Origin of the sequence: Pseudomonas sp. COR18, from assembly GCF_048568395.1 — a bacterium.
Lineage (GTDB): Bacteria > Pseudomonadota > Gammaproteobacteria > Pseudomonadales > Pseudomonadaceae > Aquipseudomonas > Aquipseudomonas fuscovaginae_B.
The window spans coordinates 4,907,672-5,019,099 of the sequence record NZ_CP183808.1; the positions used below are offsets into that span (position 1 = coordinate 4,907,672).

The 111,428-nt window shown below is 63.5% G+C and carries 106 protein-coding genes, 4 tRNA genes and 6 pseudogenes (1 of these 116 cut by a window edge); 55 read left to right on the forward strand and 61 right to left on the reverse strand.

The window, feature by feature from the left end:
- Nucleotides 1–967: the 3' portion of a siroheme synthase CysG gene (gene cysG / locus ACM62G_RS22470; protein WP_054057245.1), read on the forward strand. 428 nt of this gene lie to the left of the window's left edge; the window shows 967 of its 1,395 coding nt (coding positions 429–1,395); its start codon lies off the left edge, out of view; the stop codon is at nt 965–967.
- A 52-nt stretch (nt 968–1,019) separates the two neighbouring features.
- Here cysG and ACM62G_RS22475 read toward each other — a convergent pair whose 3' ends face one another.
- The 7 genes from ACM62G_RS22475 to ACM62G_RS22505 all read right to left on the reverse strand — a co-directional run bounded on the left by ACM62G_RS22475 (nt 1,020) and on the right by ACM62G_RS22505 (nt 5,277).
- Nucleotides 1,020–2,018 carry a glutathione S-transferase family protein gene (locus ACM62G_RS22475; protein ID WP_419735572.1) on the reverse strand — a complete coding sequence of 333 codons (999 nt, stop codon included), beginning with the start codon at nt 2,016–2,018 and terminating at the stop codon, nt 1,020–1,022.
- A 91-nt stretch (nt 2,019–2,109) separates the two neighbouring features.
- Nucleotides 2,110–3,111, reverse strand: a complete 1,002-nt coding sequence (locus tag ACM62G_RS22480; RefSeq protein WP_273823242.1) for a glycosyl transferase family protein — start codon at nt 3,109–3,111, stop codon at nt 2,110–2,112.
- Complete coding sequence (locus ACM62G_RS22485; protein WP_273823243.1) at nt 3,108–3,443, reverse strand: TusE/DsrC/DsvC family sulfur relay protein; 336 nt, start codon at nt 3,441–3,443, stop codon at nt 3,108–3,110. Before ACM62G_RS22485 ends, ACM62G_RS22480 begins: the two co-directional genes overlap by 4 nt.
- Nucleotides 3,440–3,739, reverse strand: a complete 300-nt coding sequence (gene tusB, locus ACM62G_RS22490) for a sulfurtransferase complex subunit TusB (RefSeq protein ID WP_273823244.1) — start codon at nt 3,737–3,739, stop codon at nt 3,440–3,442. Before tusB ends, ACM62G_RS22485 begins: the two co-directional genes overlap by 4 nt.
- Nucleotides 3,739–4,101, reverse strand: coding sequence for a sulfurtransferase complex subunit TusC (tusC, locus tag ACM62G_RS22495; protein WP_273823245.1), 363 nt, complete (start codon nt 4,099–4,101; stop codon nt 3,739–3,741). Before tusC ends, tusB begins: the two co-directional genes overlap by 1 nt.
- Before the next feature lies 1 nt (nt 4,102).
- A complete protein-coding gene (gene tusD / locus ACM62G_RS22500; RefSeq protein WP_273823246.1) occupies nt 4,103–4,495 on the reverse strand; it encodes a sulfurtransferase complex subunit TusD in 393 nt (130 codons plus the stop codon).
- A gap of 110 nt (nt 4,496–4,605) precedes the next feature.
- Nucleotides 4,606–5,277, reverse strand: coding sequence for a Bax inhibitor-1/YccA family protein (locus ACM62G_RS22505; RefSeq protein WP_273823247.1), 672 nt, complete (start codon nt 5,275–5,277; stop codon nt 4,606–4,608).
- A gap of 124 nt (nt 5,278–5,401) precedes the next feature.
- Between ACM62G_RS22505 and ACM62G_RS22510 the strand changes: the two genes are divergently transcribed.
- A tRNA-Ser gene (locus tag ACM62G_RS22510) sits at nt 5,402–5,489 on the forward strand.
- 116 nt (nt 5,490–5,605) lie between these two features.
- Here the strand turns inward: ACM62G_RS22510 and ACM62G_RS22515 are convergent.
- The 3 genes from ACM62G_RS22515 to ACM62G_RS22525 form a co-directional block, all read right to left on the reverse strand.
- Nucleotides 5,606–6,214: a DsbA family oxidoreductase gene (locus ACM62G_RS22515; protein WP_273823248.1), complete on the reverse strand. Its 609-nt coding sequence runs from the start codon at nt 6,212–6,214 to the stop codon at nt 5,606–5,608.
- 95 nt (nt 6,215–6,309) lie between these two features.
- Complete coding sequence (locus ACM62G_RS22520) at nt 6,310–7,212, reverse strand: LysR family transcriptional regulator (RefSeq protein WP_273823249.1); 903 nt, start codon at nt 7,210–7,212, stop codon at nt 6,310–6,312.
- Nucleotides 7,213–7,429: 217 nt separating this feature from the next.
- Nucleotides 7,430–8,644, reverse strand: coding sequence for an MFS transporter (locus ACM62G_RS22525; RefSeq protein ID WP_419735573.1), 1,215 nt, complete (start codon nt 8,642–8,644; stop codon nt 7,430–7,432).
- A gap of 323 nt (nt 8,645–8,967) precedes the next feature.
- Between ACM62G_RS22525 and ACM62G_RS22530 the strand changes: the two genes are divergently transcribed.
- The 5 genes and pseudogenes from ACM62G_RS22530 to ACM62G_RS22550 all read left to right on the forward strand — a co-directional run bounded on the left by ACM62G_RS22530 (nt 8,968) and on the right by ACM62G_RS22550 (nt 15,152).
- Nucleotides 8,968–10,161, forward strand: a complete 1,194-nt coding sequence (locus tag ACM62G_RS22530) for a c-type cytochrome (protein ID WP_301601430.1) — start codon at nt 8,968–8,970, stop codon at nt 10,159–10,161.
- A complete protein-coding gene (locus ACM62G_RS22535) occupies nt 10,158–10,640 on the forward strand; it encodes a (2Fe-2S)-binding protein (RefSeq protein ID WP_054058101.1) in 483 nt (160 codons plus the stop codon). The genes ACM62G_RS22530 and ACM62G_RS22535 overlap by 4 nt, the downstream gene beginning before the upstream one ends.
- Nucleotides 10,624–12,858: a molybdopterin cofactor-binding domain-containing protein gene (locus ACM62G_RS22540; RefSeq protein ID WP_419735574.1), complete on the forward strand. Its 2,235-nt coding sequence runs from the start codon at nt 10,624–10,626 to the stop codon at nt 12,856–12,858. The genes ACM62G_RS22535 and ACM62G_RS22540 overlap by 17 nt, the downstream gene beginning before the upstream one ends.
- A gap of 50 nt (nt 12,859–12,908) precedes the next feature.
- Nucleotides 12,909–13,877, forward strand: coding sequence for an XdhC family protein (locus ACM62G_RS22545; protein ID WP_273823253.1), 969 nt, complete (start codon nt 12,909–12,911; stop codon nt 13,875–13,877).
- A gap of 163 nt (nt 13,878–14,040) precedes the next feature.
- Nucleotides 14,041–15,152: pseudogene (locus tag ACM62G_RS22550) on the forward strand (alkene reductase).
- Between the two features lie 60 nt (nt 15,153–15,212).
- Here ACM62G_RS22550 and ACM62G_RS22555 read toward each other — a convergent pair.
- The 4 genes from ACM62G_RS22555 to ACM62G_RS22570 all read right to left on the reverse strand — a co-directional run bounded on the left by ACM62G_RS22555 (nt 15,213) and on the right by ACM62G_RS22570 (nt 20,062).
- Nucleotides 15,213–16,082: an isocitrate lyase/PEP mutase family protein gene (locus ACM62G_RS22555; protein ID WP_419735575.1), complete on the reverse strand. Its 870-nt coding sequence runs from the start codon at nt 16,080–16,082 to the stop codon at nt 15,213–15,215.
- A gap of 158 nt (nt 16,083–16,240) precedes the next feature.
- Complete coding sequence (locus ACM62G_RS22560; protein ID WP_419735576.1) at nt 16,241–18,088, reverse strand: acyltransferase family protein; 1,848 nt, start codon at nt 18,086–18,088, stop codon at nt 16,241–16,243.
- A gap of 326 nt (nt 18,089–18,414) precedes the next feature.
- The gene (locus tag ACM62G_RS22565) at nt 18,415–19,017 is read right to left on the reverse strand and encodes a hypothetical protein (protein ID WP_273823256.1); all 603 of its coding nucleotides are present in this window, start codon (nt 19,015–19,017) and stop codon (nt 18,415–18,417) included.
- Between the two features lies 1 nt (nt 19,018).
- Nucleotides 19,019–20,062, reverse strand: coding sequence for an N-acetylmuramidase family protein (locus ACM62G_RS22570; RefSeq protein WP_273823257.1), 1,044 nt, complete (start codon nt 20,060–20,062; stop codon nt 19,019–19,021).
- A gap of 390 nt (nt 20,063–20,452) precedes the next feature.
- Here ACM62G_RS22570 and ACM62G_RS22575 point away from each other — a divergent pair, with 390 nt between their 5' ends.
- Both ACM62G_RS22575 and ACM62G_RS22580 read left to right on the forward strand, forming a co-directional pair.
- Complete coding sequence (locus ACM62G_RS22575) at nt 20,453–21,271, forward strand: alpha/beta fold hydrolase (protein WP_054058093.1); 819 nt, start codon at nt 20,453–20,455, stop codon at nt 21,269–21,271.
- A gap of 170 nt (nt 21,272–21,441) precedes the next feature.
- Nucleotides 21,442–23,322: an ATP-binding protein gene (locus tag ACM62G_RS22580; RefSeq protein WP_054058092.1), complete on the forward strand. Its 1,881-nt coding sequence runs from the start codon at nt 21,442–21,444 to the stop codon at nt 23,320–23,322.
- A 10-nt stretch (nt 23,323–23,332) separates the two neighbouring features.
- Here ACM62G_RS22580 and ACM62G_RS22585 read toward each other — a convergent pair whose 3' ends face one another.
- Nucleotides 23,333–24,037 (reverse strand): cyclase family protein, encoded by a 705-nt coding sequence (locus ACM62G_RS22585; RefSeq protein ID WP_054058091.1) that lies wholly within the window; start codon nt 24,035–24,037, stop codon nt 23,333–23,335.
- A 253-nt stretch (nt 24,038–24,290) separates the two neighbouring features.
- Nucleotides 24,291–25,211, reverse strand: a complete 921-nt coding sequence (locus ACM62G_RS22590) for an AraC family transcriptional regulator (RefSeq protein WP_054064452.1) — start codon at nt 25,209–25,211, stop codon at nt 24,291–24,293.
- Nucleotides 25,212–25,316: 105 nt separating this feature from the next.
- Here ACM62G_RS22590 and ACM62G_RS22595 point away from each other — a divergent pair, with 105 nt between their 5' ends.
- From ACM62G_RS22595 to ACM62G_RS22620, 6 genes are all read left to right on the forward strand, one after another.
- Nucleotides 25,317–25,877, forward strand: coding sequence for a carboxymuconolactone decarboxylase family protein (locus ACM62G_RS22595; RefSeq protein ID WP_054059896.1), 561 nt, complete (start codon nt 25,317–25,319; stop codon nt 25,875–25,877).
- A gap of 49 nt (nt 25,878–25,926) precedes the next feature.
- The gene (locus tag ACM62G_RS22600) at nt 25,927–26,997 is read left to right on the forward strand and encodes an acyl-CoA dehydrogenase family protein (protein ID WP_054064453.1); all 1,071 of its coding nucleotides are present in this window, start codon (nt 25,927–25,929) and stop codon (nt 26,995–26,997) included.
- Nucleotides 26,994–27,836, forward strand: coding sequence for an ABC transporter ATP-binding protein (locus ACM62G_RS22605; protein ID WP_054059898.1), 843 nt, complete (start codon nt 26,994–26,996; stop codon nt 27,834–27,836). Before ACM62G_RS22600 ends, ACM62G_RS22605 begins: the two co-directional genes overlap by 4 nt.
- Nucleotides 27,802–29,001 carry an ABC transporter substrate-binding protein gene (locus ACM62G_RS22610; RefSeq protein WP_419735577.1) on the forward strand — a complete coding sequence of 400 codons (1,200 nt, stop codon included), beginning with the start codon at nt 27,802–27,804 and terminating at the stop codon, nt 28,999–29,001. Before ACM62G_RS22605 ends, ACM62G_RS22610 begins: the two co-directional genes overlap by 35 nt.
- Nucleotides 29,001–29,744: an ABC transporter permease gene (locus ACM62G_RS22615; RefSeq protein ID WP_419735578.1), complete on the forward strand. Its 744-nt coding sequence runs from the start codon at nt 29,001–29,003 to the stop codon at nt 29,742–29,744. The genes ACM62G_RS22610 and ACM62G_RS22615 overlap by 1 nt, the downstream gene beginning before the upstream one ends.
- A 252-nt stretch (nt 29,745–29,996) precedes the next feature.
- A complete protein-coding gene (locus tag ACM62G_RS22620; protein WP_419735579.1) occupies nt 29,997–30,824 on the forward strand; it encodes a class I SAM-dependent methyltransferase in 828 nt (275 codons plus the stop codon).
- A gap of 97 nt (nt 30,825–30,921) precedes the next feature.
- On the opposite strand, the gene ACM62G_RS22625 is transcribed toward ACM62G_RS22620, so the two are convergent.
- From ACM62G_RS22625 to ACM62G_RS22645, 5 genes are all read right to left on the reverse strand, one after another.
- Nucleotides 30,922–31,500, reverse strand: a complete 579-nt coding sequence (locus ACM62G_RS22625; protein ID WP_419735580.1) for a DUF4337 domain-containing protein — start codon at nt 31,498–31,500, stop codon at nt 30,922–30,924.
- Nucleotides 31,501–31,553: 53 nt separating this feature from the next.
- Nucleotides 31,554–31,772, reverse strand: coding sequence for a hypothetical protein (locus ACM62G_RS22630; protein ID WP_419735581.1), 219 nt, complete (start codon nt 31,770–31,772; stop codon nt 31,554–31,556).
- A 69-nt stretch (nt 31,773–31,841) separates the two neighbouring features.
- Nucleotides 31,842–32,402, reverse strand: coding sequence for a GNAT family N-acetyltransferase (locus ACM62G_RS22635; RefSeq protein ID WP_419735582.1), 561 nt, complete (start codon nt 32,400–32,402; stop codon nt 31,842–31,844).
- A gap of 1 nt (nt 32,403) precedes the next feature.
- On the reverse strand, nt 32,404–33,024 hold the full coding sequence (locus tag ACM62G_RS22640) for a LysE family translocator (RefSeq protein ID WP_419735583.1): 621 nt from the start codon (nt 33,022–33,024) through the stop codon (nt 32,404–32,406).
- A gap of 149 nt (nt 33,025–33,173) precedes the next feature.
- Nucleotides 33,174–34,121 carry an AraC family transcriptional regulator gene (locus ACM62G_RS22645; RefSeq protein WP_419735584.1) on the reverse strand — a complete coding sequence of 316 codons (948 nt, stop codon included), beginning with the start codon at nt 34,119–34,121 and terminating at the stop codon, nt 33,174–33,176.
- A 164-nt stretch (nt 34,122–34,285) separates the two neighbouring features.
- Between ACM62G_RS22645 and ACM62G_RS22650 the strand changes: the two genes are divergently transcribed.
- A complete protein-coding gene (locus ACM62G_RS22650) occupies nt 34,286–34,873 on the forward strand; it encodes a LysE family translocator (protein WP_419735585.1) in 588 nt (195 codons plus the stop codon).
- A 6-nt stretch (nt 34,874–34,879) separates the two neighbouring features.
- On the opposite strand, the gene ACM62G_RS22655 is transcribed toward ACM62G_RS22650, so the two are convergent.
- A complete protein-coding gene (locus ACM62G_RS22655; RefSeq protein ID WP_419735586.1) occupies nt 34,880–35,716 on the reverse strand; it encodes an AraC family transcriptional regulator in 837 nt (278 codons plus the stop codon).
- 43 nt (nt 35,717–35,759) lie between these two features.
- Nucleotides 35,760–38,204: a hypothetical protein gene (locus ACM62G_RS22660; protein WP_419735587.1), complete on the reverse strand. Its 2,445-nt coding sequence runs from the start codon at nt 38,202–38,204 to the stop codon at nt 35,760–35,762.
- Between the two features lie 223 nt (nt 38,205–38,427).
- Here ACM62G_RS22660 and ACM62G_RS22665 point away from each other — a divergent pair, with 223 nt between their 5' ends.
- On the forward strand, nt 38,428–39,399 hold the full coding sequence (locus ACM62G_RS22665) for a diguanylate cyclase (protein ID WP_419735588.1): 972 nt from the start codon (nt 38,428–38,430) through the stop codon (nt 39,397–39,399).
- 35 nt (nt 39,400–39,434) lie between these two features.
- Here the strand turns inward: ACM62G_RS22665 and pbpG are convergent, their stop codons facing one another.
- The gene (gene pbpG, locus ACM62G_RS22670; protein ID WP_054058769.1) at nt 39,435–40,370 is read right to left on the reverse strand and encodes a D-alanyl-D-alanine endopeptidase; all 936 of its coding nucleotides are present in this window, start codon (nt 40,368–40,370) and stop codon (nt 39,435–39,437) included.
- A 571-nt stretch (nt 40,371–40,941) separates the two neighbouring features.
- Between pbpG and ACM62G_RS22675 the strand changes: the two genes are divergently transcribed.
- Complete coding sequence (locus tag ACM62G_RS22675; RefSeq protein WP_419735589.1) at nt 40,942–41,502, forward strand: hypothetical protein; 561 nt, start codon at nt 40,942–40,944, stop codon at nt 41,500–41,502.
- Between the two features lie 82 nt (nt 41,503–41,584).
- Here ACM62G_RS22675 and ACM62G_RS22680 read toward each other — a convergent pair whose 3' ends face one another.
- The 3 genes from ACM62G_RS22680 to ACM62G_RS22690 form a co-directional block, all read right to left on the reverse strand.
- Nucleotides 41,585–41,767, reverse strand: coding sequence for a hypothetical protein (locus tag ACM62G_RS22680; protein WP_419735590.1), 183 nt, complete (start codon nt 41,765–41,767; stop codon nt 41,585–41,587).
- Nucleotides 41,768–41,905: 138 nt separating this feature from the next.
- On the reverse strand, nt 41,906–42,100 hold the full coding sequence (locus ACM62G_RS22685) for a hypothetical protein (RefSeq protein WP_054058772.1): 195 nt from the start codon (nt 42,098–42,100) through the stop codon (nt 41,906–41,908).
- A 266-nt stretch (nt 42,101–42,366) separates the two neighbouring features.
- Nucleotides 42,367–42,720 carry a hypothetical protein gene (locus ACM62G_RS22690; protein WP_419735591.1) on the reverse strand — a complete coding sequence of 118 codons (354 nt, stop codon included), beginning with the start codon at nt 42,718–42,720 and terminating at the stop codon, nt 42,367–42,369.
- 257 nt (nt 42,721–42,977) lie between these two features.
- Between ACM62G_RS22690 and ACM62G_RS22695 the strand changes: the two genes are divergently transcribed.
- Nucleotides 42,978–43,796 carry a shikimate 5-dehydrogenase gene (locus ACM62G_RS22695; RefSeq protein ID WP_419735592.1) on the forward strand — a complete coding sequence of 273 codons (819 nt, stop codon included), beginning with the start codon at nt 42,978–42,980 and terminating at the stop codon, nt 43,794–43,796.
- 164 nt (nt 43,797–43,960) lie between these two features.
- Here ACM62G_RS22695 and ACM62G_RS22700 read toward each other — a convergent pair whose 3' ends face one another.
- Entirely contained in the window at nt 43,961–44,614 is a 654-nt protein-coding gene (locus ACM62G_RS22700; RefSeq protein WP_419735593.1) for a YceH family protein, read from the reverse strand.
- Nucleotides 44,615–44,744: 130 nt separating this feature from the next.
- Between ACM62G_RS22700 and ACM62G_RS22705 the strand changes: the two genes are divergently transcribed.
- Both ACM62G_RS22705 and ACM62G_RS22710 read left to right on the forward strand, forming a co-directional pair.
- A complete protein-coding gene (locus ACM62G_RS22705; protein WP_054058775.1) occupies nt 44,745–45,254 on the forward strand; it encodes a DUF1993 domain-containing protein in 510 nt (169 codons plus the stop codon).
- 410 nt (nt 45,255–45,664) lie between these two features.
- Nucleotides 45,665–46,819, forward strand: a complete 1,155-nt coding sequence (locus ACM62G_RS22710) for an MFS transporter (protein ID WP_419735594.1) — start codon at nt 45,665–45,667, stop codon at nt 46,817–46,819.
- Here ACM62G_RS22710 and nhaR read toward each other — a convergent pair.
- A complete protein-coding gene (gene nhaR / locus ACM62G_RS22715; RefSeq protein WP_419735595.1) occupies nt 46,816–47,721 on the reverse strand; it encodes a transcriptional activator NhaR in 906 nt (301 codons plus the stop codon). The genes ACM62G_RS22710 and nhaR overlap by 4 nt on opposite strands.
- A 137-nt stretch (nt 47,722–47,858) precedes the next feature.
- Here nhaR and ACM62G_RS22720 point away from each other — a divergent pair, with 137 nt between their 5' ends.
- Entirely contained in the window at nt 47,859–48,608 is a 750-nt protein-coding gene (locus tag ACM62G_RS22720) for a TerC family protein (protein WP_419735596.1), read from the forward strand.
- A gap of 69 nt (nt 48,609–48,677) precedes the next feature.
- Here ACM62G_RS22720 and ACM62G_RS22725 read toward each other — a convergent pair whose 3' ends face one another.
- Nucleotides 48,678–48,845: a hypothetical protein gene (locus tag ACM62G_RS22725; RefSeq protein ID WP_419735597.1), complete on the reverse strand. Its 168-nt coding sequence runs from the start codon at nt 48,843–48,845 to the stop codon at nt 48,678–48,680.
- A 231-nt stretch (nt 48,846–49,076) separates the two neighbouring features.
- Between ACM62G_RS22725 and ACM62G_RS22730 the strand changes: the two genes are divergently transcribed.
- Nucleotides 49,077–49,766 carry a peptidase C39 family protein gene (locus ACM62G_RS22730; protein WP_419735598.1) on the forward strand — a complete coding sequence of 230 codons (690 nt, stop codon included), beginning with the start codon at nt 49,077–49,079 and terminating at the stop codon, nt 49,764–49,766.
- A 129-nt stretch (nt 49,767–49,895) separates the two neighbouring features.
- On the opposite strand, the gene ACM62G_RS22735 is transcribed toward ACM62G_RS22730, so the two are convergent.
- The gene (locus ACM62G_RS22735; RefSeq protein WP_054064464.1) at nt 49,896–51,179 is read right to left on the reverse strand and encodes an NAD(P)/FAD-dependent oxidoreductase; all 1,284 of its coding nucleotides are present in this window, start codon (nt 51,177–51,179) and stop codon (nt 49,896–49,898) included.
- Nucleotides 51,180–51,363: 184 nt separating this feature from the next.
- Here ACM62G_RS22735 and ACM62G_RS22740 point away from each other — a divergent pair.
- From ACM62G_RS22740 to ACM62G_RS22755, 4 genes are all read left to right on the forward strand, one after another.
- A tRNA-Val gene (locus ACM62G_RS22740) sits at nt 51,364–51,440 on the forward strand.
- Between the two features lie 210 nt (nt 51,441–51,650).
- Nucleotides 51,651–51,727: transfer RNA gene (locus ACM62G_RS22745), tRNA-Val, on the forward strand.
- Between the two features lie 230 nt (nt 51,728–51,957).
- A complete protein-coding gene (locus ACM62G_RS22750; protein WP_419735599.1) occupies nt 51,958–52,161 on the forward strand; it encodes a hypothetical protein in 204 nt (67 codons plus the stop codon).
- The gene (locus tag ACM62G_RS22755; protein WP_419735600.1) at nt 52,158–52,367 is read left to right on the forward strand and encodes a hypothetical protein; all 210 of its coding nucleotides are present in this window, start codon (nt 52,158–52,160) and stop codon (nt 52,365–52,367) included. The genes ACM62G_RS22750 and ACM62G_RS22755 overlap by 4 nt, the downstream gene beginning before the upstream one ends.
- A gap of 100 nt (nt 52,368–52,467) precedes the next feature.
- Here the strand turns inward: ACM62G_RS22755 and ACM62G_RS22760 are convergent, their stop codons facing one another.
- The 3 genes from ACM62G_RS22760 to ACM62G_RS22770 all read right to left on the reverse strand — a co-directional run bounded on the left by ACM62G_RS22760 (nt 52,468) and on the right by ACM62G_RS22770 (nt 56,671).
- On the reverse strand, nt 52,468–53,346 hold the full coding sequence (locus ACM62G_RS22760) for an SPFH domain-containing protein (protein WP_419735601.1): 879 nt from the start codon (nt 53,344–53,346) through the stop codon (nt 52,468–52,470).
- A 377-nt stretch (nt 53,347–53,723) separates the two neighbouring features.
- Complete coding sequence (locus ACM62G_RS22765) at nt 53,724–55,673, reverse strand: DNA topoisomerase III (protein ID WP_419735602.1); 1,950 nt, start codon at nt 55,671–55,673, stop codon at nt 53,724–53,726.
- 101 nt (nt 55,674–55,774) lie between these two features.
- Complete coding sequence (locus tag ACM62G_RS22770; RefSeq protein WP_419735603.1) at nt 55,775–56,671, reverse strand: LysR substrate-binding domain-containing protein; 897 nt, start codon at nt 56,669–56,671, stop codon at nt 55,775–55,777.
- 175 nt (nt 56,672–56,846) lie between these two features.
- Between ACM62G_RS22770 and ACM62G_RS22775 the strand changes: the two genes are divergently transcribed.
- Both ACM62G_RS22775 and ACM62G_RS22780 read left to right on the forward strand, forming a co-directional pair.
- Nucleotides 56,847–57,491, forward strand: a complete 645-nt coding sequence (locus ACM62G_RS22775) for a hydrolase (RefSeq protein WP_419735604.1) — start codon at nt 56,847–56,849, stop codon at nt 57,489–57,491.
- Nucleotides 57,492–57,558: 67 nt separating this feature from the next.
- Nucleotides 57,559–58,170 (forward strand): antibiotic biosynthesis monooxygenase, encoded by a 612-nt coding sequence (locus ACM62G_RS22780; protein ID WP_419735605.1) that lies wholly within the window; start codon nt 57,559–57,561, stop codon nt 58,168–58,170.
- Nucleotides 58,171–58,226: 56 nt separating this feature from the next.
- Here the strand turns inward: ACM62G_RS22780 and ACM62G_RS22785 are convergent, their stop codons facing one another.
- Entirely contained in the window at nt 58,227–58,577 is a 351-nt protein-coding gene (locus ACM62G_RS22785) for a hypothetical protein (protein WP_054064467.1), read from the reverse strand.
- 604 nt (nt 58,578–59,181) lie between these two features.
- Nucleotides 59,182–61,155: a PAS domain S-box protein gene (locus ACM62G_RS22790; protein WP_419735606.1), complete on the reverse strand. Its 1,974-nt coding sequence runs from the start codon at nt 61,153–61,155 to the stop codon at nt 59,182–59,184.
- Between the two features lie 240 nt (nt 61,156–61,395).
- Here ACM62G_RS22790 and ACM62G_RS22795 point away from each other — a divergent pair, with 240 nt between their 5' ends.
- The 3 genes from ACM62G_RS22795 (at nt 61,396) to ACM62G_RS22805 (ending at nt 64,280) form a co-directional block, all read left to right on the forward strand.
- Nucleotides 61,396–62,052, forward strand: coding sequence for a hypothetical protein (locus tag ACM62G_RS22795; protein ID WP_419735607.1), 657 nt, complete (start codon nt 61,396–61,398; stop codon nt 62,050–62,052).
- A 264-nt stretch (nt 62,053–62,316) separates the two neighbouring features.
- The gene (locus ACM62G_RS22800; RefSeq protein ID WP_054058935.1) at nt 62,317–62,796 is read left to right on the forward strand and encodes an Lrp/AsnC family transcriptional regulator; all 480 of its coding nucleotides are present in this window, start codon (nt 62,317–62,319) and stop codon (nt 62,794–62,796) included.
- Nucleotides 62,797–62,996: 200 nt separating this feature from the next.
- The gene (locus ACM62G_RS22805) at nt 62,997–64,280 is read left to right on the forward strand and encodes a hypothetical protein (RefSeq protein ID WP_419735608.1); all 1,284 of its coding nucleotides are present in this window, start codon (nt 62,997–62,999) and stop codon (nt 64,278–64,280) included.
- 21 nt (nt 64,281–64,301) lie between these two features.
- On the opposite strand, the gene ACM62G_RS22810 is transcribed toward ACM62G_RS22805, so the two are convergent.
- The 11 genes from ACM62G_RS22810 to ACM62G_RS22860 all read right to left on the reverse strand — a co-directional run bounded on the left by ACM62G_RS22810 (nt 64,302) and on the right by ACM62G_RS22860 (nt 77,696).
- A complete protein-coding gene (locus ACM62G_RS22810) occupies nt 64,302–66,257 on the reverse strand; it encodes an acetoacetate--CoA ligase (protein WP_419735609.1) in 1,956 nt (651 codons plus the stop codon).
- A 157-nt stretch (nt 66,258–66,414) separates the two neighbouring features.
- Nucleotides 66,415–67,185, reverse strand: a complete 771-nt coding sequence (gene hbdH / locus ACM62G_RS22815) for a 3-hydroxybutyrate dehydrogenase (protein ID WP_054058938.1) — start codon at nt 67,183–67,185, stop codon at nt 66,415–66,417.
- A gap of 10 nt (nt 67,186–67,195) precedes the next feature.
- A complete protein-coding gene (locus tag ACM62G_RS22820; protein ID WP_419735610.1) occupies nt 67,196–68,587 on the reverse strand; it encodes a GntP family permease in 1,392 nt (463 codons plus the stop codon).
- 316 nt (nt 68,588–68,903) lie between these two features.
- A complete protein-coding gene (locus tag ACM62G_RS22825) occupies nt 68,904–70,319 on the reverse strand; it encodes a sigma-54 interaction domain-containing protein (protein ID WP_273826302.1) in 1,416 nt (471 codons plus the stop codon).
- 11 nt (nt 70,320–70,330) lie between these two features.
- Nucleotides 70,331–71,926, reverse strand: a complete 1,596-nt coding sequence (locus tag ACM62G_RS22830) for an ABC transporter ATP-binding protein (protein ID WP_419737549.1) — start codon at nt 71,924–71,926, stop codon at nt 70,331–70,333.
- A 14-nt stretch (nt 71,927–71,940) separates the two neighbouring features.
- Entirely contained in the window at nt 71,941–72,963 is a 1,023-nt protein-coding gene (locus ACM62G_RS22835; protein WP_419735611.1) for an ABC transporter permease, read from the reverse strand.
- The gene (locus ACM62G_RS22840) at nt 72,963–74,027 is read right to left on the reverse strand and encodes a microcin C ABC transporter permease YejB (RefSeq protein WP_273826300.1); all 1,065 of its coding nucleotides are present in this window, start codon (nt 74,025–74,027) and stop codon (nt 72,963–72,965) included. The genes ACM62G_RS22835 and ACM62G_RS22840 overlap by 1 nt, the downstream gene beginning before the upstream one ends.
- Complete coding sequence (locus ACM62G_RS22845) at nt 74,027–75,889, reverse strand: extracellular solute-binding protein (protein WP_419735612.1); 1,863 nt, start codon at nt 75,887–75,889, stop codon at nt 74,027–74,029. The genes ACM62G_RS22840 and ACM62G_RS22845 overlap by 1 nt, the downstream gene beginning before the upstream one ends.
- Before the next feature lie 130 nt (nt 75,890–76,019).
- Nucleotides 76,020–76,346, reverse strand: a complete 327-nt coding sequence (locus ACM62G_RS22850) for a peptidylprolyl isomerase (RefSeq protein WP_273826303.1) — start codon at nt 76,344–76,346, stop codon at nt 76,020–76,022.
- Nucleotides 76,347–76,406: 60 nt separating this feature from the next.
- Nucleotides 76,407–77,498, reverse strand: a complete 1,092-nt coding sequence (locus tag ACM62G_RS22855; RefSeq protein ID WP_419735613.1) for a 3-deoxy-7-phosphoheptulonate synthase — start codon at nt 77,496–77,498, stop codon at nt 76,407–76,409.
- A gap of 45 nt (nt 77,499–77,543) precedes the next feature.
- A complete protein-coding gene (locus tag ACM62G_RS22860; RefSeq protein ID WP_192842763.1) occupies nt 77,544–77,696 on the reverse strand; it encodes a hypothetical protein in 153 nt (50 codons plus the stop codon).
- 440 nt (nt 77,697–78,136) lie between these two features.
- Between ACM62G_RS22860 and ACM62G_RS22865 the strand changes: the two genes are divergently transcribed.
- Both ACM62G_RS22865 and ACM62G_RS22870 read left to right on the forward strand, forming a co-directional pair.
- Nucleotides 78,137–78,895, forward strand: coding sequence for a carbon-nitrogen hydrolase family protein (locus ACM62G_RS22865; protein WP_419735614.1), 759 nt, complete (start codon nt 78,137–78,139; stop codon nt 78,893–78,895).
- Entirely contained in the window at nt 78,892–79,350 is a 459-nt protein-coding gene (locus tag ACM62G_RS22870) for a GNAT family N-acetyltransferase (protein WP_419735615.1), read from the forward strand. The genes ACM62G_RS22865 and ACM62G_RS22870 overlap by 4 nt, the downstream gene beginning before the upstream one ends.
- Before the next feature lie 66 nt (nt 79,351–79,416).
- Here the strand turns inward: ACM62G_RS22870 and ACM62G_RS22875 are convergent, their stop codons facing one another.
- Nucleotides 79,417–79,638, reverse strand: coding sequence for a DNA-binding protein (locus tag ACM62G_RS22875; protein ID WP_054060034.1), 222 nt, complete (start codon nt 79,636–79,638; stop codon nt 79,417–79,419).
- An 80-nt stretch (nt 79,639–79,718) separates the two neighbouring features.
- Between ACM62G_RS22875 and ACM62G_RS22880 the strand changes: the two genes are divergently transcribed.
- The 5 genes from ACM62G_RS22880 (at nt 79,719) to ACM62G_RS22900 (ending at nt 83,426) form a co-directional block, all read left to right on the forward strand.
- Nucleotides 79,719–80,084, forward strand: a complete 366-nt coding sequence (locus tag ACM62G_RS22880) for a helix-turn-helix domain-containing protein (RefSeq protein WP_054060033.1) — start codon at nt 79,719–79,721, stop codon at nt 80,082–80,084.
- A gap of 142 nt (nt 80,085–80,226) precedes the next feature.
- Complete coding sequence (uvrY, locus tag ACM62G_RS22885) at nt 80,227–80,865, forward strand: UvrY/SirA/GacA family response regulator transcription factor (protein WP_010446530.1); 639 nt, start codon at nt 80,227–80,229, stop codon at nt 80,863–80,865.
- Nucleotides 80,866–80,867: 2 nt separating this feature from the next.
- The gene (uvrC, locus tag ACM62G_RS22890) at nt 80,868–82,691 is read left to right on the forward strand and encodes an excinuclease ABC subunit UvrC (RefSeq protein ID WP_054060032.1); all 1,824 of its coding nucleotides are present in this window, start codon (nt 80,868–80,870) and stop codon (nt 82,689–82,691) included.
- Between the two features lie 32 nt (nt 82,692–82,723).
- A complete protein-coding gene (pgsA, locus tag ACM62G_RS22895) occupies nt 82,724–83,284 on the forward strand; it encodes a CDP-diacylglycerol--glycerol-3-phosphate 3-phosphatidyltransferase (protein ID WP_054060031.1) in 561 nt (186 codons plus the stop codon).
- A 66-nt stretch (nt 83,285–83,350) separates the two neighbouring features.
- Nucleotides 83,351–83,426: transfer RNA gene (locus ACM62G_RS22900), tRNA-Gly, on the forward strand.
- A 2-nt stretch (nt 83,427–83,428) separates the two neighbouring features.
- Here ACM62G_RS22900 and ACM62G_RS22905 read toward each other — a convergent pair.
- From ACM62G_RS22905 to ACM62G_RS22915, 3 genes and pseudogenes are all read right to left on the reverse strand, one after another.
- Nucleotides 83,429–83,563 (reverse strand): hypothetical protein, encoded by a 135-nt coding sequence (locus tag ACM62G_RS22905; protein WP_419735616.1) that lies wholly within the window; start codon nt 83,561–83,563, stop codon nt 83,429–83,431.
- Nucleotides 83,564–83,649: 86 nt separating this feature from the next.
- Nucleotides 83,650–84,459 carry an alpha/beta fold hydrolase gene (locus tag ACM62G_RS22910; RefSeq protein ID WP_419735617.1) on the reverse strand — a complete coding sequence of 270 codons (810 nt, stop codon included), beginning with the start codon at nt 84,457–84,459 and terminating at the stop codon, nt 83,650–83,652.
- Between the two features lie 89 nt (nt 84,460–84,548).
- Nucleotides 84,549–85,447: pseudogene (locus tag ACM62G_RS22915) on the reverse strand (LysR family transcriptional regulator).
- A gap of 107 nt (nt 85,448–85,554) precedes the next feature.
- On the opposite strand from ACM62G_RS22915, the gene ACM62G_RS22920 reads away from it, so the two are divergent.
- The 4 genes from ACM62G_RS22920 to ACM62G_RS22935 are packed head-to-tail and all read left to right on the forward strand — an operon-like array spanning nt 85,555 to nt 88,715.
- A complete protein-coding gene (locus tag ACM62G_RS22920; RefSeq protein ID WP_419735618.1) occupies nt 85,555–86,217 on the forward strand; it encodes an RraA family protein in 663 nt (220 codons plus the stop codon).
- Nucleotide 86,218: 1 nt separating this feature from the next.
- Nucleotides 86,219–86,884, forward strand: a complete 666-nt coding sequence (locus ACM62G_RS22925; RefSeq protein ID WP_273826291.1) for an RraA family protein — start codon at nt 86,219–86,221, stop codon at nt 86,882–86,884.
- Nucleotides 86,881–87,510 (forward strand): RraA family protein, encoded by a 630-nt coding sequence (locus ACM62G_RS22930; RefSeq protein ID WP_419735619.1) that lies wholly within the window; start codon nt 86,881–86,883, stop codon nt 87,508–87,510. Before ACM62G_RS22925 ends, ACM62G_RS22930 begins: the two co-directional genes overlap by 4 nt.
- Nucleotides 87,507–88,715 (forward strand): pyridoxal phosphate-dependent aminotransferase, encoded by a 1,209-nt coding sequence (locus tag ACM62G_RS22935; RefSeq protein ID WP_419735620.1) that lies wholly within the window; start codon nt 87,507–87,509, stop codon nt 88,713–88,715. Before ACM62G_RS22930 ends, ACM62G_RS22935 begins: the two co-directional genes overlap by 4 nt.
- A 298-nt stretch (nt 88,716–89,013) precedes the next feature.
- Here the strand turns inward: ACM62G_RS22935 and ACM62G_RS22940 are convergent, their stop codons facing one another.
- The 4 genes from ACM62G_RS22940 to ACM62G_RS22955 form a co-directional block, all read right to left on the reverse strand.
- Nucleotides 89,014–90,501 (reverse strand): aldehyde dehydrogenase, encoded by a 1,488-nt coding sequence (locus ACM62G_RS22940; RefSeq protein ID WP_054060029.1) that lies wholly within the window; start codon nt 90,499–90,501, stop codon nt 89,014–89,016.
- Between the two features lie 4 nt (nt 90,502–90,505).
- Entirely contained in the window at nt 90,506–91,405 is a 900-nt protein-coding gene (locus tag ACM62G_RS22945; protein WP_273826287.1) for a dihydrodipicolinate synthase family protein, read from the reverse strand.
- Nucleotides 91,406–91,511: 106 nt separating this feature from the next.
- Entirely contained in the window at nt 91,512–92,840 is a 1,329-nt protein-coding gene (locus tag ACM62G_RS22950) for an MFS transporter (protein ID WP_419735621.1), read from the reverse strand.
- A gap of 124 nt (nt 92,841–92,964) precedes the next feature.
- A complete protein-coding gene (locus ACM62G_RS22955) occupies nt 92,965–94,284 on the reverse strand; it encodes an NAD(P)/FAD-dependent oxidoreductase (RefSeq protein ID WP_419735622.1) in 1,320 nt (439 codons plus the stop codon).
- A gap of 466 nt (nt 94,285–94,750) precedes the next feature.
- Between ACM62G_RS22955 and ACM62G_RS22960 the strand changes: the two genes are divergently transcribed.
- From ACM62G_RS22960 to ACM62G_RS23000, 9 genes and pseudogenes are all read left to right on the forward strand, one after another.
- Nucleotides 94,751–95,443 carry a GntR family transcriptional regulator gene (locus tag ACM62G_RS22960; protein WP_273826284.1) on the forward strand — a complete coding sequence of 231 codons (693 nt, stop codon included), beginning with the start codon at nt 94,751–94,753 and terminating at the stop codon, nt 95,441–95,443.
- A 363-nt stretch (nt 95,444–95,806) separates the two neighbouring features.
- The gene (locus ACM62G_RS22965) at nt 95,807–96,658 is read left to right on the forward strand and encodes a glycine betaine ABC transporter substrate-binding protein (protein WP_419735623.1); all 852 of its coding nucleotides are present in this window, start codon (nt 95,807–95,809) and stop codon (nt 96,656–96,658) included.
- A gap of 75 nt (nt 96,659–96,733) precedes the next feature.
- Nucleotides 96,734–97,846 (forward strand): quaternary amine ABC transporter ATP-binding protein, encoded by a 1,113-nt coding sequence (locus tag ACM62G_RS22970; protein WP_054064476.1) that lies wholly within the window; start codon nt 96,734–96,736, stop codon nt 97,844–97,846.
- 2 nt (nt 97,847–97,848) lie between these two features.
- Nucleotides 97,849–98,697 carry an ABC transporter permease gene (locus ACM62G_RS22975; protein WP_419735624.1) on the forward strand — a complete coding sequence of 283 codons (849 nt, stop codon included), beginning with the start codon at nt 97,849–97,851 and terminating at the stop codon, nt 98,695–98,697.
- Nucleotides 98,694–99,548, forward strand: coding sequence for an ABC transporter permease (locus ACM62G_RS22980; protein ID WP_273826283.1), 855 nt, complete (start codon nt 98,694–98,696; stop codon nt 99,546–99,548). Before ACM62G_RS22975 ends, ACM62G_RS22980 begins: the two co-directional genes overlap by 4 nt.
- A 5-nt stretch (nt 99,549–99,553) precedes the next feature.
- On the forward strand, nt 99,554–100,552 hold the full coding sequence (locus ACM62G_RS22985; protein WP_419735625.1) for a 4-hydroxyproline epimerase: 999 nt from the start codon (nt 99,554–99,556) through the stop codon (nt 100,550–100,552).
- A 12-nt stretch (nt 100,553–100,564) separates the two neighbouring features.
- On the forward strand, nt 100,565–101,575 hold the full coding sequence (locus ACM62G_RS22990) for a GlxA family transcriptional regulator (RefSeq protein WP_419735626.1): 1,011 nt from the start codon (nt 100,565–100,567) through the stop codon (nt 101,573–101,575).
- Nucleotides 101,576–101,784: 209 nt separating this feature from the next.
- Nucleotides 101,785–102,711: pseudogene (locus ACM62G_RS22995) on the forward strand (cache domain-containing protein); the annotation flags it as partial.
- A gap of 318 nt (nt 102,712–103,029) precedes the next feature.
- A pseudogene (locus ACM62G_RS23000) lies at nt 103,030–103,572 on the forward strand (methyl-accepting chemotaxis protein); the annotation flags it as partial.
- 56 nt (nt 103,573–103,628) lie between these two features.
- Here ACM62G_RS23000 and ACM62G_RS23005 read toward each other — a convergent pair.
- Nucleotides 103,629–103,812: pseudogene (locus ACM62G_RS23005) on the reverse strand (hypothetical protein); the annotation flags it as partial.
- A gap of 163 nt (nt 103,813–103,975) precedes the next feature.
- Here ACM62G_RS23005 and ACM62G_RS23010 point away from each other — a divergent pair.
- On the forward strand, nt 103,976–104,761 hold the full coding sequence (locus tag ACM62G_RS23010) for a class II aldolase/adducin family protein (RefSeq protein ID WP_419735627.1): 786 nt from the start codon (nt 103,976–103,978) through the stop codon (nt 104,759–104,761).
- Between the two features lie 142 nt (nt 104,762–104,903).
- On the opposite strand, the gene lpdA is transcribed toward ACM62G_RS23010, so the two are convergent.
- From lpdA to ACM62G_RS23030, 4 genes and pseudogenes are all read right to left on the reverse strand, one after another.
- A complete protein-coding gene (gene lpdA, locus ACM62G_RS23015) occupies nt 104,904–106,292 on the reverse strand; it encodes a dihydrolipoyl dehydrogenase (RefSeq protein ID WP_419735628.1) in 1,389 nt (462 codons plus the stop codon).
- Nucleotides 106,293–106,294: 2 nt separating this feature from the next.
- Nucleotides 106,295–107,566, reverse strand: a complete 1,272-nt coding sequence (locus ACM62G_RS23020) for a dihydrolipoamide acetyltransferase family protein (protein WP_419735629.1) — start codon at nt 107,564–107,566, stop codon at nt 106,295–106,297.
- On the reverse strand, nt 107,567–108,622 hold the full coding sequence (locus tag ACM62G_RS23025; protein WP_054057758.1) for an alpha-ketoacid dehydrogenase subunit beta: 1,056 nt from the start codon (nt 108,620–108,622) through the stop codon (nt 107,567–107,569).
- Nucleotides 108,623–108,625: 3 nt separating this feature from the next.
- Nucleotides 108,626–109,860 (reverse strand): annotated as a pseudogene (locus ACM62G_RS23030) (3-methyl-2-oxobutanoate dehydrogenase (2-methylpropanoyl-transferring) subunit alpha).
- A 195-nt stretch (nt 109,861–110,055) separates the two neighbouring features.
- Here ACM62G_RS23030 and bkdR point away from each other — a divergent pair.
- Nucleotides 110,056–110,544, forward strand: coding sequence for a Bkd operon transcriptional regulator BkdR (bkdR, locus tag ACM62G_RS23035; RefSeq protein ID WP_010443703.1), 489 nt, complete (start codon nt 110,056–110,058; stop codon nt 110,542–110,544).
- A 72-nt stretch (nt 110,545–110,616) separates the two neighbouring features.
- On the opposite strand, the gene csrA is transcribed toward bkdR, so the two are convergent.
- Nucleotides 110,617–110,811 carry a carbon storage regulator CsrA gene (gene csrA, locus ACM62G_RS23040; protein WP_054057756.1) on the reverse strand — a complete coding sequence of 65 codons (195 nt, stop codon included), beginning with the start codon at nt 110,809–110,811 and terminating at the stop codon, nt 110,617–110,619.
- A 256-nt stretch (nt 110,812–111,067) separates the two neighbouring features.
- On the opposite strand from csrA, the gene ACM62G_RS23045 reads away from it, so the two are divergent.
- Complete coding sequence (locus tag ACM62G_RS23045; protein ID WP_419735630.1) at nt 111,068–111,406, forward strand: SPOR domain-containing protein; 339 nt, start codon at nt 111,068–111,070, stop codon at nt 111,404–111,406.
- The last annotated feature ends 22 nt before the right edge of the window (nt 111,407–111,428 follow it).

A 111,428-nucleotide genomic window follows, 5' to 3' on the forward strand; every position in this document is an offset into this window, starting at 1 on the left:
GGAAACCTGGATTCCGTCGACCTATGGCCAGTTGGCCGGGTTGGCGGCGCGTTTCCGTCATCAGGTCAAGGCACTGTTCCCGGCTGTGCAGCAGCGTCGCGCCTTCTGGGAAGAGGTGTTCCAGGGGCCGATCGCCGATCGGCAACTGGCCGGGCAGGGCGCCGAGGCCGAGCGGCTGCTGGTGGAGAAGATCAACGGTACGCCCCCGAATGCGTCGGGTGAGGTGTATCTGGTGGGCGCAGGTCCGGGTGACCCCGACCTGCTGACCTTCCGTGCCCTGCGCCTGATGCAGCAGGCGGACGTGGTGCTCTACGACCGCCTGGTGGCGCCAGCGATCCTCGAACTGTGCCGTCGGGATGCCGACCGTATCTACGTCGGCAAGCGCCGCGCCGATCACGCCGTGCCCCAGGACCAGATCAACCGGCAATTGGTCGAGCTGGCCAAACAGGGCAAGCGGGTGCTGCGCCTGAAGGGCGGCGATCCGTTCATTTTCGGTCGGGGTGGCGAAGAGATCGAGGAACTGGCGGCCCAGGGCATTCCATTCCAGGTGGTGCCGGGTATCACCGCGGCCAGCGGTTGCTCGGCCTACGCCGGGATTCCGCTGACTCATCGTGACCATGCGCAGTCCGTGCGCTTCGTCACCGGTCACCTGAAGGATGGCAGCACCGACCTGCCGTGGGTCGACCTGGTGGCGCCGGCGCAGACCGTGGTGTTCTACATGGGGCTGGTCGGCTTGCCGGTGATCTGCGAACAACTGATCCGGCACGGTCGTTCGGCGGACACCCCGGCGGCACTGATCCAGCAGGGCACCACGGCGAACCAGCGGGTGTTCACCGGCACCCTGGCCAACCTGCCGCAACTGGTGGCGGAGCATGAAGTGCATGCGCCGACCCTGGTGATCGTCGGCGAAGTGGTGCAGCTTCGCGAGAAACTGGCCTGGTTCGAAGGCGCCCAGGGTCAGGTCTGATCCAGCAACACAAACCTGCAGGAGCGGGTCTTCGGCTCCTGCAGTACCTCTCTCAGCTCTTCCACACCCCACGCCCCACCAACCGCTCGCGGTCATGGCTGCCAGTGAAATCCTGTTCCGGCCCCTTGGGCACGACACCTGTCGGGTTGATGGTCCGGTGGCTGGCGTAGTAATGCCCCTTGATATGGGTGAAATCCACCGTCTCGCCCACACCCGGCCACTGATACATCTCCCGCAGCCAGTTCGACAGGTTCGGATAGTCGGCAATGCGCCGCAGGTTGCACTTGAAGTGACCGTGATACACCGCGTCGAAACGAATCATCGTGGTGAACAGCCGTACATCCGCCTCGGTCAGGTACTCGCCGGCCAGGTAGCGATGTTGCGACAGGTGCCGCTCCAGCTGATCCAGCTCGACGAACAGCGCGTCGAAAGCCGTTTCATAAGCTGATTGCGAGGTGGCGAAGCCGGCCCGGTACACGCCGTTGTTCACCGCCGGATAGATCCGTTCGTTCCACTCATCGACGACCGGGCGCAAGGCTTGCGGGTAGAAGTCCAGGGTGTTGCCGGTCAGCCCGTTGAACGCGCTGTTGAACATGCGGATGATTTCGGCCGACTCGTTGCTGACGATGCGCTTGAGCTTCTTGTCCCACAGCACCGGCACAGTCACCCGGCCGGTGTAGTCGGCGGTGTCGGCGGTATAACGCTGGTGCATGAATGCCAGGCCATCGAGGTGATCGCCCGTGGAGCCATGGCTCTTGTCGAAGGTCCAGCCGTTTTCCAGCATCAGCCAACTGACCACCGAAACGTCGATCAGGCTTTCCAGGCCCTTGAGCTTGCGCAGGATCAGCGTACGGTGGGCCCAGGGGCAGGCCAGGGAAACATACAGGTGGTAGCGACCGGCCTCGGCGACGAAGCCGCCTTCGCCGCTGGGGCCCGGCTGGCCATCGGCGGTCACCCAGTGACGGCGCTGCGCCTGCTCGCGTTGGAAGGCGCCGTCTTTGCTGCTTTCATACCACTGGTCGTGCCAGCGGCCTTCGATCAAGAGACCCATCTAGAAAAACTCCTTGGCAGTCATGCGTTGGAGCCCAGTCTAAAGAGAATCGTTCGAATAAATAGCGCAAAACCTGGGGTTGAATGATCGATTAAATCGATTTGTCTCGTGCGGCCCAGTAAATCCGGGCCTGTTCGAACGCCTCTTCACGAGGCAGGCCGAGCCCGCGCAAGGCCAGTGCCATGGTCGACAGCAGCGCCAGTTGCGGGTAACTGTCCTCGACCTCGCCGCGCCAGATCGCCTTGAGGTGTTCGGGTTCCAGCGACGCCGGCTTCACATGGCGCTGCTCGGACAACGCCGGCCATTCCTCATCCCAGTTTTCGCCGTTGGCCGTGCCGTACAGGTGGCTGGCGCTGTCGGGATTGACCTCGATCTCGCCGCCATCGCCCTTGATCACGATGGCCGTATCACCCAGCAGGCGGCTGGCTTCGCGATGCACGGCCTGGTAGCCGGGGTGGAAGATGCTCTGCAGGCCACAGCGCGCCCCCAGCGGGTTGAGGACGCGGGCCAGCGAATGGATCGGCGAGCGCAGGCCGAGGGTATTGCGCAGGTCGATCATCCGTTGCAGCTGGGGGGCCCAGTCGACCAGGGGCGCAAAGGCAATGTTGCCGGCGGCCAGGGCTTGCCCGACGGCCTGCCAGGTGCGGCACAGCGGAATCTGCAGGGTTTCCAGCAACTGTTCGGTGTACAGCCGGCCCGCGGTGTGGGCGCCGCCGCCGTGCATCAGGATCTTCACGCCGTTCTGGGCCAGGCATTTGGCGGCCAGCAGGTACCAGGGCAGGTGGCGTTTCTTGCCGGCGTAGGTCGGCCAGTCCAGGTCGACCTGCAGGGATGGGGCATCGAGCCGTTCGCGCAGGGCCTCGGTGAAGCCGGCCAGTTCCTCCGGGCTTTCCTCCTTGTGCCGCAACAGCATCAGGAAGGCGCCGAGCTGGGTCTCTTCGACTTTCCCGTCGAGCAGCATACCCATGGACTCACGGGCTTCCTCGCGGCTCAGGCCGCGGGCGCCACGCTTGCCCTTGCCAAGGATGCGTACGAATGGGGCGAAAGGATGTTCCTCGGGTGTTTCGGTGATCAGCGGCGCGTATTCGGTCATAGACAGTTCGTCGGCTTGGGCAGGCCCGCCAGCTTGGCGGCCAGTTTGGCGGGAGTGCCATTGAACAGGCGGTTGAGGTGCAGGCTGTTGCCCTTTTCCACGCCCAGTTTCGAGGCGGTGTACTTGATCAGCGGGCGAGTGGCCGGTGACAACTCGAATTCCCGGTAGAACCCGCGCAGCAGTTCGAGGATCTCCCAGTGCTCGGGGCTCAGCTCGATGCCTTCACGGGCGGCGAGGGCGCCGGCGACCTCGGGCGACCAGTCACTCAGTTCAACCAGGTAACCGTCCTTGTCCAGGGCGATGTCCCGCCCGTTCACCGTCAGGGTATTCATAGCCAGGTATTGACCTTATCGTGCCGGACCGACAATTCGACGAAGCCCGGGTAGTCCACGCGTGTGGCCCAGCTCGGGCACTCCAGGCCGCGGGCCTGCAGGTCCTCGTCGAGGGCGAACAGGCGCAGCGTGGCGGCGCGCTCTTCCAGGGCTTCCAGCGGTAGGCTGCGGGGTTGCAGGGCGTATACCGCGTCGCCGCAAAGCAGCAGGGCGTCCTCGACACCCAGCAGGCGCAGGCAACTGCCCAGGCGGCTGTCGGTGAAAGGGGAGTGGGACAATACGTGCAAGGTCGACATCAGAGCGTGATCACCTGGTCATAACGATTAACGAGCGCGACGATTTCTTCGGTCGCCAGCAGGTTCAGGTCTGCGCTGGCCACCTGGTCGGCGAGGATGCCACGATCGGCCAGGCTGTCGCGGCAGGCAAACAGGTCCTCGACGCCGAACAGCGACAATGCCTTCAGGTTGGCCGTCAGGTCCTTCTGCTGCACGGCCTTGGCCGTTTGCCCCGGCATGAGCTGGAACACCCCGTCATCCATGAACAACAGGCCCACGGGCAGATCGAAGGCGCCGCCGGCCAGGACGATATCCAGGGCTTCGCGGGCGCTCGGTCCGGACCACGGCGACTGGCGGCTGATAATCAACAGAGACTTGGACATCTCAAGGCCCTCCGAAGCAGATCAGGCGGTCGGCGGTCTGCACCGCATCATGCAATTGCCCCAGGCCCGAGAGTTCCCAGCCGGCGCCCAGGTTCACCGCCGAGCGCGCGTAGCGCTGGGCTTCCTCGTCATTCAGCACGCCCCGGCGCAGGGCCGCGGCAATGCAGACCACGCCGTCGAGCTGGTTGTCGCTGACGAAATTCGCCCATTCCCGTGGCAGGTCCTGTTCGTCCTGCGGGGTGACCACGTTGCCCGAGGCGCTGTGCACGCCATCCTGGTAAAAGAACAGCCGCACGATGTCATGGCCGCCGGCGAGCAGGGCCTGGGCGAACAGCAGGGCCCGTCGGGAAGAGGGCGCGTGGGGGGGGGAAAACAGCGCAATGGCAAACTTCATGGAAGGCTCTGTCAGCGAATCTGTCGCCATGATAAGGCCAGACTCCCCAAGAAGCTAAATCGCGGTCAACAAAAAGCCCGCCGAAGCGGGCTTTTTGCTCATGCAGGTGATCAGTCGTCGCGGCCCATGATGCCGAAGATCTGCAACAGGCTGACGAACAGGTTGTAGATCGACACATACAGGCTGATGGTCGCCATGATGTAGTTACGCTCGCCGCCATGGATGATGGCGCTGGTCTGGAACAGGATGCACACCGACGAGAACAGCACGAAGCCGGCGCTGATCGCCAGTTGCAGGCCGCTGATGTTGAAGAAGAGGCTGGCCAGCGTGGCACCCAGCAGGACGAAGAAGCCGGCGGTGATGAAGCCGCTGAGGAAGCTCATGTCCTTGCGGGTCACCAGCACGTAGGCCGACAGGCCGCCGAACACCAGGGCGGTCATGGCGAAGGCCGAGCTGACGACTTCGGCGCCGCCCTGCATGCCCAGGTAGCGGTTGAGGATCGGGCCGAGCAGGAAGCCCATGAAGCCGGTGAGGGCGAAGGTCGACACCAGGCCCCAGACGGAATCGCGCAGCTTGTTGGTGAGGAAGAACAGCCCGTAGAAGCCGATCAGTACCACGAAGACGTTCGGGTAGCGCACGTTCATCTGCTGGGCGACGAAAGCCATCACACCGCTGAAGGCCAGGGTGAGGGCGAGAAGGCTGTAAGTGTTGCGCAGGACGCGGCTAACCTCTAGCTGCTCAGCCTGCACGCTGTTGTTAACGGCGTAATCCTGTTCGCGCATGGCGAAACTCTCCTTCGGTTTTGAAATGTTCAGTCGCAAAGATCATAACAGAGGCTCTGTAACAAGCTATCACGAGAGTTTGACAGTGTGTTTCATTCCGGTATCATGGCGCCCGCAATGCATGGGAGGTGTGGCCGAGTGGTTTAAGGCAGCAGTCTTGAAAACTGCCGACTGTAACAGGTCCCAGAGTTCGAATCTCTGCGCCTCCGCCATCTTGCACACTGTCAAGGCCCCGAATCTTCGGGGCTTTTTCGTTTCTGGGCGATTGACCGTTCGATCAGTGAAACCGTCAGGCGTTCCGCATCTTCATTAAACGTTCCGCAACCCCTCAGGCAAACATCGGTGCCAACACGCCGGGTGTCTGCGCGCCGTACACGACCGTTCCATTGATGCGCAATGAGGGAATGACACGTCCCGTCCACGCAGCGGCCATCGCTTCGGTTTCATCCAGCTCCTGGCTGAAGGCTTCGCTCTCGATGAACGCCTCGACGTCCCGGAATGCAACCCCCTCGGGAGCGAGAAGTCGCTCCAGCGTCGACAGCGTGCCGATATCCGCAGCCTGGCAAAACAGGGCCTCGTACACGCGCTCCACGAACGCCTGTGCTGGCCTGCCGCTTCTCTGCAGCCACAACACGGCAGCCAGCGCGGGGCGCGTGTCGGCGACCTTGAGGATCTTGCCCAATTGCGGCTCGATACCGAGCTTGCGCAGTTCCGTCGCGACCAGCGACTGATGGACCACGGCCTCCGTTCCGAAGCGGCGCTCCAGGTAATCGGAGTAGGCCATTCCGGCGGCGGCTCGGCTGAGCGAGGAGCGGCACGGCTGGAAAATGATCTCCAGCGGCCTGCCAGCCTGGTGCATGGCGGCAGCCAGGCGACGCTCCGCCACCCAGCCCCAAGGGTCAAGGAAGTCAAACGCTAGCAGGGGAGGAGTAGCCATGGTGAATGCCCTTGAGGAGTTGATCACCTTAAGGGTACGGAGCTGTTCGAATCAACAGAAGCCATAGATGGCGCAATTGAGTATTGCGCTGGCTGCTAGGCCATATTCAGCAACTCTTTCATGAACTGAATGAACACCTTGATGCGCGTCGATTCACGATTGATTGGCAGGTAGACGATATTGATCGATGTATTGACTGAGGTCGGGTTCACCTCATATTCGGGCAGCAGGCGGGTCAGGCGCCCATGTTGCACGTCCTCGGCGACCAACCAGTCGGCCAGCAGAGCGATTCCCTGACCGGCGATGGCCGCCTGCCGAAGGATATCGGCATTATTGCTCTGCATCCGCCCCTGCACGGCGACCGGTACGGTTTCGTCGTCGATTTCGAAGTGCCAGTCCCGCATGGGCCCGCCGTAGTCGAATCGCATGCACGCGTGCTGGGTCAGTTCGCCCGGTTGCGTCGGTGCACCCTGCTGCGCGAGGTAGGCAGGGCTTGCCACCAGCCAGCGCTGGAAGTGCCCGATGGTGCTGCAGATGACCTCTTCGCTGGAAACCGTCGAGCCCAGGCGCACGGTCAGGTCGATGCGATCCTTGTAGAGGTCGACCATCTCGTCGCTGAGATTCAGGCTGACCTCAAGCCCCGGATGGTTGGCGAGAAAGCGGCCCAGGTGCGGGGAAATCAGGCGGCGCCCGAACTCCACCGGCACGCTGACCCGCAGCTTGCCCTTCGCTTCGCTGCCGCGGTCGGTCACCATGCTGTCGGCAGCGGCCAGCGCATCGAGGATCGCCACGGCGTTATCGAAGTAGGCCTGGCCCAGATCGGTCAGGCTGTTCTGCCGGGTGCTGCGCGTGATCAGCGTGGTGCCCAGGTCCGACTCCAGCGCTGCGACCTGGCGCGCCACGGAGGAGGTCGCCACACCCAGCTTTCGCGCTGCTGCCGAATAGCCACCGCAGCGTACCGTTTCGACGAACATGCTCAACGCGAGAAACTTATCCATATTTCCGACTCTGTTGAAGAGATTCCCTGACCCGTAGCGGCTGTCATCCAGCCGTTCTGGATGTGCGGCTGCCTGGATCATATTCGGCGAGAGGGTGGGCTGGATAGGACGCATGTGCTGTTGCTGGCGCTTGTGGGGGTGCGCGGGTCTTGAGCGAAGATTGGCGCAGGCTGGCAACGCGGGGCGTCCTGTTGCCAGCCTCTGCGGGCCTTACGGGTCAGCGCTTGCCCGCATGTCTGGCGAGGAAGATCACCAGGGCGAGGGCCGGGATCGCCGCTGCAGTGAGGATCGCGGTGGTCCAGCCGAAGCCCTCGTACAGGGGGCTCGCCACCATCGAACCCAGTGCCCCGCCTACGAAGATGCTGGTCATGAACACGGCATTGAGGCGTGCGCGGCTGTTGGGGTCCAGGGCGTAGACTTCACGCTGGCCGAGGACCATGTTCAGTTGCACCGCGAAGTCCAGGGTGATCGCCGCTGCCACCAGGCCCAGGTAGCCCAGTCCGGGGATGCCGCCGAGCAACAGCGCCACCGGGGCCAGTATCAACGCAACCAGGGTGCTGACATGGCCGTGGCCGGCGTCGGCGAGTCGGCCGGCAATGGGCGCGGCAATGGCACCCACCGCGCCGCCCAGGGCAAACAGGGCCACCCCGTTCTGGCTGAAGCCGTAGTGACGGACCAGCTCGATCGGGACGATGGTCCAGAAGAAGCTGAAGCTTGCAAACAGCAGCCCCTGGTACAGCGAGCGTTCACGCAGAACCGCGTACTGCCTGGCCAGGCCGAAGACGGAGCCGATCAGGCGGCGGTAGGTGGTGTGATGGTTCGGCAGCCGTTCAGGCAGCAGCATCGCCACCAGGGCCGCAATCACCACCATCAGGACCGCGGCGCTATAAAACACCCCTCGCCAGCCGAAGTACTCGGACAACAGGCTCGAGACCGGACGGGCGAGCAGGATGCCGAGCAGCAGGCCGCTCATGATGTTCCCGACCACTCGACCGCGGCTGCTTTCGGGGGCCATGTGCGCGGCCAGCGGGACCAGGATCTGCACGGCGACCGAGGTCAGGCCGATCATCAGCGAGGCTGTCAGGAACAGTGAGGGCGTTTGGGCGAAGCCGGCGGCCGCCAGGAAGGCGCCGACCACCAGCGTAAAGCCGATCACCAGCCGGCGGTTTTCCATCAGGTCCGCCAGGGGTACGAGGAACAGCAGCCCGGCGGCATAGCCGAACTGGGTCAACGAGACGATCAGGCTGGCATGTTCAGGTGAAAGGCCAATGCTCGGGGCAATCAGTTCGACGATGGGCTGGGCGTAGTAGAGGTTTGCAACGACGGCGCCACAGCAGAACGCCAGAAACGCAACCAGTGCCTTGGACAGGTTGGAGGGTGTGTCGGCATGCACCGACGTGAAAGCAGGAATTTCAGGGCTGCTCGCTGACATGGCGACATCTCCGAATGGGTTGAAAGGTTGAGCACCAGCCTAGGCGGACGATCGGTTTGTCGGAATACGAACTTGCGGCAACGAACCTGTGCGTGTTGCGCAACGCCGGCAGCGTTGCGTGATGAGCAAAGCTTCCTTGCGCGAGGGCCCGATACCCTGGGGCATCAGGCTCATTTAGGCTCATTCCCCTCAACGGATCGGCACCGAACAAGCCGAGGTTGGAGACGAGGAGAGCGAGGTGGGTATCCATGTCCTGTAGGAAACTCTTGGCAACGGCGGCTGTGGCACTCGGAGTCGGGGGCGCGGCTGTAGCGTTCTGGCTGATGTGGCGCCCGGCAATCGATCCGATCGAGCGGCCGCCGGCCTTCGATGCGGCCCAGGTTGCCCGTGGCGCCAGGGTGGTGGTCGCCGGCGACTGCGCGGTCTGTCACACCCGTCCCGGCGGGAAGTACCTGGCGGGCGGGCTCCCGCTGGTGACGCCGTTCGGCACGCTCTACAGCACCAACATCACGCCCGACGCCGAGACGGGCATTGGCAAGTGGTCGCTCCAGGCGTTCCAGCGGGCCATGCGCGAAGGTGTGTCGCGGGATGGGCACTTTCTGTATCCGGCCTTCCCGTACAAGCACTATCGCCTGCTCGACGATCAGGACATCGCGGACGCCTACAGCTACCTCATGAGCGGGCCGGCGGTGCATGAACCGGCGACCCCCAACCGCATGAGCTTCCCGATGAACATCCGGCCGCTGGTGTCGGGCTGGAACCTGCTGTTCCTGCCTACGGCCCCCTTCGAAGCGACAGCGCAACAGTCGCCGCAGTGGAACCGCGGGCGTTATCTGGTCGAGGGCGCGGGCCATTGTGGTGGCTGCCATACCCCCTTGAACTTCCTCGGTGCGCAGAAGGACAGCCAGGCACTCTCCGGTGGCGTGGTCGACGGATGGGCCGCGCCCTCCCTGCTCGGCCTGGCCAGCCGCGAGAATCCCTGGACCCAGGCGCAACTGGTGGGGTATCTGCAGGCTCGCGTGGTGCCGGAACAGGGCACTGCGGCCGGGCCCATGCGCCCGGTCAGCCAGGAACTGGCCCGGCTGCCGCAGAGCGATGTCGAAGCGATTGCCGGATACCTGCTGAGCCTGCCGGCGGAAGAGGCCAGGGCGCCCGTCAAGGCGCCGGGTATTGCGGCCCCGGCCGCGACAACCGATCTCGGCCGCGACCTGTTCCAGGGGGCCTGTGCCGGCTGCCACGGTGCGTCGGCACCCATGCGCAAGATCGATGGCAGGCCAGCGCTCGCGGCGACCTCCGCCGTCCAGGCGCGCGATGCGCGCAACTTCATCAAGACCGTCCTGGAAGGCATACCACCGACACCCGGCGAGCCCGGCCCGGCGATGCCGCCTTTCGCTGCCAGCCTGGGCGACCGGCAACTGGCAGCCCTGGCCGCCTTCGTGCGGCATCAGGCGAATCCCGATCAGCCGTGGAGCGATGTGGACTCGACCATTCAGGCCCTGCGCGAGGAAACCCGATGAGCAACGTGAATCTCACTGTCAATGGCAAGGTGCATAGCCTGGATCTGGATCCGGACATGCCGTTGCTCTATGCCCTGCGTAACCACCTGGAACTCAACGGCGCCAAGTATGGCTGCGGGCTGGGCCAGTGCGGGGCCTGCACCGTCATCGTCGATGACCAGCCGGTGTTCTCCTGTGTGACCCCGTGCGCGGGAATGGAGGGCCGCCAGATCCGCACCGTGGAGAGCCTGGGTAGTGCCGAACGCCCCGGCCCCTTGCAGCAGGCGTTCATCGACACCCAGGCCGCCCAATGTGGCTATTGCATCGCCGGCATGATCATGCGTGCCCAGGCCCTGCTGGAGAAGAATCCTCGGCCGGACGAGGACACCATCCGCGCGCACATGGCAACCAACCTGTGCCGCTGCGGTACGCACCTTCGCATCCTTGAAGCCATCACCCGCGTCGTTGAAAACGGTGGAATCCATGTCGTCCAAAACTGAGTTCGGTCGTCGCGCGTTTCTCCAGGGCAGCAGCCTGCTGATGGCATTCACCCTGATGCCGGCGGCCCGCAAGGTATTGGCCGATACCGAAGTCGACACGCTCGGCACTGCCGTCCTCGCGCCGGACCTGCCAGGCAGCCTGCGAACCAACCCTTACCTCGATGCCTGGATCCGGATCGGCGCCGAAGGCATCACCGTCTATACCGGCAAGGTGGAACTCGGTACTGGCGTCAGGACCGCGCTGTTGCAGATCGCTGCGGAGCGCCTGGACGTAGCGCCGGGGAAGGTGAATTTCCTGACGGCCGACACTGCCCTGACCCCGAACGAGGGCTACACGGCCGGCAGTCATACGATTTTCGACAGCGGTACCGCCCTGTTCAACGCCGCCGCGCAGGTCCGGCAGATGCTGCTGGACTCCGCCGCCAGGCAGTGGGGGATGGACGTCACGACGCTGAAGACCGGCGATGCGATGATCAGCGCACCCTCGGGTGCCCGGATGAGTTATGCCGATGCGGTGGCTGGCGTGGATCTGCACCAGTATGCCCAGGCCCGGTCACCGGCTATCTCACCCGAACAGTTCAAGCTCATCGGTCACGCGATTCCTCGCCTCGATATTCCGGCAAAAGTCACCGGGGGCGCCGCGTTCGTCCAGGACATGCGGCTGCCGGGGATGCTCCATGCCCGCGTGATTCGGCCGCCGCGGCCAGGCAGTCAGCTCACCGCATTCGATGCGCGGGCGATCGAGGATTTGCCAGGTGTCGTCGCTGTGCTGAGGGATGGCAACTACCTGGCGGTGGTCGCCGGGGACGAATGGCAGGCGGTGAAAGCCATGCGGGCGGGTTATGAATCGGCGACCTGGAGCGGTGGCGAGGTGATTCCGGACCAGGCCATCATTCATCAGCTATTGCCCCGTCTGCCGTCCCGGCGTTACCCGATCAGGCATGAGGGCAGCGCTGCGCCTTCTGCCGGCAAGACCTACCGGGCACGCGCCACCAAGCACTACCTGATGCACGGCTCGATCGGGCCGTCCTGTGCGCTGGCCTGGTTCAAGGACGGCACGCTGACGGTCTGGACCCATACCCAGGGCGTGTTCCCGCTGCGTGCCGGGATTGCCGAGATGGTCGGCCTGGCGGTGACCGCCGTGCGCTGTATCCACGTTGAAGGGGCGGGTTGCTACGGGCATAACGGTGCCGATGACGCCGCCGCCGATGCCGCGCTCATTGCCATGCGCGTGCCCGGCGTGCCGGTGCGTGTGCAATGGATGCGCGAGCAGGAAAACCTCTGGGAGCCCTACAGCTCGGCGATGATCACCGAGCTTGAGGCCAGCCTGGACCGCAACGGTCGCATCGGCAACTGGAAGTACGAACTCTGGACGACGCCGCATAACGAGCGCATCACCAACGCCGGCCGCCTGGTACCGGCCCGGATGCTGGCCCGTCCGTTCACCTCGATGCCGTCGATTCCGATCGCCCAGCCCGAGGGCGATGGTGACCGCAACGCGATCCCGTTGTACGAGACGGGTTCCAGCAGCATCGACATGAATTTCATTACCCAGATGCCGTTCCGTACCTCGGCGATGCGCTCGCTGGGGGCGCATATCAACGTGTTCGCCATCGAGGCCTGCCTGGACGAATTGGCCGGTCAGGCCGGGGTCGATCCTGTCGAATTCAGGCTTGCCCATCTCGGCGACCCTCGGGCAAGGGCCGTCATCGAAAGAGCGCGGGATGAATTCGGCTGGCCACGCCGGGGCGCCGTGCCCGGCAGCGGCATCGGCATGGGCTTTGCCCGCTACAAGAACATCATGGGGTATTGCGCCGTTGCCGTGGAAATCCAGGTCCACCCGCAAACCGGCGAAATCGTGATCGAGCGGGTGGTCACCGCCGTGGACGTCGGGCAGATCGTCAACCCGGACGGGCTACGCAACCAGGTCGAAGGCGGCATCGTCCAGTCGAGCAGCTGGACACTCTTCGAAGCGGTGAGCTACGACGCGGGCGGAGTGCGCAGCTACGACTGGAGCGGGTATCCGATCCTGCGTTTTCCTCAACTGCCCCGGCATGTCGAGGTGCACATGATCGACCAGTCGGGTCAACCTTTCCTGGGAGCGGCTGAAATCGTCCAGGGCCCGATGGCGGCCGCCCTGGGCAACGCGATCGCCGATGCCACGGGGCACAGGCGGCTGGCCCTGCCGCTGGCGCGGACGCTCGACAAAGAAGGGTGACCCATTCGATGTTCGATGGCTTGAGCCGGAATTGGCGAGGGTAAGGATAAATGCAGCATCTGGATGTGACGGTTCTTGAACAGGCCCTGGCCTGGGCCGATGAAGGCAAAAGCGTATGGCTGTGCACGGTGCTCTCGACCTTCGGTTCGGCACCCAGGTCGCCAGGGGCCATGCTGGTTGCCATCCGCTCGGGTGCCCACAGTGGCTCATTGTCCGGTGGCTGTGTGGAAGAGGAATTTATCGATGCGCTTGGCCGCGGCGAGCATAGGGCGCCAGCCCAGGTCGTCAGCTATGGGAGGACGCCCGAAGAGCGCAGCCGCTTGCAACTGCCCTGCGGCGGCAGCCTGGACGTGCTGGTCGAACACCGGCAGGCGAGCGTTGAGTGGCGAGCGCATTTGAGGCAACTGCTCGACGCTTTGCGTGGGCAGCGCCGACTGACGCGGGTGATCGAGCTGGAGAGCGGGCAGTTCAGCATCAAGCGCCACCTGGACGGTGCGCAGGCGGTGATACGAGCAGGCAATCGCCTGGAACTGAACCTGGGGCCGGCCCTGCGCCTGTTGCTCGCCGGGTTATCGCCGGTCGCCCAGGCCTGTGGCCAGTTTGCCCGTGCGCTCGGGTTCGAGGTGATCGCCTGTGACCCACGGGAAGAAGCGGCGGTGCTGGCGATCGAGGGCATTGCGCTGATTCCGATGTTGCCCTCGGTCTACATTGCCAACGGCGGTTGCCATGAGGCCACCGCTGTTGTTGCCCTGACCCATGATCCCCGGATCGATGACCTCGCGTTGATGGAGGCCGTGCACACGCCGGCTTTCTACATCGGCGCCATGGGCTCGCGGCGAACTTCGGAAAAACGTGCTGAACGGTTGCAGCGGATAGGCCGGCTGTCCGCTTCGGATATCGAGCGTCTGCACATGCCCATCGGCCTGGATATCGGCAGTCGTACACCGGCTGAAATTGCCCTGTCCGTGATGGCCGACGTCCTGCGTGTGTATCGGGGCAAGGCGCGCACCGCACTATGAGCGAGATCGACCGGTAGCCCATTGCGAGTTGCGCAACGCACTTGCCCGGTATCGAGTGATTATCAAGTTCGAAGTTTGATTTTAATCTCGCTACATCGCAACAACAGCAATATCACGGCAACTTTCATCTGTATTGAAACCTACTTGAAAAAGGAACTGACCCATGATCGGTAATCTTTTCGCGCCCATTCGCGTGGGCGCCCTGGAACTTCCCCATCGTATTGCAATGGCGCCTCTGACCCGCTCGCGCGCCGGCCAGCCGGGGGATGTTCCCACTGAAATGACGGTTGAATACTACGGCCAGCGAGCCAGTGCCGCGCTGATCGTTACCGAGGCCACGCAAATCTCCCAACAGGGGCAGGGGTATGCCTGGACCCCCGGCATTTATACGCCTGCGCACATTCAAGCCTGGAAGCGGGTGAGTGATGAGGTACACGAACGGGACGGCCGCATTTTCATGCAGTTGTGGCATGTGGGGCGCGTATCGCATCCAAGCTTCCAGCCTGGTCATGCGTTGCCCGTGGCCCCAAGCGCCATCGCGGCACCGGGCAAGACCTTCATCGTCGACAAAGACGGCCAGGGGGTATGGGGCGATGTACCGGTTCCTCGTGCCCTGGAAACCGAGGAGGTCGCAGGCATCATCGACGACTACCGCCATGCTGCGCTCAATGCCATCGAGGCTGGCATGGACGGTATTGAAATCCATGCGGGCAACGGCTACCTGCTTGACCAATTCATCAACAGTAACAGCAACAGGCGCACGGACCCCTACGGCGGTTCCTACCAGAACCGTGCCCGCCTGCTGTTGGCGATCGTGCAGGCGGTCTCGAAAGAGATCGGGGCGGATCGCGTCGGTGTGAGGCTGACCCCAATGGGGCGGTTCATGGGCATGGGCGACGACACGCCAATGGAAACCTTCACCTATATCGTCGAGTCGCTGAACCGCTACGGGCTGGCGTACCTGCACCTGGTCGAGCCCGCCGTCGTCGGCACGGTCAAGGACGAGAGCCTGGACCCGCGCTGGGACGAAATCATCCTGAAGCTGCGTGCGGCCTGGCAAGGTGTGCTGGTGATCGCCGGGGATATGACCCGGCGTCCGCAGAAAAGGCGATCCGGGAGGGGCGTGCGGACATTGTGGCCTTTGGCCGGGCGTTCCTGGCGAACCCTGACTTGCCACGGCGGATCCGTGAGGGGCTTGACCTCAATACCCCCGACCCAACGACCTTTTTCGGCGGTGACCAGCGGGGTTACATCGACTACCCGGTCCACCCGTGACAGGGCCGCCCGGTCCCTGGGCGACAGGTTGCAGCGCCTACCGCTGCCGTTCGGCCCGCGTCACTCTTGCACGTCCATGAACTCTTTCGCCCAGGCCACGTAGCTCTCGGGGAAGGTATAGGTGTGGGTCAGCTCGGTGGCGCTGAGGTTCGAGGTGCTGTGGGTGACCTGGCGCTGGGCCCGGAGGCTGTCGTAGGTAGCCTTGATCGAGGCGAAGTAGGCCCCGTGGCCGGCGACGATCACACGCACGCCCAGGTCCGCCAGGCGCTGGCTATCATTGAGTTTCGGGTTGCCGTAGGTCACCAGCATCAGCGGTACGCTGAGGTTTTCGGCGATCTGCTCGAGGTGTTCGAAGTCACTGATGCCGACCATGCAGATGCCGTCGGCGCCGGCCTTTTCATAGGCCTTGGTGCGTTCGATGATGGCCTGGGTCGGCAGTACTCCGGCGTTGGTCCGGGCGATGATCGTCAGCTCCGGGTCGACACGGGCCTCGAGGGCGGCCTTGACCTTGCCGATGCCTTCCTCGATGGAGATCAGGTCGGTGGACTTGCGGCCGAACTGCGCAGGCAGCAGGGTGTCTTCGATCGTCAGCGCCGCGACACCGGCGCGTTCGAGCTCCTCGACGGTACGCATGACATTGAGGGCGTTACCATAGCCGTGGTCGGCGTCCGCGATGAAAGGCAACTGGGCGACACGGCCGATCCGCGTGGCCTGTTCGACGAATTCACTCAGGGTGATCAGGGCGAAGTCGGGGGCTGCCAGCACCTGCAGCGAGGCGACCGAGCCACCGAGGATGCCGACCTCGAACCCAAGGTCGGCCGCGATCCGCGCGGACATCGGGTCGAACACGGACGCGGTTTCGACACAGGCTGGTTTGGCAAGCAATTCACGGAAGTTGCGACGAAGAGCGGTGTGGGAGATTTTCGGCATGATCTTTCCTGGTTCTGGCCATCGTCAAATACGATCTATGCCTATTCATTGATCCGGCGAGACTACCACGCGGGAACGGGGGCAGTTATGACGTTTGAGAATAGGCCATGCATCAAGCACATAGGCTTGGCCCATGGCGCTGAAGCTTCTCGCCGACTCTACCGGGCAATCGCGCCGACTTTCCGGGCGATCGCCTCCATGACCGCTTCCTGGGTTTTGGCGATGATCAGTCCCGGAGTCTCTTCATAATTCAGCCCGCCCCATTCGACCGTGGTATCGAACTGGACGCCATAAAACTTGTTGGCATAGCTGACGATATTATATCGGTACGCCTTTTCCACCTTCACCAGGACGGCGGGCGGCACGGGTGTCCCCGAGGTGGTTTCAGCGACTTTCTGGTGGATCGCTTCACTGACCGCGTCCTGAGTATCGCCGATGATCAGTCCCGGGGTTTTTTCATAATCGGGGCCTCCCCACTCGATCGCGGTGCCGAACTGGATGCCATAGAATTTATTGGCGTAGTTGACAATATTGTATCGATACTCCAGTTCGACTTTCACCAGGGTGGCGGTAGGCCCCTGCACGGGGGCAGGCGTGTTACCGGACTTCCTATGAATGGCCTCGCTGACCTCTTCCTGGGTGGTGGCGACGATCAGGCCCGGAGTCTGTTCATAGTTATGTCCGCCCCACTTGATGTCCGTGCCGAATGGGACACCGTAAAACCTGTCGTCATAGTTGACGATATTGTATTGAAGCGTCGACTCGACCTTCACGAGGATCGCGGGAGGTGCCTGCTTCGGTGTATAGGCCGTCAGCCAGGCAATATACAGGCAGGCGGTGACCGTCGCCGCTCCGGTCCAGGCCAATGGTTTGCGCAAGCCTGTGGACCAGGCGGGGGAGGCGGCTGTGACGATCTTGCGCTGCCGCCATTTATTGAAGGGCGTTTCAATGGCGAAACAGGCAAACCAGGCAACCATGAGCGAAGTCCCGATGATGATCGCCTGGGTTGAGTAGGTTCCCTCGGGTAGGCCGACATCCCCCAGCATCATGCCGATGATCAGTCCATGAACGATGTAGAGCGGGTAGCTGAACTCGCCCAGCCAGCGATCGATACGACTGTCTTTCCAGAGCAGGAAAACAAAGGGCAGGCAGAAGGCAAAGGCGCAATAGAACAGCCAGAGTGGCAGCGTATCGTAGCCTGTGGCTCTGCTGACGACCGGGTAACCACCGGACAACAGTATGTAAAGAGTGCCGCCGAGTACGATGAGGTTAACCGGTATGGTCGCGTTTTCCAGCAGCGGCCACTTGATCAGTTTTCGGTAGAAATAGTAGCCCAGGCTTCCCATGAGGAAAAAACACAGCGTCGAAGGCAGGAAGTAATATCCCCAGCCAAACGGGTTGAACGTTTCCCGCATGTCCCAGAACACCAGGCGCACCAGCAGGCTGGCAATCAGCACGATGATGATTCTGCGGCGACTGTGAACGATGAATGGCGCCAGAATGTAGAATATGAGCTCGATTGAGAGTGTCCAGGCCTGCCCAATGAGCATTATGGTGTTCTTAAAATAGGAACTATCGATGTGCGAGCCGATAAAGCTCGTATAGGCATTGCTGTCGTAACTGGCGAGTGAATAGGCTGTCAGCTGGTGCCAGTCCTGGCCGAGAATGAACAGATTCATGAAGACCAGGCTGGCCTGGCCTGAGAAACCATGTCCCATGTTGGCGGTGAAGACATTTGGCGTGTCGGTATAGAAGTACCAGACTATCATGAACAGCAGCATGGCCAGGTACACAGGGAATATCCTGAATACTCGGGAGAGATAGAATCTGGCGATCCACGGTGTGTCGGATTTTAGGTATTTCTCGTTGATGACCAGGGTCATGTAGAACCCCGAAATCATGAAAAAGAACATCACCGCGATTGAGGCATGAAGCCAATGGAAAGGCGCTTTCGGGGTATGGTGTACGAGAACCGATAAAGCCAGAAACAAGCGAAGCATTCCCATTTTGCCGAAATCCTTTTGCCACCGGAGTGATTCTTTCAATTCGAAGAGGCGAGAGGTGCATTTTTAGTCGAAAAATGTGTCAGCGGGAACCATGCATGAAGCGGCATGTGAGGTCCTGGAACACGGTTCCATGCCTGTTGCGTCGGCATTTGACCGGGGCAGAGTAAACCAGTGAGGCAGAGGAGGGTAGGTCCGTCTTGCTCGAATCTGGCCAAGGATGGCCAGAGCGTGGCGTGGAGAGGGCTTTCCGTGAGAGGGCGCCGCATCGTCACGGTTGCAGGGGCGGCGGGCCAGTCGGACCGCCGCTCCCACGCAAAGGCAGGGGATCAGTGCTGGGGTACGCTCAGGCGCGAGTACTGGTCCTGGCTGATCCAGCCGGTGAAGGTGCGGTCCTTGGCATTGGTGAACTCGACCTGCGCGGCGCCATCCTTGTAGGCCAGTACGCCGACGACATCGCCCTTGACGATGTAGGGGCCCTTGGTGGCCTTGGCGTCCGGGGTCTTCTGCAGCAGGGCCTTGTCAGCCGAGACGGTGACCAGTCCGATCCAGTTCTTGCTCGCGGTCCGGGTCAGGTCCAGGCCGGTGGCGATTTCCGGCATCAGTACATTCATGCAGCCGGGGTGCTGTTGGCCCTGTTCCACGGTCAGGGTCACGCCATCGGCCGAGGGTTTCACGCTGCCCGGATAGACTTCGTCGAGCCAGGTCGACAGGGTCGCGGGCTTGCCCTGCAGGTAGAAGGCGCAACTGAAGGTGTTGCCTTCACCACGCTCTTCGGCATAGAACCCTTCGACCTGGTGATCCGGCGTGACCGCCAGCATCAACTGCTCATACTTGCCCGAATGCAGCTCTGCGGCGAAGGCCGACGTGCCGGCACACAGCGAAATCGCCCCGGCGATCAGCCAGCGGTAAACGGAGAATTTACGCGTCATGTCATTTTTTTCCTTCAAGTTTTTCGTAGGCCTTTTTAATGCGCGAGTCATAGTCGCCATAATCCTTGCCGTTGTAGTTGAACGCCATGCCGACGTAATCCTTGTTCTTCATCGCCTTCATCAAGGCCGGGTTCTTCAGGCAGAAACCGACGAATGCCTTTAGTTGCGTACCGGCATTGAGTTTCATGTCGGTAACGAATTCAAAGACGTTCTTGTAGCCACAGGCGGCAAAGTTGAAGCCCATGACCTGAAACATGCCCCAGGACGCCGACATCAATGCGGCTTCCTGATCCAGGCCGAAAGCGGTGGCCATGGTTTCCCAGGCCTTGGCCTGATCCTTGTTATTGACCTGCCACTGGGGGCCGGCCTTTTTCACATAGGGGTAGGACAGCAGCGGATGGGTCTTGTCGTACTTGCTCTTGGTGTACTTGCGGAAGGTATGCCCTTCGAAGGCGATCACCGGCAGTTTGGCCGGGCCGAAACCGGAGCGGCCACCGGATTCGACGGTGGCGAAGGCCTTGATGATGTTCACAGGAATGCCGTTGCCCAGTTGCGTGGCGGCATTCTGGAAGTCGGTGTCGCTCAGGGTCATGTTGCCGTCGCACGTGGCCTGCAGCACCATCTGGCGGTTGCGCCGCTCGGCTTCGATCATCGCGCGCATGCGGTCCAGGTAGTGGTTGACCGTGGCCTGGACATCGCCGCCACTGTTGGCGAATGCGTTGAAGAAAGTCGGCAGGCGCAGGCCGAAGTTCGGCTTGACCGGCACCTTGATCGCTTCTTCGATCAGGCTGTTGAAGGTTCGGCCGGTCGGGTCGACGACGCCATCAGGGTGGGCGTACTTGAGATGGCGGAACTGATACTGGCTGATGCACTGCACCAACTGGGCGTCGCACTTGCCATTTTCCTGCAGCGGGAAACCCATCTTCGGGATGATCAGGTTAAACAAGTACTGGATGCATTGAACATCGGCGGGCAAGTTTCGAGCCTTGCCGGGGGCACCTACTGACGCACTGATAAGGCTAGGCAAACCCTGCAGATTTTTCATCGTCGACATCCTTGTTATGTTGTAGAGAAAGACAGAAAGTGCCATCACTTTAATATCATTTCTGTATCTCTATCATACGTTGAAACATTTGGCTGGCGGAAACTAACAAGCAGTTTTTGGGTTGTCCAGAGGCTGTTTGGAAAGTTGTGAAATGGCCATCATCCAACGGCGGGGAACAGTACAACCGCACCCTTTGATTGCGGATGCACACTGCCTGCCGCCGATTCGTTGCGTGGGCTGGACGAGACAGCACATGCCTGCAATTCCGCGTGGCGGGTTCCGGGGATAGTAGGCGGGACGGGCAGCCCGATGGCCGCTCGCCGGTGAGCCCGCAGCGCTGCTTGCGGCTTGCCTCCTTGCCGATTCGACCCATGACCCACAGGAGTTTGTATGAGCACATTCGTGACACGTGATGGCACCGAGATCTATTACAAGGACTGGGGCACAGGCAAGCCGGTGCTGTTCAGCCATGGCTGGCCGCTGGATGCGGACATGTGGGAATACCAGATGGAGTACCTGAGCAGCCGTGGCTATCGCACCATCGCCTTCGACCGGCGCGGTTTTGGTCGTTCCAGCCAGCCCTGGAGCGGTTATGACTACGACACCTTCGCCGACGATCTGGCCCAACTGATCGAGCACCTGGACCTCGAAGCCGTCACCCTGGTGGGCTTCTCCATGGGCGGTGGCGATGTCAGCCGCTACATCGCCCGTCACGGCAGCAAGCGGGTGGCCGGGCTGGTCCTGCTGGGTGCGGTGACCCCGCTGTTCATCCAGACCGAAGACCACCCGCAGGGCGTGCCCCAGGCGGTATTCGATGGCATCAAGGCCGGCCTGCTCAAGGACCGTGCGCAGTTCATCGCCGATTTCGCCGCGCCGTTCTACGGCATCAATCACGGCCAGGTGGTTTCCCAGGGCGTGCTGACCCAGACCCTGAACATTGCGCTGCTGGCCTCGCTCAAGGGCACCCTGGATTGCGTGAGCGCATTCTCCGAAACCGACTTCCGTGCGGACATGGCCACCATCGACGTACCGACGCTGGTGATCCACGGCGACGACGACCAGATCGTACCTCTGGAAGCCACCGGCAAGCTGGCGGCCGCGTTGATCCCCGGGGCGCGCCTGAAGGTCTATGCCGGCGCGCCGCACGGTTTCGCGGTGACCCACGCCGCTCAACTGAACGAAGACCTGCTCGCCTTCCTCCGCGACTGACGACCGGGCGGGAACCGGCTTGTCGGCGAGCCGGTTCTCCTGGGCACCTGCGTGAACCTCAGCATGACCTGACGGGGGTGTGTTTTCCCCACGCATGACTTATTCTCGACGGCGATACCCGGGAAGAGCTTGTGGAGCCCGGTGTCAGACGGCAATGGAGGCCGTATCGCATGTTCAAGGTCAGGCGAAAAATTGGAATTTTGCTGCTTGTCTACGTCGTCGGTGTCAGTGGCTACATCTACTATCTTCACGCCCAGGCTCAACGCATTCTGACCGACAGCATCAACAACAAGCTGTTGCATGCGGCACTGGGTGGGGCAGCGATTCTCGGCGACCGCTACCACAATGATCTGGTCGACAGGCATTCGAAGTCCGAAGCGGAGGACCTGGATGCCATCCGCAAGCTTTCGCGTTTCAACGAGTCCATGGGCACCGCCTTCGTCTACACCGTGATCAAGCGGGGCGGTGAGGCCATTCTGGTCAGCTCCAGTGCTTCGGCCAAGGAAGTCCAGGAAAACAACTTCGTCCGCTTCTTCGATCCTTACCCCGATGCCAGCCAGACCCTGCTCGACAGCTTCGACCAGACGGGGCCGAGCTGGATCGACTACACCGATCACTGGGGCGACTTTCGTGCGGTCTTCGTGCCCATGAAGTCCCAGGACGGCACGCCCTATGTCGCCGGGGCGGAAATCACCCTGGCCGACTACTACCACGAGCTGAACCAGGACTCCCTGCACCACATCGTATTGGCCATCCTGGTTTTCCTGTCCTTCAGCCTGCTGTTTGTCATCGACGCGCTGCGCATGCGCACCCATCTGCGCCAGCTGCAGACCAACGAGCAGGTCCTGAAGCAGGCCAAGATCGCCGCCGAAGAAGCGGACCGGATGAAAAGCCAGTTCCTGGCGACCATGAGCCATGAGATCCGCACGCCCATGTACGGGGTGATCGGCGCGACCGACCTGCTCTGGGCAACGCCCCTGACTGCGCAGCAGAGCGATCTGCTGGGCACCATTCACACCAGCGGCAAGACGCTGCTGGCGCTGATCGACGACATTCTCGACCTGGCCAAGATCGAGTCGGGAAAACTCGATCTCAGGCCTCGCGTGTTCGAACTGCACAGCCTGGTCGCCTCGAGCGTCGAGATGGTCCGGCAGAACCTGCGTGACAAGCCGGTCACGCTTGAGGTCACGGTATTCCCGCAGGTGCCGAACCTGGTCAAGACCGATCCTGATCGCCTGCGCCAGATCCTGATCAATCTGCTGGGCAATGCGATCAAGTTCACCGAGACCGGAGAGGTGTCGCTGACGGTGTCGCTCGGCGACAGCGAGTCACCGCCGCGGCTGAACTTCTCCATTCGTGACACCGGCGTCGGTATTCCCGCAGAGCGGCATGGCAGCCTGTTCAAGCCGTTCACCCAGTTCGAGGGCGCGAACAATCAGCGTTTCACCGGTAGCGGCCTGGGGTTGTCGATCTGCAAGAACCTGATCGAGGCCCAGGGCGGCATCCTGTCGTTCAGCAGCCTGTTCGGCGTCGGTTCGACCTTTGCGTTTTCGTTGCCGATCGAGCCTTTCTCCGAACAGGAGATTCCGGTCGCCGGCGAGCACCCGGCACTGGAATTCGACGCCTCGTTCGCCAGGCACTATCCGCTGGACATCCTGCTGGTGGAGAACCACGAACTGAACCAGAAGGTTGCCACGGCGATGCTGCAGACCCTGGGGTACGAACCGGACCTGGCCTGCGATGGCCTCGAGGCGCTGGACAGGTGCCGGCGGGCCTTGCCGGCAGTGATCCTGATGGATATCAACATGCCGGGCATGGACGGCATGGAAGCCATCCGGCGGATCCGTGAATTGCCGTTGGGCGACAGGTGCTACATCGTCGCCTTCACTGCGAGTGCCTTTTCGAACGAAATCGAGCATTTCCGGGCCGCTGGCGCCAACGACATCCTGACCAAGCCGGCCAGCTTCCAGGGGTTCGCCGATGTCCTGCGCCGCTCGGCGGACCACCGGGCGCAGTTCGAGGTCAGCGCTCCGGTGGTCGAGGGGGCCTGAGCCGAAGGGCTCAGGGGGCGAATGCCATCACCGAGGCGGGGGAGCCGGAGCCATCCTTGAGCCGCAGCAGGCCGATCACCAGCGTGGTGCCCTTGGCCGGCAACTGGTCGAGGTTGGTCAGGCATTCCAGGATGATGCCGTTCTTGGCCAATACCAGGCTGTTGGTGGCGTACACCGTATCCTGGCCCGGGTCGGCGCCGTGGGTGTCGGTGCCGACTCCGGCGATGTGGCGTTCGTTGACCAGGAACGCCGCGGTGTCGCTGCCCAGCCCGGGGAAGTGCAGGCCACCCTTGTCGTCTGCGTTGAAGAAGCGCTTGGGGTCGTTCCAGTAGTTCTGCCAACCGGTATGGAGCAGCACCACGGAGTCCTTGGCGATGCGTCCATGCTTCTGTTCCCAGTTCCTGATGTCCTGGACGCTGATCACATAGTCGGGGTTGGCCTGGGCCTGGGAGCGCACATCGATCACCACCGCCGGGCGTACCAGCGACTCGGGTTTGTAGGCGTCGATCCCGACCCCGTCGGCGTGGAAACTGTTCGGCGCATTGATATGGGTGGCGCTGTGTTCGCCCATGCTGAAGCTGCGCAGGTAGTAGCCATCCTTTTCCTGGGTGGCCACCGTATTGAACACCACCGGAGGATCGTGGGGCCAGAGCGGGATGGTGGGGGCGATGACGTGGCTGAGGTCGATGACCTTGCGAAACTGGATACTCTGCATTCCCTTTGCTTCCTTCTCCCCTGCGAAACCCTGGGTGATGCCGGTTGCCAGCCATACGCTCAGCAGTCCGACAGACAGCCGCCTGAGTCTCGCCTTGTGTTGTCTTGATAGTTCCATGATGTTGCCTGCTCCTTCGGACATCCAGGGACTCCTGCCCTGGTTCCCGCCGAGTCTATCCATACTTCGCGTCGGGACGCCATGATGATCGGAGCGGGGTGTAAACCTCCCTCCACCAGTCGGGTGTGTCGTCGCCCTAGTGGGCTTGTGACGGTTCGTGTTGTCGACGATACGCCCCCGGCTGCACCCCGACCGCCTTGGTGAACGCCCGGGTGAACGCCGCGATCGACTGATAGCCGACCGCCGCGCAGACCTGCTCCACGGTGTGGTTGGCCTTGAGCAACTGACAGGCATGGCGCATGCGCAGCGCCAGCAGCACCTGGCCCGGCGATTGCCCGGCCAGTTCGTTGAAGCGCTTGAAGAACGCCGACCGCGACAGCCCGGTACAGGCCGCCATGCTTTCCAGGGACCAGTTCTGTGCGGGGCGTTCGATCAACTGTTCCAGCAACGGTGCAAAGCCCGGGTGCCGGGCCAGCGATACCAGGCCACCGAGGTCCTGGTTGTCGGCCACCTGCTGGCGCAGCACGTACAGGAACAGCAGGTGACTCAGGCGTTCCAGCAGGGCCGGGGAGGGCGCCGGCTGGCGTTGGCACTCCTCCAGGATCAGTTCGAACAGGGACCGCGCCGCGCTCGATGAGGGATCGCCGGCGCGCAGCACGATCCAGTCCGGCAGCCCGTCGATGATCAGGGACGACAGCCCCGAGCGGAAGTGAAAGAACCCGCAGACCAGGCCGACGCCATCCTGGGCTTCGCCGTCGAGTGCGGTCATGGCCATGCGCGGCAGCGCCCTGGCTTGCAGGCGGTCCTCGGCGCTGGACAGGCGGTAGTCCAGATCCTGCAGCAGGAATACCGCATCCCCGGCGTTCAGACGGACGCCGGCTTGCGCTCCATCAATATGCAGCCAGCAGTGTCCCTGCACTATCAGGTGGAAACTGGCCCGGGCCAGGCCATGGGTACTGGCGTGCCAGCCGCCGCAGTAGCGGCCTACGTGAAACAGGCTGGTGTCGAGTTCGAGGCTGTCTAATAACCAATCAACCAATGGGCTGGACGAAATCATCTAATGGAAACACTCAGGAGCAAGTAATCGCTACTTTTGAATATGGATCGAAATTCTTATAACCAACAGACTTGTCGGACACCCCACACAGCAGGAGTCCACTCCATGTCGCGCGTCACTCTACACACTCTGCAAAGCGCCCCTGAAGCGGCCAGGCCCTTTCTGGAAAACGCCCAGAAGAACTCCGGGTTCATTCCAAATCTGCTGGGCGTGCTCGCCAATGCCCCGGCGGCCCTGGAAACCTACGTTACGGTATCGGGGCTCAACGGCAAAGCCGAACTGAGCCTGGCCGAGCGCGAAGTGGTGCAATTGATCGCCGCCACCACCCACGGCTGCGATTTCTGCGTCGCCGGGCACACCGCGGTGGCACTGAACAAGGCCAAGCTGCCGGACGAAGTGGTCGGCGCCCTGCGTGGCCAGAGTGAATTGCCCGAGGCAAAACTCGAAGTACTGGCTACCTTTACCCGGGAAGTCATCGCCACCCGCGGCAATGTCAGCGAGCCGACCTTCAATGCCTTCAAGGAGGCCGGATACACAGAAGGTAACGCCCTGGAAGTGATTCTCGGCGTCAGCCTTGCGACACTCTGCAACTTCGCCAACGTGTTCGCCCGTACCCCGCTCAACCCGGAACTGGCCAAGTACCGCTGGCAAGCTGCGGGTCAATGATTCAACGGCGCCGGCGGTGACCCGGCGTCGCGCTCAAGGAGAAAATCACATGCTTGATCCGGCATTGAGCCAATGGCTGGATGAACACGCCCAGGCCCTGGACCTGGGACAGTGCGATCCGCAGGGGGTGTTGTCGCAATTGGCGGCAGCCGGCGTGCTGCGGGTGGGCGTCGATGAAGCGGCGGGCGGCAGCGGTGGCAATGTCACCGATGCCATCGAGACGCTGGCCCGCGTCGCCAGTCATTCCCTGGCGGCGGCCTTCGTGTTCTGGGGGCAGCGTGCCTTCATCGAATACCTGCTGCACAGTCCCAACACAGCCCTGCGCGAGCGCCTGTTGCCTAACCTGCTCAGCGGCGAGCTGGCCGGTGCGACCGGGTTGTCGAACGCCATGAAGTTCCTGTCGGGCATCGAGTCGCTGCAGGTGCGCGCCCAGGCCCAGGCCGATGGCTGGCAGCTCGATGGCCGTCTGCACTGGGTGACCAACCTGCGCAAGAGCGGTTTCGTCGTCGCGGCGGCGATCGAGGATGAGGAGGGCGGTGCACCCTTCGTCCTGGCGATTCCGGACAACCTGGCCGGCCTGCGGCGTTCCGAGGATCTGCAACTGATGGGGCTGCAATCGAGCAATACCGCGGCCATCGATCTGTGCCAGGTGAACGTCGGCAGCGAGTGGTTGCTGCACGCGGATGCCAAGCGTTTCCTGCCCGCCGTCAGGCCTGCGTTTCTCGGCCTGCAATGCGGCATGGCGATTGGCCTGAGCCGCCGGGCACTGAGTGAAGTCGAACAGCACCTGCAGGATGGGCGCTCGATCCTGCGCGAACCGCTGGTCGAGCAACGGCAGGTGCTGGAGCAGGCGGTGGAGGCATTGAAGTGCGGGCTGCTCGAGGGCCGTTTCCTGGCGCGTCCGGCTGACCTGTTCCAGATTCGCATCAGCCTCGCCGAAGTGGCCGCCCAGGCTGTGCAGCTGGAGTTGCAGGCCAGCGGCGGCAAGGCCTACCTGAGCGAGTTCGGCAGCGGTTTCGCCCGGCGCTGGCGGGAATCGGCATTCGTGCCGATCGTCACGCCGAGCCTGGTGCAACTGCGCACCGAACTGCAGCGTCAGGCGCGGGAAGCCGTGGCATGAGTGCGCTGCTGCTCGAAGCCCGGCAGATCAGTCTCGGCTATCCGCGGGAGCAGGGCTGGCAGGCGGTGCTGGAAGCTTTCGACCTGCACTTGAAACCGGGCGAGGTGGTGTCGATCCTGGGACCGAGCGGGGTCGGCAAGTCCAGCCTGCTGCGGGTGCTGGCCGGCTTGCAGGCGCCCCATGGCGGCCAGGTGAGTCTCCACGGCGAGCGCCTTGAGGGGCCGCATCCGCGCGTGGCGGTGGCCTTCCAGGATCCGAGCCTGCTGCCCTGGCTGAGCCTGGAGAAGAACGTCGCCTTCGGCCTGGACTTCGCCCGCCAACCGAAGTTGAGCGCGCAGCAACGCCAGGCCCGGATCGATGCCGCGATCAGTGAAGTCGGCTTGCAGCATGCCCGCGAGCATTACCCGGCGCAGCTCTCTGGCGGCATGGCCCAGCGCACGGCGCTGGCCCGCTGCCTGGCCCGTCAGCCGCAGGTGCTGTTGCTGGACGAGCCGTTCGGCGCCCTCGACGAAGTCACCCGCGCGGACATGCAGCAATTGCTGTTGCGGGTGATTGCCGAACATCACACGGCCGCGGTGCTCATCACCCATGACATCGATGAAGCCCTGCTGCTGTCCGATCGTATCCTGCTACTGGGGAACAGCCCGGCGCGGACGCTCGGTGAATGGCGTATCGACCTGCCGCAACCGCGTGCCGAACTGGTCGACGAACTGGGTGCCCTGCGCATCGAGATTCTCAAAACCCTTCGGCGGGCAAGCCGCAACCCTCTCAATTCAACACAGCCCGAACCGTCGGAGATGGATCATGTGCCTGGACGACTTCACCCACACTCGTCGTGACTTCCTCAAACTCAGCGCCCTGCTGACGGCCGGCGGCGCCTTGCCGCTGCTCAACAGCCGGCAGGCTCGTGCGGCCTCGGAACCGGATGCGCCGGTACGCATCGGCTACCTGCCGATCACCGACGCCACGCCGCTGCTGGTGGCCCATAACAACGGCCTGTTCGAGGCCGAGGGCATCAAGGCCGAACGGCCGGTGCTGCTGCGCAGTTGGGCGCAGGTGATCGAGGCGTTCATTTCCGGCCAGGTCAACGTGATCCACCTGCTCTCGCCGATGACCGTCTGGGCCCGCTATGGCAGCAAGGTGCCGGCCAAGGTGGTGGCCTGGAACCATGTCGGCGGCTCGGGCCTGACCGTGGCCCCCGGCATCACCGAGATCAGGCAGTTGGGCGGGCAATCGGTGGCGATCCCGTTCTGGTACTCGATCCACAACGTGGTGGTACAGCAACTGTTCCGCGACAATGGCCTGCAACCGGTGAGCAAGCCGGCCAACAGCGCGCTGGCGGCCAACGAGGTCAACCTGGTGGTGTTGCCGCCGTCGGACATGCCGCCGGCGCTGGCCAGCCAGCGCATCGCCGGCTACATCGTCGCCGAGCCGTTCAATGCCCTGGCCGAGGAACTCAAGGTCGGTCGGGTCCAGCGCTTCACCGGCGACGTCTGGCGCAACCACGCCTGTTGCGTGGTGTTCATGCACGAGCAGGACCTGAACACTCGCCCCGAGTGGTCGCAGAAGGTGGTCAACGCCATCGTCAAGGCGCAGTTGTGGACGCGCGACAACCGCGCCGAGGCGGCCAGGCTGCTGTCCAAGGAGGGCAGCAACCGCTACACGCCCCATACCCCGCAGGTGCTCGGCCGGGTGCTGACGCCGAATGCCGCCGACCGCGACGCCTACCTCGCCAGCGGCGCGATCCGCCATGGCAACTGGGACGAGCAGCGCATCGACTTCCAGCCTTATCCGTTCCCCAGCTACACCGAGGAACTGGTCCGGCGCCTGAAGGACACCCTGATCGAAGGCGACAAGGGCTTCCTCGCCAACCTCGATCCGGCGCAGACCGCCCGCGACCTGGTGGACGACCGCTTCGTGCGCAACAGCATCGCGGCGGTGGGTGGGCTCAAGGCGTTCGGCCTGCCGGACAACTTCGAGCGTAGCGAGGAGTTCAGCATCTGATGGGCAAGCCGTTGTGGAACTGGCTGCTGGGCATTGCCGGGCTGCTGAGCCTGCTGCTGGCCTGGTGGCTCGGCGTGCATCTGTTCGGCAGCGCCGAAGGGCTGTCGGCCCGCTTCTCGCCACAGGCGACCCTGGCCAGCCTGGTCGAACTGCTCGGTCGTGCCGAGCTCTACGAGCACATCCTGGTCAGCCTCAAGCGGATCCTGGTCGGCCTGGCGCTGGCCCTGCTGATCGGCGTGCCCCTGGGCCTGCTGATCGGCAGCTACCGTCATCTGGAGGCGGCGACCACGCCGGCCTTCCAGTTCCTGCGGATGATCTCGCCGCTGTCGTGGATGCCGGTGGTGGTGATGCTGATGGGGGTGGGTGACCAGCCGATCTACTTCCTGCTGGCCTTCGCCGCGGTCTGGCCGATCATGCTCAACACTGCGGCCGGCGTACGCCAGCTCGACCCGCGCTGGTTGCAGTTGAGCCGCAGCCTCAGCGCCACCCGCTGGGAAACCCTGCGCAAGGTGATCCTGCCGGGTGTGCTCGGCCATGTGCTGACCGGCGTGCGGTTGTCCATCGGCATTCTCTGGATCGTGCTGGTGCCGTGCGAAATGCTCGGTGTCAGCGCCGGCCTGGGTTATTTCATTCTCGACACCCGTGACCGCCTGGCCTACTCGGAACTGATGGCGATGGTGCTGCTGATCGGTGTGCTCGGCTTTGCCCTGGATGCCCTGGCGAGAGGGCTGCATCGACGCTAGTGGCCTGTGTGGCTAATTCGCCTGCTCAACTCCGAGCCCATGGCTTCGCCAGGCAGCGTTGCCATTCCTCGCCGTAGCCCTGCTACGACTCGTCATGGCGCCTTGCCTGGCAAACCTGGGCCCGAATTTGAGTATTCGAATTAACCGTACAGGCCACTAGGCACACGCCTGACGCTTTACAACTTGCTCAAATTTTTCTGTCGTCGAGGGTGCTAGGGTGCCTGTCTGGAAAATGGTAGGGACCCTTTGCCCATGAATGACTCGCTGAACATCAACAAGGCCAACTGGAACGACCGCGCACCGGTGCATGCGCGCTCCGCAGAGTATGGCCTGCATCGTTTTCTCGCCGATCCGCGGCACCTCTCCGACGTGGTGCGCTTCGACCTGCCCCTGCTTGGCGATATCGCCGGGCTGCGGGGCGTTCACCTGCAGTGCCATATCGGTACCGACACCCTGTCGCTGTCGCGGCTCGGCGCGTCGATGACCGGGCTGGATTTCTCGCCCGCCGCGCTGCTCGAGGCCCGTGCGTTGGCGCGCGGCTGCGGGGCCGAGCTGGAATTTGTCGAGGCCGACGTCCATGCCGCGGCCGAGGTGCTGCCGCGCGAGTCCTTCGACCTGGTCTACACCGGCATCGGCGCACTCTGCTGGTTGCCGCGCATCCAGCCATGGGCGCGGACGGTGGCGGCGCTGCTCAAGCCGGGCGGTCGGTTGTTCATCCGCGAGGGGCATCCGATGCTCTGGTCGCTCAACGAGGCGCATCAGGATGGCTTGCGGGTGGAATACCCGTATTTCGAGCATGAGCAGCCGTTGGTCTTCAGCAGCGAGCAGACCTACGTGGCCAGCGATTCACCGTTGACCGCCACTGTCACTCACACCTGGAACCATGGCCTGGGCGAGATCGTCGGTGCGCTGCTGGACGAGGGGATGACGATCACCGGCCTGGTGGAGCACCAGAGCATTCCCTGGGACGCACTGCCGGGGCAGATGGTGCACTCGGCGCAGGACGACGAGTGGCGGCTGGCACAAGCGCCCGAACGCCTGCCGTTGAGCTACACATTGCAGGCGGTCAAGCGCGGCTGATGCGTCTGGGCGTCGGCTTGCTGGCGATAGCGGTGTCCCAGGCGGGGAAGTGTTTTCTGCCCGATCGCCATCGCCAGCCACCCGGCGTTGGCCGGCCTCAGAGATGCAGCCAGGCCATCGAGCCCAGCACCACGCTGGCACCCGCCGCGGTATAGGACAGGCGCTTGAGCCATTCCCGACGGGTCAGCAGGGTGATCGCCGCCAGCGAAATGGCGATCTGGATGGCGGTCATCGCCTGTGCCCAGCGGTGATGCTGGTGCAGCAGTTCCTCCGAGCGGGCATCCCATTCGCGGCTCTGGGCTTCCAGCCCTTCGGCCTTCTGGCGTACCGCTTCCTTCTCCTTTTTGTAACGCTCGGCCTCGGCGGTGTAGTGCCCGGCATCCAGGCCCGGAATATGGCTGGCCATTTCCGAGAGGTTCTGGCGGCTGGATTTGGCCTGGTAGTAGTTCCACTGGTTGGCGGCCTCGGTCTTGATGATGGCCGCATTGTTCTTGTCCATCGCCGCTTCACTTTCCGTGGAGCCGGCCTGGTAGCTGAGCATGGCGCCGATGGTGGCCATGACCGCGGTCATCACCGCGATCCGGCTGGCGAAACCGTCGCCTCGGGCGTGCGCATGTTCGGTGGTGTGTTCGACGTGTTTTTCGTGAGGGCTGGGGACTTCGAAGGCTTCGCTCATAAACGCAGGTCTTGGGGTAGAAAGGAAGGCTGCTGTAGATCGGTGTCAGCGGCTTAGTCGCGCAGCATGCTCTCGCCGTACTCGCTGAAGCTGCTGCCCAGGTTGCGGTTCATCGAGCCATTGTCCTGGCTCAGGCGGGCGCTGCTGTTGTAGTGCTGCTGGCAGCTCAGGGTCGAGCAGGCGCTGTTGTAGTGGGTGCTCATGTCCGATGAGCAGGCGCCCAGCAGCAGGCTGCCCAGCACCAGCGTGGCCTTGACGAGACTGGATTTCATAAGCGATTCCCCTGGCTGACATATTTTGTAATGGTTGCTCGGGGCATTTTACGCCTTTGTCGCGGTGCGCTACATGAAACTTTCCGGACTCAGGTAGCGTTCCGCGCTCAGGCTGTAGAGCAGGCTGTGGGGTTGGCCGGGAACGTCGTCGAGTTCGCCATCGACGGTCATTCGGGCTCGTTCCAGGGTGCGGCGCGAGGGCAGGTTGTCCGGGCGTACCAGGCCGATGACTTCGTTGCGTGCCAGGCGCCTGAACGCCAGGTCGAGGGCCGCCTCGACCATCTCGCTGGCGTAGCCCTTGCCCCAAGCCTCCACCGCGAAGCGAAAGTACAGGTTCAAGCCACTGCGCGAACCGAACACGGCGTCCTGCAGCCCGCCGAATCCCAGCACCTTTTCCGGCCGTTCCCGGTCACAGACGGCCCAATAGCCAAAGCCCTTGTTCTTCCAGTGTTCGATCCAGTTGAACAGGTGGCTGCCGGTCGTTTCCAGGGAGGAGGGCCCGTTGGGGTTGTAGCGGTTGGTCTGCGGATCGCCATGGATGGCCTGGGCGACCTTGAGGTCGTCCGCCCGAACCGGACGCAGCAGCAGGCGATGGGTGTGGATCACGGGAACCGATGGGGTGATCGACATGTCAGGCCCTGCGTGCCATCAGCAGCACCGACGCCGCGCCCGAGAGCAGTACCGCGCAGCCACGATTGAACAGGCGCTTGCCCCGGGGTTCGGCGAACCAGCGGCGCATGTGGATGCCCATGTAGGCGTAGGCGCTGATGGCGACCCATTCCAGGACCAGGAACATGGCGCCCAGTACCGCGAACTGTTGGGAGATGCCTTGGGAGGCGTCGACGAATTGTGGCAGGAAGGCGGTAAATATGAGGATCGCCTTGGGATTGCCCGCCGCCACCAGGAACTCCTGGCGGGCGAGTGCGGGCAGATTGGCCCGGGTTTGCTGCGTCTCGGCCTCGGCTTGCGGATTGGCGCGCCAGAGCTGGATGGCGAGGTAGATCAGATAGGCGGCGCCGAGGATCTTGATTCCATGGAACAGCAGTTCCGAGGTCTGCAGCACCACCGCCAGGCCCGCCGCCGCCAGGGCGATCATGCCGGCGAAGGCCAGCAGGCGCCCCAGGCCCGCCAGGCAGGAGGTCCGGAAGCCGTAACGGGTCGAATTGCTGACCGACAGCAGATTGTTCGGGCCGGGTGCCATGTTCAGGGCGAAACACGCCGGGATGAAGAGAAGCAGGGTCGACAGGGTCATGGCACGCTCCGGCAGGAAACAGGGAAAGCTCGACAGTAACCCCGGGCATCAGGCTGACGCCAGTCTGCCGAGGCCCTTGCATGGCTGTACTGGAAACTTGTTGCCCAGGTGTACTGTTCATGCACAGCCCACCTGGGCCAGTTACCCCTCTACAACGGTTTCACCGGAATGCATATGTCACAGTCGAGTGTGCCGGCCACCGGGTCGTAGTGCGCGTCTTTCGCAAAGCGTTCGAAGGGCGCGCCCCCGGCGAACTGCATGCCGCTACGCGGCAGCCAGTCGCGGCACAGCTCGGTCCAGGCATCCGGGATGTCGCGGACATGGCCACTGAAGCGACTCACGGCATAGCGTCCCCCCGGCAGCGTGGTCACCGTGGCTTCGCCGTTGCCGGTAAAGTCGTTCGGTACCTGCACGCAGGCGTCGTAGCGGCATTTGTGCGGCGGGGTGATCTGCGGATCATCGTGGCCGATGCCGAAACGCACCTCGCCCATCAGCCCGTTGCGCTCCATCCAGGGCGCGAAGGTCTCGCGCCAGAATGTGCCGATACCGGGGCCGTAGGGGCCGGTGTAACGCATGTAGGCGATACGGGTCGGGGGGATGTCTTCAAGCGTGACGTCCATCGTCATGTCCTCCAGGGTTTGGGAGCGCCCATGGTCGGACAGGATCCTTGCGCATTCCTGATCAGGATTGCGAAATGACTGCAGGCGTCGCTCGCGGACTTCGTTCAGGCGCTGTTCCCAGCGGGCGGGTTCCTGGCGGCGCCAGGCACTGGGGGTGACCTGGAAATGGTGCTTGAACGCCCGGCTGAAGGCCTCGCCGGAGCCGAAGCCGACCTGCAGGGCGATTTCCAGCACCGTGGCTTCGGGACGTTCGGCCAGCAGCAGGGCGGCGCAGCCGAGCCGCCGGCGGCGCAGGTAGTCGCCCAGGGTTTCCCCGACCCAGGCACTGAACAGGCGATGGAAGTGGAAGGGCGAGAAGTGGGCGATGGCCGCCAGCTCGGCCAATTCCAGCGGCTGGTCCAGGTGGTGGTCGATGTGTTCCAGCACCCGGTTCATCCGGCGTGTGTATTCCAGCAGGCTCTGATAGGCGACGCTCATGGGCCTTTGACTCCCTCCGGTGGATAGGTCGGGGCGAATGCCAGGGAAAATGGAACAGCCATAGTAAACGCTGGCTGTCGGCCCGCCAGGGGAGTTTTCTTCAATACGTGATACCGGCGGCTGGGTACGGTGCTGCTCACCTTCAATCGAGAGAGACCTATCCGATGAGCGTTCTGCTTTCCATGGCCGCCTTTGCGCTGGCTTCGTCCATTACCCCTGGCCCGGTCAATATCGTCGCCCTGAGTGCCGGGGCGCAGTTCGGCCTGCGTGCCAGCCTGCGCCATGTGACCGGCGCCACCGTGGGCTTCACCTTGCTGCTGGTGCTGATCGGCCTGGGGCTGCATGAATTGTTGCTGCGGGTGCCGGCGCTGACGCGAGGCATCCAGCTCGGCGGTGTGGCGTTTCTCCTGTACATGGCCTGGAAGCTGGCCATGGATGACGGGTCGCTCGATGCCGGCCAGGCCGGCAAGCGCCCGACCCTGACCCTCGGCGCGGTGATGCAGTGGCTCAACCCCAAGGCCTGGCTGGCCTGCGTCGCCGGCATGGGCGCGTTTGCCGCCGAGGGTGATACGCGGGTGGTGCTGGAGTTCGCGCTGATCTACTTCGTGATCTGCTACGGCTCGATCGCCTGCTGGGCCTTCGCCGGCACCTTTCTGCGCCGCTACCTGGAAAATCCCCGGGGCGTGCGCCTGTTCAATCGGCTGATGGCCTTGCTGCTGGCGCTCAGTGCCGCCTACCTGTTGCTGCCCTGACTCCGCTCAGCCGCGATACTGGCCGGGCGTCGCGGCCAGGTGCTGCTTGAAGGCCCGCTGGAAGTGCGCCTGGTCGGCGAAGCCGGCCTCCAGTGCGACGTCGGCGATCAGCCGTCCGCGCCGCAGTTGATTGCGCGCGTACTGGATGCGCCGGTTGACCAGGAAGGCGTGGGGCGTCATGCCGTAATACTGCTTGAAGGCCCGGGTCAGGTAGGAGGCCGAGAGCTGCGCGGCCTGGCAGATGTCCTCCAGCTTCAGCGCCTCGGTGCAGTGCTTGTGGATGTAGGCCGCGGCCCGCTCCAGCTTCTGGTTGACCTCGCGGACCGGCATCGGCGCCGGGTTCAAGCGGTGCTGCAGCAGGGTGAAGAACTCGACGATCGCGCACTGCTTTTCCAAGTGGGCGAGGTCTTCGTCCACCATTTGTTCGTAGAGTACATTCAGGCCCTGGTACAACTGCGGGTCGCGGCTGTGGGTGGCCGAGAACGGGCGAAAGTCCAGGTCCGGGCTGAACCCCTGTTCGTGTTGCAGCGCGGTCAGCCAGGGTGTCTCGACATAGAACATGCGATAGGCCCAGGGCTGGTCGTCGATGGGGTTGCAGGCGTGCACCTCGCCGGGGTTCATCAGCACCACGGTGCCGGCCTCGACCTGCCACTGCTGCTGTTCGTTGATGTAGGTGCTGCGGCCGTGGGTGATCGCGCCGATGGAGAAGTGCTCGTGGGAGTGCCGGGAATAGCAGACCTTGCGGCCATCCTGGATCGACCGCGCCTCGATGAACGGCAGCGCCGCATCACGCCAGAAATACGGGGCCTTGTCGTCCTGGTGGGTGGTGGTCGATCTGCTCATGGTCGGTTCCAGTGTCTCGGGCGTTCGAATCATGGACATGCTCCTACAGTAGCGCCGGTCTTTCCAGTGCCTGCCACGCGCTGGCATTGCCGGCGTCGCTACGGGCCAGCCAGAGTTCGCCATGGCGCTCCAGTGGCTCGGCGGGCCATTGCAGCACGGTCTGCAGGTCGATTTTCACCCGGTGGCCGGGGTCCGAGCCATCGCGCAGGTCCCAGTCGGTTTCATAGTGGCGCAGGTGCAGGGTGTCGCCGCTGAAATCGATGAACTGCGGCCGGTTGCCCAGCCAGTCCGGGGCGATGCGCAGGGTGTGGGCCTCGACATCGAGCAGCAGGAGTTTCCAGGCGCGCCGGCTGTACTCGAAATCCGGATGTTCCAGATAGAGCCGGGTCAGCGCCAGGTAACGGCCCCTGGGGGACCAGATCATCGACGGGGCGAGATCGGACAGGGCGCAGCCGGAGGCGGTCAGCAGGTGGCCGCCCAGGCGTGCGATCTGGCCGCGCAGCAGGTCATCGCCATATTCGGTGGAACTGCCGAACAGCCAGGCGGCGTCCAGGCCGGTCGGCGCAGGCTGGATGAACTCGCCTTCGGCGGTGGCGAGCTGTGGCTGGTTGACCACGCGCCAGGCCGGTAACACCTCAAGGCCGTCGTTGCCGAGCTGGAGCTGGCGCATTTCGTAGTACACCCGCGAGTCCTCGCGATAACGGCAGAACCCGCCGGCTTCGGACGCCGCCGGCGCCGGTTCGGTGAAACGCCGCAGGGGTGTGCCGGAGTCATCCCGTGGCAGGCGGCCGACGACCACGGCGACGCTGAGCAGCGGGCCGCGAAAATCCACCAGTGCGGCGACCAGCAGGGGCGGGCTGTTGATCAGCCGCCGGTTGCCGGGATCGGCCACCACTACCCGATCCGGCAACGCCTCGGCCTCGGTGAAGGGGATCAGCGCCAGGTATCGACCGTCGTCGCTGAGCCGATGTTCCAGCCGCCAGAGCCCGGGCAGTTCCCAGTCGGCCAGTTGGCAGCGGTAACCGCCGACCCCATCCTGGTTGTCGCGGGCCCAGATGAAACGGGCGCGGCTGCCGCCCGGCAGGGGGGCGGACTCGATCTGCACCGAGCAGGCCTGCCCATCGCCTTCCAGTGGCAGGGCCAGCAGCACCCGAGCGCGGTTCCAGGCGGCATCCCGCTCACGACCGAGCGGATCGTGGCCGACGAGGATTTCCGAGTCGCTGTGAATCTCGTGCAACTGGTAGCCGAAGCGGCCGTTGTCGGGCTGGTTCAGTGGCAGGTAGCTGTCCAGTCGGACGAACTGTGCATCCAGCGCCACCGGCTCGCTCCAGTAGCCGGAAGGGCTGCGGTCGTTGGCACTCCAGGGCGTACGCAAGGCGCGCCAGCCCTGGCCACGCTGCCACAGCCAGAGGCCACGGGCCGGCGTGTCAGGCTCCCCGGCGACAGTGGCGACGCAGACCAGCCGCTGGCTGTCGTGGCTCCACACCGGCGCCGTGTCTGCCTTGACCAGCAGTGGCGTCGCTTCCCCATCCAGGCTCAGGCGGTAATCCGGGTGCAACAGGGCGCCGAGCGGCCGTTCCAGTTGTCGCAGGCTGTCCGGCAGGCTGAGCTGGCCTTCCAGCAGGTGCCGACCGTCCGGGGAGCGCTGTTCGATCTGCTGGCGGGCCAGGTTCTGCTGCCAATGACCGGGCTCGAGCCAGAGGTCGCCGACGGGCAACAGGTCCACCCGCTGTGCCGTCTTGAGCAGGGCCGGCAGGTCGACCTGTTCGCTGCTGTTATCCACCAGCGGGCTGTGGCGCCCGGCAAGCCCCTGTTCGTTGAAGGTGTCCAGCTCCCAGAAGCGTTCGTCGTTGCAGCGGTAGAGCTGCCGTTGGCTACGGTCGAGAATCACCAGGCCCCAGCTCTGGCGCGACGGCACCGGTGCGGCGAAATAGCGGCCATCGCTGGAAAAGCGCGCCGAGGAGCCCAGCCCTTCGAGCAGCACGCCATCGGGAAACAGGTAGTCGCAGGTGACCGGTCCGCCCATGGCGATTTCGCCGTGGTTGAACACCCGGATCGGTTCGCCCTCGGGCGTCCGGTCGGGTTCCTGGCCGCCCCAGGCGCTTCGGCTACGGGGGCTGGATGCGCCGGGCGGCACCAGCCCGAGTCGGCGTTCCCAACTGGCGACACAGGCCAGCCCGGGGAAAATGGCCAGGCAGGCCGCGGCGATGTCCCAGTAGTCGGGCAGGGCGCGCCCGAGGCTGAAACCCAGGCCGAACACCGCCGAGATCATCAGTCGGGCGGCACCCCGTCCGCCGGCCAGCCAGCCGAGCCTGGCGCACAGCCACATGCCGGCGGCCGCGACCAGGACCACGGCGCCGGCCAGCAGCGGTGGCAGGGTGGTCACCAGGAAAATCGGTACCCCCAGCACCAGCAGTTGCCAGATCAGCTCCAGCAGCAGGCGACCGATGCTCTTGGGAGGGTTGCTTTCGTCATGGGCGGCGCTCACGGGGACATCCTGTGCAGTGATGGCGGAGGGCGAGTATGACCTGTCGTGCGGGCGGCGCCCATGCCTGGGCCCGGTGTTGTGCGGCCGGTCACAGGACGCATGGGCGGTCGGGGGGCGGGCAACGGGGCGACCGAAGAACATTGGCGGATTTACGCGGTCAATAGCGTGGTGGCGGTTCATTTATTGTCTACGCTTGCATGATCGCAAGCCTGGGATGTCTGTGATGTTAGCGCCGAAAAAACCTGCCAATGAAACGGCCCGCGTGGAAAAACTGCGCTCGCTGAATATTCTCGATACTCCGCCCGAAGAGCGTTTCGACCGCCTGACCCGCCTGGCCAAGCGCCTGTTCGATGTGCCCATCGCGCTGGTCAGCCTGGTGGACGAGAACCGACAGTGGTTCAAGTCCTGCGTCGGGCTGACGGCCACTGAGACGCCGCGGGATCTTTCCTTTTGTGGTCATGCGATTCTCGGTGATCAGGTGCTGATGATCCCGAACGCGGAGAGCGACGAGCGGTTCCATGACAACCCGATGGTCACCGGTGCCCCCGGCATCCGTTTCTATGCCGGTTGCCCGCTGACGGTGGGAGAGGGCAACAAGCTCGGTACCTTGTGCCTGATCGATACCAAGCCTCGGACCCTGAATGACGAGGAACGCTCGCTGCTGCGCGATCTGGCGCAGATGGCCGAGCAGGAGCTGGTGGCGGTACAGATGGCGACCATGGACGAGTTGACCCTGTTGTCCAACCGTCGTGGTTTCGAGGCCCTGGCCAGCCAGGGGCTGGGCGTGTGCAAGCGCATGGGCAAGCCGGCTTCGCTGCTGTTCTTCGACCTCAACGACTTCAAGCAGATCAACGATGTGTACGGCCATGCCGAGGGCGACCTGGCGCTGAAGAACTTCGCCGATGTGCTGCGCATCGTGTTTCGCGAGAGCGACGTGATCGGCCGGCTGGGGGGCGATGAGTTCGTGGTGCTGCTGACCGGCTCCGATCATGTGCAGGTCGAGATGATCATGGCGCGGCTGCGCCACACCCTGGGCGAGCGCAATTCAGGGCAGAAGCGGGGTTATGACATTCGTTTCAGCGTGGGGCAGATCGAATATGACCCGCATCGCCATGACTCGATCGCAGATCTGCTGGCGGACGCCGACAAGGCCATGTACGCGCATAAACAGGCACTCAAACGCCAACGCGGCTGAGCGCGGCCCGGAAAACCGGGCCGGTTCCTCAGGCGTTACTTTGCGGCCTGTTCGCCCGCCTGGCGGCCCTTCAGGTTCTTGTCGGCCTTGTAGCGCAGGGCCACGTCCGGCACGCTGCCGCCCTTGCCGGTTTCGACCCAGTTGCGGATCCGGCTGGCGTCGGCGAAGTGGGTGTACTTGCCGAACGCATCGAGGATCACCAGGGCGACCGGGCGATTGCCCATCTCGGTGACCAGCACCAGGCAGTGGCCGGCCTGGTTGGTGAAACCGGTCTTGGTGATCTTGATGTTCCAGCTGTCCTTGTTGACCAGATGGTCGGTGTTGCGAAAGCCCAGGGTGTAGTTGGGCTTGCGGAACGCCACGGTCTTTTCCTTGGTGGTACTCAGCTCGCTCAGCATCGGGTAGTGACGGGCGGCCATCAGCAGCTTGCTGAGGTCGCGGGCGGTGGAGACGTTGTGGATCGACAGCCCGGTCGGTTCGACATAGTGGGTGTTGATCATGCCCAGGGACTTGGCCTTGGCGTTCATCGCCGCGATGAACGCCGCGTAGCCGCCCGGATAGTGGTGTGCCAGGCTGGCGGCTGCACGGTTCTCGGACGACATCAGGGCGATCAGCATCATTTCCTTGCGCGGCAGTTCGCTACCGAGCTTGACCCGGGAGAACACACCTTTCATTTCCGGGGTATCGCTGATGTTCACCGAGATGTACTGGTCCATCGGCAACTTGGCGTCGAGCACCACCATGGCGGTCATCAGCTTGGTCACCGAGGCGATCGGCACCACCACGTCGGGGTTGCTGGAGTACAGGGTCTTGTTGGTCTGCAGATCGATCAGCAGGGCGCTGCCGGAGGCGACTTGCAGGTGGCTGGTATCGCGAGGGGCCTGGGTGGTTTCACGCGCCTCGACGACAGGGGTGGCAACGGTGCCGGCCAGAACGAAAAAAAGGCCGAGGATGGAATGACGAATGTTCACGCGGATGGACTCGCTAAAAATGGATAAACCGTTGGCAACGGGCTTTTCTTGAAAAAGCGTTACGTTTGATGAATATAGCCCGGAAAGTTGCCACAGCGCTGCAGATAGTGGGCGTAACTGACACAAAATTTAATCTTGTGCCGATCGCACTTCCGCTGCCTGTTCGAACTTTCCGATGGTTGTCCGATCCCTGGCTGGATTCAGTCACTGCAATGGCTGCCCGGAGAACCCGGAAGACGTGCCTTGGCTGTTGGCGATGGACCCTCGAGTCCGTACTGGCCATAAGACATATGGTAGCGTAGAGAGACCACTCGTTGTATCGGTCCAAGGCCTTTATTTCGCAGGTTTCAGCGATTTTTCCAAAATATTTTCCAGCGGCTTCGCCGGTGGCTTCTGTCAAGTTCGCAATACGCTGGAAAACCCTGGGAAATCAATGGCTGTCTAGGGTTTTCCCTGAGTTGCGACGGGGTGTTCGTGTATCGGAATTGATATGTAATGGTGTCCGATGCGAACTGCGATTAGCATCGGCGCCATTATCGCAGTGAGTGCTTTCTGGACTTGGAGTTGGGTCATGCCAAAGCTTTCTTTGAGCAGGGACTACCTGCCCATGGTGGTATGGGCGGGAATCGTCGCGGTACTGCTGCTGGGGTTCGCGTTCTTTCCGAAATCGGCCGACTGGTATGGCTGGATTCAGGCCGTGGGGCTGATTGTCGGGTTGATGGTGGCGATTGCGGTGCCGGCGATCCAGCGCAAGCAGGCGTTCCAGGCCGAGCGTCAGCGCCTGCGCGAGCGTGAAGTGGGGTATGCCCGGCGTCTGCATTATTTCGGCCTGGAACTGCTCGAACTGCTGGGGCGCGTCACCGCCAGCCTGACGCACCTGCGGGCTTCCGACCGGCATCGCTACCAGCGCAACCTCGAGGATTTTCTGCATCGCCTGTTCGAGTCCCACAAGCAGGACCTGAATGACGATCGGATTCTGATCGTTCACGAACTGCGCAAGGTCGCCAACGTGCTGATCGACGAGCTGGAAAGCGGGCGTTCGGACCGGGCGGTGATGATCGAGCTGGACAAGCGCCTGCAGAAACTGGGGCATCGTACCCAGCTCAACAGTGTCCAGGCCGAACGCAGCTGAATACCGGCAAAAAAAAGCCCGCAACACAGTGCGGGCAAGGGGTTGTGCGGAGCAACGCACGTTTCGGGAAGTCGGTGGGCGGTCAGGCGCCGAGGGCCTGCAGGTCCAGGCGTTCGGACAGGGCCTTGGCCGCTGGCAGGGACGTGAAGGGGCCGCTGATCTGTACGCCATCGCGAACCAGGTACCAGCAGGCGAGCAGGCCCAGTTCCCTGAGCGAGGCGGGAACGGCGCTACCGATAACGGACATGATCTGAACCTTGGGCATAAGTACCTCCATCAATCTATGGAGCTACCTTACGGTCATGACGGTTCCAGGAAAAATCACCGTGCTCGATAGTGGACATCGACGAAATCGAGCCCTGGTCCATTATCGTTTGGCTGTCGCAGGTCGGCTGGTGCCGGATCAGTCGACCACCTGATCCAGCATGTGAATCACTTCCTGTTCATTCAACAGCCCCTTGCGGACCAGGTTCTCGGCCAGCAACGAGAGAAACTTGGCCGTGCGATGGCCTTCGAGCTGCTTGAGTTCGGTAAGGGCGCTGTAGACCTTGCTGGAGGTGCAGAGCCCGGCGATGCGATGCGGATTTTGCGTAGGCATGGTTCGTCCTTGTTCTTATAAGGGGAGGCCCTCGACGATAGATCGATCTTGCAGCCGGGCGGTGGCACCCATATGACAGCCGTGTGAAGGGCTGGTCGAGGCGACGACCGGCAGTCCTATCATGCGCCATTGGTGTACGAATGCTGTCTTGCCTGCGACCTTTACCTCTGAAATCCAGACGGAACGTGTGGCCCCGCGGATTTTTCCTCCCCCCGGAACGACCCAGGCCCCGTCTTGCGAGCGGGGCCTGGATTTCTGCCGGGTGGTTACCAGCGAGGGCCGTAACCGTAATGGGGGTGGCCGTAGTAGACCGGGCGACCGTAGTAGCCGCCGCCACCGTAGACCACCACGGGAGGAGGCGGTGGTGGTGCGACGTAGACAGGTGCGGGTTGCACATAGACCGGGGCCTGCTGGACATACACCGGTGCCGGTTGTGCGTACACAGGCTGCTGGACGTAGACAGGACGGGGGCTCGACACCACCGAGCTGACAATGGCTCCGCCGATCACGCCGCCCAACAAGGCAGGACCCACCCAGCCGCCGCCACCGTGGGCGGAGGCCTGGCCTGCGACAGCGAGTGCACCAACGAGCAAGGCTATCTTGGGAATGGTACGCATCATGATGATTCCTCAGGTTCCAACCCCAGCGCTTGTGGTCTGCAATAGACTCAAGAACTGTCGCGGGGATACTTCTATGACAGCGGGTGCCTGAAAATCTTCGACGCCGCTGGGTAAATTTTGTGTAAGGTTCCGGGCGGTGCTTCTTTACAGTCCCGTGATGCCTGCGCCAGAGCCTTGCAAACATTCCCTATGATCAGCGAAAACCGGTGCGGGTGGCTAATCCCGTTTATCCGAAAGTACCCCTCAGGAGATGAAACATGCAGATGAACCCGAACAAAGACACCCAACTGTGCATGTCGTTATCTGGGCGTCCCGGTAATTTCGGCCTGCGCTTTCATAACCATCTCTACGAACAACTGGGCCTGAACTTCTACTACAAGGCCTTCAGCAGCCAGGACCTGCCGGGGGCCGTCGGCGGCATCCGCGCCCTGGGCATTCGCGGCTGTGGCGTGTCGATGCCGTTCAAGGAGGCCTGCATCGCCCTGGTCGACGAACTGGATGCTTCGGCGGCGGCGATCCAGTCGATCAACACCATCGTCAACACGGCGGGTCACCTCAAGGCCTACAACACCGATTACATTGCGATTGCCCAGTTGCTCGAGACCCATGCGGTACCCAGGGACACGACTTTCGCCTTGCGCGGCAGCGGCGGCATGGCCAAGGCCGTGGCTTCGGCACTGCGCGATGGCGGTTATCGCAACGGCGTGATCGTGGCCCGCAACGAAACCGCCGGCAAGGCGCTGGCGGCAATCTGCGGCTATGAGTGGCAGGCCGAACTGGGGGCGCGGCGTCCGCAGATGCTGGTCAACGTCACGCCGGTGGGTATGGACGGTGGCCCGGAGGCCGGGCAACTGGCATTCGAGCCGGATGCGGTGGATGCAGCCGAGACGGTGTTCGACGTCGTGGCGATCCCTTCGGAGACGCCCTTGATCGTGCGTGGGCGGGAGCAGGGCAAGCGGGTCATCACCGGCCTGGAAGTGATCGCGATCCAGGCGCTGGAGCAGTTCGTGCTGTACACCGGCGTACGGCCGACCGAGGAGCAGTTCCAGAAAGCGGTGGCGTTCGCCCGAGCGTAGGCTCTGGGTTCCCCGTGACTGCGTCAGGCTTGTGGGCCCATTCGCGGATAAATCCGGCTCCCACGGTTTTGCAGTGCCCACAAGATTCATGACAGCCGCTGAACCTTGTGGGAGCCGGATTCATCCGCGAAGAGGCCCCAAGCCCGCCTCGCAACTCCGGAATCCTATTCCTGTTCCAACCGCGCCAGCCGTTCTTCCAGGGCCGCGATGCGCGCCTCCAGTTCCTCGATTCGTTCTGCCGACACCGCGCCACCGGCCCCACGTTCAGGGGCCTGCTGGCGAGCAGCGATGATCGCCTCGATATCCGCCGGGTCGCCCAGGGCGTGGGTGTAGCGGTCCTCGCGTTGGCCGGCCTGGCGCGGAATCAGCAGCGCCAGCCCGCGGGCGATCAGGCGTTCGAGCTGGTGCAGCACCTGCTCGGTGTCCTCGAAGTCATGCATGCGGCCACTGCGGGTCAGCAGCTCGTTGACGGTTTGCGGCCCCCGCAGGAACAGCAGCCCGATCAACACCACCTGGGCCGGCACCAGTTCCAGCACCTTGTCGACCCGCTGTTCCCAGCGATCGGCCCGGCTGCCCATCACCAGCCGCGCGAAACCCCGACCCTCGAGCGCCCGCAGGCTCTGGCCGACCTGCCCCTGGCTGAGGTTCATCACCGGTTCGCGGCTGGTTTTCTGGTTGCAGGCGAGCACCAGGGCGTTGAGGGTCAGCGGATAGGTTTCCGGGCTGGTGGCCTGCTTTTCGATCAGGGAGCCCAGGATGCGGATTTCCGCGCTGTTCAATCGGGGTTGTTCGACGGAAGTCTCTGGCTCGGTGCTCATGGCGCGGTTCCCTATGCATTGGAAGGCGACTAGCCTAGGTCTTCCCCCGACAAAAAGACAAGCGGCAATGCGACCGCCTCTGGCTATAATCGGCCGGCTGTACTCCTGCCATTTTCATTGTGAGAAACCCATGACCATTTCCCTGTACGCCGCTTCCATCCCGGTTTTCAAGCAAATGCTCAACGCCCTGAGCGACGTCCTGAACAAGGCCGAGGCTCACGCAACGGCCAAGGGCATCGACCCGAGCGTATTCGTGCAGGCCCGCCTGGCCCCGGACATGTTCCCACTGGTGCGCCAGGTGCAGATCGCCGTCGATTTCGCCAAGGGCGTGTCCTCGCGCCTGGCGCAGATCGAAGTGCCCTCCTACCCGGACAGCGAAACCACCTTCGCCGAGTTGCAGGCACTGATCAGCAAGACCCTGGCGCACCTGGACAGCATCGACGCGGCGCAGGTCGACGGCAAGGAAGGCATCGAGATCGTGACCCGTCCGGGCACGCCGAAAGAGAAGCGCTTCAGTGGCCAGTCGTACCTGCTGAGCTATGGCCTGCCGCAGTTCTTCTTCCACGTGACCACCGCCTACGCGATCCTGCGTCACAATGGCGTGGAAATCGGCAAGCGCGACTACATGGGCGCGTTCTGATCGGCCTGCCTGGCGGGTAGACCGCTTTCGCGGATGAACCGGACCGCCGGCTCCCACAATGACCGCGCCGAACGCAAATCCTCTGTACACCGCCAAACTGTGGGAGCAGGATTTATCCGCGAAAACGGTAACGAGGTCTTGCTGAAAAGACGCGTCGCATTCTTCGCGGATAAACCGGGGCGCCGAACCGCCGGCTCCCACAAGGTATCGCGGTGACCACAAATCTTGTGAACGCCGCCTATCCTGTGGGAGCCGGATTTACCGAGGCGTCGGACCGCCGCGAATGGGCCCGCACAAACACCGCATGACTCATTCTCGCAACCGGTCTGTTACAATCCCCCCTTCCTCATTTCCTTCCCTCCCAGTGAGCCCCAGGGCTATCGCTGGCGCTGTCGTTTGTGGAGTCGTTCATGTTCCTCGCTATCCTGCTGCTGTCGGCCGCCGGTTTTACCGTGCTGACCACGGAATTCGTCATTGTCGGGCTGTTGCCGGCCATTGCCCGCGATCTGGAGGTCAGCATCCCCCAGGCCGGCCTGCTGGTGACGCTGTTCGCCTTTACCGTGGCGGCCTTCGGCCCATTCCTGACCGCCTGGTTCTCGCGCTTCGAGCGGCGCCGGCTGTTCATCGGCATCCTGGTGGTCTTCGGACTGGCCAATACCGTGGCGGCGCTGGCGCCGAACATCTGGGTCATGGCGGTTGCGCGCCTGCTGCCGGCCTTGGGCTTGCCGGTGTTCTGGGCCCTGGCCAGTGAAACGGCGGTGGATATCGTCGGCCCGGATCACGCGGGCCGGGCGATCGAGAAGATCGGTTTCGGCATCGTCTGTGCCACGGTGTTCGGCATCCCGGTGGGTACGCTGGTCGGTGACGCCTGGGGCTGGCGCATGGCGTTCACGATCCTGGCAGTGGTCGCCCTGGTCAAGGCGCTGCTGCTCTGGCGCTACCTGCCCGCGACCCGCCTGCACCTGAAGCAGGTCTCGCTGCGTTCGCAGTTCGGCATTCTGCGCAGCCCGCTGATGCTCGGCCATGTGCTGCTGTCGATCCTGATCTTCAGCGGCATGTTCACCGCCTACACCTACCTGGCCGATATCCTCGAGCGGCTGGCCGGGTTCAACGGCACGGTGGTGGGCTGGTGCCTGATGGCATTCGGTGCGGTCGGTCTGATCGGCAATGCCCTGGGCGGGCGCATGGTCGACCGCCAGCCGCTGATCGCTTCGATGGTGTTCTGCGCCTTCATGATTCCCGCCCTGGTGGCGGTGATGCCGAACATCCACTCGTGGCCCGGGCTGGCGGCGGCACTGGCGGTCTGGGGGATCACCCAGGCGGCACTGTTCCTGGTCAGCCATGTCCGCCTGATGAAGGTGGCGCCCCAGGCACCGGCGTTTGCCGCTTCGCTGAATATTGCCGGGGCCAACCTGGGGATCGGCCTGGGGGCGGTGATCGGGGGCCGGGTCATCGACAGTGTCGGCCTGAGCGGTCTCGGCTTCGCTGCCGCGGCGCTGATCCTCATGTCGATCCTGCTGGCGATGGCCTTGATGACCACCGACGCCAAGACGGTGACGGCTTAAGCGCCAGGTCCCATGAACAGCTCGCGTCGAGCGCCCTCGGTAATGGCCAGCGTGCCGGGGTGCTTGGTCCGGCGCTCCACCGAGATGGCATAGAACGACTCGCTGACGGCGTCGGTCTGGCCCATCAGCCTGACGTCGTACTGCCGACAGACCTCATCGGCGATGACGCTCGGGGCGATGAAGAAGCCGCTGCCGGATTGACCAAAGGCCTGCATGAGGGCGCTGTCATCGAATTCGCCGACGATCCTCGGCTGGATCTGCTGCTCGGCGAGCCAGCGCAACAACCGGCTGCGGACCACGGTTTCCTGACCGGGAATCAGCAGCGGCGCGCCCTGCAGGCAGTGGGGGAACGCATCGCCATAACGCTGCGCCAATGCCGGTGTGGCAAAAAAACTGACCCCACATTCCCCCAGCTTCTGGCTGTAGCCCCTGATATCGAGATGGCTCGGCATCGGGCTGTCGGAGATCACCAGGTCCAGGCGCTGGATCGCCAGATCCGCCAGCAGGCGTTCGAGCTTGTCCTCGCGGCAGGTGATGCGGATCGGCTCCTCCAGCTCCATGGTGGGGGCGATCAGCCGGTAGACGATGGACTTGGGCACCACATCCGCCACCCCGACCCGAAACAGCAACGGCTGCTCCCGGGGCTGCGCCTGCAGCATCGCCTGCAACTCATTGCCCAGCTGGAACATCTGTTCGGCATAGGGCAGGGCCTGGCGCCCGGCTTCGGTGAGTTCCAGCTGGCGCCCGGCCTTGCGGAACAACTCGATACCCAGGCTCTGTTCCAGCAGGCTGATCTGGCCGCTGATGGTCTGCGGGGTGAGGTTCAACTGCTCGCAGGCGCGCACGATGCTGCCGGTCTTGGCCACGACCCAGAAGTAGTGCAGTTGGCGGTAATTGAGCATGCGGGTCATCACTTCGTTAAAAGCGAAGTATAGCGCCGAAAAATACGAATTTTTCTGAAGTATCGGTATCTCTAGAATGCGGTGCCATTGGCGAGCCACTTGCTAGGCTTGCCTGGGACTCTACTCGGGAATGCGCTATGGAATACCTGTTGGAACTCGCTGTCAGCCCCACCGCCTGGATTGCCTTGTTGACGCTGATCGTCATGGAAGTCGTACTGGGTATCGATAACCTGATCTTCATTTCGATCCTGACCAACAAGCTGCCCGCGCAGTTTCGCACCAAGGCGCGGCGGCTCGGCATCGGCATGGCGCTGATCCTGCGCCTGGGCCTGCTTGGCACCATTGCCTATATCGTCAAGCTCACCGCGCCGGTGATCGAGGTATTCGGCCAGGGGTTCTCGTGGAAGGACATGATCCTGATCGCCGGTGGCCTGTTCCTGGTATGGAAGGCCACCACGGAAATCCACCACAGCATGGACCCGCAGGAGAAGGCGTCCGAGGACAAGAACTCGCGGGTCTCCCTGGGCTTCGCCGCGGCCATCGGCCAGATCCTGATGCTCGACCTGGTGTTCTCCATCGACAGCATCATCACCGCGGTGGGCATGACCGAACACCTGCCGATCATGGTGATTGCGGTGGTCGTCGCGGTGGCGGTGATGTTGCTGGCCTCCGAACCCCTGGCGAAGTTCATCCACGACAACCCGACCGTGGTGATGCTGGCCCTGGGCTTCCTGATCATGATCGGCATGACGCTGATCGCCGAAGGCTTCGGCGCCCATGTGCCCAAGGGTTATGTGTATGCCGCCATGACCTTCTCGGCGATCATCGAGGGCCTGAACATGCTGGCCCGTCGCGCCCGGCAGAAACGTGAGGCGGCACAGGGCTGACCCAGGCTCGCTGAGTGACCGGGCCGCCGGGTTCTCCACGAACCAGGCGGCCTTTTTCATGCACAGGGGTCAATGGGCGTTGGCAGGGCGTCCGGCAGTCTTGTCGGCCTTGTGCGTCTGCGAGGGCAGGCTGGGATGATGGTGACGACGGGAAATCCTCAGGACTCCCCACAACAGGGCGGCGGCCACCGCCAGCCAACCCAGGATCAACAATGCAACGGTCAGGACAAGGCTCATCAGCGCCTCCTTCGCCCCGATCGGGGCTCTCTCACTTCGTCTTGCTTTTGTAGATCAGTCTAGTCGCTGCGGTGTTTCAGGCTATTGACCAATGGTCGTGTGCGATCAGCCATTTCGCTCTATGGCCCCGTATAAACCGCGATGAAAGGCTATACCCCCGGGCGGCCGCGACCTATGATCAAGTCCCCGAGCCAGAGCGGATGTGCCTGGCAACTGATCAAGAGAGTGAAGATGTCCAACGGATCAAACCATTTTCCCGTGTCGTCCCGTCGGTTGCTGATGATGGGCGCCCTGTTGCTGGCCCTGGGCGGGTGCACCAGCGGTGGTGGGCAGCCGCCGCAATTGCAGCGGCTGCCGGAGCGTGTGGAGTTGAACGGTGTGCCGTTCTTCCGGGGCGAGGCCTACCAGAGTGGCCCGGGTGCATTGGCCAGCATGCTGGCGCAGCAGGGCGTGAGCGTCACCCCCGGGCTGCTGGACAAGCCGCTGAAACTGCCGGGCGCGGAAGCGGACCTGCAAAGGAACATGCAGGTACTGGCCCGTGAATACGGGATGGTGGTCTATCCGCTGGATGCCGAGCTGCCGGCATTGCTGACCCAGGTAGCGGCCGGTTATCCGGTGCTGGTGAAGTTCAATGAAGGGCGGGTGTGGTCCGAGCCGCGCTATGCGGTGGTTGCCGGCTACAACCGGTTCAAGCGGACGATCCTGTTGCGGGCCGGGATGAACCGGCGGATGCCGATGGATTTCGACACATTCGTCTCGGCCTGGAAGGGCGCGGGTGGCTGGGCGGTGCTGATCCAGTCGCCAACGCAATTGCCGGCCCAGGTCGACCCGCAGCGCTGGCTGAAGGCCGCCGATGAACTGGCCCGTGCCGGTCAGGAACCGGCGGCCGCGACCGCCAGGAAGGCACTGGCCGGGCACTGACTCAAGCTCATCGGATCATTCCCAAGCCACGCCTGGGAGCGATCGGCCACCCCATCCCTGTAGGAGCAGGGCTTGCCCGCGAATAGGCCAGCAAGCCCTGGTCACTGCTCCCACAGGCGCTGCATCCCCTCAGATCCCCAGCTTGTCCCGCATCGTGTAATACCAGGCTCCCAACGCACTGAACGGCGTGCGCAGCAATTGCCCGCCCGGGAACGGGTAGTGCGGCAGATCGGCAAACGCATCGAAACGCTCGGCCTGCCCGCGTAGCGCTTCGGCCAGCACCTTGCCAGCCAGGTGGGTGTAGGTCACGCCATGGCCGCTGCAACCCTGGGAGTAATAGATGTTGTCGCCCAGGCGACCCACCTGGGGCAAGCGCGACAGGGTCAGCAGGAAATTGCCGGTCCAGGCGTAGTCGATCTTCACATTCTTGAGCTGTGGGAAGGCCTTGAGCATCTTCGGCCGGATGATCGCCTCGATGTTCGCCGGATCGCGCGCACCATAGACCACGCCACCGCCGAAGATCAGGCGCTTGTCGCCGGAAAGACGGTAGTAGTCGAGCAGGTAGTTGCAGTCCTCGACGCAGTAGTCCTGCGGCAGCAGCGATTTGGCCAGCGCATCGCCCAGTGGCTCGGTGGTGATCACCTGGGTACCGCACGGCATCGACTTGGCGGCCAGCTCCGGTACCAGGTTGCCGAGGTAGGCGTTACCCGCGACGATGATGAATTTGGCCCGGACCTTGCCCTGGGGCGTATGCACCACGGGATTGGCACCCCGCTCGATGCGCACTGCCGGCGATTGTTCATGGATCCTGCCACCGAGGGATTCGATCGCCGCAGCCTCGCCCAGGGCCAGGTTCAGCGGATGAATATGCCCGCCGCTCATGTCGAGCATGCCGCCGACGTACTGGTCGCAGTTGACCACTTCACGAATGCGGCGCTGGTCCAGCAGTTCCAGCTGGGTATGCCCAAAGCGTTCCCAGAGCTTCTTCTGGGATTCGAGATGCCCCATCTGTTTCCTGCTCAAGGCGGCAAATACCCCGCCGTCCTTGAGGTCGCACTGGATGTTGTATCTGGCGATCCGCTCGCGAATGATCCGGGCGCCTTCGAAGGCCATCTGCCCGAGCAGTTGCGCCTGCTTCGGCCCGACGCTGCGCTCGATCACATCGATATCGCGGCTGTAGCTGTTGACGATCTGCCCGCCGTTGCGGCCCGAGGCACCGAAGCCGACCCTGGCGGCTTCCAGTACCGTCACCCGCAAGCCGTTCTCCAGGAGGAACAGGGCGCTGGACAGCCCGGTGTAGCCGGCACCGATCACGCACACATCGGTTTCGACATCATCCTGCAAGGGCGGACGCTCGGGAACCGGGTTGGCCGATGCGGCGTAGTAGGACTGGGGGTAGGGAGTGTTCGCCATCCTGCAACCTCTGTTTTATATTTTTGACGAATGGCCTGATGCTACCTCAGTTGAAATACCCCCGCCAGCCACCGCAAACCGGGAAGTTGCTGGAGCTTCAATAAAAAATTCGCCTATTCAGAGACTTAGCAGAAAGAAAGGTGTTGACACCCCTCGGCAAATCCGTAGAATGCCGCCTCACAGCAGGCACGTAGCTCAGTTGGTTAGAGCACCACCTTGACATGGTGGGGGTCGTTGGTTCGAGTCCAATCGTGCCTACCAGACAAAATCCGCTCTGCTGGGCGGTGTGAAAAGGCCAATCGAAAGATTGGCCTTTTTTTCGTCCTGAAAAAAGTTCGAGGTGAGGTCTTCGCGCTGAGTGGCATTTGGCCTGGAAACGCTTGCCCTGAAGATTTTTCCAAGCCTATTCATAGGCTTAGCGAAAAAACAGGTTGCCTCTCGGCAGAAAATCCGTAGAATGCAGCCCACAGCAGGCACGTAGCTCAGTTGGTTAGAGCACCACCTTGACATGGTGGGGGTCGTTGGTTCGAGTCCAATCGTGCCTACCAGATAAAATCCGCTCTGCTGGGCGGTCTGAAAGGGTCAATCGAAAGATTGGCCCTTTTTTGCGCCTGGCGTTTGGCGAATTCTCTCCTCGCGCCGAGTCCGCAATCCTGGCGGGCTGACCTCTGCCGCATCCGGCTTTCCTGAAACACCGCCAAACACTCGATGGGTTGACCTCTCACCGGCTGTTCCTCAGCATCCCTACACATGGAAAAGACTTGCACAAGGATGCTGCATGGAAAGTAAAACGATCAGGTGGCTGGGCGAGACTCTGGTTGGCATGGGGGCGGGTGCTGCGATTACCGGCTTTTCGACCTTGTACCTCTTGGCTGGAGATGCAACGCCAAGAATGGTGCTGCTCGGTGTCACGTTGTTCGTCATCAGTATTATCTGTTTCGTCTGCTCCTACGTGTGCGCAATTCGGGAGGTATGGCAGTGAAAGCCGCAATCGTTCTGTCCTGGCTGGCCTGCATGGTTCTGCTGATGGCATTCGCCATCTATCGTGGTCGCAAGAAAGCCGCCAGCGGTGCGCAACCTCGTTTGACCGATCGGGAACTGCTCGATCAGGCGACCAGCGAGTTGCAGGCGCTCCGCGCGGAGGTTCGTCATCTCGGCCAGCAGATCGAGGGTAGGGCGGGAAGATAACTGAAAGGCTGCAAGCCTTGAGTGCGGCCCGCGCGGTAGTAGTGCGGGCCGTTAGCTGGGGACGCCACGCCAGATGTGGTCGTCCTCCTGGCTGTGGATCTCAGTCCGATTTGCGCTCTTGCCGCGCATCGATGAAGGGCAGGGTGCCGCTTGGCAGTACCGTCGTCGGCAGTACGCCATTCCAACGCTCGGCCTTGGTCAGCTCCACCAGGTTCTGGTTGCTCGCCAGCGCCTGGGCACGGGCCTTGATCGCCTCGGCTTCGGCACGACCGCGCAGTTCGGTGGCCTGGGCATCAGCCTTGGCCTGGGCCAGTTGGGCATCCGCTTCGGCCTGGGCCTGGGTCACGCGGATCTGTGCCTGGACCTGCTCGGTCGCCAATTGCTGTTCACGGGTCTTGACCTGCACTTCGGCCGCCATGCGCGCCTCGATGGCTTTTTCATAGGCGTCGCTGAAATCGATGTTTTCCACCTGCACGCTGTCGATGATCACCGGGCCGTTGATCGAGCCCTTGATGGCGGCAGAGATGTCGCTGACCAGCTGCACGCGATTCTGCACGGCGGCCACGGCATTGAACTGGCCGAAGACGTTTTCGACCTGAGTGGGCACCTGGCGGCTGATCAGGCGGTCGCGGATGCCTTCGATGTCCTTGAACTGGGTGTAGACCTTGGCCACATCGGAAGGGGCGACGTGCCAGGAGACCGAGACCTTGAGCTGCGCCGACTGCTGGTCCTTGCTGTAGGCCTGCAGGTTCTCGTAGGCCGAGACCTGGCTCTGGATGCTGATCAGGCGAACGCTTTCGATGAAGGGCATCTTGAACGACAGGCCCGGGTCGACGACGCCGACCAGTGCGCCGTTTCTCAGGAGCACGCCGCGCTCGGTTTCATCCACGGTGTACCAACTGCCGAAAAACACGATGAGTACCAGCAGGGCTGCTACACCGCCTGCCACTTTGCCAATCAGATTGGGGGTGGGGGTCATATCTCGTTCCTTTGAAGGGCGGGCAACCACTCCCTGAATACGCTGCCCGATTATCCGGAGAGCATGTCCCGCCGCCATGGCCAATGGTTTTGCAGGCCGCCGTGCGAACGCCTCGGTGGCAGTGCCGCTTGCGGCGGCGCTCGCCATGATAGCTTCCGAACCTGTTTCATGCTGAGAAGGTGTTCCCAGACTTGGGGGCAGGGGGAATACGTTGCGAAAAAACAAATCACGCGATGTGCCATATCGGCACTTCACAAGGACGACACCTGATGTCCGGGCTCAAGCGGGAGGCCGGCGATCAGGGGCGTGGGCTGGATAACCTCCCGTGCAAGGTGGATGACCTGAGCCCAAGGTGCAATGGCCCTCCACCAGGTTGGTCATTTCTTTGGACGACTGCTCGCCGCCTTTGCCGGGCGGCGGGCTCTTGTGGTCCTGGTTCCGGAGGCCTTGCGTTTCTTCTTCCAGGGCGCCGGAGCCGATGTGCCGGGCGGCAGGCTGATCTGCAGTTTGAGCTCGACACAGCGCCCCACCTGCTTGCTCATCCAGGCCGCCTGTTTGGCGACGAATTCTTCCAGGCTCATCTCGCCGCTTTGCACCATGTCCAGCGCCTGCTCCCAGATGGCTGTGGTGCCCGGGTCGGCAATCGCCCGCGGCACCGCGTCGATCAGGCTGAAGGCCGCCGCGGTCGCCGACAGGCTCTTGCCATGCTTGACCAGGTAGTTGCGGTCCAGCAGGCCCTGGATGATGCTGGCGCGGGTGGCCTCGGTGCCGATGCCGGTGGTTTCCTTGAGCTTCTGCTTCAGGCGCGGGTCTTCCACGTACTTGGCGACGTTCTTCATCGCCTTGATCAGGTCGCCTTCGGTAAAGGGTTTCGGCGGCTGGGTCCACAGGTCCTTGAGCTCGACCCGGTCCACTGCGCACTCATCGCCCTCGCGTAGCTTCGGCAGGGCCTGTGGTTCCGGTGCTTCGCGGCCCTTGGGGGGCGTCAGCGCCTCCGGCAGGGCGCGTTTCCAACCGGGCTCGATCACCTGCTTGCCCACGGCCCGCAACGCCTGTGCCGCACAGTCGAAATCGGCCTGGGTGCGGTCGTACTCGTGGTTGGGCAGGAACTGCGCCAGGTAGCGGGCTCGAATCAGCGTGTAGACCGCACGCGGCTTGCCTTGCAGGCGCTCCAGGCTCGCGCCCGAGCCGGTCGGGATGATGCCGTGGTGGGCGGTGACCTTGGCATCGTTCCAGGCTCGTGAGCGGCGTGTCGGGTCGAGATACGGGGCCAGCTTGCCCAGGCTCGGGTCGGCCCGTTCCAGCGCCGCCAGCACCCGCGCGGCGTCGCCGTGCTGGCTGAGGGGAAGAAAGCCGCAGTCGCTGCGTGGGTAGGTGATGACCTTGTGGGTTTCATACAGCGACTGGGCGATGTCCAGGGTCTCCTGGGCACCCAGTCCCAACCGTTTCGAACACACTTCCTGCAAGGTGCCGAGGTCGAAGGGCAGGGGCGCCGGCTCGCGAATCCGCTCGGTCTTGAGTTTCACCACCCGTGCGCCGGAAGCCGCGCTCATGGCGGCGGCGGCCTGCTGGGCGAGGACCTGGTTCAGGCAGCGATCCTGATCGTCACAGGCGTCCGAGGGCGCGCGCCATTGCGCGACGAAGGGCTGGCCGTCATGGAGCAGGTGCACATCGATTGCCCAGTAGGCCACCGGTACGAAGTCGGCGATGCTGCGGTCGCGATCCACCACCAGGCGCAGGGTTGGCGTCTGCACCCGGCCCACCGGCAACACGCCCTGGTAGCCGGACTGGCGGCCGAGCAGGGTGAACAGCCGGCTCATGTTCATGCCGATCAGCCAGTCGGCCCGCGAACGCCCCAGGGCGGAATGATAGAGGTTGAAGGTTTCGTGGCCCGACTTGAGGGCCGCCAGGGCCTTGCGGATCGAGGCATCGTCCAGCGCCGACAGCCAGAGCCGCTGGACCGGCCCGCGATAGCGACAATGTTCCACCAGCTCGCGGGCGATCATTTCCCCTTCGCGATCGGCGTCGGTGGCGATCACCAGTTCCCGGGCCTCGCCCAGCAGGCGCTTGACCGCCTTGAACTGGCTGGCGGTCTTGGGCTTGACCTGCATCTTCCATTTTTCCGGGACGATCGGCAGGTCGGCCAGCACCCAGCGCTTGTAGCGGGCGTCATAGGCGTCTGGCGGGGCGGTTTCCAGCAGGTGGCCGATGCACCAGGTGACCGTGGCGTTGGCGCCGACCCAACAGCCATCGCCACGGCGCGTGGCACCGAGCACAGCGGCAATGTCCTTGGCCTGGGAGGGTTTTTCGCAAAGAAACAGCCGCATGGCCACCTTCGTTCGATCATGTGCGGGAGAGAGCGGACAGCATGCTCAGTACCGGGGTTTTGAGCAATGCTTTTTCTGTATGCATATACAGTCTATTTGTTTCAGCTCTCTGCGGCTACCGCCAGCTCCCGCACCAGGAAGTCGATGAATGCCCGGGTCTTCTGCGGTACCCGGCGCGCCGAGGCGTACACCGCGTTGATGCTGATCGGCGGCGCCTGCCATTCGCACATCACCGGCACCAGGCGCCCGGCGGCCAGGGCCTCCTCGACGATGAAGTCCGGCAGCAGGGCGATGCCCATGCCGGCCTCGGCAGCCTGGGCCAGCAGGTCGCCGTTATTGGCGTGCAAGGGGCCGGTGACGGTGACCCGCTGGGTTTCCCGGCCGTTGCACAGCTGCAGGCTGACGCCGCTTTGCAGGTAGCCGTAGTTCAGGCACTGGTGGGCGCATAGTTCCCGTGGCGTCGTAGGAATGCCGGCGCGCTCCAGGTAGCCGGGGGAGGCGACCATGATGCGCGGCGCGGGGGCCAGCAGTTTGGCGACCATGGACGAGTCCGGCAGGCTGGCGATGCGGATGGTCACGTCGAAGCCACCCTTGACCGGGTCCACCTGCTGGTCGCTGAGCACCAGTTGCAGCTCGACGTTCGGATGTTCGCGGTGAAACAGCGGGATCAGCCGCCCCAGGCGCCGCAGGCCGAAGGACATCGGCGCGTTGACGCGCAACACCCCGCGCAGTTCGCCGATGCCGTCGCGGGCGCGCTGCTCGGCCTCGTCCAGCGACGCCAGCAGTTCGCGGGCCGCTTCGTAGTACTCGGCACCGGCCTCGGTCAGGTGCAGGCTGCGGGTGGTGCGCAGCAACAACTGCACGCCGATGGCCTCTTCCAGCGCCTGGATCTGCTTGCTGACTTTCGAGCGTGGTACGTCCATCGCCCGCGCCGCCGCGGCAAAGCCATTGGCTCCCACGGTGGCGACAAACGCCCGCATGCATTCGACGCGATCCATGATTGTTCCTTGAATAGAATCAATGATTCTCGATTTTATGGAATTGTCCCTTTTTTATCCAGGCCCTAAAGTTCGTTCCAAGCAGGCAGCACAGGCCTTCAAGTGGATCCCAGGGCCAGCTGCCAGATTACGCATGACCCCGGTGGTCAACCTCGAAACCCAAAGGAACTCCATCATGTCCAATCGCGAACTGCTGAACCCCACCAACTCCGCTCTGATCCTGATCGACCACCAGCCGCAAATGGCCTTCGGCGTGCAGTCGATCGACCGCCAGACCCTGAAGAACAACACCGTGGGCCTGGCCAAGGCAGCGAAGATCTTCAACGTGCCGACGATCTACACCTCGGTCGAGACCGAAAGCTTCAGCGGCTACATCTGGCCAGAACTGCTCGGTGTGAACCCCGGTGCCCAGCCGATCGAGCGCAGCTCGATGAACTCGTGGGAAGACAAGAAGCTGGTGGAGGCGGTGAAGGCCACCGGCCGCAGGAAACTGATCATGGCGGCGCTGTGGACCGAGGTCTGCCTGACCTTCCCGGCGCTGGAAGCCATGGCCGAAGGCTACGAGGTGTACATCGTCACCGACGCCTCCGGCGGCACCACCCAGGAAGCCCACGACATGTCCGTGCAACGGATGATCCAGGCCGGTGCGGTACCGGTGACCTGGCAACAGGTTCTGCTCGAGTTCCAGCGTGACTGGGCGCACAAGGAAACCTACGGCGCGGTCATGGACCTGGTGCGCGAGCACAGCGGCGCCTACGGCATGGGCGTGGACTACGCCTACACCATGGTGCACAAGGCGCCACAGCGTCAGGTCAAGTAACAGGGAGGGGCGGGTGTAGCGGTTACGCCTGCCCCCATCGGTCACCTACAGGAAGATGGAATCAGCCATGAATATCGAATTGTCCGACGGCGTGGTCACGCTGCTGGTACGCCACCGGGTCAAGCAGGGCGGGGATCAGGCCTATGAAGCCTGGTTGCGCCAGATCGTCGCCAAGGCGCGTACCTATCCCGGGCACCTGGGGATCGACGTGGTGCGTGGGCACAGTGGCGGCCTGGCGCTGTTCACCAGCGTGCTGCGCTTTGCCAGTACCGAACAATTGCAGGTGTGGCTGGATTCCGATGATCGTCGCGAGCTGGTCGACCAGGCCCGTCCGTTGCTGGCCGATGGCGACCAGACCGAAATCAACGCCGACCGCGAGTTCTGGTTCACCCCCGTGCAGGTGGATGCGCCGACGCCGCCACCGCGCTGGAAGCAGGCCTGCGTGACGTTCATGGTGATCCTGCCGTTGACCTTCCTGATACCGCTGTTGTGCAAACCACTCTTCGCACTGTGGCCCTGGTTGGGCGGCTACGTGCCGGCCAACGTGGTGATTACCCTGACCATCGTATTGCTGGTGGTCTACGTGTTCATGCCACGGGTGACGCGCCTGTTCAGCCGCTGGCTACAGCCGCGGCAGGATACGACCCCGGCGTCCGCGCATGTCGAGACAAGGCGATAGGTTGCCCCAATAAAAAACCCGACACTCGTGTCGGGTTTTTCGTCTCGGGGGAGGTCTTACTTGCGACCGCCCAGTGCGCCACCGGCCGCGCCGCCCAGGCCCGCGCCAATGGCTGCGCCGGTGCTGCCGCCGAGCTGGTTGCCCAGGTACGAACCGCCGGCTGCGCCCAGGCCGCCACCGATGGCCGCCTTGGTCTTCTTGCCTTTCTTGGCGGCAATGGCACCACCGGCCGCGCCAGCCAGGCCCGCACCAATGGCCGCGCCGGTGCTGCCACCCATCTGCTGACCAACCACGTTGCCCAGGACGCCACCCAAGCCACCTCCGACTGCTGCCTGGGTACCGCCGGCAGCCATGGCGCCTTGGGTAAACAGGGCGCTGAGCGCCAGAACGGTAAGTGCTTTACGCATGTTGCGAACCTCGAAATGAATGGAGCGCCAATTGTCGCCGGGCGCGGGCAGGGACGCAAACGCTCTTGAGGGGTGGAGCCGGTTTATATTTTTTCACGTCCGGGGAACTTTCCGGTTTTGCGAGGTGGGTGGGGAAGGGCTGAAATGTCTCGCCAGACGCTGGATTGAATGAGCCGTTCATCGGATTTTATATGGCCCGAATTATTACCTTCATCTCTCTATCGAATAATTCACGGATATGGAGTGGGGTCTTTTCCGGGGTTTCGGTGATTATCGTGAACTGCTTTGGTGCAAATGCACTCATTACCCCGTCGGTCGACCCAAAACAGGGCTTTGGTGATGCCGATATCCGGGAAAAACCTGTGGTTATTTAAGGAGTTAGGAATAAAATTATATTCAAAATATCTTGTTACGAATTTCCAGGATCAGTTAATATCGCCCCGCGTTCACCTACCACGGTTTATGCATTCTTTAAGGCCCAAGCGTCCATCAGCCGCTTGGGCTTTTTTTTGTCCGGAGTTTTTGTAGAACCCCTGCGATATAAACCTTATTGCAAGTAAGGTTTATAGCCTGGATGCGGTCGCTGACACTTCAATGAAACCGGTCAGGCACCACCGATCACCTCGCGCACGCGATTGGCCAGATCTTCCAGGGCGAACGGCTTGGTCATCACGTGCATGCCGGGTGCCAGGTTGCCGTCGCCGATCACCGAGTGCTCGGCGTAACCGGTGACGAACAGCACCTTGAGTCCCGGCCGGGTCTGTCGGGCCAGTTCCGCCAGTTGTCGGCCGTTCATGCCACCGGGCAGGCCGACGTCACTGACCAGCAGGTCGATACGGATCGGCGATTGCAGGATCTTCAGGCCGGTCGCGCCGTCGCTGGCTTCCAGCACCTTGTAGCCGCGCTCCTCCAGCAGATCGACTTCCAGCATGCGCACCTGGGGTTCGTCATCGACCACCAGTACCGTTTCGCCTGCCAGTGCCTGGGGCGCCGGCGAAGCGAGGGCGGCCTCGCGTTCCTCGGCCTCGGCAAAGTGGCGAGGCAGGTAGAGGCGTACCTGGGTACCGCTGCCCAACTGCGAACTGATGCGCACCTGGCCACCGGACTGCAGGGCGAAACCGTAGACCATCGACAAGCCGAGGCCGGTGCCGGAGCCCAGTGGCTTGGTGGTGAAGAACGGTTCGAAGACCTTGCCCAGGATATCGGTCGACATCCCGCAGCCGTTGTCCGCCACGCCCAGGTACACATAGCCGCCGGGAGGCAGTTCCAGGGCCAGGGCCGATGCCGAGTTGAGGGTGATGTTTGCGGTCTCGATGCTCAGGTGACCGCCTTCGGGCATCGCATCCCGGGCGTTGATGCACAGGTTGAGCAGCGAGTTTTCCAGCTGGTTCTGATCCACCAGGGTGGTCCACAGGCGCTCGGACAGCTTCGATTCCAGTTGTATCGAGGGACCGACCGTGCGTCGGATCAGGTCTTCCATCTCCCTGACCAGCAGGTTGACGTTGGTCGCCCGCGAGTCGAGGGTCTGTCGGCGGGAGAAGGCCAGCAGCCGGTGGGTCAGGGCGGTGGCCCGGCGCGAGGCGATCAGCGCGGCATTGATGTAGCGGTCCAGTTGCTCCACGCGGCCCTGGTCGATCCGGCTCTGGAGCATTTCCAGGCTGCCGCTGATGCCGGTCAGCAGGTTGTTGAAGTCGTGGGCCAGGCCTCCTGTGAGTTGTCCGACGGCCTCCATCTTCTGGCTCTGGCGCAGTTGGGCCTCGGCCTTGGCCAGGGCCTGGGCCTGTTCCTTGTCGAGGGTGCAGTCACGACCGACGGCGTTGATGACTTCGTCGGAAGGGCTGGAGGACCAGTTGATCCAGCGGTAGCCGCCGTGCTTGCAGCGGTAGCGGTTTTCAAAGCGGCGGATGCTCTGCCCGGTGGCGGAACAGCGGGCACGCTCGAGAGTCTGCTCGAGGTCGTCCGGGTGAATCAGATCGTAGAGGCTGGTGCCGAGCAGGTCGGCTTCGCTCCAGCCCAGGGTCTCTTCCCAGGCCGGGTTGATCGCGATGATCCGGCCATCGAAGGTGCAGCGCAGCATGATGTCCGAGGACAGCGTCCAGAGCTGGTTGCGGTCGTCGGTGCGCAACGCGACTTCCTGTTCCAGTGAGGCGTTGAGTTGCTTGAGGGCGATTTCCGCCTGGCGTCGCTCAGTGATGTCGTTGAAAAACACCGCAACCTTGTAGCTGCCCGGGCTGCCGACGCGGACCGCATGGACCGCATACCAGCGCCCGAGTCCCTGCGCCTGGTTTTCAAAGCGTTGCTCCACCCCGGTCAGGGCCACCTCGCCATAGATATCGAACCAGTGCTGTTCGTGGCTCGGAATCATCTCCCGCATCCATCGACCCTTGGCTCCCACCAGGCCCGTCTCGCGTTCGAACGCCGGGTTCATGTCGAGAAAGCGGTAATCCACGGGCTTTGCGTCCGCATCGAACTTCATCTCGATAATGCAGAAGCCGGTATCGACCGCCTCGAACATCGTTCGGTAGTAGGTGTCCTGCTCGACTGCTTGCTCGAGCGTCCCGGTTCCGGATACTTCCATGATTGCCCCATGCAAAAAATAGCTACCTGAATGGTATCAGGACGCTGCCTGCTGGTAATTATGGTTGTGCGGATGTCGAGAAGTTCTGTTTGCCGGCAGGCTTCTTGGCGGGCAAGCAGTATCGCCGCCAACCTCAGGTTGCCAGGGAAACTGCCGATAACGAACGACTCTCTCCCTGTCGGCCTCATGCTCGTCATGTGCCCGATGGTTCGAAGCCCCGCTCTCCAACAGGAAGTTGACATGTTTCCACGAAAGTCCCCCGCGAAAATCCTTGCTTCGCTGTGTGGCGCCACGGTGCTGCTGGCTGGTGCACCGGCCCTGGCCGCCACGTCGCTGAATGATTATGTCGCCTGCGACAAGCACTCCCTGGCCGTCATCGAGCAGCCGCTGTTCAACGGACTGATCCCGACCAGGACCGAAAACGGTTTCACCCGGCCCGTGGGTGGCACCCGCAGTGAACTGGGACGGCGCTGGATGTTCGACAAGCCGGTTATCCTCGACGGTGTGAGCCTGACCGGTTTCTACGCCGAAGACATGGACATGATGGGTTCGCGCCTGATCAGTTGGGGGTTCTACACCGAGCAGACGCCCAGCGAACTGTTCGAACGGCTTGAGAGGCACCAGCGCACCGGCGCGGCGGAGGCCGGGGGCATGTACGCTCGTGCTGAAATCTGGTCCCACAGCCAGCGGGCCTGGCAACCGGAGGACCCGCAGAGCCATTCGGGCAAGCTGGTGCTCGACACGGCCGAGCGGGTGTTCCTGATCGAGCCGGCTTCCCAGGACCTGGCCAAGAGCAGCCCGAACAGCAGGGGCATGCTGACCTGTTCGATCCAGGGCAATGTCATCGAGCCGATGCTGGTGGACAGCCGGCCCGATCTGATCGGCAAGGCCCCCTAGTGTGGTGTTTCACAAATAACGACCATAACTCGCGGCGCTTTTTGCGCTCATGCGGCGTTGTCGCTCCTCGCCGTAGCTGGGCTACGACTCGTCGCGACGCCTTGTCTGAGCGCAAAAGTCGCTCGCGAGTTATGGGTCGTATTTGCAAAACACCACACTAGGGCCAGGGGGAAGAGCAGGCGAAAGTGATTCGGGCATCGGCCAAGGAAGGTCGTACAATGGCGCCAGTTTCTTTCTGGTCGTTTGAAGTGAGGCAAGCCATCCATGGCTGAAATTCGTGACCTGTCGATCGTGCTGGACCGCATCGACCAGGCAATTATCGAGGTGTTGCGCCACGACGGGCGCATCACCTACCAGAAACTCTCCGAGCGCGTGCACCTGACGCCCAGGCCGTGCCTGGAGCGGGTGCGCAAGCTGGAGCAGTTGGGGGTGATCCGCGGCTACGGAGCCATTCTCGACGAGAACAAGCTGTCGCCCGGCCTGTCGCTGCTGGTGCTGGTGGCGCTGTCGGGGCAGAGCGGGCGGGCAGCGCAGAAGGCTTTCGAGGCCAAGGTCCGCGCCTGTCCCCAGGTGCTCGAGTGCCACCTGCTCAGCGGTGCCTTCGACTACAGCCTGCGCATGCGTTGCCGGGACATGGAGCATTACCGGGTACTGACCGAAACCTGGCTCAACGATGAAGAACTGCATATCGACAAGCTGGTCAGTCACCCCGAACTGGCGATGGTCAAGACCGCCATGGAGTGAGCCGGTGCCGCCGATGGCCTGGCTGATACCGTGGTGTGAATGAGCCCGATTGGCTTGAAAAGTCACCGATATGGCTCGCAAGGCCACAAAACCTGTCATTTCTGACAGTTGTCTGGGGAACCCCCGATGGATTGAATAGCGGGCAGATCGCAACGGCTGCACAGCCGCAGGCGACGTCTCTTTCATGGAGGAATCCCCTGATGATGCTGCAAGCGTTGCGCGGCTGCCGGGTCAACCCGGCGGGTGAGCTGGATCCGGGGTTCGGTTGCCTGGGCAAGGCGCAGGTGGAGTTTGCCGGCAGCCTGTCGAGCCAGGCCAATGACGTGCTGTTCTGTCACGATGGCAAGATCCTCGTGGTCGCCAGGGTGGAGATGCCCACAGGTGTGCATTTCGGCCTGGCCCGCCTGCATGCCGACGGTTCGCCGGACACCTCGTTCGGCCAGGGTGGCAGCCTGGTTGGCCGGTTCCAGGCCGGAGGCGAGTCGACGGGTATCAGCCTGCGTCGGCTGCACGACGGGCGAATCCTGGTTTTTGGCCTGCATTATCCGGATGACCGGCGCACCTTGCCGGTGGTGGCGCGTTTTCTCGCGGACGGCCGTGCCGATCCGCTCTTCGCTGACCAGGGCGTGCACTTGCTGCGCCTGCCCGGCGATCTGTCCGAGGGGCCCCGTGACAGCTGGTTGCCACCGGGGCTGGCAGGCTTCGAGAGCTGTTTCGGCGCCGTGCAGCCGGACGGCAGAATCCTGCTGACCCTCAACCACAGTTATTCCGCCACCGATCATGTCGGCCTGCTGGTACGCCTGCTGCCCGATGGCGGCCTGGACCACAGCTTCAATGGCCTGGGCTTCGTGATGGTTCGGCGGCGGCTGATGAACAGCTGGCTCAGCTGCGTCCTGTTGCAGCCCGATGGCAAGATCCTGGTGGGCGGTTCAATCGATTTTCCACCCAGCGGCCTGGTGGCCCGCTACTTGCCGGATGGTCGGCTGGATCCGGTCTTTGGTCATGAAGGCTACCTCTGCGTGCACTTTGCCGACGCCAGCTCGACGGTCACCCGGCTGGCCCGTGGCGCCCAGGGACAACTGTTTTGCGTGGGTACCCGCTTCGAGCCGCTGGGTGGTGCGCTGCAGGGGTTTACCGCCAACGGCTGCATCGACCGGCGCTTCAATCAGGGTGGCGCAGTGCTGCTGGATATCGACGCGCCCGCCTGCCGCTGGGCGACGGTCGCGGTCCAGCCGGACGGGTCGATTCTCGCCGCCGGCTCGACGGTGGCCGGGTTCGGCTCGGACCTGGTGCTGGCGCGCTACCTGCCGAACGGCCAGCTCGACCTCGACTTCGCTTCCGGCAAGGGCTACGTGCGTACCCGCCTGGGCAAAAGCGTGGATACCGTCACCGCGCTGGCGGTACAGGGCGACGGACGTATTCTGGTGGCCGGGCACTCCATGCTCGGCGGTTTCCAGGCGGTGGTGATGCGCTACCTGGGCTGACGCCCTGTGACGCATGCCGCTTCACTCGCGCAGTTCCGGGCGATCACGGAACTGCTCCAGCGCCTCCGGGTTGGCCAGGGCATCGGTGTTCTTCACCGGCAGCCCGTGCACCACGTTGCGCACCGCCAGTTCGACGATCTTGCCGCTCAGGGTCCGGGGAATGTCCGTGACCGCGACGATCTTCGCCGGGACATGGCGTGGCGTGGTGTTGTCGCGGATCACCTGGCGGATTTGCTGCTGCAGGGCATCGTCGAGCGCCACGCCCTCCTGCAGGCGCACGAACAGCACCACCCGCACGTCGTTCTGCCATTGCTGGCCGATGGCGAGGCTTTCCACCACCGCCTCGACCTTTTCCACCTGCCGATAGATCTCCGCCGTACCGATGCGCACGCCGCCGGGGTTGAGCACGGCATCGGAGCGGCCGTGGATCATCAGGCCGCCGCCATCCAGCTCCTCGGCGTAGTCGCCCTGGGCCCAGACCCCGGGGAACAGGCTGAAATAGGAGGCCTTGAGTTTCTCCTGCTGCGGATCGTTCCATAGCCCGACCGGCATCGCCGGAAAGTGCCGGGTGCAGACCAGCTCGCCCTTTTCGCCGTGCACCGGCTGGGCCTGGTCGTTCCAGACCTCGACGGCCATGCCCAGGCTCTTGCACTGCATCTGGCCGCGAGTGACCGGCAGCACCGGGTTGCCGCTGACGAAGCAGGAGACGATATCGGTGCCGCCGGACATTGACGACAGACACAGCTCGGCCTTGATTTCCCGGTAGACGTAGTCGTAGCTGTGGGGCGACAGCGGCGAGCCGGTGCAGAGAATGGTCTTGAGGCGGGTCAGACGGTGCGTCTGCCGTGGGCTGAGCCCGGCCTGTTCAAGGGCGGCCAGGTATTTCGGGCTGGTGCCGAAGACACTGATGCCCTCGTCGTCGATCAGGTCGAGCAGGCGCTGCGGGCCGGGATGGAAGGGCGAGCCGTCATACAGCACCACCGTGGCACCGACCGCCAGCACAGACACCAGCCAGTTCCACATCATCCAGCCACAGGTGGTGTAGTAGAACAGGCAGTCGCCAGGCCCGAGGTCGACATGCAGGCCGTGTTCCTTGAGATGTTGCAGCAACACGCCGCCGGTGCTGTGGACGATGCACTTGGGCACGCCGGTGGTGCCGCTGGAATAGAGGATGTACAGCGGTTGGGCGAAGGGCACCGGGACGAAATACGGCTCGCCGCCGGGTTGGTAGAAGTCCTGCCACAGGTTCACCCTGGCGTGGGTCCGGAAGTCCTCGGCGCGTGCCTGGGAATGCGCGTAGGGCACCACCAGCAGTTGCTGCAGCGAGGGCAGGTGGTCGAGGATTTCGTTGAGCTTGGCGCTCTGCTCCAGCTCCTTGCCGGCATAGCGGTAGCCGGCGCAGGCGATCAGCACCTTGGGCTCGATCTGGCCGAACCGGTCGATCACGCCGTGGGTGCCGAAGTCCGGCGAGCAGCAGGACCAGATCGCGCCCAGGCTGGTGGTGGCAAGCATGCCCACCAGGGTTTGCCAGGTGTTCGGCATGCAGGCCGCGACCCGGTCGCCGACGCCGACACCGGCCTCGCGCAGACGCTGTTGCAGGCCAGCGACATGGGCGGCCAGTTCGGCGTGGGTGAGGGTTTCCCGGCGCCCGTCCTCGCTGACCGCGACCACCGCCAGATGGTCGTCGCGGCGGCGCAGCAGGTGTTCGGCGAAGTTCAGCGTCGCCTCGGGGAACCAGCGGGCGCTGGGCATGTGCTGCTCTTCGATCAACACTCGGCTGGGCGGGGTGTGGAATTCGACATCGAAGAAGTCGACGATGGCCTGCCAGAAGTCCTCGCGGCGCTCGATGCTGAAGCGGTGCAGGGCCGGGTAGTCGGTGATCTGCAGGTCGTGACGGTGATTGACGAAGCGCCGGAAGGCTTCGATGCGGGTTTTTGCGATACGTTCTGCGCTGGGGCGCCACAGGACTTCTGGCATGGGGTTCCCTTTTTATTTTGTGCTGTTAATGCGGGCCTCTTCGCGGGCAAGCCCTGCTCCTACAGGTTGGTGTCGTGTGCAAGTCCTGGGCTCGCCTCACTTCTGTAGGAGCAGGGCTTGCCCGCGAAGGCGCCCTCAAGGCCGCCAACCATCTAGGCTACTGCGCCAACCACCCGCCATCGATATTCCACGCCGCGCCCCGCACCTGGCTACCGGCCTCGCTGCAGAGGAACAATACCAGCTCGCCCAACTGCGGTGGGGTGACGAATTCCAGCGACGGCTGTTTCTCCGCCAGCAGGTCATGCTGCGCCTGCTGCGGGTCGACGCCGGCAGCGGCCCGGTCATCGATCTGTTTCTGCACCAGCGGCGTCAGCACCCAGCCGGGGCAGATGGCATTGCAGGTGACATTGCCGGTGGCGGTCTCCAGGCCGACCACCTTGGTCAGGCCGATCACCCCATGCTTGGCCGCGACATAGGCGGCCTTGCCCACGGAGCCGACCAGCCCATGCACCGAAGCGATGTTGACGATTCGCCCCCAGCCCTTGGCGCGCATGCCCGGCAGGGCCAGGCGGGTGGCATGGAACACCGAGGACAGGTTGATCGCGATGATCGAGTCCCAGCGCTCCACCGGGAACGCCTCCACCGGTGCGACGTGCTGGATGCCGGCGTTGTTGACCAGGATATCGACACCGCCGAACTCCCGTTCGGCATAGGCGAACATGTCGGCGATCTGCGCCGGGTCGCTGACATCGGCCGGGTGGTGGCCAACCTTGCCGCCGAACCGGCGGACCTCGGCGAGCACCGCGCTGGCGTCGCCGAAGCCGTTGAGGATCAGGTCGGCGCCGGCCCTGGCCAGGCCCAGGGCGATGCCCAGGCCGATGCCGCTGGTGGAGCCGGTGACCAGGGCGGTTTTTCCTTTGAGACTCATAGTCGTTTCCTCAGACGATGCCGGTGGCGTAGAACGTGGCGATCACCACGAATACCGCCAGGGTCTTGATCAGCGTGATGCAGAAAATATCTTTATAGGCTTCGCGGTGGGTCAGCCCGGTCACGGCCAGCAGGGTGATCACCGCGCCGTTGTGCGGCAGGGTGTCCATGCCACCGCTGGCCATGGCGGCGACCCGGTGCAGCACTTCCAGCGGAATGTTCGCGGCGTGTGCGGCACTGACGAAGCTGTCGGCCATGGCCGCCAGGGCGATGCTCATGCCGCCGGAGGCGGAGCCGGTGATCCCGGCCAGCAGGGTCACGGTAATGGCTTCGTTGACCAGCGGATTGGGAATGCTCTTGAGCCCGTCGGCCAATACCAGAAAACCCGGCAACGAGGCGATCACCGCACCGAAACCGTATTCCGAGGCGGTATTCATCGCCGCCAGCAGGGCGCCGCTGACCGCGCTCTTGCTGCCTTCGGCCAGCTTGCTGCGAATCGCCCGGAAGCCGAACACCAGCACCACCAGGATGCCCACCAGCAGCGCCGCCTGGACCGCCCAGATGGCGGTGAGCTTGGCGACTTCGGTCTGCACCGGCGCGGCCATGCCGGGCAGGCTGAGGGTGTGGGTCTTGCCGTACCAGACGGGAATCCAGCGAGTGAACAGCAGGTTCATGAGGCCCACCAGCAGCAGCGGCGAGAGGGCGATCCAGGGGTTGGGCAGGCGAATGTCCTCGGCGGTATCCGGCTCGTTGCGCAACTGCGTGCCGTAGCCTTCGCCGGCGACCTGGGCCTTGTTGCGCTGGCGTTGCAGGAACAGCATGCCGGCGCAGAACACGAACACCGTACCGATCACGCCCAGCCAGGGTGCGGCCCAGGCGGTGGTGTTGAAGAAGGTGCTGGGAATGATGTTCTGGATCTGCGGCGTGCCGGGCAGGGCGTCCATGGTGAAGGAGAATGCGCCGAGGGCGATGGTCGCCGGGATCAGGCGCTTGGGGATGTTGCTCTGGCGGAACATCTCGGCGGCGAACGGATAGACCGCGAACACCACCACGAACAGCGAGACACCGCCATAGGTCAGCAGGGCGCAGACCAGCACGATCACCAGCATGGCCTGGCGGGTGCCGAGCAGGCCGATGGCGGCGGCGACGATGGAGCGGGAGAAACCCGACAGCTCGATCAGCTTGCCGAACACCGCGCCGAGCAGGAATACCGGGAAGTAGAGCTTGATGAAACCGACCATCTTGTCCATGAACACCCCGGTGAAGGCGGGCGCGACAGCGGCAGGGTCGGTGAACAGGATAGCGCCGAGGGCGGCGATGGGGGCAAACAGGATGACGCTGTAGCCTCGGTAGGCGGCCAGCATCAGCAGCGCCAGGGCTGCGAGGGCGATGATCACACTCATGGTGTGTCTCCAATTGTTATTTTTGTAGGTTAGGTCTGAATCTCCAGTGGAAATAGCGAGTTTCGTGCCATTTCATTAACTCATTGAAAAATAATGATATTTTTTATTTTTCGAGTGATTTTCCTTGGGGTTGTCTCTAAAGAGAGACGATTCTGCAGGCGACGCTCCCCTTGTAGGAGCCGGGCTTGCCCGCGAAGAACGATAACGCGGCCTGTCTGGAGGCCGCGTTGCCTGTATTCGCGGGCAAGCCCGGCTCCTACAGGAAAGTGTTGGCCGTTCGATGAGTGTTTGTCTCTAGAATTAGACGGGTGTCTCTTTATTGAGACTGGCTGATGCCCAGCGCGACCATTTTCTTGTACAGCGTCGAGCGCCCCAGCCCCAGTTGCCGTGCGGCTTCCACGACCTTGCCGCCACATTGCGCCAGGGTTGCCTCGATCAGTTGTCGTTCGAAGCGCTCACGGGCGGCGCTGAAAGTTTCGTTCCCAGGCGCTGCCATGACAGGAGCCGGCGCCCGCTCCAGCGGGCTGAAGGTACCAATCGCCCCACGAATGTCGGCAGCCCCCAGCACCTGGGTATCCCCCAGCAGCGCGGCGCGCTCCAGCACGTTGCGCAACTCGCGGATATTGCCCGGCCAGGCATGCTGCCCCAGCAGCTCCAGAGCCTCGGCGGTCAACTCATGGTGGCTATCGAGTTCCTCGAGGATCACCTCGCTCAGCGCCGGTAGATCCTCCAGGCGCTCGCGCAGCGGCGGTACGTTGATCGGCAGGACATTGAGGCGGTAATACAGGTCGGCGCGGAATTCGCCACGCCGGATCGCCGCCTCCAGGTCGGTGGAGGTCGCGGCGATCACCCGCACGTCGCTGCGCAACACTTCGTTGGAACCGACCGGCTCGAATTCCTTCTCCTGCAATACCCGCAGCAGCTTGCTCTGCAGGGGCAGCGGCATGTCGCCGATCTCGTCGAGGAACAGCGTGCCGCCCTGGGCGATCTGCAGCTTGCCGGGGCGGCCCTTGCGGTCGGCGCCGGTGAAGGCGCCCGGGGCTGTCCCGAAGAACTCCGCCTCCAGCAGGGTTTCCGGAATTGCCGCGCTGTTGATGCTGACGAATGCCTTGTGCGCCCGTGGCGAGGCGCTGTGGATGGCGTGGGCCAGCAACTCCTTGCCGGTACCGGTTTCGCCCAGCAGCAGGACCGGTGAGTCGGTGCTGGCGCTGCGGCGGGCGCGGCGCTTGACCTCCAGGCTCGCCGCGCTGGTACCGATGAAGTGGGCGAAGTTGTACTTGGTCTGTCGGGCCCGCAGCAGCGAGCGGGTCGATGCCAGTTCTTCCTGCATGCTCTGGTAGCGTTTGAGCAGCGGCGACAGGCTGTTCAACTCGCCGAATAGGGCAAAGCCGATGGCGCCGATCACCGCGCCCGCGTCGTCGTGAACCGGCAGGCGCATCACCACCAGCGGTTCCTTGGGCATGTCCTGCAGGTCCAGCAGGATCGGCCGGCCGGTGCGCACCACTTCGCGCAGCAGGCTGCCGGGGATCACCCTTTCGCAGGGTTGGCCGATGGCCTGTTCGGCGCTGGAGAGGCCAAAGCGCTTGGCGTACCGTTCGTTCATCCAGACGATCCGCGCATCGCGGTCGACGATCACCGTGCCTTCGCTGGACTGCTCGATGTTCTCGAACAGCGAGCGAATCGCCAGCAAGCGGACCCGCTGGTAGTCCTTGAGGCTTTCACGGTCGTTCATCGGCGTCTGGCTCACGGGCAGTTCAGGGGGGCGGTGGGCGTCAGGGTCGCGGCCAGCAGCTCCCGGGTGTAGGGGTGCTGCGGGTGGTCGAACACCGCGCAGGTGCTGCCCTGTTCGACCACCTGGCCGTCCTTGACCACGATCAGGTCATGAGCCAGGGCGCGGACCACCGACAGGTCATGGCTGATGAACAGGTAGGTCAGGCCATGCTTGGCCTGCAGGTCGCGCAGCAGGGCGACCACCTGCTTCTGCACGGTGCGGTCGAGGGCCGAGGTCGGCTCGTCGAGCAGGATCAGCGCCGGCTTGAGCACCAGGGCGCGGGCAATGGCGATCCGCTGGCGCTGGCCGCCGGAGAACTCATGGGGATAGCGATGACGGCTCTGCGGGTCGAGGCCGACCTCCTCGAGGGCGCGGATCACCTGCGCCTCGTGTTCGGCGGCGGTACCGGGGCAGTGCACCTCGATCCCCTCGCTGATGATCTGCGCCACCGACATGCGCGGGCTGAGGCTGCCGAACGGGTCCTGGAACACCACCTGCATCTGCTTGCGCCACGGTCGCAGCTGTTTCTGGTTCAGGCCGTCGAGGGCCTGGCCCTGGAAGCGGATGCTGCCCTGGGAGTCGAGCAGCCGCAGGATCGCCTGGCCGAGGGTCGACTTGCCCGAGCCGGACTCGCCGACGATGCCCAGGGTCTTGCCGCGCTGCACGCAGAGGCTGATACCGTCCACCGCCTGCAGGTATTCCTTGCCTCGCAGCCATCCACCGCCGATCTGGAAGCGCACGCGCAATTCATCGACCTGCAGCACGCTTTCGCTGTCGCCCAGGGCCAGCGCTTCGCCCGCTGGCTCGGCATCCAGCAGCAGGCGGCTGTAGGGGTGTTGCGGCTGGTTGAACAGGGTTTCGCAGTCGGCCTGCTCGACGCTTTCCCCGGCCTTCATCACGCAGACCCGCTGGGCGATGCTGCGTACCAGGTTGAGGTCGTGGCTGATCAGCAGCAGCGACATGCCCAGGCGTTGTTGCAGTGACTTGAGCAGCAGCAGGATCTTGCGCTGCACGGTGACGTCGAGGGCGGTGGTCGGCTCGTCGGCGATCAGCAGTTCCGGCTCGCAGGCCAGGGCCATGGCGATCATCACCCGCTGGCGCTGGCCGCCGGAGAGTTGATGGGGATAGGCCTTGAGCCGTTCCCGGGGTTTCTGGATACCCACCAGTTCCAGCAGTTCGAGGATCCGCGCCTGGGCTGCCTTGCCGCCCAGGCCCTTGTGCAGCATCAGGGTTTCGCCGATCTGCTTTTGCACCGTGTGCAGCGGGTTCAGCGAGGTCATCGGCTCCTGGAAGATCATGGCGATGCGGTCGCCGCGAATCTGGCGCAGGGTAGCGTGGTCGGCGCCGAGCAGTTCCTGGCCGCGATAACGCACGCTGCCGCTGGCCTGGCAGCCGGTCTGTGGCAGCAACTGCAGGATCGAATGGGCGGTGACCGACTTGCCCGAACCGGACTCGCCGACCAGCGCCAGGCACTCGCCGGCGCGGATGTCCAGGCACAGGTCGCGGACCACGGGCTGGCCGCCGAAGGCGACGCTCAGGTGGCGGATTTCAATCAGGTTGTCGGTCATGGCGCGGGCCTGGTTCATGAGCGGGGGTCGAAGGCATCACGCAGCGCCTCGCCGATAAAGACCAGCAGCGAGAGAATCAGCGCCAGGGTGAAAAAGGCGGTGAATCCCAGCCACGGGGCTTGCAGGTTCTGTTTGCCCTGGCCGATCAGTTCGCCCAGCGAGGCGCTGCCGGCGGGCATGCCGAAGCCGAGGAAGTCCAGGGCGGTGAGGGTCGAGATGGCGCCGGTGAGAATGAACGGCAGGTAGCTCAGGGTCGCGTTCATGGCGTTGGGCAGGATGTGCCGCAGGATGATCTTGCGGTCGTTCAGGCCGAGGGCGCGGGCGGCTTTGACGTACTCCAGGTTGCGCCCACGGAGGAACTCGGCGCGCACCACGTCGACCAGCGCCAGCCAGGAGAACAGCGCCATGATCCCCAGCAGCCACCAGAAGTTCGGCTCGACGAAGCCGGAGAGGATGATCAGCAGGTACAGCACCGGCAGCCCGGACCAGACCTCCAGCAGGCGCTGGCCGAGCAGGTCGACCCAGCCGCCGTAGTAGCCCTGCAGGGCGCCAGCGGCGATGCCGATCAGTGCGCTGATGGCGGTCAGGGCCAGGGCGAACAGGATCGACACCCGCGCGCCGAAGATCACCCGCGCCAGCACGTCGCGGGCCTGGTCGTCGGTGCCCAGCCAGTTCACCGTGGTCGGTGGGCTGGGCGCCGGCTTGTTGAGGTCGTAGTTGGGCGTGTCGGCGCTGAAGGGGATCGGCGGGAACAGCATCCAGCCGCCATCGCGGGTGATCAGCTGGCGCACGTAGTCACTGCGGTAGTCGGCCTGGAACGGCAGTTGGCCGCCGAACTCCTGTTCGGTGTAGCGCTTGAACACCGGGAAATACAGCGAGCCCTGGTAGCTGAGCACCAGCGGCTTGTCGTTGGCGATCAGTTCGCCGCCCAGGCTCAGTACGAACAGCGCGGCGAACAGCCACAACGACCACCAGCCGCGGCGGTTGGCCTTGAACCGGTCGAGCCGGCGCCGGCTCACGGGGGAAAGTCGCAGCATCAGGCGTTCCTCGCGGCGAAGTCGATACGCGGGTCGACCAGGGTATAGCAGAGGTCGCCGATCAGTTTTATCAGCAGGCCGAACAGGGTGAAGATGAACAGCGAGCCGAACACCACCGGGTAGTCGCGCGACACCGCCGCTTCGTAGCTCATGCGGCCGAGGCCGTCGAGGGAGAAGATCACCTCGATCAGCAGGGAACCGGCGAAGAACACGCTGATGAAGGCCTGGGGAATGCCCGAAACCACCAGCAGCATGGCGTTGCGAAACACATGGCCGTAGAGCACCCGGCGTTCGCTCAGGCCCTTGGCCCGGGCGGTGACCACGTACTGGCGGGTGATCTCGTTGAGAAACGAGTTCTTGGTCAGGATCGTCAGGGTGGCGAAACCGCCTATGACCAGCGAGGTCACCGGCAGCACCAGGTGCCAGAAGTAGTCGGCGATCTTGCCCAGCGTCGACAACTGGTCAAAGTTGTCCGAGACCAGGCCGCGCACCGGAAACCAGTTCAGCGAGGTGCCGCCGGCGAACAGTACGATCAGCAGCATGGCGAACAGGAACGCCGGCATGGCGTAGCCGAGGATGATCGCGGTGCTGCTCCAGATGTCGAAGCGGCTGCCATGCCGGACCGCCTTGCGGATGCCGAGGGGGATCGACACCAGGTAGGTGATCAGCGTGGCCCAGAGGCCGAGCGAGAGGGTCACCGGCATCTTCTCCAGGATCAGGTCGGTGACCTGGGCGCCACGGAAGAAGCTCTTGCCGAAGTCGAGGCGGGCGTAGCTCTTGAGCATCAGCCAGAAGCGCTCCGGTGCCGGCTTGTCGAAACCGTACTGGCGCTCGATATCGGCGATCAGCTTGGGGTCGAGGCCGCGGCTGGCGCGGGACGAACCGTGCAGCCCGTCACCACCGCCGGTGCCGACCGCACCCGCGCTGCCCAGGCCCTGCAGGCGGGCGATGGCCTGTTCCACCGGGCCACCGGGCGCGGCCTGGACGATCACGAAGTTGACCAGCAGGATGATCAGCAGCGTCGGGATGATCAGCAGCAGGCGCCGCAGGATGTAGGCCGGCATCAGCGGTGCCCTCCGTCATGGCCGCGCCTGATCAGTTCGGCGGTCATCTGTTCGTTGGTCAGCGGGGTCGGGCTGACTTCCCACCAGGTCTCGATGGCCGCGTCATTGCTGGCCTGTATCGTCGGAATACCAAAGCGGTTCCACCACACCGTGGAGATGCCCGGCGGGTAGTAGTTGGGAATCCAGTAGTAGTTCCACTGCAGCACCCGGTCCAGGGCATGGGCGTAGCTGAGCATCCGCTTCTGGGTATCGGCTTTCACCAGCCCGTTGATCAGGCTGTCCACGGCGGGGTTCCGCAGGGCCATGAAGTTGTTCGAGCCCGGGTCGGTGGCCGCCTTGGAGCCGAAGAAGTTGTACAGCTCGATGCCCGGCGAGGTGGTCACCGGGTAGCCGCTGACGATCATGTCGTAGTCGCGGTCCTTGAGGCGGTTGACGTACTGCGAGGGGTCGATGCGGCGGATGTCCATGCGGATGCCGATCTGCGCCAGGTTGCGCTTGTAGGGTAGCAGCAGGCGTTCCATACCGTTCTGGGCATTGAGGAAGGTGAAGCTCAGCGGCTCGCCCTGGGCGTTGACCAACTGATCCCCCTTGGGCTTCCAGCCGGCCTGCTCCAGCAGGGCCAGGGCCTGCAACTGCTTGTCCCGCAGGTTGCCGCTGGCGTCGGTTTTCGGTGCTTCGAAGACCTGGGTGAAGACCTCGTCGGGGATCTGTCCGCGCAGCGGTTCGAGAATCGCCAGCTCGGCCTCGTCCGGCAGCTCACGGGCCGCCAGTGGAGTGTTGGAAAAGAAGCTCTGCTGGCGCAAATACATGTTGCGCATCATCTGCCGGTTGCTCCACTCGAAGTCCCAGAGCATGGCCAGGGCCTGGCGTACCCGGCGATCCTGGAATATCGGCTTCTGCAGATTGAACACGTAGCCCTGGGCCGTCTGTGGCGACTCCTGGGCCAGTTGCGCCTTCTGCAGTCGGCCGTCGCTCAGCGCCGGGCTGTCGTAGCCGATGGAGTAGGCGGTGGCGGAGAATTCGCGGTTGTAGTCGTAGGCACCGCCCCGCAGCACTTGGCGGGCCACGTCGGTGTCGCCGAAGTACTCGATGCTGAAGCGGTCGAAGTTGTACAGGCCGCGGCTGACCGGCAGGTCCTTGCCCCACCAGTCGGGGTTGCGGGTGAAGGTGATGCTGCGGCCGGAGTCTACCTTGCTCACCCGGTAGGGGCCGCTGCCCAGCGGGGCCTCGTAACCGCCGCCGTCGGCGAAGTCGCGGGTTTTCCACCAGTGTTCCGGCAGCACCGGCAGGGTGGCGATATCCAGCGGCAGCGAGCGGTTCTCGGTGTTCCTGAAATCGAAGCGGACCTGGGTCGGCGATTCGACCACCACGTCCTTGATGCCTTCGAACTGCATGCGGTAGCTCAGGCTGCCCTGGGTCATCAGCAGGTTGAAGGTGTAGCGCACGTCCTCGGCGGTGATGGGCGTGTTGTCGGCGAAGCGGGCCTTGGGGTTGAGGAAGAAGCGCAGCGACAGGCCGTCATCGGAGCGCTCCATCTTCTGTGCGACCAGGCCGTAGACGGTGTAGGGCTCGTCGAGGGAGCGCACCGCCAGCGGTGAATAGATATAGCCGTCGATCTGCGAGACGCCGATGCCCTTATCGATGTAAGGCAGCACATGGTCGAACTGGCCGATCTCGATGGCCGAGCGCTTGAGGCTGCCGCCCTTGGGGGCGTCGGGGTTGGCGTAGTCGAAGTGGCTGAAACTGGCCGGGTACTTGGGCGGCTCGCCGTAGACCGTCAGGGCGTGTTGCGCGGGAGCGGCGTGGGCGACGCTGGCGAACAGGGCCAGGGTGCCGAATGTCAGGGAGAGAACCAGTCGCATCGTCAGCCTTGAGGACGGTGTGAAAGTGGGGTGGCAAGCGATCTCGCGTTTCCCCCGGTGGCGGGTGGCCCCGCCACGGGAGAGGCGCTGCCATGGGAACCGCCCTGGCGGGCAGCCCCGGGCAGAGCGATCAGTCCTGGCGGCTGGTGACTTCCAGCAGGTGGTAGCCGAACTGGGTTTTCACCGGGCCTTGCACGGTGTTGATCGGCGCGCTGAACACTACGGTGTCGAATTCCTTGACCATCTGGCCCGGGCCGAAGGAGCCCAGGTTGCCGCCGTCACGGCTGGAAGGGCAGGTGGAGTTGGCCTTGGCGATCTCGGCGAAGTCGGCGCCGCCTTCGATCTGGGCCTTGAGTTCGTTGCACTTGGCTTCAGTGGCAACCAGGATGTGGCGGGCAGTGGCTCGGGCCATGGTGAGGTACTCCTTTGGGTAAAATGTTGAGCCTACCGGATTCAGGCGGCTTTTTCCCGGCAAAGTTCCTCGACGGTGGCCCGGCTTGCCCGCGAACGGGGCCTGTCAGGCACTCACCGCCTTGCAGGACGCCTGCTCCCGCAACCGCTGCGCCGCGCTACGCAGCAACTGCTCGGTCGCTTCCCAGCCCAGGCAACCATCGGTGATCGACACACCGTACTTGAGGGACGGGCTCAACGGCTGGCAGCCCTCGAACAGATGGCTCTCCAGCATCATGCCGATCAGCGAACGGTCACCCTGCAGACGCTGCTCCAGCACCTCGGCGAACACCGCCGGCTGGCGCAGCGGGTCCTTGCCACTGTTGGCATGGCTGCAATCGACCATCATCCGGCTCGCAATGCCCTGCTTCTCCAGGCCCGCCCGGGCCAGGGCGATGCTGCGGGCATCGTAGTTCGGGCCACGATGGCCGCCGCGCAACACCAGGTGGGTGTCGGGGTTGCCCGCGGTCTGGATGATCGCCGGGTGCCCCTGGCTGTCGACCCCGAAATGCCGGTGCGGGTGCGCCGCCGAACGCATGGCATCGCTGGCGATGCCGACACCGCCGTCGGTGCCATTCTTGAATCCCACGGGCATCGGTAGGCCGCTGGCCATTTCCCGATGGATTTGCGACTCGGTGGTCCGTGCGCCGATCGCGACCCAGCTCAGCAGGTCGTCGAAGTAGCTGGCCGCCATGGGCTGCAGCAATTCGGTGGCGATCGGTAGGCCCATGCGCAGCATCTCGCGCATCAGTTCGCGGGACAGCGCCAGGCCGCCGGCCATGTCGTCGCTGCCATCCAGGTGCGGGTCGTAGGCCAGGCCTTTCCAACCGACCGTGGTGCGCGGCTTTTCGACATAGGCGCGCATGACCAGCAGCATCTGGTCGCTGACGTCGTTCGCCAGGCTCGCCAGGTGGCCGGCGTATTCGAGGGCCGATTGCGGGTCGTGGATCGAGCAGGGGCCGACGATCATCAGCAGGCGCGGGTCCTCACCGTCAAGGATGGCGCGTATGGCCTGGCGATGGCGGGCGACCTGGTCGCTGAGTGTGGTGTTGAGGGGCAGGTGCTGCTTGAGTTGCAGGGCCGTCGGCAGGCGCTGGGTCAGCGGCTCGTTGGCGGACGACAGGCTGGACAGTGGCAAGGCGCAGAGAGACGAATTCATGTTCGGGGTTCCTTGGGCAGGCGGCGGGTCTTCCCGCGCGCGGCCCTATTGCGGTGTTCGACAATCAGCCGGATGGGCTGCGAGTGTGTGCTTGCCACCTGTGAGTGACCGTTCGGAGGCGGCGTGCTGTCCCGAGCGGAGGTTGGTAAATCGCCAGGCGGTGGTGAGTTCGTAGCGGTAATAGGTGGCGTAGTTCATGTCGGTATTCCTCGAATCGAAATGTCTGTTGAAACGGTTTGCGTAAAACTGAAGCCCTGGAAAAACAAAACCCCCGGTCGGGAGGCCGACCGGGGGTTGTTGATTCTCTGGTAGGCGACCCCTTGAGTAGTGGGCGCCGGTTGGGTATCAGGCGCGCCAGTGGCTAAACCAGTACCCAAAATAAAAGCCTGCGGATGCGCCGGCGGTTTTCACCCAGGCAGCCGCTGGCGAGCGCAGGGCGCTGGCAGTCTGGCAAGGCATGGAATGAAGGGTGGGCATGGCGCGTCTCCGATGGAATGCCCCGAGCTTACTAGAGCCATGGGACGCTGTTCAATCAGAAATTTCTATGGATCGCGCCCTGTAGTCGCTATGGCTTAAACAAATTAAACGTTTTATGACAAACTCACCGGACATTTCCTACTCGATCATCAGGCATGCCCATGACCGTCCTGACCATTGCCGCCGCTCAGTCCTGCTCTCTAGCCGGTGATCTGCAGGGCAACCTCCAGCGGCACCTGCGCTTCATGCAGCAGGCGGCGGAGCGGGGCGTGCAACTGCTGGTATTTCCCGAACTGTCGCTGACCGGCTATGAGCCGAGCCTGGCGGCGGCACTGGCGATCACCCCGGATGCCGAGGTATTGCAACCCTTGTCCGATCTGGCGCGCGAGCTGCGACTGGTGACCGTGGTCGGCCTGCCGATTCGCCGGTCTCCCGCCGACCCGCTGCTGATCGGCGCGCTGACTTTCAACGCCGAGGGCTCCCGGCAGCTCTACAGCAAACAGCATCTGCACGAAGGCGAGGAGCAGGTGTTTAGCCCGGGGGCGGGCGGCGCTGCCTTGGCCCTCGGCGCCGACACTGTCGCTCTGTCGGTTTGTGCTGACTTTTCCCACGCCAGCCATGCCCTCCAGGCCGCCCGATCTGGCGCTAACCTGTATGCATCAGGCGTGCTGATCAGCGAGAACGGTTACCCCGCCGACAGTGCGTTGCTCCAGGGGTATGCCCGTGAGTACGACATGGCCGTGCTGATGGCCAACCACGGTGGGACCACCGGCGGCTGGGCGGCGGCGGGGCGCAGTGCGATCTGGGCGGCAGGCGGGCGTCGGGTAGCGGCTGCCGCGGGGATGGGTGATGTGCTGGTGATCGGTCGACGTGTCGACGGCACGTGGCAGGGCGAGGTGGTTGAAGTGGAGGGGCTGTGACCCGGGATTGGCGTTTTCGCCCGGCTACCGAGGCGGACCTGGCATTCGCCCGGACGCTGACGCGCAGGAACATGATGGCCTACTACTGCGAGTACGATCTGCTCTGGCAGGAGGAAGCCTTCGATATCGCCTGGGCCGGGCGGCAGAACGCCCTGTTGTGCGAAGGGGAGCAGGTGCTGGGTTTCGTCAGCTTCAGTCGGGACGCCAGGGCGCTGTATATCCGCGAGTTGCAACTGATCGAAGCGGGGCGTGGGCGAGGCTTGGGCGGCTGGCTGATCGTCCAGGCGCGTGATATCGCCTTCAGGGAAGGGCGGCCGGAGGTGCGCTTGACCGTATTCAAGAGCAATCCCGCCAGGCGGCTTTACGAGCGTATGGGGCTGGAGGTCGTAGGGGAGGACGAGTGCTTCTTTCGCATGAGTGTCGGGGCTGTGAAGTCGAGCGGTGGAATCGGCTGATAGTATTTTCGGATTGAGCTTACTCCTCGATATTTCGAGGCGCATACTGGACTCAAACGCGGGGGCCTATTCCTCGCTCCGATCGTTGTCGTCGAGGATGATTCCGTCCTTCATGCCCAGCAGGACCGCCACCTTATGGGCTTCCCCGCGGCGTCCCTTTTTGCGCCCGGCGAGCACTTGATAGGTGGTTGCCGGGTCGACGCCATGCTCGCGTGCAAACTCCTGAACCGATTTTCCTTGATGTTCCAGCCAAGCCTTGGCTTGTGCAGCGGTGCGAATACCGGGCATAGTTCAAAACCGTTCAATTTTGTTTAATTTTGTTGAATTCACCCCCTTTAAGGGTGCCTGACTTGGGATGTTACATCCAAATGAGTGGAATTGGTTCCCGGTTACGACAAGAGAGGGAGCGACTTGGATTGTCGCAGAAGGCTTTTGGCGAAATCGGTGGCGTTGAAGCCAACGCCCAGGGCAAATACGAGAGCGGCGATCGCGCGCCGAAGGCCGACTACCTGTCGCGGGTGGCCGAGCGTGGCGTCGATGTGCTGTATGTCCTGACCGGCAACCGGACGCCGACGCTGATCGACAATCTCAGCTCCAGCGAAGAGAAGGTGCTGGGCAGCTACCGCAGCCTGCGCAAGGCTGACCAGGAGGCGATCAGCCAACTGACCACGACGCTGGCCGAAGCGGTCGGCTCCTACGGTGCCAAGGGTCGCAGGGACCCGCAAGACCGCTGAGAAGCGGTCCTCCCCCCCATCGACGTCACAGGCGCCCAGAGCGCAATGACACTCTTATGTGACGCTTGCCGCTAGGTCTGGCCGCCGGTTTTTTGCTAAGGTGGTCAATAATCTGATAAGACCATATTCGCGAGGTGTCTGCTTGATTAGGGTGCTAGTTGTCGATGACCATGATCTTGTGCGTACAGGCATTACCCGGATGCTTGCCGACATCGATGGCCTGCAGGTTGTGGGACAGGCGGAGTCGGGAGAGCAGGCCCTGCTGAAAACGCGGGAGCTCAAGCCGGATGTCGTGCTGATGGACGTCAAGATGCCGGGTATCGGCGGCCTTGAAGCAACGCGCAAATTGCTGCGTAGCCACCCTGATATCAAGGTCGTGGCGGTCACCGTGTGCGAGGAGGATCCGTTCCCGACGCGGTTGATGCAGGCCGGGGCCTCGGGCTACCTGACCAAGGGCGCGGGGCTGGCGGAAATGGTCCAGGCGATTCGCCTGGTGTTCGCCGGGCAGCGTTACATCAGCCCGCAGATCGCCCAGCAGATGGCGCTCAAGTCGTTCCAGCCGGCCAGCGAATCGCCGTTCGATGCCTTGTCCGAACGGGAAATCCAGATCGCCCTGATGATCGTCGGCTGCCAGAAGGTGCAGATCATTTCCGACAAGCTGTGTCTGTCACCGAAAACCGTCAATACCTACCGTTACCGGATCTTCGAGAAGCTGTCGGTCAGCAGTGATGTCGAGTTGACGCTTCTGGCCGTGCGCCATGGCATGGTCGATGCCGGCTGACAATGACTGAACCGTTCGATTCCAGCGCTTTTCTTTCTACCTGCAGTGGCCGTCCCGGTGTGTATCGCATGTTCGACAGCGATGCACGCCTGCTGTACGTGGGCAAGGCCAAGAACCTGAAGAATCGCCTCGCCAGCTATTTCCGCAAGACCGGCCTCGCGCCGAAGACCGCCGCCCTGGTGGCGCGTATCGCCCAGGTCGAGACCACCATCACCGCCAACGAAACCGAGGCGTTGTTGCTGGAGCAGACGCTGATCAAGGAGTGGCGCCCGCCCTACAACATCCTGCTGCGCGACGATAAGTCCTACCCCTATGTCTTCCTCTCGGACGGGGACTATCCGCGCCTGAGCATTCACCGTGGGGCGAAGAAGCTCAAGGGCAAGTATTTCGGGCCGTATCCGAGCGCCGGGGCGATTCGCGAGAGCCTGGCGCTGTTGCAGAAAACCTTCCATGTGCGCCAGTGCGAGGACAGTTACTACAAGAACCGCACCCGGCCATGCCTGCAGTACCAGATCAAGCGCTGCAAGGCGCCCTGTGTCGGCTTGGTCGAGCCCCGGGAATACGCCGAGGATGTCCGCCATTCGGTGATGTTCCTCGAAGGGCGCAGCAATGCCCTGAGCGATGAGCTCAATGCCGGCATGGAACAGGCGGCCAGCACCCTCGACTTCGAGAAGGCGGCTGAGCTGCGCGATCAGATCGCGCTGCTGCGCCGTGTGCAGGACCAGCAGAGCATGGAAGGCGGCAATGGCGACGTCGATGTCATCGCCGCCTTCGTCAACCCGGGCGGTGCCTGCGTGCACCTGATCAGCGTGCGGGGCGGGCGGGTCCTGGGCAGCAAGAACTTCTTTCCGCAGGTGGGCATCGATGAGGACGTTTCCGAAGTCATGGCAGCCTTCCTCGGCCAGTACTTCATCAGCAGCCCCGAGCGCGACCTGCCCAGTGAACTGATCGTCAACGTGGTCCACGATGACTTCCCGACTCTGGTCGCCGCCATCGAGGAACTGCGCGGCCGCGAGTTGAGCATCAGTCACCGGGTACGGGGTACCCGGGCGCGCTGGCAACAACTGGCGGTGACCAACGCCGAACAGGCCCTGACCGCCCGCTTGGCCAACCGCCAGCATGTGGCGGCACGCTTCGACGCGCTGGCCGAGGTGCTGGATCTGGACGAGCCACCGCAGCGCCTGGAGTGCTACGACATCAGCCATTCCAGCGGCGAATCGACGGTGGCGTCCTGCGTGGTGTTCGGCCCGGAGGGGCCGATTAAATCCGACTACCGCCGCTATAATATCGAGGGTGTCACGGCCGGCGACGACTACGCGGCCATGCACCAGGCGCTGACCCGCCGTTTCAGCCGGCTGAAGGAGGGCGAGGGCAAGTTGCCGGATATCCTCCTGGTGGACGGTGGCAAGGGGCAATTGTCCATGGCTCGCGACGTACTCAACGAACTGGCGGTGCCGGACCTGATCCTGCTCGGCGTCGCCAAGGGCGCGACGCGCAAGGCCGGTTTCGAGACCCTGTATCTCAACGATGCGGCCCACGAATTCACCCTCAAGGGCGATTCGCCGGCGCTGCACCTGATCCAGCAGATCCGCGACGAGGCCCACCGTTTCGCTATCACCGGCCACCGTGCGCGCCGCGGCAAGACCCGGCGGACCTCGACCCTGGAAGGGGTGGCCGGCGTCGGGCCGAAACGCCGGCGTGAGTTGCTCAAGCATTTCGGTGGATTGCAGGAACTGTCCCGGGCCAGCATCGATGAGATCGCCAAGGCGCCGGGGATCAGCAAAAAGCTCGCAGAGTTGATTTATGCCAGTCTGCACAGCGAGTAGAATGCCCTTTCACTTCGTAGCCAGTTGTGCCGATGAATATCCCTAATCTGATCACCGTTCTGCGCGTTGTACTTATCCCGATCTTCATTCTGTTGTTTTACCTGCCGTACCAGTGGAGTTACCTGGCGGCCAGTTCGGTTTTCGCCTTTGCCGCGGCAACGGACTGGCTCGATGGCTACCTGGCACGACGCCTGGAACAGAGCACGCCATTCGGTGCCTTCCTGGACCCGGTGGCCGACAAACTGATGGTGGCGGTGGCCCTGGTCCTGCTGGTGCAGGAGCACGCCAACTTCTGGCTGACCTTTCCGGCGGTGGTGATCATCGGACGTGAGATCGTGGTGTCGGCCCTGCGCGAGTGGATGGCCGAGATCGGTGCGCGCGCACAGGTCGCGGTTTCGAAAATGGGCAAATGGAAAACCGCCGCTCAGATGCTGGCGCTGGTGATCCTGCTGGCCAACCCCTCGGCCCTCAGCTTCTGGGTCGTGGTCGGCTATGCGCTGTTGATGGTCGCTGCGGGCCTGACCCTGTGGTCGATGGTGCAGTATCTGCGGGCCGCCTGGCCGCACCTGCGGATCAATGGTGAAAATAAATAAAACTTTTTTGAATCAAGGGGTTGACGTGGTGCGTAGATTCTATAGAATGCGCATCACCAAGACGACGCGGGAATAGCTCAGTTGGTAGAGCACGACCTTGCCAAGGTCGGGGTCGCGAGTTCGAGTCTCGTTTCCCGCTCCAAATCAAGCTTCAAAGCTCAGCAGGGCTTTGTAAGCGAAAGAAAAAAGGCCCTTCGGGGCCTTTTTTCGTTTCGGTGCCTTTCTTGAATTCTCTGCGCTCCACGCCCAACCACTAAGGCCATTGATGGCTTCGAGCATGACGCAACCTCATTGTCATTATGACTGGGTGTGCGGGCACACACGGCCGCACGCAGCCGTGTCGTGGTGAAAGCCGGTGATCTGGGTCAGGCGCGGTCTTGCAATGCCTTGATGTGCTGCCACATCAGCGCCGGGTTGGAATACATCGGGAAGTGTCCACAATCGGGGATGCAAGCCAGCTGCACCCCTTGGGCCGCGATGTCGTCCAGATAGGAAAGGTGGGAGTTGGTGACGCCGTACATGTACTGGCGCGGGAAAGGCAGCGCCAGGAATTTCTCCATCAGACCGCCGTTATCCGACAGCTCGACCATGGACTCGAAGATGCCGCGGACCGCCCCGGTGCGCACTTTGTGCGCCAGGCTAGCGGCATACAGCGCGCTGGCAGGATCGGCGGCAAGTCGGGTGCGCTCGATGAAGTCGCGGAAGAAGCGCGCATCATCCTCGCGTTTGTGATCGTGGATCTGTCGGCTGAGGAAGCAATCCTCGGGCGCGATGTTGCCCTCGATGTCGACGAAACTCAGCACCCGCTCTGGCGCCGCATCAGCGAGCATCAGCCCGGTCAAGCCCCCCATGGAGTGACCGACCAGATGGAATTTGTCGACGCCGAAGTGTGCAAGTACGGTCTGGGCAGTCTTCACCAGCAAGGGGATGTTGATGCGGGAGAGATCGCTGCATTCGGTTTCGCCGCAACCAGGCGCATCGTAGGCAATGAAGGAGTGACCTTCGAATGCGGGCTGCAGCGTGATGTCGGCATAGTCTTCTTTGGTCGAACCGAACCCATGCAGGAAGAGGATGGGTGTTTTGGAACCGGATCGATGGATCACTGCCAGATCCAGCAACACGCCGTCGATGTTCAACGGCAATTTCTCGTGAGTGAAGCGAGCAGGGTTTGCCACGGTGGGAACTCCTTTTACAGAGACCTCAATGTCGGTCCAGTCCCGCCTTTTGTAAAATACGAAGCCGCGAACCCAGTCATATGCCCAGCCTATGATGCAAAGATCCGTTTGGCCTGATCGATCATCGCCTCCACCAGCGGGTTACTGTTGACGCCCTGCCATGCCATGGCGGTGGTGACGACCTTCACTTCCGGCTGCAACGGCCGCACCAGTACATTTTCCGGCGCCAGTTTGTCCATGGACGTCGGCACCAAGGCGATGCCCTGGCCACAACTGACGAACGCCACCTGCGATGAGACCGAGCGGACCTGATGCACGATACGCGGTGCGAAGCCGCTGGCTTTGCATAGCCCCACCAGATAATCGAAATACACAGGGCTTACGTCTCGTGAGGCCATCACCAGCGTTTCATCGGCAAGCGTCTTCAGATCGATCGTTTCCCTGGCGGCCAGAGGGTGTTCCTTGGGCATCGCCACTGCCAGGCGGTCCTCTGACAGAGGCATCGACTGCAGGTGCCGGCCGAGGCTGCCTTCGAGGCGCGCAAACGCGATGTCGATATCGCCGGCCTCCAGCGCCGGAATCGCCTCCGCGCTGTCGATTTCTCGAACCGAAACCGTGATCAACGGGTGGTCCTGCTTGAAGCGCTCGATCAGCCGGGGCAGCACATCGATCATTGCCGATGTGATCGCCCCGATGGTCAGCACACCGGCGTGACCGGTTACGGCCTCGCGGACCGCCAGCTCCAGACGCTCCAACTGATCCGCGAACTTTCGGACTGCGGGCAGGATCGCGGTCCCGGCAGCGGTCAGTTGAGCGCCACGGCGAGACCGGGTGAACAATTGAACACGCAGGGACTGTTCGAGCGCCTGGATTTGCTCGGTCAAGGGGGCTGTGACATGCCCAGTCGCTTGGCTGCGCGGCTGAAGTTCTGGTCCTCAGCAACTGCCAGGAACAGCCAGAGGTGGCGTATCAGGCGAAAGTTTATCACAGCGATATTCCATAGGTTCTTAGTATGGATAGCTTAGCTTCTTCGTAATATACGTATCAAATTTTGCCGCAGATACTCAAGCTTCACCCACAAGAGGTCTGCAATCCATGAGTTTGAAAGCCCCGCTTGAGCGCCTGGCTGCGCTCGATACCAACACGGTGTCGGACGCGCTGGACTTCCTCCAGCTTCCTGGCGCCACCAACGGCCTGATGCCGCTCTGGAACTGCCCGAAGATTGCTGGCCGCGCCAGCACTGTGCTGTTGGGGCCAAAGCAGGACGCGGCGCCCACCGTTCACCTGATTACCCCGGTCGTGGAGCAGATCAGCACCGATGACCGTGTGCTGGTGATCGCCGGTGGCGTCGACGGTATCTCCAGCTGGGGCGACATCCTGGCCAACGCAGCCCAGCGCAAAGGCATCCGTGGCTCGATCATCGATGGCTTCAGTCGCGACATCCGCGGCAGCGCCGATATCGGCTACCCGGTTTTCGGCCGTGGCGTAACCATGATCAGCGCACGTAACCGGCTCATCCAGATCGACGCGGCCGTGAAAGTTCGCATGGCCGGCGTTGAGGTTGAGGAGGGCGACTACGTGATCGCCGATGAATGCGGCACCGTTTTTGTTCCAGCCAGCGTTATCGAGAAAGTGCTCGATCTGGCCGAGCGTATCGATCGCCGCCAGGCCGGAATGGTCGACGCCGTGCGTGCCGGCCGCTCCGTCGAGGAAGTGATGCACGACAGCCAATTCGAAGCCATCAAGGTGGAGCACTGATATGAGCCTTTGCGATAAAGATCTCGTTGCTTTGTTCGAAGGTCTGGATACCCCAGGTGTGTCCGATGCGATGGACAAGCTGGGTCTTCCAGGCCAGGCCTTTGGTATCGCGCCACTGGCCGACTACAGCCAGGTTGTGGTCGGGCCGGCCTTCACCGTTCAGTACGTCAGTGCGAGTACACCGCCTGGTACTGTAGGTGACTTCATTGATGAAGTAGCACCTGGTGACGTTGTGGTCATTGCCAACGACGGCCGCACCGATTGCACGGTGTGGGGCGACATCATGACCCAGTACGCCTTGGCCCGCGGTATCGCCGGCACGGTCATAGACGGTGTCTGCCGCGATGTGAACAAGGCACTGGGCGAAGGCTACCCGCTGTTCAGCAAAGGCCGCTTCATGCGTACCGGCAAGGACCGCGTGGAAGTCGTGGCCGTCAACCAGCCGGTATCGGTTGGCCAAGCGCGGGTTTGTGCCCGCGATATCGTTGTCGCTGACGCCAATGGTGTCGTTATCGTGCCGCGCGGTCGTGCTCAAGAAGTCGCCGAAACGGCTCGTCGCATCGAACACGTCGAAGCGCAGATCCGCGAACAGATCGCCACTGGCAAGAGCCTCAAAGAAGCCCGTGCCGCCCTCGGTTACCACTCCCTGCAGAGCAAACAACCATGAGCCTGCCACACGATTTTCAGAACATTGCCAAGGTCCTCGGCAGTTCTACCCTGTACGAGGCTTCCGGGCTGCCGTGCGCCGTGGACCGTGAGATTCGAGCTGTCTGGAAAGGCGCATTCATCGCCGCACCGGCGTACCCGCTGCAATGCTCGCCAGGTGACAACCTGGGCCTGCACCTGGCTGTGGCGAAAGCGCCGCGCGGTAGCGTTCTGGTCTGTGATACTGCCGACTTCGTCGCCGGCTACTGGGGTGAAGTGCTCACTGTCGCGGCAGAGGCCGCAGGCATTGTCGGGCTGGTGATCAACGGTGGCGTGCGCGATATCGCCGCGCTTGAAGCCCGTGGCTTCCCGGTGTTTGCCCGGGGCATCTCGGTCAAAGGTACCGTCAAGGCGACCACGCCTTCGGTAGGCAGGTCGTTCGACTTCAGCGGTGCGCAAGTCAGCGTCGGCGATCTGGTAGTCGCGGACGAGGACGGCGTCATCATCATCCCGGTCGATGCCGTTGAACGCACCCTACGCGAAGGCCAGAAGCGCGCCGACAAAGAGGCCGTGTTCATGGCCAAGCTGCGCGAGGGTCAAACCACCATGGACCTGATGGGCCTTTCCCTTCCGGAGGAGCACGCGTGAGCCTGAAAACGTTGAACCGTCGCCTGGAGGCTGCCAAGCCTTCGGCGACCTACAAGATCATCGACCGCGTCGCCGCGCGCCGCGCAGAAGGCGCTAAGATCATTTCGCTCTGTGCGGGTGAGCCTGACTTCGATACACCGGAGCACATCCGTGCTGCGGCTATCAGCGCGATCAACCATGGTCACACCCGCTACACCCAGGTGGCTGGCCTACGCGCACTGCGGGAAGCCATCGCGCGCAAATACGAGCGTGAAAATGGTCTGGACGTCAGTTGGCAGGACACGCTGGTGTGCAGCGGTGGCAAGCAGGTCATCTTCAATGCCTTGGCTGCGACCCTGAACGAAGGCGACGAAGTAGTGATTCCTGCGCCGTACTGGGTCAGCTATCCAGAAATGGTCGAGCTGTGTGGTGGCGAGTCGCGGATTGTTGCCTGTGGCGCCGAGTCGAGCTTCAAGCTCACCCCGCAAGCGTTGGCCGAAGCCATCGGGCCGAAAACCCGCTGGCTGATCCTGAACTCGCCGTCCAACCCCACGGGCGCCGTTTACGACCGCGACGAGCTGTTGGCGCTGGCTGAGGTGTTGCTGGCCTATCCGCAGATACTGATTCTGGCGGACGACATCTATGAGCACCTGATCTTCGACGACCGTGAGTTCCTCACGCTTGCCCAGGTCGAGCCACGACTGGCTGCACGAACACTGACCATGAACGGCGTGTCGAAAGCCTACGCCATGACCGGCTGGCGTATCGGGTTCGCCACGGGCCCTCGCTGGCTGCTCGAAGCCATGGAAAAGCTTCAAGGTCAGCAGACCTCGGGCGCCTGTTCCGTCTCGCAGCACGCTGCCGTCGCTGCCCTGGACGGTCCGAAAGATTTCATCGCTCACAGCCGAAAGGTGTTCCAGCAGCGTCGGGATTTCATGGTCGACCTGCTGAACCAGGCGCCGGGTATCAGGTGCGGTGTCCCAGGCGGGGCCTTCTACGCCTTTGCTGACTGTTCCGGTCTGATCGGCAAGCGCTCGTCAGGCGGCAGTGATCTCGTTGACGACGAGGCAGTCGCTTTGGCGTTGCTTGAAGAAGCCAACGTGGCCGTCGTGCAAGGTAGCGCGTTTGGCCTTCCAGGCTACCTGCGTATTGCCTACGCGCTGGATGACAATTCGCTACGCGCGGCTTGCCAGGCGATTCAGCGCTTCTGCGAGGACGCACGATAGGCGCACCAGTGAACGGGTCAAGTGTAGTGGTTCAATTTCCCCAGACACCCGATAGGTGGAACATGCATCTTTCAGGGGGCCGGGGAAGTTGAACCACTGCAGATGGCTGGAGCCGGAGCGGGCGGTGTCTTATACGCTAGGCAGGGGCATTCGCCAGGGATGTTCCAGATCGTCGCACACATGTACGGGCGCATCGCTTATTGAGTAAGTTGCGGGGCGATGAGGTGGGGAAGGGGGCTGAGAGGTCAGAATCCCCACACACCGCTGTTGCGGCGTGTGGGGGTAAGTGTGGCGTGTATCAGTTGGCGTCGATCCAGATGGTCTTCAGCTCGGTGTACTGGTCGTGGGCCCACTGCGACTTGTCGCGACCACCGAAACCGGACTGCTTGTAGCCACCGAACGGCGTCGAGGCATCGCCTTCGCCGAAGCTGTTGACGGTGACGATACCGGCACGGATCTCCCGCGACAGGCGCAGCGCGTTGCGCAGGCTGCCGGTGTAGGCCGAGGCAGCCAGGCCGTAGATGGTGTCGTTGGCCAGCTCGATCGCCTGGTCGAGGGTTTTGAACGAGGTCACGCTCAAGACCGGGCCGAACACCTCTTCACGGAACAGGGCGTTGTCGGACGGCACGTTGTCGACCACGGTCGGCTCGACGAAGCCGTCGGCGGCCTTGCCACCGAAGATGATCGACAGCTTGTCGCCGGCGGCCTGCTCGATGTAGCTGCGCACTTTCTCGAAGTGCGATTTGCTGACCAGCGAACCCAGTCGATTGGCCGGGTCCAGCGGGTCGCCCAGGCTCCAGTCGCGCAGTTGCACGCCAATGCGCTCGAGCAGGGCGTCCTTGATGTCTTCGTGAACGATCAGGCGCGAGGAGGCCGAGCAGTTCTCGCCCATGTTCCAGAAGGCGCCGTTGACCACGTGACGGGCCACGCGGTCCAGGTCCTCGACATCGTCCATGACCACCGCCGGGTTCTTGCCACCCAGCTCCAGCACGATGCGCTTGAGGTTGGACTCGGCTGCGTACTGCAGGAACAGGCGACCGGTGTCGGTCGAGCCGGTGAAGCTGACCATGGTCACGTCGTCATGACGGCCCAGGGGCTCGCCGACTTCCTTGCCACCGCCAGGCACGACGTTGAACACGCCGGCCGGGATACCGGCCTGGTGCGCCAGTTCGGCCACGCGCAGGGCGGTCAGGGTGGTTTCCTTGGCCGGCTTGACCACGATCGAGCAACCGGCGGCCAGGGACGGGCCGATTTTCCAGGCCAGCATCAGCAGCGGGAAGTTCCACGGCAGCACCAGGCCGACCACGCCGATCGGCTCACGCACGACCAGGGTCAGGGCACCCGAACCGGTCGGTGCGGTGGCGTCGTAGATCTTGTCGATCAGCTCGGCGTGCCAGCGCAGGGTGTGGATGGTCTCCGGCACGTCGGTGGCCTGGCATTCGCCGACCGGCTTGCCGCTGTCCAGGCTTTCCAGCACGGCCAGCTCGTGGGCGTTGTCTTCCAGCAGTTGGGCGAAGCGCAGCAGCACGTGCTTGCGCTCACCCGGCGAGAGCAGGTGCCAGCGACCGTCGTCGAAGGCTTCCTTGGCCGCAGCCACGGCCAGGTCGACGTCGCGGCTGTCGCAGGCGGTGATCTTCGCCAGCAACTGGCCGGTGGCCGGGTTGAAGGTGTCGAAGGTCCGGCCGCCCAGGGCGTCGCGCAATTCCCCGCCGATGTAGGCCTGGGTCGGGAACTTCAGGTTGGCGGCAATCGCCGCGTATTCGTCTTTGCTCAGTACGTCGGTCATTTGCTCAGGCTCCCTTGATTGCGGCGACTTTGGCCTTGAGGGTTTTGATGATTTCCTGCAGGGCTGCTTGCTCCTGTTCGTCCAGGCCGCTCAGCGGTGCGCGCACGCCACCGGTGACCAGGCCGTTGAGGGCCACGCCGTGCTTGATCGACTGGACGAACTTGCCCCCTTCGAGGAAGTCCATCAGCGGCATCATCGCGGCCATGATCTGGCGACCCTTGGCGAAGTTGCCTTCCAGCACACAGGCTTCGTACAGGGCGATGTGTTCGGCCGGGATGAAGTTGGAACCGGCACAGACCCAGCTGCGCGCGCCCCAGGCGAAGAATTCCAGGGCCTGATCGTCCCAGCCGCAGGACAGGGCGATCTGTGGGTAGCGCTCGCCGAAGTGGTGGATGCGGGCGATGTCACCGGAGCTTTCCTTGATCGCGACGATGTTGCGGCTGCTGCTCACGGCTTCGAAGAACTCGGGGCCCATGTCGACGCTCATGCGGCCCGGGTAGTTGTAGAGCATGATCGGCAGGCCGGCGGCGCGGTCGACCGCCAGCACGTGGTTGGCGATTTCCTGCTGGGTCGGCAGCGCGTAGGGTGGCGAACCGACCAGGATGGCGTCGGCCTTGGCCGCCTTGGCGGCTTCGGCGTAGGCGACCGACTCCTCGGTGCGGATGGCGCCGGTACCGATCACCAGCGGGGTGCGGCCATTGATCACTTCGGCGGCCAGGCGGGTCAGGTCCAGGCGTTCCTGGATGCTGTGGGCGTAGTACTCGCCGGTTGAGCCGCCGATGATGATGCCGTGCACCTTCTGCTCGATCAGGTATTCCAGGACCTGGGCGAAGGCGCCGCTGTCGATGGAGCCGTCAGCGGCCAGGGGGGTGATCGCGGGGGTAAAGATACCGTCGAAGTTCATCATTGTTCTCCAGAGAATCAAGGGTGGGGGTGACGCCGCCAGCGAACGTGGTGCTGGCGGCGTCGGTACTACTCAGTTCATCAATGCAGTCAGTTCATCAAAGCGGTCAGTTCAGCGAAGCGGCCTGCTGCAGGTTCAGCGAGCGGGTTTCCGGGGCCAGGGCCCAGGAGAAGGCCAGGCCGACGAAAGTGACAATGGCGGCGGCGTACATGGTCTGTTCGATACCGATGCTGTCCAGGGCCGCCGGTACCAGCCAGGTGCCCACCGCGGCGCCGATGCGTGACAGCGAGGTGCCGACGCCCACGGCCTGGGCGCGGATCTCGGTCGGGAAGATTTCGTTCGGGTACACCAGTTGCAGCACCTGGGCACCGCCGATGAACAGCGCGTAGGCGCCGAACAGGGTGAGGATCACCAGGCCCGAAGCGTTGTGCGAGGCGCCCAGGGCGAGCAGGGCTAGGCCGGACCAGAAGAAGCTGTGGATCAGCATCCGCCGACGACCCAGGCTATTGATCAGGCGGGTGGCGACGATGCAGCCGACCACGAACAGCAGGGTGATCGCCACCGAGCCGACCGAGGCCAGGGTACCGTCCAGGTTGAGTGCGCGCAGCACTTGCGGGGCGAAGGCATACACGGCGAACACCGGGATGACCGAGCAGGTCCAGAACATGGTCACGAACAGCATGCGCTTGCCGTAGCCCGAGTGCAGCAGGCTGAGGATCGAGACTTTGCGCTCGGCCGGCTCCTCCGGCAGGTTGTCCAGCGAGTACGACGGACCGAACACCTGCTGGATGATCGCCTCGGCTTCCTGGGCGCGACCTTTCTTGAGCAGCCAGCGTGGCGACTCGGGCGTGCCCAGGCGTACCAGGAACAGCAGCGCGCCAATCACCGCGGCACTGGCCAGGACCAGGCGCCAGGCATCGGGGCCGGCGAAGTGGAGCAGAAGCTCGCCCACCAGGTAGGCGAAGGCGGCACCGGCGAACCAGAGGATGGTCAGCGTCGCCAGGCGTGGGCCGCGATACTTGCGCGGCAGGAATTCCACCAGCAGGGCGGTGGCGACCGGGTATTCGATGCCTATGGCGGCCCCCAGCAGCAGGCGGGCGATGAAGATCTCCTCGCCGGACTGGGCCCAGAGCTGGGCCAGCGAGCAGAGGATGAACAGGGTCGGGCCGACGAAGAAGATCCGCTGGCGGCCGAAGCGGTCGGTCAGCCAGCCGCCGACGAAACCGCCGAAGAAGATGCCGATCAGCGCCGAGGCGGCGATCAGGCCTTGCCAGAAGGCGTTCAGGCTCAGGGCGGCGGCCATGTGCACCATGGCCACGCCGACGATGCTCAGTACGTACCCGTCGACGAAGGAGCCGCCGCCGGAGCGGACGGTCAGGCGCTGGTGAAAGCGGTTGAGGGGGGCGTCTTCGATCGAGTGATGGTTGTTTTTCATATTGTCTCCACGTGTTGATCGTTCGCGGCTTCCGGCCTGATGCGGACGGGGCCGGGCCGCACCGCGACATCCGGGGAACGTCGCGGCAAATCGTTCAGGGGCCCGGCTGGAGCGGGCCCGGCTTTCAGCTCTCCGCGCCGGCGCGGTACTGACCCCAGCGCAGGTTCATGTTCACGCCCATCGACAGAAACGGTTGTGGCGGGTTGGCGCAAGGGCCCGGGGCCTTGAGCAGGAACCGGGTGAGTTCGTCTTCCTGGCCACTGAGCCAGTCGCCCAGCAGCTTGCCGGTGGCGGTGCCGCGGGTGACGCCCAGGCCGTTGCAACCCAGGGCGCCATAGACGTTGGGTGCCAGTTGGCCGAAGAAGCCGTTGTGGTTGCGGGTCATCGCCAGGGCGCCGCCCCAGGTGTATTCGAAATCCACGTTCGGCAGCATCGGGAAGCGCCGGGTGTAGGAGGCGCGGTGACGCTCGATGAAGCGCTCCAGGTAGCGCTCCCGGGCGCGGCCGTCGGGGTTGAAGCTGAAGCTGTTGCGGATCAGCAGGCGCTGGTCCGGGGTGCGGCGCACGGTGGTGCCGAACGGGTCGGCGGGGATGATGCCCCAGTACGGATCGCCGCCCAGGCGCGCCTGTTCTTCGTCGGTGAGCGGGCGGGTGATGCTGGCGTAGGTGAAGATCGGCAGCATGCGGCCCTTGAGGAAACCGAAGTGCATGCCGAACGCGTTGTTGGCCAGGACCAGGCGGTCGGCCTCGATGCTGCCGTTGGCATGCTTGAGGACGATGCGCGGGCTGTACTCGACCTCGAGGATCGGCGTGTGTTCATACAGGCTGACGTTGCCGGGCAGGGTGTCGGCCAGGCCCTTGACCAGGGCCGACGGCTGGATCAGCGCGGTGCCGGGGGTGAACAGCGCCTGGCGGTAGAAGCCGGTGCCGACCCGCTGGCGCAGGGCCTCGGCGCCGACCATCTCGCACGGTTCGCCGAGTTTCTCCAGGCCACGCCGGTAGGCGTCGAGCACGGCCATGCCGCGATCCTCGACGGCGGCCTGGTACTTGCCGCAGAAGGTTATCTGGCAGTCGATGCCGTAGGTGTCGACCAGTTGCTTGAGGTAGCGCTGGCCGGACAGGTTCAGCTTGAGCACGGTCCTGGCGGTGTCGATGTCGCCGATGTAGTCCTCGGCGCCGATATCGTGGGGCAGGTCGATGGCGAAACCGGCGTTACGCCCGGAGGGGCCGAAGCCGACCTCCTGCGCTTCCACCAGGATTACTTCATCATTCGGATGGCCCAGCGCCAACTGGCGGGCGGCGGCCAGGCCGGTGAACCCGGCACCGACCACCACCCAGCGCGCCTTGGAGTGGCCAGCATGCGCGGGACGGGCCTGGCGCTTCTGGCTGAGGTGATACCAACCGCAGGTCTTGTCGTCGGCTGGAAGGGAACTGATCTGTACCATGGGCACCGCTCTTTTGTTATTTGACATCACCCGTGGGCGACACGGATCGCCACGGAAAACTTGATGTATACATGTTGTATCCACAAATATGCGGCAGGTTGTCGCGGCTGTCGAGTGCCGTTGGGCATGCTCGTGAGCAAAGCGCTGCAAATGTCGTTGGCAGACGATGGGATGTCGCAGGCAAACTGGTCGACCTGGACGGCGTGCCGGGAAACCGGCTGAAGAGGGCAAGCACGTCTCGGAAATCGGTGTTTGTCGATTTCCGACAGATTCATACTTAAAATCGACTATTTTTCGTAGGACGAATGTTGGCTAAGTGATTGATTTAAAATGGAAAACTCTGAATCCATCTTGTGTTCGTTGTGTATACACAGTGAATTCAATGGATTGACCGCGCCCGAGTTGCGTGGGAGTCTGTTCTCAACCACGGTGCCATCACTGGCATCCAGAACACCGGAGGTCCCTGGTGAAAAGTGGCAAAACTGGGCTTTACGAAGACCTGAAGCGGCAGATCCTGACGATGGAGCTCGATCCTGATCAGGTTCTGGATGAGGTCACCTTGAGTGAGCGCTACGGTCTTTCTCGCACCCCGGTTCGAGAAGTGTTTCGGCGCCTGGAAGGTGAGGGCTACCTGGATATCCGCGAGAACCGTGGAACCCGGGTGATCCCGATGAACCATTCGACGCTGCGTAATTTTTTTCTGGTAGCACCGATGATCTACGCTGCCATTGGGCGCCTGGCGGTGCAGAACTTCACACCGGCGCAGTTGGAGGAGCTCAAACAGACCCAGCAGCGTTTTCGGCAGGCCTCGGTGGAAAGAAATCCCCTGGCTCTGGCGCTGGAGAACAACCGCTTTCACGAAATCATGGGTGAAATGGCCGGCAACCCGTACCTGAAGCCGAGCCTGTCACGGTTGTTGATCGATCACGCACGGATCGGCCACACGTTCTACCGGCCGCGTGATCAGGACATGGAGCAACGCCTGGATCTATCGGTGGAACACCACGACGAGTTCATCGATGCGATCGCCAGGCACGATGAAAACCGGGTGGTGGACCTGGTGTTCGAACACTGGGAGCTGTCGCGAGCGAACATGCAGCTGTTCATTGCCCCGCAGGCACTGAAGGCCGACTCGCTGGTGGAGGGCCCCTTGAGTTAAACGTTGGCGTGTGGTGTGTCGAGGTTCGAAGGTATGACGGCACCGGTCGCTGTGGCGTGGTACCTACCAACCCTCGAGGGCGCACCTGCCATTCCCCGGCTGCTGGTACAGGGCCGGTCTGTCCGCGAGGGCACAGGCTCACCGAATACGGTCAGGGTCTTTTCAATATTCCTGAATAACAGCGTCATCGCTGACGTTGTATAGAACTTCCGGCAGAAGTTTTTGCCGGGAATGGGTTGCTACGCGCCGTAAAAGAGGATTCAGACACTCGCATCGACAATAAAAAACAAACATCAACACTCCAACAACAATAGCAAGTGCTTGTTCTGCCGTTTCAAAAAATAACCAATTCGGGGAACCACCATGAAGATGTTTAAGAAAGCGTTCTGTGCCTTGGCTCTGGCGGCGGCAGTTGTTCTGCCGACCCACGCCGAAGAAAAAACCATCACCATGGGCACCTTGTCCTGGGAAGATTTGACACCCATCACCGGTATTACCAAGAAAGTGCTGGAAGATCAGGGCTATACCGTCAAGGTCACCCAATTCTCCGAGTGGGGTATCGCCTACGCGGCACTGGGCAAGGGCGATGTGCAGATCCTCGCCTCGCAGATCGACTATGCCGCCAATGACTACTGGAACAAGAACAAGAACCGGCTCGAGAAGATCTCGCCGGTTTCCTACGGCCTCTACCAGGCCATCGCCGTCCCCAACTACGTGACCATCAATTCCCTGGAAGAGCTCAACGCCAATGCCGACAAGTTCGGTGGCAAAATCATCGGTATCGAACCCGGTTCGGGCCTGATGAGCGACGCGGCCAACGCCGTCAAGGCCTATGGCCTCAAGCTCAACCTGCTCGAAGGCAGTACCGCGGCGATGACCGCCGCCCTCAAGGCCGCCGTGGACCGCAAGGAATGGATCGCCGTGGCGATCTGGGATCCGTCCTGGATGACCCAGAAGTTCGACGTCAAGTTCCTCGCCGACCCGAAAGGCATCTTCCCGCCACCGCAAGGCTACTACTGGATCGGCCAGAGGGGCTTCAGCGCCGCCAATTCCCGTGCGCGCGAAGTGATCGCCAGTGTCTATGTGCCGCTGGCCGACATCAAGGCGATCAATGGTGCCGTCAAGGATGGCAAGAGCATGGACGCGGCAATCAAGGACTGGACCGACAGTCACGCCGAACTGCTCAAACGCTGGGAAAACATCAAGAAAGACTGATTGTTTTGAAACTTGCCAGCTGCCGAACTTGAATGCATTACAGGCCTGAACTTAAAAAGGCCGGACGGGATTGATATGAGTACGCAAACAGTAGACGCCCAAGAAGTACTGGTGAGTTGCCAGTCTGTCTGGAAAGTATTTGGCGAGCGCTCCGAAGAGGCGATGCGCGCGGTCATTGAAAAGGGGCTCTCGAAGAAACAGATACTGCATGACTACAGTTGTGTCGTGGGGGTATCGGACGTCAATCTGGAAGTGCGCCGTGGTGAGATCTTCTGCATCATGGGCCTGTCCGGCAGCGGCAAGTCAACCTTGATCCGGCTGTTGAACAAACTCATCACGCCCAGTGCCGGCAAGGTGCTGGTCAAGGGGCGTGAACTCAATTCGCTCAACCCCCAGCAACTGCGTGACATGCGTGCCAAGCACATTGGCATGGTGTTCCAGAGTGTGGCCCTGCTGCCACACCGCACGGTGCTGGAAAACACCGCCTTCGGCCTGGAGGTACAGGGTGTACCCAAGGCCGAACGGCTGAAAGTGGCCGAACGGGCCTTGGCCAAGGTCAGTCTCAGCGACTGGGCCAACCGCTACCCCAACGAACTCTCCGGCGGCATGCAGCAGCGTGTCGGCCTGGCCCGCGCCATCACCGCGGACCCTGAAGTGATCCTGATGGACGAACCGTTCAGCGCGCTCGACCCGCTGATCCGTCGCCAATTGCAGGATGAGTTCCGCCAGTTGACCAAGGAACTGGGCAAGTCGGCGGTGTTCATCACCCACGACCTGGAAGAGGCGATCCGCATCGGCGATCGCATCGCCATCATGAAGGACGGCATGATCATTCAGGTCGGTACGGCCGAGGACATCGTGCTCAACCCGGCCGACGACTATGTGGCTGAATTCGTCGCCGGCATCTCGCGCCTGCACCTGGTCAAGGCGCATTCGATCATGGCTCCGGTGGCCGTGTTCCAGCAGGTCCATCCGGGCGTCGACGTGTCGCGCCTGGCCCAGGTGGCCTCGGATGCCGACCTGGACCACATCATCGGCCTGGCGACCCAGTCCGAGCGTGATGCGCTGGCGGTGGTCCAGGCCGGCGTGGTGGTCGGGGTGATCACCATTCGCGATCTGCTGCGCGGCGTGCAAGGCATCGCCAACGAGCACGCCGAAGTGGCCGGCGAACTGCGGGAGAGGGCGTGATCATGGCCTTCGAAAGCTTCCCCGAACAATTCGACAGCACGGTCGATGCGATGCTCGAATGGCTTCAGGATAACGCCTCCTCGCTGTTCGACGGCATCAACGCCGGGCTGCAGGGCCTGTACCAGGGCCTGTACTGGCTGCTGCAACTGCCACCGTTCTACGTGACGGCGCTGTTGCTGGCGTTGCTCGGCTGGCGCCTGGCCGGCTTGCGTTTCGCCCTCGGCACGCTGGCGGCCATGCTGTTCTGCGCGCTCATCGGTATGTGGGGGGAAACCATGAGCACCCTGGCACTGGTGGTGGCCGCCACCGTGCTGGCGCTGCTGGTCGCCATTCCGCTCGGCGTGGTGGCGGGCCTGCTGCCGGCCCTGGACCGGATCGTGGAGCCGGCACTGGACCTGATCCAGACCCTGCCGCCCTACATCTACCTGCTGCCGGCCATCGCCTTGCTCGGCTATGGCCCCGGTACCGCGCTGATCGCCACCTTCATCGTCGCCTTCGCTCCGGCGTTTCGCCTCACCGCGCTGGGGATCCGCATGACGCCCACCGCGTTCGTCGAACTGGGTCACGCCAGCGGTGTGACCGGCTGGCAGATGTTCAGCAAGATCCGCTTGCCGTTCGCCCTGCCGGGCATCATGGCCGGGGTCAACCAGAGCCTGATGATGGCCTTCGGCATGGTGGTGATTGCCGGCATCGTCGGTTCCGGCGGGCTGGGACAAGTGATCTACAACGCCATCCGTACCCTCGACATCGCCACTTCGATCGACGCCGCCATTGCCATCGTGATCCTGACCATGGTGATCGACCGCATGGCCCAGAGCGCCACCCCCAAAGCCCGGGAGAATCGCGAATGAACCTCGCCGACCTGCAGTTTTCTCCAGGGCGCTACATCGCGCCGGTGGTCGATTGGCTCAATACCAACCTGCACGGCTTCTTCGCGGCCGTGAGCAGCCTGATCTCGCGGGTGCTCGGTTTCGTGGAGTCGGCTTTCCTGGCCCTGCCACCGCTGGCGGTGATCGCGATCGTGTTCATCGGCACGCTGCTGGCGGCGCGCCTGCGCGTGGCGATACTGGCGGTGGTCATGCTCGGCTTCTGCCTGCTCGCCGGATTGTGGACCGCCTCGATGCAGACCATCGCGCTGGTGTCGGTGTCGGTGCTGATCTCGGTGAGCATCGCCTTCCCGCTGGGTATCCTGGCTTCGCGCATCAAGCGGGTCGACGCCATGCTCAGCCCGCTGCTGAACGTGATGCAGACCGTGCCGCCGTGGGTCTACCTGATCCCGGCGGTGATGATCTTCAGCCTTGGCCGCGTGCCGGCGATCATCGCCACGGTGATCTACGGCATTCCACCGATGCTGCGCCTGACCACCCTGGCGTTCAACCAGATCCCCAAGCACATGCTGGAGCTGGGCAACGCCATGGGCGCTTCGCCGCGCACCATCCTGTTCAAGATCGAAATCCCGCTGGCCATGCCGACCCTCCTGGTCGGCCTGAACCAGTGCATCCTGCTGTCGCTGGCGATGGTGGTCCTGGCCGGGCTGGTCGGTGCCGGTGGCCTGGGCGCCGAGGTGACCCGTGGGCTGACGCGCATGGAAATGGGCCTGGGCCTGCGCGCGGGGCTGGCGATCGTCGCCGTCGCCTTGCTGCTCGACCGCGTCTCGCGCGGTGTGCTGGAACGCAATCGGCAGCCACGCCACGGGAAATGATCACCATGAAGAACAGCTTTTTCTGCATCGACGCACACACCTGCGGCAACCCGGTACGACTGGTGGCGAGTGGCGCACCGATGCTGCCGCACCTGCCCATCGCCGAGCGCCGCGAGTTGTTCGTCGAGCGCCATGACTGGGTCCGCCAGGCGCTGATGTTCGAGCCGCGCGGCCATGACGTGATGTCCGGCGCGATCCTCTACCCGCCGTATCGCGACGACTGCGACGTGGCCGTGCTGTTCATTGAGGTCAGTGGTTGTCTGCCGATGTGCGGCGCCGGGACGATCGGCCTGGTCACCAGTGCCCTGCAGGAAGGGCTGGTGACGCCACGGGTGCCCGGCAAGCTGGCGCTGGAAACGCCAGCCGGTCGGGTCGATGTCGAGTACCGCATGCAGGACGGCCGGGTCAGCAGTGTGAAGATGCTCAACGTCACCAGCTACCTGCATGCCATCGATGTGACGGTGGAGATTGAGGGAGTAGGGCGGCTAAGCGTGGACATCGCCTACGGCGGCAACTACTACGCGGTGGTCGAACCCCAGTCGAACTGGCCGGGGCTGGAGGGCGCCAAGGCCTCCACGCTGATTGCCCTGAGCCAGAAGCTGCGCAGCGCATTGGCCTCGGTGATCGACCCGGTCCATCCGCTCGATGAGCGCATCCGTGGCGTGCATCACGTGATCTGGTGCGACCAGCCGGACAACCCGCAGGTCGATGGGCGCTGCGCGGTGTTCTATGGCGAGCAGGCCATCGACCGCTCCCCGGGCGGCACCGGCACCAGCGCGCGCATGGCACAACTTCACGGCCGTGGCCGGCTCGCGGTGGGCCAGGATTTCCGCCACCAGAGCCTGATCGGCACCACCTTCACCGGACGGGTCGAGGCACAGACCACGCTCGGTGCCCATACCGCTATCCAGCCCAGCGTAACGGGTTGGGCCAGGGTCACCGGATACAACACGATCGTCGTCGACGACGAGGATCCGTTGGCCCATGGCTTTCAGATCACTTGATATGAGCAATACATGGTAGACAGAAGAGTTTTCAGCGGTGGCCTGCAGGTCAAGAACTATCGCTACGTACAAAAAAATGAAGTATCGCCGCCAGCGCAGGCGGCGGTCGGGTTCATCCTGCTGGAGCACTTCTCGATGCCGGCCTTCACGCAGGCCCTCGATACCCTGGTTACGGCCAACCTGCTGCAGCCGTCCTGGTTCGCCACCCGGACGATGACAGTCGGTGGGCAGGATGTCATCAGTGACCTGGGCATTGTCATTCGCCCGGACACCGGGCTCGCCGATTGCAGTCCGGACGACTTCGACCTGCTGGTGGTGTGTGGTGGCCTGCGTTCGCCGTTGCACGAGCAGCCTGAGTTGCGCGCCTTCCTGAAAAAGGCCGCCGAAAAGGATATCGCACTGGGCGGTCTGTGGAGCGGTGCCTGGTTCCTGGCGCAGGCCAATCTGCTCGAAGGCTATCGATGCGCGATTCACCCCGAGCATCGCCTGGCCCTGGCCGAGGCGGCCAGGGAAACCCAGGTCACCAGCGAAAGCTACATGGTCGACCGTGACCGCTATACCGCCGCCAGCCCGACCGGCGCGTTTTACATGGTGCTGGAGTGGATCGGCAAGATGCGCAACGGCGCGCTGGTCGACGGCATCATCGACATCCTCGCCTTCGAGGCGTCGCGCTATCGCCGGGTCAATCCCAAGCTGCACATCAAGATGGCCGAGCCGCTGCGCGAGGTGGTCAAACTCATGGAGTCCAACCTGGAAGAGCCACTGGACCTGATGCAGTTGTCGAGCTACGTCAACCGCTCGCGGCGACAGATCGAGCGGCTGTTCAAGGAACAGCTGGACACCACGCCACGCCGTTACTACCTCGAACTGCGGGTGACCGAGGGCCGCCGGCTGCTGCAGCACTCGGGGCTGACCATCGTGCAGGTCGCCGTGGCCTGCGGCTTCGTCTCGCCCAGCCACTTCAGCAAGTGCTACACCGCCTATTTCGGCTATCCGCCTTCGCGGGAAAAACGCTTCGAGTAAACCGCCGTCGACTGCCCGGGCCCTGGCCCTCCCTACGTTCTGGATCGAGCACAATGAAAATAAGAGACAAATTGACGTGTGTGTTTGCGGGGATCGCCGGTGTCCCGCTGCTGTTGGTCGCAGCGGTGGTGGTGGTCAATCTGCGTGATGAGGCCAGGGACAACTTCGTCGACAGCAGCACCCGCGAGATTCTGCAGATCGACAACGGCATGCAGCAGTTCTTCGACGGCATCGCCCAGAACGTCCAGTACCTGTCCCAGGACCCTCGCCTGGCGTCGCTCTCCGGGCTAAAGCGGTACATGGCTGCCGACGCTGCGACCGTCGCGCCGCCGGCGATCGCCAAGACGACGCTGGATATCTTCGACAGCTTTGCCAAGGCGCACCCGAACACCGCCTATGTGTCGCTGGCCACCGACGACGGGGGCTACGTCGCCTGGCCGGACGTGCCGGACCTGGCCGGTTATGACCCGCGCACGCGGCCCTGGTACCGCCTGGCGATGGCGGTACCGGGCAGCATCGTGCGCACGCCGGCGTACTACTGGGCGGCCAGCGATTCGGTGCTGATCTGCACCATGCGCACCCTCAATGACGCGCAGGGCAACCCGCGTGGCGTGGTCGGCCTGGATGTGTCGCTCAAGCAACTGACGGAGCTGGTGCGCAAGATCAGGCTGGGGCGCAGCGGCTACCTGATGCTCACCGAAGCCGATGGCAACGTCTTGGTCGATGCCGCCGATCCGGCGCATTCGTTCAAGCGCCTGGCTGACCTGGGCGGTGACTACGCGCCCTTGGCGGCACTGCGCGAAGGCTCGACAGAGGTCACGCTCAAGGGCGTGACCTACATGGCCAATGTCTACACCTCCAAGGCCCTGGGCTGGCACCTGATCGGGCTGATCGAGAAGCAGGAGGTCATGGCCAAGGCCGATCGCCTGAGCTGGATCATCCTCTGGGCCGCGCTGGTCATGGCGGTGCTGTTCGCCCTGGTGGGTGCGCGGTTTGCCGGGATCATCGTGCGGCCGATCCGCGGCGTTGCCAGTGGCCTGCAGGACATCGCCCAGGGCGAGGGCGACCTGACCCGCAACCTGGCCGTGCGCGGCAATGACGAAACGGCGGTGCTGGCCGGCTGGTTCAACGAGTTTCTTGGTGCCATCGCGCAACTGGTGCGCAACATCGGCCAGACCTCGAGCAGGCTGCAGCGCACCAGTGGTGGCACCCGCCAGGTCGCCCACGCGGTGAACGATGCCGCGTTGCGCCAGCGCGAGGCGCTCGAACTGGTCAGCACCGCATTCAACGAAATGGTTGCCACCGCCAACGAGGTGGCGCGTTCGTGCTCCGAGGCGGCGGCGTCGGCCGACGCCGGCCAGCGTGACGTGCAGAGCGGGCAACGGCAGATCGACGAGGCGACCGACAATGTCGGGCAGTTGTCGAGCAACCTTGAGCAGGCCACCGAGGCCATGCAGGCACTGGAATCGGACAGCCGCAACATCAACGGCATCCTCGACACCATCCGCTCGATTGCCGAGCAGACCAACCTGCTGGCGCTCAACGCGGCCATCGAGGCGGCGCGTGCCGGCGACCAGGGACGAGGGTTCGCCGTGGTGGCCGACGAGGTGCGGGCGCTGGCACGGCGCACCGCCGACAGCACCGGCGAGATCGACGGCCTGCTGGGCAACCTGGTGCGCGGCACCGAGAACGTCACCCGGCAGATGCAGGCCAGCGTCGACATGTCGCGCCAGAGTGTCGACCGTATCCAGCAGGCCCGGGAAAGCTTCAACAAGATACGTGATCAGGTGGATAACATCCGAGATCAGAACAGCCAGATCGCCACCGCCGCCGAAGAGCAGCACCAGGTGGCCGAGGATATCAACCGACACATCACGCAGATTCATACCGATGCGCGCGAGGTCGAGGACCTGGCCCGCGCCGCCCGCAACGATGCCGAGCAACTGGCGGATATTTCCAGCGAACTCAATACGCTGGTGGGGAGGTTCAAGTACTGAGGTCGAACCAACCGTTGCCGGTCATGTTCAGGTTCATCCGGTACGACAGCCTGGTATCAGAGGTTCCAGGCAACCTTCAGCCCCTCATGGATCGCTTCCTCGACCGTCCGCGGCGCCAGGCAGTTGCCGATGCGCTGGAAGTCCACCAGCCCCTGCAGTTCCTCGCCCAGGCTGTCGACCGGCTGATGCCTCTGGCACAACACCAGGGTATCGACCTCCTTCGAACAGCATCGGCTCGCCGCATCTCAAGGGCGCCTTGTCCATGAACGTCGCTTTCTGGGTCGATCACGGCGAAGAGCTCGAAGAGTGGTTCAATGCCTGGGCAAGCAAGTAAAGTAGCCAGGGTCGGGCGCTAGCGTGGTGCCCGGCCCGTTCCAATTCCCAGCCTGTAGGAGTGATCCGCTTGAATGACCTTCTGCACACCGCTGCCGCGTCGGCGGCCATCGAGCGTCAACTGCGTGAGCAACTGGCGGCCTGTTACCGGTTGATTGCGCATTTTCGCATGACCGACCTGATCTTCACCCACATCTCCCTGCGCCTGCCCGGGCCGGAGCACCATTTCCTGATCAACCCCTATGGGCTGCTGTTCGATGAGATTACTGCGTCGAGCCTGGTGAAGATCGGCCTCGACGGGCGGGCGGTGGAGGACTCGCCGTACGCGGTGAACCCGGCCGGTTTCGTGATCCACAGTGCGATCCACGGCGCCCGCGAGGATGCGCAATGCGTGCTGCACACCCATACCAGGGCCGGTTGCGCGGTGGCGGCGCTCAAGTGCGGGCTGTTGCCGGTGAACCAGATTTCCATGGAGTTCTATGGCCGCACCGCGTACCACGATTATGAGGGGGTGGCGCTGGACCTGGATGAGCAGGCGCGGCTGGTGCAGGACCTGGGCGACAAGTCGGTGATGATCCTGCGCAACCATGGCCTGCTGAGCGTGGGCAGGACCGTGGGCGAGGCGTTTCTGCGCATGTATTACCTGGAGAAGGCGTGCGAGATCCAGGTGACGGCGCAGGCCTGCGGCGAGCTGGTGTTGCCGTCCCATGAGGTGTGCGTACACACCGAGCGGCAGTTCAACGACCCGGGGCGGCCGGTGGAGGAGGGGCAGTTGACCGATCCGAATGCGATGGAGCTGGCCTGGTCGGCGATGTTGCGATTGCTGGAACGGGTGGCGCCGGATTATCGCGATTGACGTGTTTGAACTCTCGGGCCCTGTTCGCGGATGAATCCTGCTCCCACAAGGTGTCGCGGTAACCACAAACAGTGTGGGCGCCGCAAAACTGTGGGAGCAGGATTCATCCGCGAACAGGGCCCTTGAGCCCTACCCCTGCGTGTCAGATGTGCAGGGCATGCCCCAGCGCCTTGAGCGCCGCTTCCTGCACCGCTTCACCCAGGGTCGGGTGGGCATGGATGGTGCCGGCAATGTCCTCCAGCCGCGCGCCCATTTCCAGCGACTGCCCGAAGGCCGCCGCCAGTTCCGAAACGCCCACGCCCACCGCCTGCCAACCGACGATCAGGTGATTGTCGCGCCGCGCCACCACCCTCACGAAGCCATTCCTGGACTCCAGGGTCATGGCCCGGCCGTTGGCGGCGAACGGGAAGCTGGCGACGAGGCAATCCAGCCCGGCCGCCTTGGCGTCGTCCGGCGTCTTGCCGACCACCACCAGTTCCGGATCGGTAAAGCACACCGCCGCAATCGCCGTCGGGCTGAACTCGCGGTGCTGGCCGGCGATCAGCTCGGCGACCATTTCCCCCTGGGCCATGGCGCGGTGAGCCAGCATCGGCTCGCCGGTCAGGTCACCGATCGCCCAGACGTTGCGCATGCTGGTCTGGCAATGGCTGTCGACGCGGATCGCCGAACCGTTCATGGCCAGCGCCAGGGTTTCGAGATTCCAGCCCTGGGTCCGTGGCTTGCGACCCACCGCCACCAGCACCTGGTCGGTCGCCAACGGCAGGGTTTCGCCCTGGGGATCACGCACCTGGAGGCTGTTGCTCGCCGCGTCGAAACCTTCGACGCTGTGCCCCAGCAGCACGTGGATACCCAGCGCCTTGACCGACTCGGCCACCGGCTGGGTCAGTTCGCGGTCATAGGTCGGCAGGATACGGTCGCGGGCTTCGACCACCGTGACCTCGGCACCGAGCTTGCGGTAGGCGATGCCCAGTTCCAGGCCGATGTAGCCGGCCCCGACCACCACCAGGCGCTTGGGCACCGAGGTCGGCGCCAGGGCTTCGGTGGAGGAGATCACCGGGCCACCGAAGGGCAGCATCGGCAATTCCACGGTCTGCGAACCGTTGGCCAGCAGCAGGTGTTCGCACTGCACGCGCAGGCCATCGATGTCGACGTTCTTGCCGTCGATGATCTTGGCCCAGCCGTTGATGACCTGGACGCCGTTCTTCTTCAGCAGCCCGGCGACGCCACTGGTCAGGCGGTCGACGATGCCGTCCTTCCACTCCACGCTCCTGGTGATGTCCAGGGTCGCCTGCGCCACCTGGATGCCCAGCGGCGAGTGGTCCTTGCTGTAGCCCTGGGTGGCATGGAACTGCTCGGCGACATGGATCAGCGCCTTGGACGGAATGCAGCCGACGTTCAGGCAGGTGCCGCCCAGGGACTGGCCTTCCACCAGGATGGTCGGGATGCCCAGTTGCCCGGCCCGAATGGCCGCGACATAGCCGCCGGGGCCGCCGCCGATGATCAGCAGGGTGGTGCTTTGAGTCTGTTGCATGCTCACTCCACAAACAGGCAGGCGGGTTGTTCGAGCAGGCCGCGAATGGCCTGGATGAATTGCGCCGCGTCCATGCCGTCGACCACGCGGTGATCGAACGAGCTGGAAAGGTTCATCATCTTGCGCACGACGATCTGGCCCTTGATCACCACGGGCCGCTCGACGATGCGGTTGACGCCGACGATCGCCACTTCCGGCAGGTTCAGCACCGGGGTACTGACGATGCCGCCAAGGGCGCCGAGGCTGGTCAGGGTGATGGTCGAACCGGACATCTCCTCGCGGGTCGCCTTGCCGCTACGGGCGGCCTTGGCCAGGCGGTTGATCTCGTCGGAGGTTCCCCACAGGTCGAGGCTCTCGGCATGGCGCACCACCGGCACCATCAGGCCGCCGTCGGTCTGCGCGGCGACGCCGACATGCACCGCGCCGTGACGGGTGATGACCTGGGCCTCGTCGTCGTAGCGCACGTTCATCTGCGGGAAGTCGCGCAGGGCCACGACCATCGCCCGTACCAGGAACGGCAGCAGGGTCAGCTTGCCGCGGCTGTCGCCGTGCTTGTGGTTCAGGTGCACGCGCAGCTCTTCGAGGGCGGTGACATCGACCTCCTCGACGTAGCTGAAGTGCGCGGCGCGGCGCTTGGCGTCCTGCATGCGCTGGGCGATCTTGCGGCGCAGGCCGATCACCGGGATCTGTTCCTCGTCGGTGCGTCGGGCATAGCGGCCATCGCTGCCGCGCGCCGGCTGTTCGGCCTGGGCCAGGTAGGCGTCGAGGTCCTCATGCAGGATGCGCCCGGCCGGGCCGCTGCCGTGGACGAAGCGCAATTCGATGCCGGCATCCCAGGCGCGTTTGCGCACCGCTGGCGAGGCCAGTGGGCGTTCGTCGGGCTGGCGGGCCACCACCGGTGCCGCGCGGGTCGGTGCAGGGGCCGATGCCGCTGCCGGCTTGGCGACCGCCACTTCGACCGGTTTCTCCTGTACCGGTGCGGGTGCCGCCTTGGCCGCAGGCGCTTCGCCGCCTTCGCGCACGTTGCCGGCGCCTTCGACCTCGATGCTGATCAGGATGCTGCCCACCGCCATGACTTCACCCGGCTGGCCGCCGAGGGCGATCACCTTGCCGTGCACCGGCGAGGGGATGTCGACCATGGCCTTGTCGGTCATGACATCGGCCAGCACCTGGTCCTCGACCACCAGGTCGCCGACCTGCACGTGCCATTGGGACAGTTCCACTTCCGCGATGCCTTCGCCGATATCCGGCATCTTGATGACGTGAGTACCCATTCAGACCTCCATGACCCGTTTCAAAGCCGCCCCGACCCGAACCGGGCCAGGGAAGTACGCCCACTCCTGCGCATGGGGGTAGGGCGTGTCCCAACCGGTGACGCGTTCGATCGGCGCCTCCAGGTAGTGGAAGCAGTGCTCCTGCACCAGCGAGATCAGCTCGGCCCCGAAACCGCAGGTGCGGGTGGCTTCGTGGACGACCACGCAGCGACGGGTTTTCTTCACGGAATTGACGATGGTGTCCAGGTCCAGCGGCCAGAGGCTGCGCAGGTCGATGACTTCGGCATCGACGCCGGTTTCCTCGGCGGCGGCCTGGGCCACGTGGACGGTGGTGCCGTAGGTGAGAATGGTCACTTCGCTGCCCGGGCGGGTGATCGCCGCGCTGTCCAGCGGCACGGTGTAGTAGCCATCGGGTACGGCGCTGGCCGGGTGTTTCGACCAGGGGATGACCGGTTTCTCGTGGTGGCCGTCGAACGGGCCGTTATACAGGCGCTTGGGTTCGAGGAAGATCACCGGGTCATCGTTCTCGATGGCGGCGATCAGCAGGCCCTTGGCGTCGTAGGGGTTGGAGGGCATCACGGTGCGCAGGCCGCAGACCTGGGTGAACATCGCCTCCGGGCTCTGGCTGTGGGTCTGGCCGCCGTAGATGCCGCCGCCGCAGGGCATGCGCAGGGTCATCGGCGCGACGAACTCGCCGGCCGAGCGATAGCGCAGGCGCGCCGCTTCCGAGACGATCTGGTCGGAGGCCGGGTAGAAGTAGTCGGCGAACTGGATTTCCGCCACCGGGCGCAGGCCGTAGGCGCCCATGCCCACCGCCACGCCGACGATGCCGCTTTCCGAGATCGGGGCATCGAACACCCTCGAGGTGCCGTACTTGGCCTGCAGGCCCTCGGTGCAGCGGAACACGCCACCGAAGTAGCCGACGTCCTGGCCGAACACCACCACGTTGCTGTCGCGCTCGAGCATCACATCCATGGCCGAGCGCAGGGCCTGGATCATGGTCATGGTGCTGGTGGCCACGGCGTTCTCCGTTTGCAATTTGCTGTGATCGTTCATGGCTTATAACCCCAGTTCCTGGCGCTGCCGACGCAGGTGGTCGGGCATTTCCTTGTAGACGTCCTCGAAGATGGTCGCGGCGCTCGGCATCTGTCCGCCGGCCAGGGTGCCGTACTGTTCGGCTTCCTTCTGCGCGGCGATGACTTCGGCTTCCAGCTCGGCGCTGACGGCGGCGTGTTCCTCTTCGGACCACTGGCCGATGGCGATCAGGTGCTGCTTGAGGCGGGCGATCGGGTCGCCCAGGGGAAGTGGCTCCAGTCGTCGGCGGGACGGTACTTGGACGGATCGTCGGAGGTGGAGTGCGGGCCGGCCCGGTAGGTGACCCACTCGATCAGGGTCGGGCCGAGGTTGCGCCGGGCGCGTTCGGCGGCCCAGCGGGAGGCGGCATACACCGCGAGGAAATCGTTGCCGTCGACCCGCAGCGAGGCGATGCCGCAGCCGACGCCGCGGCCGGCGAAGGTGGTGGCTTCACCGCCGGCGATGGCCTGGAAGGTGGAGATCGCCCACTGGTTGTTGACCACGTTGAGAATCACCGGGGCGCGGTACACGTGGGCGAAGGTCAGGGCGGTGTGGAAGTCCGACTCGGCGGTGGCGCCGTCGCCGATCCAGCCCGAGGCGATCTTGGTATCGCCCTTGATCGCCGAGGCCATGCCCCAGCCGACCGATTGCACGAACTGGGTGGCGAGGTTGCCGGAAATGGTGAAGAAGCCATGGTCGCGCACCGAGTACATGATCGGCAGTTGCCGGCCCTTGAGCGGATCGCGCTCGTTGGACAGCAGCTGGCAGATCATGTCCACCAGCGGCACTTCGCGGGCCATCAGGATGCTCTGCTGGCGGTAGGTGGGGAAGCACATGTCGTCGATGTTCAGCGCCAGGGCCTGGGCGCTGCCGATGGCTTCCTCGCCGAGGCTCTGCATGTAGAACGACATTTTCTTCTGGCGCTGGGCGACCACCATGCGGCTGTCGAAGATGCGGGTCTTGAGCATGGCGCGCATGCCCTTGCGCAGGATCTCCAGCGGCATGTCCTCGGCCCAGGGGCCAAGGGCCTGGCCCTGGTCGTCGAGCACGCGGATCAGGCCACGGGCCAGGTCGGCGGTGTCGGCGGGTTCGACGTCGATGGGGGGCTTGCGGACCTGGCCGGCATCGGTCAGGCGCAGGTAGCTGAAGTCGGTCTTGCAGCCCGGGCGTCCCGAGGGTTCGGGTACGTGCAGGCGCAGCGGTGGGTACGCTGTGGTCATGGCTTTCTACGCTCTATCTTGTGAATTTCTTGTAGTGGGCGCGCGAGCTGGCAATCATTCCCTGGGTAAGGGAAATCTTGTCCTACAACAATCATAGGCCGGTCGTAGGAGAATATTTCTCTCTGTTTGGTTGCGCCTGAGATTATTTGCAGATAAAAAATCTGCATAAGCATAAAAAACAGGTGATTTTCTCTCATGCGCAAACTGGATCGCACCGACATCGGCATTCTCAACAGCCTTCAGGAGAATGCCCGCATCACCAACGCGGACCTGGCCCGTTCGGTCAATCTGTCGCCGACCCCGTGTTTCAACCGGGTGCGGGCGATGGAGGAGTTGGGACTGATCCGCGAGCAGGTGACCCTGCTCGATGCCGACCTGCTCGGCCTGCACGTCAACGTGTTCATCCACGTCAGCCTGGAGAAACAGGTGGAGGAGGCCCTGCAGCACTTCGAGGCGGCGATCGCCGATCGGCCGGAGGTGATGGAGTGTTATCTGATGGCGGGGGACCCGGACTATCTGATCCGCGTGCTGGTGCCGACCATCCAGGCGCTGGAGCGCTTCATGATGGACTTTCTGACCAAGGTGCCGGGGGTGGCGAACATCCGTTCCAGCTTTGCGCTCAAGCAGGTGCGCTACAAGACGGCGCTGCCGTTGCCGGCTGGCGGTCTGACGCTGGCGATGTAGGGAAAAGGCGAAGGAAGGGTGGGACTTTCGTCAGCCGCGACCCCGGATGTCAGGGCTGACGAGTTCGAGGACTTACAGGTTGTCCTTCTTTTCTCCGGCAGACAGGCCGGCCTGGATCCGCTGGTAGATCTCTTCACGGTGCACTGCCACGTCTTTTGGAGCGTTGATGCCGACGCGTACCTGCTGGCCGCTGACGCCCAGGATCGTGATGGTGATGTTGTCGCCGATGTTAATGCTTTCACCGATTTTGCGGGTGAGTATCAGCATGTCTTTACTCCTTGATTGTTACTACTGAAGTGCCTTTCTCAGGCATTCCTGGCTTAGGTCTTACATACAGAATACCGCCAAGTCGATCCGAGCGGGTGGTTCATTACAGACGTCATTTCATTCTATTTAATTCCCCTGCACCGGAAAATCGTCGGTAATTCAGCCTGATAAGGGAGCGGCAGGGCGGATCTACTTCGGATGAGACTGGCCGTAAGGTGATAAAATCACATTAACTGACGATTACGGGAGACGCTCTGTGCGCAGAATAGCAGTGATGATGGCATTCGTGGTGCTGGCCGGTTGCGGCGAGGGTTCGGGCAACAAGGCCGAGCCGGCCAAGGCGGCCATTGCACCGGTGGCCGCGGCCGTGCAGGCCACAGGCTGGGACCTGCTGATCAAGGACGACAAGTCCAAGGCGCTGACCGACTGGACCGCGTGGCTGATCGAGCACGGTTTTCCGTTCAAGATCCTCGATGATGGCCAGGTCATCGCCGGCCCGTTCGCCACCAGGGAAATTGCCGAGCAGAAGAAGGCGCAACTGGCCGACAAGCAGAACATGCAATCGGAGGTGGTGGAGCACAAGGCGCAGCCTTGAGGCTTGATCCTGAGGGCCCACC

Bases quoted from the DNA above. Each gene is read 5' to 3' on its own strand.
- ACM62G_RS22845 (WP_419735612.1), bottom strand. From the start codon at position 75,889: ATGCGACTGGTTCTCTCCCTGACATTCGGCACCCTGGCCCTGTTCGCC.
- tusD (WP_273823246.1), bottom strand. From the start codon at position 4,495: ATGAAGTTTGCCATTGCGCTGTTTTCCCCCCCCCACGCGCCCTCTTCC.
- ACM62G_RS22860 (WP_192842763.1), bottom strand. From the start codon at position 77,696: ATGAACTACGCCACCTATTACCGCTACGAACTCACCACCGCCTGGCGA.
- ACM62G_RS22945 (WP_273826287.1), bottom strand. From the start codon at position 91,405: ATGAACTTCGACGGTATCTTTACCCCCGCGATCACCCCCCTGGCCGCT.
- ACM62G_RS22690 (WP_419735591.1), bottom strand. From the start codon at position 42,720: ATGATGCGTACCATTCCCAAGATAGCCTTGCTCGTTGGTGCACTCGCT.
- ACM62G_RS22835 (WP_419735611.1), bottom strand. From the start codon at position 72,963: ATGCTGCGACTTTCCCCCGTGAGCCGGCGCCGGCTCGACCGGTTCAAG.
- ACM62G_RS22635 (WP_419735582.1), bottom strand. From the start codon at position 32,402: ATGTCGATCACCCCATCGGTTCCCGTGATCCACACCCATCGCCTGCTG.
- lpdA (WP_419735628.1), bottom strand. From the start codon at position 106,292: ATGCAACAGACTCAAAGCACCACCCTGCTGATCATCGGCGGCGGCCCC.
- ACM62G_RS22940 (WP_054060029.1), bottom strand. From the start codon at position 90,501: ATGACCGACGTACTGAGCAAAGACGAATACGCGGCGATTGCCGCCAAC.
- ACM62G_RS22605 (WP_054059898.1), top strand. From the start codon at position 26,994: ATGAGTGCGCTGCTGCTCGAAGCCCGGCAGATCAGTCTCGGCTATCCG.
- ACM62G_RS22730 (WP_419735598.1), top strand. From the start codon at position 49,077: ATGTCCAACGGATCAAACCATTTTCCCGTGTCGTCCCGTCGGTTGCTG.
- ACM62G_RS22620 (WP_419735579.1), top strand. From the start codon at position 29,997: ATGAATGACTCGCTGAACATCAACAAGGCCAACTGGAACGACCGCGCA.
- ACM62G_RS22720 (WP_419735596.1), top strand. From the start codon at position 47,859: ATGGAATACCTGTTGGAACTCGCTGTCAGCCCCACCGCCTGGATTGCC.
- ACM62G_RS22975 (WP_419735624.1), top strand. From the start codon at position 97,849: ATGGCCTTCGAAAGCTTCCCCGAACAATTCGACAGCACGGTCGATGCG.
- ACM62G_RS22555 (WP_419735575.1), bottom strand. From the start codon at position 16,082: ATGCCGAAAATCTCCCACACCGCTCTTCGTCGCAACTTCCGTGAATTG.
- ACM62G_RS22545 (WP_273823253.1), top strand. From the start codon at position 12,909: ATGCAGCATCTGGATGTGACGGTTCTTGAACAGGCCCTGGCCTGGGCC.
- ACM62G_RS22675 (WP_419735589.1), top strand. From the start codon at position 40,942: ATGCCAAAGCTTTCTTTGAGCAGGGACTACCTGCCCATGGTGGTATGG.
- ACM62G_RS22585 (WP_054058091.1), bottom strand. From the start codon at position 24,037: ATGCAGAGTATCCAGTTTCGCAAGGTCATCGACCTCAGCCACGTCATC.
- csrA (WP_054057756.1), bottom strand. From the start codon at position 110,811: ATGCTGATACTCACCCGCAAAATCGGTGAAAGCATTAACATCGGCGAC.
- ACM62G_RS22790 (WP_419735606.1), bottom strand. From the start codon at position 61,155: ATGGAAGTATCCGGAACCGGGACGCTCGAGCAAGCAGTCGAGCAGGAC.
- ACM62G_RS22865 (WP_419735614.1), top strand. From the start codon at position 78,137: ATGACCGTCCTGACCATTGCCGCCGCTCAGTCCTGCTCTCTAGCCGGT.
- ACM62G_RS22710 (WP_419735594.1), top strand. From the start codon at position 45,665: ATGTTCCTCGCTATCCTGCTGCTGTCGGCCGCCGGTTTTACCGTGCTG.
- ACM62G_RS22650 (WP_419735585.1), top strand. From the start codon at position 34,286: ATGAGCGTTCTGCTTTCCATGGCCGCCTTTGCGCTGGCTTCGTCCATT.
- ACM62G_RS22825 (WP_273826302.1), bottom strand. From the start codon at position 70,319: ATGAACGACCGTGAAAGCCTCAAGGACTACCAGCGGGTCCGCTTGCTG.
- ACM62G_RS22575 (WP_054058093.1), top strand. From the start codon at position 20,453: ATGAGCACATTCGTGACACGTGATGGCACCGAGATCTATTACAAGGAC.
- ACM62G_RS22505 (WP_273823247.1), bottom strand. From the start codon at position 5,277: ATGCGCGAACAGGATTACGCCGTTAACAACAGCGTGCAGGCTGAGCAG.
- ACM62G_RS22965 (WP_419735623.1), top strand. From the start codon at position 95,807: ATGAAGATGTTTAAGAAAGCGTTCTGTGCCTTGGCTCTGGCGGCGGCA.
- uvrC (WP_054060032.1), top strand. From the start codon at position 80,868: ATGACTGAACCGTTCGATTCCAGCGCTTTTCTTTCTACCTGCAGTGGC.
- ACM62G_RS22485 (WP_273823243.1), bottom strand. From the start codon at position 3,443: ATGAATACCCTGACGGTGAACGGGCGGGACATCGCCCTGGACAAGGAC.
- ACM62G_RS22665 (WP_419735588.1), top strand. From the start codon at position 38,428: ATGTTAGCGCCGAAAAAACCTGCCAATGAAACGGCCCGCGTGGAAAAA.
- ACM62G_RS22775 (WP_419735604.1), top strand. From the start codon at position 56,847: ATGTCCAATCGCGAACTGCTGAACCCCACCAACTCCGCTCTGATCCTG.
- ACM62G_RS22985 (WP_419735625.1), top strand. From the start codon at position 99,554: ATGAAGAACAGCTTTTTCTGCATCGACGCACACACCTGCGGCAACCCG.
- ACM62G_RS22765 (WP_419735602.1), bottom strand. From the start codon at position 55,673: ATGCGGCTGTTTCTTTGCGAAAAACCCTCCCAGGCCAAGGACATTGCC.
- ACM62G_RS22980 (WP_273826283.1), top strand. From the start codon at position 98,694: ATGAACCTCGCCGACCTGCAGTTTTCTCCAGGGCGCTACATCGCGCCG.
- ACM62G_RS22700 (WP_419735593.1), bottom strand. From the start codon at position 44,614: ATGAGCACCGAGCCAGAGACTTCCGTCGAACAACCCCGATTGAACAGC.
- ACM62G_RS22705 (WP_054058775.1), top strand. From the start codon at position 44,745: ATGACCATTTCCCTGTACGCCGCTTCCATCCCGGTTTTCAAGCAAATG.
- ACM62G_RS22840 (WP_273826300.1), bottom strand. From the start codon at position 74,027: ATGCCGGCCTACATCCTGCGGCGCCTGCTGCTGATCATCCCGACGCTG.
- pgsA (WP_054060031.1), top strand. From the start codon at position 82,724: ATGAATATCCCTAATCTGATCACCGTTCTGCGCGTTGTACTTATCCCG.
- ACM62G_RS22820 (WP_419735610.1), bottom strand. From the start codon at position 68,587: ATGAGTGTGATCATCGCCCTCGCAGCCCTGGCGCTGCTGATGCTGGCC.
- ACM62G_RS22725 (WP_419735597.1), bottom strand. From the start codon at position 48,845: ATGAGCCTTGTCCTGACCGTTGCATTGTTGATCCTGGGTTGGCTGGCG.
- ACM62G_RS22880 (WP_054060033.1), top strand. From the start codon at position 79,719: ATGAGTGGAATTGGTTCCCGGTTACGACAAGAGAGGGAGCGACTTGGA.
- ACM62G_RS22540 (WP_419735574.1), top strand. From the start codon at position 10,624: ATGTCGTCCAAAACTGAGTTCGGTCGTCGCGCGTTTCTCCAGGGCAGC.
- ACM62G_RS22610 (WP_419735577.1), top strand. From the start codon at position 27,802: ATGTGCCTGGACGACTTCACCCACACTCGTCGTGACTTCCTCAAACTC.
- ACM62G_RS22785 (WP_054064467.1), bottom strand. From the start codon at position 58,577: ATGCGTAAAGCACTTACCGTTCTGGCGCTCAGCGCCCTGTTTACCCAA.
- ACM62G_RS22590 (WP_054064452.1), bottom strand. From the start codon at position 25,211: ATGATTTCGTCCAGCCCATTGGTTGATTGGTTATTAGACAGCCTCGAA.
- ACM62G_RS22475 (WP_419735572.1), bottom strand. From the start codon at position 2,018: ATGGGTCTCTTGATCGAAGGCCGCTGGCACGACCAGTGGTATGAAAGC.
- ACM62G_RS22750 (WP_419735599.1), top strand. From the start codon at position 51,958: ATGGAAAGTAAAACGATCAGGTGGCTGGGCGAGACTCTGGTTGGCATG.
- ACM62G_RS22595 (WP_054059896.1), top strand. From the start codon at position 25,317: ATGTCGCGCGTCACTCTACACACTCTGCAAAGCGCCCCTGAAGCGGCC.
- ACM62G_RS22990 (WP_419735626.1), top strand. From the start codon at position 100,565: ATGGTAGACAGAAGAGTTTTCAGCGGTGGCCTGCAGGTCAAGAACTAT.
- ACM62G_RS22760 (WP_419735601.1), bottom strand. From the start codon at position 53,346: ATGACCCCCACCCCCAATCTGATTGGCAAAGTGGCAGGCGGTGTAGCA.
- ACM62G_RS22515 (WP_273823248.1), bottom strand. From the start codon at position 6,214: ATGGCTACTCCTCCCCTGCTAGCGTTTGACTTCCTTGACCCTTGGGGC.
- ACM62G_RS22810 (WP_419735609.1), bottom strand. From the start codon at position 66,257: ATGCCAGAAGTCCTGTGGCGCCCCAGCGCAGAACGTATCGCAAAAACC.
- ACM62G_RS22530 (WP_301601430.1), top strand. From the start codon at position 8,968: ATGTGGCGCCCGGCAATCGATCCGATCGAGCGGCCGCCGGCCTTCGAT.
- ACM62G_RS22630 (WP_419735581.1), bottom strand. From the start codon at position 31,772: ATGAAATCCAGTCTCGTCAAGGCCACGCTGGTGCTGGGCAGCCTGCTG.
- ACM62G_RS22875 (WP_054060034.1), bottom strand. From the start codon at position 79,638: ATGCCCGGTATTCGCACCGCTGCACAAGCCAAGGCTTGGCTGGAACAT.
- ACM62G_RS22695 (WP_419735592.1), top strand. From the start codon at position 42,978: ATGCAGATGAACCCGAACAAAGACACCCAACTGTGCATGTCGTTATCT.
- ACM62G_RS22600 (WP_054064453.1), top strand. From the start codon at position 25,927: ATGCTTGATCCGGCATTGAGCCAATGGCTGGATGAACACGCCCAGGCC.
- ACM62G_RS22640 (WP_419735583.1), bottom strand. From the start codon at position 33,024: ATGACCCTGTCGACCCTGCTTCTCTTCATCCCGGCGTGTTTCGCCCTG.
- ACM62G_RS23020 (WP_419735629.1), bottom strand. From the start codon at position 107,566: ATGGGTACTCACGTCATCAAGATGCCGGATATCGGCGAAGGCATCGCG.
- ACM62G_RS22930 (WP_419735619.1), top strand. From the start codon at position 86,881: ATGAGCCTGCCACACGATTTTCAGAACATTGCCAAGGTCCTCGGCAGT.
- ACM62G_RS22970 (WP_054064476.1), top strand. From the start codon at position 96,734: ATGAGTACGCAAACAGTAGACGCCCAAGAAGTACTGGTGAGTTGCCAG.
- ACM62G_RS22685 (WP_054058772.1), bottom strand. From the start codon at position 42,100: ATGCCTACGCAAAATCCGCATCGCATCGCCGGGCTCTGCACCTCCAGC.
- ACM62G_RS22925 (WP_273826291.1), top strand. From the start codon at position 86,219: ATGAGCCTTTGCGATAAAGATCTCGTTGCTTTGTTCGAAGGTCTGGAT.
- ACM62G_RS23025 (WP_054057758.1), bottom strand. From the start codon at position 108,622: ATGAACGATCACAGCAAATTGCAAACGGAGAACGCCGTGGCCACCAGC.
- ACM62G_RS22955 (WP_419735622.1), bottom strand. From the start codon at position 94,284: ATGGTACAGATCAGTTCCCTTCCAGCCGACGACAAGACCTGCGGTTGG.
- ACM62G_RS22905 (WP_419735616.1), bottom strand. From the start codon at position 83,563: ATGCTCGAAGCCATCAATGGCCTTAGTGGTTGGGCGTGGAGCGCAGAG.
- ACM62G_RS22805 (WP_419735608.1), top strand. From the start codon at position 62,997: ATGATGCTGCAAGCGTTGCGCGGCTGCCGGGTCAACCCGGCGGGTGAG.
- ACM62G_RS22615 (WP_419735578.1), top strand. From the start codon at position 29,001: ATGGGCAAGCCGTTGTGGAACTGGCTGCTGGGCATTGCCGGGCTGCTG.
- ACM62G_RS22830 (WP_419737549.1), bottom strand. From the start codon at position 71,926: ATGACCGACAACCTGATTGAAATCCGCCACCTGAGCGTCGCCTTCGGC.
- ACM62G_RS22950 (WP_419735621.1), bottom strand. From the start codon at position 92,840: ATGAAAAACAACCATCACTCGATCGAAGACGCCCCCCTCAACCGCTTT.
- ACM62G_RS22580 (WP_054058092.1), top strand. From the start codon at position 21,442: ATGTTCAAGGTCAGGCGAAAAATTGGAATTTTGCTGCTTGTCTACGTC.
- ACM62G_RS22770 (WP_419735603.1), bottom strand. From the start codon at position 56,671: ATGGATCGCGTCGAATGCATGCGGGCGTTTGTCGCCACCGTGGGAGCC.
- ACM62G_RS22480 (WP_273823242.1), bottom strand. From the start codon at position 3,111: ATGACCGAATACGCGCCGCTGATCACCGAAACACCCGAGGAACATCCT.
- tusB (WP_273823244.1), bottom strand. From the start codon at position 3,739: ATGTCGACCTTGCACGTATTGTCCCACTCCCCTTTCACCGACAGCCGC.
- hbdH (WP_054058938.1), bottom strand. From the start codon at position 67,185: ATGAGTCTCAAAGGAAAAACCGCCCTGGTCACCGGCTCCACCAGCGGC.
- nhaR (WP_419735595.1), bottom strand. From the start codon at position 47,721: ATGCTCAATTACCGCCAACTGCACTACTTCTGGGTCGTGGCCAAGACC.
- ACM62G_RS22520 (WP_273823249.1), bottom strand. From the start codon at position 7,212: ATGGATAAGTTTCTCGCGTTGAGCATGTTCGTCGAAACGGTACGCTGC.
- ACM62G_RS22655 (WP_419735586.1), bottom strand. From the start codon at position 35,716: ATGAGCAGATCGACCACCACCCACCAGGACGACAAGGCCCCGTATTTC.
- ACM62G_RS22565 (WP_273823256.1), bottom strand. From the start codon at position 19,017: ATGACGCGTAAATTCTCCGTTTACCGCTGGCTGATCGCCGGGGCGATT.
- ACM62G_RS22535 (WP_054058101.1), top strand. From the start codon at position 10,158: ATGAGCAACGTGAATCTCACTGTCAATGGCAAGGTGCATAGCCTGGAT.
- ACM62G_RS22625 (WP_419735580.1), bottom strand. From the start codon at position 31,500: ATGAGCGAAGCCTTCGAAGTCCCCAGCCCTCACGAAAAACACGTCGAA.
- ACM62G_RS22525 (WP_419735573.1), bottom strand. From the start codon at position 8,644: ATGTCAGCGAGCAGCCCTGAAATTCCTGCTTTCACGTCGGTGCATGCC.
- ACM62G_RS22920 (WP_419735618.1), top strand. From the start codon at position 85,555: ATGAGTTTGAAAGCCCCGCTTGAGCGCCTGGCTGCGCTCGATACCAAC.
- ACM62G_RS22855 (WP_419735613.1), bottom strand. From the start codon at position 77,498: ATGAATTCGTCTCTCTGCGCCTTGCCACTGTCCAGCCTGTCGTCCGCC.
- ACM62G_RS22735 (WP_054064464.1), bottom strand. From the start codon at position 51,179: ATGGCGAACACTCCCTACCCCCAGTCCTACTACGCCGCATCGGCCAAC.
- ACM62G_RS22560 (WP_419735576.1), bottom strand. From the start codon at position 18,088: ATGGGAATGCTTCGCTTGTTTCTGGCTTTATCGGTTCTCGTACACCAT.
- ACM62G_RS22680 (WP_419735590.1), bottom strand. From the start codon at position 41,767: ATGCCCAAGGTTCAGATCATGTCCGTTATCGGTAGCGCCGTTCCCGCC.
- ACM62G_RS22795 (WP_419735607.1), top strand. From the start codon at position 61,396: ATGTTTCCACGAAAGTCCCCCGCGAAAATCCTTGCTTCGCTGTGTGGC.
- tusC (WP_273823245.1), bottom strand. From the start codon at position 4,101: ATGTCCAAGTCTCTGTTGATTATCAGCCGCCAGTCGCCGTGGTCCGGA.
- ACM62G_RS22800 (WP_054058935.1), top strand. From the start codon at position 62,317: ATGGCTGAAATTCGTGACCTGTCGATCGTGCTGGACCGCATCGACCAG.
- bkdR (WP_010443703.1), top strand. From the start codon at position 110,056: ATGCGCAAACTGGATCGCACCGACATCGGCATTCTCAACAGCCTTCAG.
- ACM62G_RS22645 (WP_419735584.1), bottom strand. From the start codon at position 34,121: ATGAGCGTCGCCTATCAGAGCCTGCTGGAATACACACGCCGGATGAAC.
- ACM62G_RS22780 (WP_419735605.1), top strand. From the start codon at position 57,559: ATGAATATCGAATTGTCCGACGGCGTGGTCACGCTGCTGGTACGCCAC.
- ACM62G_RS22570 (WP_273823257.1), bottom strand. From the start codon at position 20,062: ATGAAAAATCTGCAGGGTTTGCCTAGCCTTATCAGTGCGTCAGTAGGT.